Source organism: Bacteroides sp. AR20, from assembly GCF_964250605.1.
GTDB lineage: Bacteria > Bacteroidota > Bacteroidia > Bacteroidales > Bacteroidaceae > Bacteroides > Bacteroides uniformis.
This window is the reverse complement of sequence record NZ_CAXUGK010000005.1, coordinates 1-115343: the sequence shown is the minus strand read 5'-3', so window position 1 is coordinate 115343 and position 115343 is coordinate 1. Positions and strand designations below refer to the sequence as shown.

Genomic DNA, 115343 nt, shown 5'->3' with positions numbered 1-115343 from the left:
TCAGACCTGCCTCTTCCAGGATATGCTTTATATTCTCCAAGGACTGGCGGGCTTGCGCTTCCGTACCTTCAGCCATCACTCCGGTAGCTGCATCAATAGGCAACTGACCTGATACAAATACCATTCCACTGGCTTCGATAGCCTGGCTATAAGGACCTATGGCGCCCGGTGCCTTCTGGCTGCAAATAACTTTCTTCATGATTGTCAAAGTTTGTTTTTATTAATAATCGAGTCTATTTTCTTTTTTGAAATAAAAAAAATCCGAAGTATATGCAGTATTCCGGAAATCCACGCATTTTATAAATAAAACAACGTAATTTCACTCATAACCTGTTATACCTAGACTTAACTCATTTAACACGGGGGAGTTCCCCAAAACAGAGGCTCTGCTTGCGAAAGCAGAGCCTTTATTCTATCCCATCCCTTTACTTGCAATGCTTCTCAATCAAAGCATCCACATTGGGGTCACCCAATTCCTTTGCCTTGGCAAAGCTGGCACAAGCTTCCTTGTCCTTCTTCATCTGCAGCTGGGCGATACCCATCAGACGGTAGGCCTCGGCATACTTAGGGTCTTTCTCCAGAGCAGCCTTCAGCACATTCAACGCCTCTTCGTAACGTCCCACGCGAAGATTCACCACTGCCAGTTCGGCACGGTAAGTCAAATCCTCCGGATTCAGTTCGATGGCTTTCGCCATATCGTCCAGCGCACGCTGGTACTGCTTGGCCTTCAAAGCAGCCTGCTCACGGTAATAGTAGAACATGTCGTTCACTTTACCGTTCACGGCATTGTAATAGGCGTCATAATCCAGCATGGCATTACGCGCCTGGTCTGCATTCATACGGGCTTGGGCACGCTCCAGCAAGTAAGGGGCGGCTTCCTCCGTATAGGGCTGGGTAAAGCGGGCCACACAACTGTCCATCAAAGCCAGTACCTCCTCGGCAGGCGCCTGCATCAATTCCTTGGTCTTGGCGGCACTGAAGAAGGTGGCCGGAGAGGCCAGAATGGTCTTATTCACTTTATCATAGCTGGTAAATGCCGACGGATAGTCCTGCTTGGCAAACTGGATGTCACCCTCCAACTGGACATAAACCGGAAGCTCGTCAATGGCTATCGCTTTCCGTACCTCGTCCAGAGCCTTGTCGAGCGACCAGTCCTTATAAACTTTCTCGGGCTTGCCCAATGCATAATTATAGATTATCTTGGCCCGGTTGTAATACACATCATCTTTCTTTGCGGCAACCTCCAAAGCCTTATCCATATCTGCGACGACCTTATCCATGGAAGCATCTTCACGGGACATGAACAGATGCTGGGAAGCACGGCGCAGATAACCGTCGGCACTGGCAGGATATTGTGCAATGAAATCGTTCAGAGTCTCCATATACTTCTCCGGAGACAGTTGGGAAGAAGCCATGTAGAGGAACACCAAAGCCTGCTCTTCGGTATCGGGCAATGCCTTCTTGATACCGATGCCCTTCAATGACATATCTCCATAAGACAATGCGGAGATATTCTGCGACATGGCGAAATTGGCATCAATGGCATAGCAGATGGTAGCCGTGTCTTGTCCGGAGGACTTCTGCGCAAGGCCGAAGACCTGCCCGTCCACAGTCATCAGCGGACAACTCACCATCTTGTCCTTCAGACGCATATCGAGCGTATAATAGGAATAGTTGCCGGAAATCTTATCAGCTTCCTTTACTTTCCCGGCAGTGAAGGAACGGTCCTTCTGGGTGGAATAAGGCAGCAGATATACATCCGCACCGGCAGCCGGAGCCACAGCAGCCAAAGTGAGTGCCGTGACTTTCTTTCCGGGGATGCCGACACGGAACTTGACAACATCGTACATGTCATCGGCCCCCATAATGGCCTCCACTGGCATCTGTGCCCCGTCCGAGCTCATCACAACGGCGCGCTGGGCACCTTTGAACAAGGTGTAGTCAGAAAGCGCAACGCCATCTTCAGTGACAAAAAAGCCGTTTCCAGTATTCAGTATCTTATCGTTCTGGTCGTAGGTCACCACCGAAAAAACGGCACGTTTGGCTTTGTCTACCCACTTCGGGGCTTGTGCCACACTCCACTGAGCCAATAAACAGAGAGTGAGCATCAACAGCAATTTCTTTTTCATATCTTAGTTGGTTCTTTGTTTTACCGCTTCATAAATCAAAATGCCGGCTGCAACGGAAACATTGAGGGACTCGATGGTTCCCAACATGGGAATCTTCACCCACTCGTCACACAACGCCAGGTTGTCATAGGACACCCCCTTGTCTTCGGCACCCATAATGATGCACATCGGACCGGTATAGTCGGCTTTGGTATAGTCGTAATCGCCTTTCTCCGTGGCTGCCACGATATGGAAACCACTATTCTTGAGGAATTGCAGGGTCTCTTTCAGGCTGTGTTCGCGGCAAACGGGCAAAGTGTGCAAGGCTCCTGCCGAGGTTTTCATGGCATCTGCGTTGACAGATACACTGTTCCGTGCAGGGATAATCACGGCATCTACCGCCGCACACTCGCAAGTACGGGCAATGGCACCGAAATTGCGGACATCCGTGATGCCGTCAAGCATCACAAACAGAGGATTCTTGCCCTGCTCGAAAAGGAAAGGTACCAAGTCCTCCGTCTTCTGGTAAGTGACTGAAGAGATGAAGGCAATCACTCCCTGGTGATTCTTACGCGTCACGCGGTTGATGCGTTCCACCGGAACGCGCTGTACCGGTATCAAAGTCCCTTTCAAGACAGCGAACAGCTCTTTTGACAAATCACTCTGAATGTCCTTCTTTACCAATATCTTGTCTATCTCTTTTCCTGCCTGAATGGCTTCTATCACGGCACGGACGCCGAAAATCATTTCACTGTTATCAACCATATATGGGTATTTACTATTTGACGATTTACGATTTACTATTTGATACTTCCAGCAATGCTCTGGCATTGTTCAGTGCGGCTTCGGTCAGCTTAGCACCACTCAGCATATGGGCTATTTCTTCCACGCGTTCATCGTCGGTCAGACGACGGATGTGACTGTTTGTTTCCGTTTCGTTGTCCTGCTTGTACACCTTGTAATGGGCGCGTCCACGGGCAGCAATCTGGGGTAGATGGGTAATGCTGATTACCTGGCGGTCCTGCTCGCCCATCTCCTGCATGATATCCGCCATGCGGTCGGCTATCTCGCCGGAGACTCCGGTATCTATTTCGTCGAATACAATGGTAGGAAGCTTGACGGCACCGGCTATCATTGCTTTGATGGAGAGCATGACGCGGGCTATTTCACCACCCGAAGCTACGGAGGAGACGCTTTGCAATGCCCCGTTCTTATTCGCGGAAAACAAGAAGTTCACAGTATCCGCCCCGTGTATGCCCGGCTCTTTGCGGGCACCTATCTCTACCTGGAAACGGACATTGGGCATGCCCAACGGAACCAGCCGCGCAGCCATCTGCTTCTCCACTTCACGGGCAGCGGCAGTACGCGCCTTGGTGAGGACGGCAGCCTGCTTTTTCACCTTATTATATAAAGCGTCGCAACGCGCTTTCAGTTCCTCGATGTGCTCGTCGGACGAAGTGATGGCTGAGAGTTTGGCGGCGTATTCATCCGTCAGCGCCAGAAGTTCACCGACAGTGGAAACGCGGTGCTTCTGTTGGAGCGTATAAATCAAGTTCAGACGTTCGTTCACTTCATCCAGACGTTCGGGGTTGAACTCTATTTCATCCTCCTTACCCGACACTTCCTGCGAAATATCCTTCAACTCGATATAAGTGCTTTCCATGCGTTCGGCAAGTTCCCCGGCAACCGGATAAACCCTCTGCAGGCCGAGCATCGTATTCAGGCATTCCTTCAGCCCGGACAACAAGCCTCCTTCGTCCGAGTAGAGCGTCTGCCCTACCCGATAGAGTCCGGCCTTTATCTCTTCCGCATGGCTCAGCGTATCTGCCTCTTGCTCCAGCTCCTCCTGCTCACCGGCAGACAAGTGTGCCTCTTCCAACTGTTCCAGTTGGAAACGGATATAGTCTTCGTCCGACTTATCCTGATTGGCACGGGCAACAAGGGCCTCCAAATCCTGCTGTGCCTGCTTCCATGCTCCGAAGATATGCTGGTAAGCAGACAAGGCCTCTTCGTTATGCGACAAGATGTCCAGTACATTCAACTGAAACCCTTCCTTGTTCAGCAATAGGTTCTGATGCTGGGAATGCACGTCAATCAGCTGTTCTCCCAACTCCTTCATCTGAGCCAATGAAGCAGGCGTGTCATTGATGAATGCCCGGCTCTTGCCCGAAGCGGACACCTCGCGGCGCAGGAGGCATTCTTCCTCGTACTCCAACTCATTCTCCCCAAAGAAAGGCTGCATACCGTAAGCGGAAATATCAAAACGGGCCTCGATAATGCACTTCGAAGCTCCTACACGAATGGCTTTCACATCGGCACGCTGTCCCAGCAGCAGACCGATGGCACCCAGAATAATGGATTTTCCAGCACCGGTCTCACCCGTTATCACCGAGAAACCGCTGCTGAAGCTGATATCGAGCTTTTCAATAAGCGCATAATTCTGTATGTAAAGCGAACGCAACATAAGGATATTGACGATTTGACGATTTACTATTTACTATTTAAATCTTTCACCAGACGGTCTACGATGTCGGCAGCCACTTCGGCTTTGGACTTCAAGGGGTAGTCCGTCTTTCCCTGGTGGTCTATGATACTGATCTTATTGGTATCGCAACGAAAACCGGCTCCCTTGTCGTTCAGGGAGTTCAGCACGATGAAGTCCAGATTCTTGCGGTTGAGCTTGTCTTCCGCATTCATCTGCTCGTTATGAGTCTCAAGGGCAAAGCCTACGAGGAGGCGCCGTTGGTGCTCTGTATCGTTCTTCAGATTGCCTAAGAAAGCGGCTATGTCGCGAGTAGGTTTCAAGTTCAAACTCATCTCCCCGGTCTTTTCACGCTTGATTTTCTCATCCGCCACTTGTTCGGGGGTGTAGTCTGCCACGGCAGCCGTCAAGATGGCGGCATCGGCATGGACAAAGGCGGCGGATGCAGCCTCGAACATCTCCTGCGCCGACTCTACCGCATGGTACTGGTGCATCGGGAAGTAAGTGCCTTGCTGCACCGGACCGGCAATCAGTATCACCTTGGCCCCTCTGGCGGTACATTCATCTGCCAGGGCAAGTCCCATCTTGCCGGAAGAATAGTTGCCGATGAAGCGCACCGGGTCTATCTTCTCATAAGTAGGTCCTGCGGTTATCATCACTGTCTTGCCCACCAGGTCGCCATCTTTGGCAGCAAAGTACATTTCCAGGTGGCGGATGATATTCTCCGGCTCCTCCATACGGCCTTTCCCCACCAGATGGCTGGCGAGTTCTCCCGTAGCAGGTTCTATGATGTGGTTTCCATAAGAGCGGAGTGTATCCAGATTCTTTTGGGTGGAAGGATGGGCATACATGTCCAGGTCCATGGCAGGCGCCACAAACACCGGAGCTTTGGCGGAAAGATAGGTGGTAATCAGCATATTGTCTGCCACACCATTCGCCATCTTGCCGATGGTGGAAGCCGTAGCCGGGGCTATCAGCATGGCATCTGCCCACAGACCGAGGTCCACATGGCTGTTCCAGGTGCCATCGCGTTGGGCAAAGAACTCACTGATAACCGGTTTGCTGGTCAGGGCAGAGAGCGTGATAGGGGTAATAAATTCTTTTCCGGCAGGCGTAATGACCACCTGCACCTCTGCACCACGCTTAATCAGTCCGCGAATAATATAGCATGCTTTATAGGCGGCAATGCTGCCCGTAATGCCCAATACTATTTTCTTCCCTTTCAGTATATTTGCCATTTATTTCTGAGTCATTTCACGCAGACGTATCTTGGTCAGCGTGGCTTTGGTATTCAGGGTAAAATCACTGTTCAGAATCCAGCTGTAATAGCCGGGATCGCGCTTCAGGACATCGGATACCGACATGCCCTTGTACTTGCCGAAGTTGAATACTTCCACACCTTTGTCATCGTAGACCATACGACCGGCAAAGTCCACATTCTTGTTGAAGCTGGAATAGTCGGCAAGGAAAGCCACGTCATTCTGCAACTCCGGATAGCGGTCCAACTGCGACATCAGCACTTCGTAGGTGGCACGTGTATCAGCCTCTGCCGTATGGGCGTCTTCCAAATTCTTGCCGCAATAGAATTTATAGGCAGCAGACAGCGTGCGTTGCTCCATCTTGTGGAAAATGACCTGCACGTCCACAAACTTGCGGCGACTCATGTCAATGTCCACACCGGCACGAAGGAACTCTTCCGCCAGGACGGGGATATCAAAACGGTTGGAGTTGAAGCCCGCCAAGTCGCATCCTTCAATGTCATTGGCAATGTTGCGCGCCACTTCCTTGAATGTGGGGCAGTCGGCTATATCGGCATCGTAGATGCCATGAACGGCAGATGCTTCGGCAGGAATGGGCATTTCGGGGTTGATACGCATGGTTTTGGACTCCTCATTCCCGTTGGGATATACCTTGAGGTAACAGATTTCGACAATTCGGTCTGAGTTGATATTGGTACCCGTAGTCTCCAAATCAAAAAAGACTATCGGATTTTTCAGATTCAATTTCATTGTTTTTTCGTTTTATAAGCTCTGGCTATGAGCTATAAATTATAAGTTTAACTTACAAGCCACGAGCTACAAGTACCGTGCGGCATAATTGCGCAGCCACTTGTAGCTCGTAGCTCATAATCCGATTGCTAATATTCATCAGTCATTCAGCATCATCGGCATCAGCAGCATCAGCAAGTCTTCGTTCTCTTCCTGCTCTACCGGAATAATGACACCTGCACGTGAAGGATCTGCCAGTTCGATAACGATTTCATCGGCAGAAATGTTATTCAGAATGTCAATCAGGAAAGTGGACTTGAAACCGATGCTCATCGGATTGCCCGCATATTGGCAAACCAGTGTTTCTTCGGCCGATGTAGAGAAGTCGATGTCCTGTGCGGAGATGACAATCAGATTCTCCTGCATACGGAGCTTGATAAGGCTGCTTGCCTGCGAAGAGAAGATAGACACGCGGCGCAAAGCACCGAGCAGTTGCAGACGGTCTACCGTCACTTTATAAGGGTTGTTCTGCGGAATCACAGAGTTGTAGTTGGGATAGCGTCCTTCGATAAGACGGCACACCATGCGGTAGCTTTCCAATGTGAACACAGCGTTGCGTTCGTCGAACTCGATAGTCACCATGCCTTGCTCTTTCGGCAGCAGATTCTTCATCAGCGAAGCCGGCTTCTTGGGCAGGATAAAGGCGGCACGTTCGTTACCTTTGGCGGCCAGTGTCTTGCAGCGCACCAGCTTATGACCGTCTGATGCCACCATCGTGATGTCCTCCGTTGTGATATCGAAATAGATACCGTTCATCACGGGACGAAGCTCGTCATCAGCCGTAGCAAACACGGCACGGTTGATACCACCCAGCAACACTTGTGCATCCATTTCCACACGTACGGCATTGTCACCCAACATGGCAGACTGCGGGAACTCGTCCGCATTCTGCCCCATCAGGCTGTATTTACCGTTCTGATACTGTACCGTGATTTCAAGGGAATCCGTATTGATTTCAAAAGTCAACGGTTGTTCGGGAATTTCCTTCAAAGCGTCCAAAAGGGTTTTGGCTGTGACGGCAAAACGGCCGTCCATATCACTTTCATTCACTTCGACCGTAGTGACCATCGTCGTTTCACTGTCGGAAACAGTTGCAGACAAGGTTCCGTCTTGCAGTTCAAAGAGGAAACAATCCAAAATAGGCAACGCATTCTTCGAATTAATCACACGGCTGATAGCCTGCAAATGACTGGAGAGCGCAGTACTCGAAACGATAAATTTCATATCTTCTGTATATTTAAGTTTTTTATTTTGCTAACGTCTTAGAAACCGTTTTTATCTTTTTCAAACTGACGGACAAAGTTAAAAAAAGAATTCCCTACGACAAAGAAATAGCAAGAAAAAACAGCCGAATATTCGTCTCATATTCCTAAAAAATTGTAACTTCGCCGCATCATTTAAAAAGAAAACAATGGAATTTACAGGAAAAATCATCGCTATACTCCAGCCCAGAGGCGGAGTTTCCAAGTCAGGTAACGAATGGAAATCACAAGAATATGTGATTGAAGACCATGGCCAATATCCGCGCAAAATGTGTTTTGACGTATTTGGAGCGGACAAAATCGAACAGTTCAATATTCAGATGGGCGAAGAGCTGACAGTATCTTTTGATGTAGACGCACGCCAATGGCAAGACCGTTGGTTCAACAGTATTCGCGCATGGAAGGTAGAACGCGTAAGCACTGCCGCACCCGCTCCGGGCGCTCCCGTTCCGCCGCCGGCTCCCACTGCCGCACCGGAATTCCTCGCAGGGGATGCAAAGGATGACCTGCCGTTCTAAGAATATGTTATAATTCACCACAGATTGCACAGATTAACACAGCTAAAAATTCTTGATTATCAAAATTCTAGAATAAACTGTGTTAATCTGTGCAATCTGTGGTGAGTGTGTATTTTGACTTTCCTCGTGCTTATTTTCCCTCAGCACTCTACAGAATGACCGATTAATCACCCTTTATAAAGCAATACGATATTCGGATAAACCACCCCTTCTGTACAAGTGAATTGTACTGCAAGCATGAAATGACGGAAGAAGTTGGATTGACGGAAGAAGAAGTTCGGTATCAGACGCACATACGTTTCAGGCTGGCTCAGCATCATCTCCATATCCACCATCATCACAAAATTATATATGGGTGAAAGACTGCCTATACCCTCTTCGTACACCGGTGTTCCGTCTAACACATCTCCACTCTCCACCGCCTCAATATAGGCCGAAAGGCTCAGTGCATCGGGAGCCAGCAACAGACTACCCCGATAGAAACAGGCAAAGGTATAAAGGGCAGACTCCGTGATGCCCGTCAGTTGGGTGAGCAGCGTGTTACGGGGCAACACATATTTAGGGAACTTCCTTGCTTTGGGATACAACGAATTATTTGAAACCATTTTCGGCATAAGCGGAGCATCCTCTTCCTTGGGGGTACTGTAAAGCAGATACTGCAAGCGGCGTTCCGCTGCCAGTTCATCCTTGAGAGGGATACACATCACGGCGCAAGGCAGCTTGTCCAACGTGTCTTTAGACTGGAACAAGCAAGACATCACGCTCTCGCCCGCATGCTCATTCAAGTAAGCAATCCACTCTTCGTCACGCTGCTTGATATAGTCTGAATAGGTGGCCTTGGCATACTCCTGACTGGCAGTAAAGCCAAACCAGGAATTTCTATCAGACATTGCCCAGCGATCGTAAAAGAAAGTGGAAGACGGAAGCAGAGCCCCGGAAAATCCGTCCTCTACCGGCTGCTGCACCCGCAAGGCATTGATAAACGTCTGTGTGGAATCCGACCCATGGCTGATGCCGGAGCAATAAATGGCATCTTCATTGAACTTCATGTCAAACTCTGCCCAACTGCCCAGCTGCGTCTGCGAACGGATACCATCCGTAGGCTTCCCCATATCCACTCCTTTCATACGCACATAGACCGTGGCAGCCACGTTACTCTGCTTGCCCGCGTACATAGTGCGGAAAGAAGGGAGGTTCATCAGGGACTTTTTGCTGCGCCGCGCATCAATCACATGTTCTATCAAACGCTTCTGGAAACTTACAACCAGAAAATCGGGAGTGAAGTAGGCAGCCAGGAAACGACCGTCTGCCATGGGATAGATACGTATCTCCTCTCCCTTGTAATCGAAATACTTGGAAGGAAACGAACTGGAGCAGTACTTCTCCACAAAAGATTCCACCAACTCATAATCACCCGAACCCAAACTGCAATACAATACTTGGTTCATCGGTGTATCCGGCTCGTGAAAGCTAATCAGCATCTTGTTCATCTGTTTACTCAGTCCATGCGGAGTATCCTCCACCAAAGTATACAAATACTTCTTCAAGTAAACAAAAAGCTCCGATACGTATAGAAAATGGTTGTCTTTGCTGCAATTCAGTTCATTGATATCCTCCACGAGGTCTGCCATACGGTCGGTTTCGAGTATGGCTGTGGCATCTTGCGGCACCAAAGTATAAAGATTGAAATCCTGCCGGTTCTCCACCGAATTCAACCGCAGGAAAGAATACACACCAAAACCGGTACATAGCAGCACTATGGACACAACGACAGCTATCTGTATGAGGAGTCGGAGTTTCATGGCATTTATTCATCAACTTTTGGCAAAAATAGCATTTTCTACTAATAAAACAAAACAAATGTTTCAAAAAGTTTAGAAATCTATTTCAAGTCCATCGTAGGCAAAGTGTACATGGGGTGGCAGCTGCTTTTCGATATCGGCATGAAGCCCTGCATGATGGCTCATATGGATGAAATAGGTCTCTTTGGCACCAATACGTCCGGCAGCCTCCAACGCCTCCGAAATACTCTGGTGCGTAGGATGCGGCTTTGGCCGTAAAGCATTCATTACCAAAACGTCCAAGCCCTTCAATTGTTCATAAGATTCCTCAGGCATCATGTGCATATCCGTGATATATCCCAGCCGGCCGCCAATGCGGTAGCCCAGGATGGGAAGCCTGCCGTGCATCACCCGTAAAGGCAGCACTTCCGTCCGGTTGATGTGGAACACCTGCCCCGCCTCCACTTCCTGCAGATAGATACGCGGAACTCCCGGATATACCTTATCGACAAAGCAGTAAGGCATCCTTGCCCGCAGATGGGCAGCAGTGTAGGCATCGGAATAGATAGGGATATCGGCAAAACGACCGAACGGGCGCAAATCATCCAGACCACCCACATGGTCATAGTGTTCGTGTGTCACCAGTACGCCGTCTATCTTCTCAAAAGAAGAAGCACGCAGCATCTGTTCCCTGAAGTCAGGACCACAATCTATCAATATCACCGCATCATCCGTATGCAGCAGGGATGACGCACGCAAGCGGTTGTCCCGCGGGTCAGTGGAAGTGCAGACCGGACAAGTACAGCCTATCTCAGGCACACCGGTCGAAGTTCCACTTCCTAATATTCTGAGTTTTCCCATTGACTAAATCAAATAAATTTCTAAAATCAGGTTATATACAACAATGTTTGGGTGTGTCAAAACTCTCTTACTATTTTATCAAACAAACTTCCGGGTGAATATCAATGCCGAATTTCTCGCGGACAGAAGCCCGCACGGCATCCGAAAGAGCGACAATATCCGCTCCCGTGGCACCACCCGAGTTCACCAGCACCAACGCCTGCCGGCCGTGCACCGCAGCAGGCCCCAGCGCCTTGCCTTTCCAGCCACACCGGTCTATCATCCAGGCAGCCGGTATCTTTACCCGACCGGCATCCACATCATAGTGGGGCATGTCCGGATATTCCCGTTGCAAAGACTCGAACTGCCGACGCGGCACGATGGGGTTCATAAAAAAACTACCCGCATTGCCCAGCACCTTCGGGTCGGGCAACTTGCTTTGACGGATGTCTATAATCACGCGGCGCAAAATTTCCAGATTCAGCACCGGATATTTCTCCAGCTCCTGCCGGATAGTACCGTAATCCAATGTATAATGTTCCCGTTTACTCAAGCAGAAGTTCACGTAAGTCACAAACACGGCCTTCATCTCCGGTTGCTTAAACAAGCTCTTTCTGTAGGAGTAGCCGCATTCATCCACCCCGTAGATACGCTTCTCCCTTGCCATATTTATGGTTTCCACGGATGTTATCAGGTCCTTTACTTCCACACCATAAGCACCGATATTCTGTACTGCACTTGCCCCGACCTCACCCGGTATCAGCGAAAGGTTCTCGGCACCATACCAATGTCGTTTCACACACCAAGCCACAAAATCGTCCCATACCACACCAGCACCCACACGCACCCACACGTGCTCCTCATCCTCTGACGTCACCTCCAGGCCACCGATACGTGAATGCAGCACCGTGCCTTCATAATCCTTGATAAAGAGCAGGTTGCTCCCTCCACCGATATGCAGCCAGGGCGCAACGACCTGTCCTGCCGCAATCAGCTCCCGCAGTTCATCCTCCGAACCGTATTCCAGAAATCTTGCAGCAGTAACGTCAATTCCAAATGTATTGGGTATCTTCCTCAAACCTTTCCTCCTTTATTTTAAATGCTCGTGTCTTCATATTTGTACAGCTCCCATCCCTTACTGCGTTTGCGGAAATAGAAGATATTGGAGTATCCGTTGCCTATGCCATTTACCTTCAGTATTTTGGTGTCCGACAAGTCCTCATTCTTCTGTCCGTAATTGATATTAGACAGTCTGTCGGCAGGCATTACCGGACGGAAGGCATACCACTGGTCCACATCCAAAGTGGTTTCCAGGATAGAGAACTCGTCGTCAGGGTCTATGGTGATGAATTGTAGCGGATGGCTGATATGCTTGCTCTGATAGACACTGTCCGTCACAAAACGGGTATAGAATTCCACGAAGTCCTCATTTTCGCCTTTCTCCATCTCGCGCAGGTTGATGGCTTCGAGCATCCACATTCCCCGCTTCTTCTCAAAATAATAACGCTTCATCATACGCGTTTTCAAGAAAATCCACTCCACTTGTACCGATGTCAGCGTAGTATCGCCCACCATGTCCATATCCTCTTCCTTATCAAAAAGCAAGGTGTAATAGTTCTGCTTGGTAAACAGATAATCGTGCTTCCAGAAGTCCGCCTCTATCTTCAGCGGAGTGTCACGGTCATAATAGGGCAAAGGAAATACCGTCCTCTGCCTTTGCAGAGCATCATCCGAAGCATAATTGAAGATAAAATCATCAAACAGCTCGTCTGCCTCCATCGGCTTCGGTTCTTCCTTCACTTCTGCTTCCAGCAGCGTATCGGCCTTGTGACCGGCCGAATCCACCATTTCCGTAATGGTAGCAAAGGGATCCATTTTCGCCTTTTTGTTTCCACACGAAATCAAAAAGGCGAACAACAAAAATCCCAATAAAAGTTTTTTCATTCTTTACGGACCGCTTACGGTCACTTGTTTAATTTAGCCCTTAATTTCTCAAGCATGTCTACGGTCATGGACTCCAGGTCGTACTGCGGCATCCAGTCCCATTCCTCGCGTGCACAAGAGTCATCCAGAGAGTCGGGCCAGCTGTCGGCAATGGCCTGCTTCAGCGGATCAATCTCGTATGCCATCTCAAAATCAGGCATATGCTTCTTAATTTCCTGATAAATCTGTTCCGGGTCAAAACTCATGGAGGCGATATTGAAGGCGTTGCGGTGCTTCAGCCTTGCCGGTGCCGCTTCCATCAGCGAGATGGCCGCGTTCAGTGCGTCGGGCATATACATCATATCCATATACGTGCCGGCCTTCACCGGACATACGAATTTTTCTCCCTTCACGGCAGAGTAGAAAATATCCACCGCATAGTCCGTAGTGCCGCCACCCGGAGGGGTCACGTTCGAAATGATTCCCGGAAAACGTACCGAGCGTGTATCCACACCATATTTTGTATAGTAATAGTCACTCAACAATTCAGTCGTCACTTTTGTCACGCCATACATGGTACGCGGACGCTGGATAGTGTCCTGCGGTGTCTTTACATGAGGCGTGGCTTCGCCGAACGAGCCGATGGAACTCGGGGTAAACACGGCACAATTGTACTCGCGCGCCACTTCCAGCACATTCCACAACCCGTCGATACCGATTTTCCAAGCCATGGCCGGACGGCTTTCGGCAACTACCGAGAGCAAGGCGGCCAGATTGTAGATAGTATCAATCTTGAACTGACGCGCCACCACCTCGATGGACTGACGGTCTGTCACGTCGGCAATGGCCGAAGGGCCGGATGCTTTCAATTCTCCCTTGGGCATAGCACTCGGAATGTATCCTGCCACAACATGGTCATCACCATAACGTTTGCGCAACTCCAGCGTGAGTTCCGACCCAATCTGTCCGGTAGCTCCAATTACCAAAATATTCTTCATACGAGTTATTTATAAGGTTTCGTTATTATATATGGTGCAAATATACACACTTTTTTTTCATATTTCTGCCATATTGATATTGTTTATTCCAAGAAAAATGATGTTCTTTGTGGGAAATGTAATGACAACGTATTACCTAAAAAATAAAATGCTATGTACGGTAAAATGAAAGACCATCTCAGCAAGACACTTGCTGAAATAAAAGAAGCCGGACTCTACAAGGAAGAGCGACTGATTGAGAGTGCACAACAAGCTGCCATCAGCGTAAAAGGCAAAGAGGTGCTGAACTTCTGTGCCAACAATTACCTGGGACTGTCCAACCACCCGCGGCTGATTGCCGCCGCCCAGCAGATTATGGAACGCCGCGGATACGGCATGTCGTCCGTACGCTTCATCTGCGGAACGCAGGACATCCACAAGGAGCTGGAAGCAGCCATCTCCGACTACTTCAAGACTGAAGACACCATTCTCTACGCCGCTTGTTTCGACGCCAATGGCGGTGTGTTCGAGCCCCTCTTCACCGAGGAAGACGCCATCATCTCGGACTCCCTAAACCATGCTTCCATCATTGACGGCGTACGCCTCTGCAAAGCCAAACGCTATCGCTACGCCAATGCCGACATGGCCGACCTGGAAAGATGCCTGCAGGAAGCCCAGGCACAGCGTTTCCGTATCGTAGTTACGGACGGGGTATTCTCCATGGACGGCAACGTTGCCCCGATGGACTGCATTTGCGACCTTGCCGAGAAATACGACGCGCTGGTCATGGTGGACGAATCACACTCCGCCGGCGTGGTAGGCCCTACGGGACACGGCGTAAGCGAACAATACGGCACCTACGGACGCGTAGACATCTATACCGGAACTTTGGGCAAAGCCTTTGGCGGCGCTTTGGGAGGATTCACTACCGGACGCAAGGAAATCATCGACCTGCTACGCCAACGCAGCCGTCCGTACCTCTTCTCCAACTCATTGGCTCCGGGCATCATCGGCGCCAGCCTCGAGGTATTCAAGATGCTCAAAGAGAGCAATGCCCTGCATGACAAACTGCTGGAAAACGTGAACTACTTCCGCGACAAGATGACCGCCGCCGGTTTCGACATCAAGCCGACACAAAGCGCCATCTGCGCCGTCATGCTGTATGATGCCAAACTCTCCCAGATTTATGCCACCCGCATGCAGGAAGAAGGCATCTACGTCACCGGCTTCTACTACCCCGTAGTGCCCAAAGACCAGGCACGCATCCGCGTACAAATCTCTGCCGGACACGAAAAGGAGCATCTGGACAAATGTATCGCTGCATTTATTAAGGTGGGGAAAGAGCTGGGAGTGCTGAAATGAGTGATGAGTTATGAGTTATAAGTTATTTGCTTGTGCTTTCCCTTGCGGATATAAGCCCTTCATCAACAAATAACTCACAACTTATAACTCATAACTAAAAAAAATCCCGCGACTAAAATTAGCCGCGGGATTTTTTTAGTTTCTCTCTTATCTGCGTTCTCCCAGTTTTGAGTCAACGAAGAAGATTCCGGCATCACCGGCTTTCTTTATCATATCTACAATGCCGTCGGCAGTAGCTTCTTCTTCTACCTGCTCGCGCACGAATCCCCAAAGGAAGTCTTGTGTAGCCTTATCTTTTTCGGCAGAGGCAACATCTACCAATTCATCAATCATTTTGGAAACACGGCGTTCGTGCTGGGCTACCTGCTCGAACACTTCCAGTGGAGTACCGAAGTCATTGGGAACAACATCAATCTTGTCCAGTTTGGCCTTACCGCCACGCTTGATGATATAAGAAGCCATTTCACAAGCATGAGCTTTTTCTTCAGAAGCCTGCTTCTTCAACCAGGAAGCCATGCCGTTATAACCTTCTTTCTCCATATAGAAAGACATTGCCAGATAAAGGTTGGAAGACCACATCTCAGCCGTAATCTGCTCATTAATTGCATTCTGTAATTTTTCTGTAATCATAATCGTATTTATTTAAATTGAAATCATTACAAAAGTAACAAGAAACCTTAAAAGTTGTTCACGCAATAACATTTTTTATATAAAAACAGAAGCCTTGGTATAATAAATGCTTCGCCATTCATGCAACGCATCTCCAGCCTCTCTATACCAGCTCGTCCGACGTATATCCTTGAGGCAGCTCACGGCAGTTATAGCCCGAAGCCATAATTTCGCCATAAGCCCCTGCCGAACGGAGGGCGATAAGGTCGCCACGCTTCACCCCATTCAAATCAATAGCCTTACCGAATACATCAGAAGACTCACAGATGGGCCCTACGACATCATAAGCCTGAACCGGCGCATCCGAAGTGATATTCTCTATCTTATGGAACGCTTGGTAGAGTGCCGGACGAATCAAATCCGTCATGCCGGCATCCAGAATGGCAAACTGCTTGTTGGTGCCCTGCTTCACATAAAGCACCTGCGAAATCAATGAACCGCATTGTCCCACTACCGCACGTCCCAGCTCGAAGTGGAGCGTCTGGTGGGGACGGAGTTTCAGATGGCTGTTGTAAGTCTCGAGGTAGCTTTTGAAGTCGGGTATCGGCTGACGGTTGGGGTGACCGTAGTCAATGCCGAGTCCGCCCCCCACATTGACGTGCTCGATGCGGATATGGCGAGCTTCCAGCTTATCCTGCAATTCGTTGACGCGGTTACACAAAGCCACGAAATCGCCCATATCCAATATTTGGGAACCGATGTGGAAATGCAGTCCGATGAATCTCAGGTTCTTCATATTCTGCGCAATGTCTATCACATGGTCCATATCCTGCATGCTAATACCAAACTTGTTTTCGGCCAGCCCAGTGGTAATATTGGCATGGGTATGGGCACCTACATTGGGATTGATACGGAAAGCCACATTGGCCACCTTATCTTTAGCGGCAGCCAGCTCGTTGATAATCTCCAGCTCGGGGACAGACTCCACATTAAAGCAGAAAATGTCATAATCCAGCCCCAGATTGATTTCCCAATCAGCCTTGCCCACCCCTGCAAAAACAATCTTGCCAGTGGGAAAACCTGCCTTGATGGCTGCACGGATTTCACCGCCACTTACACAGTCGGCACCCAAGCCGTTCTCGCGGATAATGGCAAGCACCTTGGGATTGGCATTGGCCTTCACAGCATAATGCACCGAATAGTTGCCATATCGGGCAGCTTCCGTACGGATGCACGAAAGTGTGTCGCGCAAGACCTTTGTGTCGTAGTAATAGAAGGGAGTACGCAATTCGCGGAATTTATGGATAGGGAATGTTCCTTTCATATAATAATCGTAATCTTTGTTTAGTTTAAAAAAAGGAAGATGAAAGAGGTGTCTACAAATAATTTTTCAGACGCAGATGACGCAGATTACACAAATAGGAAGCAAAAAGAATCTGCGTCATCTGTGTAATCTGCGTCTGAAAAATATCAAGAGTTATTCCTCATTGAACAGCGCATCACTGAGTGACTGCAACGCTGCCTTCTTGTCGCACTCGCGGATGAGGAAAGAAATATTATAGTTGCTACCACCGAAAGAAATCATACGTACCGGTATGTCGCGCATGGCATCCAATGCCTTGGCTTCGAAACCGACGTTTTCCCATTCGAGGTCGCCCACCACGCAGATGATGCACATGTCCTTGTCCACCGTCACTGTGCCATACTTCTTCAAGTCATCCAGAATTTCATTGAGATGCTTCACATTATCGATAGATACGGACACACCCACTTCTGAAGTACAAATCATATCGATGGAAGTCTGGTAGCTCTCGAATATCTCGAAAACCTTACGCAAGAATCCGTGAGCAAGCAACATGCGGCTGGATTTTATCTTGATGGCCGTAATGTTGTCCTTGGCAGCCACCGCCTTAATCTTACCCTTCTCCGTATCATTGGAAATCAGCGTACCCGGAGCAGTGGGGTCCATCGTATTGAGCAGACGGACGGGGATATTGGCATACTTGGCAGGCTGGATGCAGGTAGGGTGCAGAATCTTGGCACCGAAGTATGCCAGCTCGGCGGCCTCTTCGAAATGCAGATGACGCACCGGCGCAGTCTTGTCCACAATACGGGGGTCGTTGTTGTGCATGCCGTCGATATCCGTCCAAATCTGGATTTCGGAAGCGTTGATGGCAGCACCAATCAGCGAAGCCGTATAGTCGCTTCCGCCACGCTGCAGATTGTCTATCTCGCCGTAGGCGTTGCGGCAGATGTACCCCTGAGTGATATAAATCTCAGCATCCGGATACAGTTCCAGCTGAACCTGGAGCTTGTCCTTGATATAGACCGGATCGGGCTCGGCATTCTTGTCCGTACGCATGTATTCTAAAGCCGGAAGCAACACAGACTTCACGCCGCATTCCTGCAGATAGTAGTTCATCATGGCGGTGGAAATCAACTCGCCCTGAGCCAACACCACTTTCTCCTCAAACAGAGTGAAGAGGTCTTTGGTATAAGAACGGATATAGTCAAAATGTGATTTGATGAGTTCCAGGCCTTTCTGTTTATACTCCGGAGTAGCAAAGAGTTCATCAATGTGCTGGCGATATTTACTTTCCAGCTTGTTGATAATCTCGTTGGCACCTTCCGGATTCTTCTTGTACAGATAGTCCGAAATCTCAACCAATGTGTTTGTGGTACCCGACATGGCAGAGAGAACCACAATCTTACGTTCACCATCGGTAATCAATTTGGCCACTTCCTTCATTCGCTGAGCCGAACCTACTGAAGTACCTCCAAACTTTAAAACTTTCATTTTCGTTCCTGTATTAATTAGTTTATAGTTACAAGCTACGAGCTACAAGTAGGCAGCTGCGGAGCTTTATCGTTAATTTCTGTTCTTTATAAGAATCAGTAGTTAGAGATAACTACTTAACTACTAATCATTGGTTATTGCAGGGGCGTATTCTGCTGTAACATCAGTCATCAGATGGTCTGCGCACCGGTACACCTTGCCGGGAAACTCTCGCAGCAGCTGCAGGTTGTGCGTGGTCATCACCACCAGTGCGCCGGCTTCACTGATGCCGTGCAGAAGTTCTGCAATGGCATGTCCGGTTTCCGAATCCAGGTTTCCGGTAGGCTCATCCGCAAGGATTATCTCCGGAGAGTTGAGCACTGCACGCGCAATCACAATGCGCTGTTGCTCACCACCCGACAGTTCATTAGGCAACTTATATCCTTTGTTGCTCATCCCCACCAGGTTCAACACCTCTTCTATTTTGTCCTTAATCTCCCCTTTGCTCTTCCAACCGGTAGCACGGAGAACAAATTCAAGGTTATCGTACACCGTACGGTCTGTCAGCAACTGGAAGTCCTGGAATACGATTCCCAGCTTACGGCGCAACTGCGGGATGTGCTTACGCTTAATATGGAGCATGTCATACCCCAATACTTCAGCCTCGCCCGATGCAATATCCAGTTCGCCATAGAAAGTCTTGAGCAGGCTCGTCTTGCCGGAGCCCACTTTACCTACCAGGTACACGAACTCCCCTTTGTGAAGTTCCAAATTCACATCGTTCAGTACGCACAACTCCTGCTGGTGTATCTCTACGTCCGTATATCTTATCAGCGCCTCGCCCACCCCCATTTTAATTATTAATTTTTAATTACTTAATGTTTCTTCCACGTCGCACTGTGACGTTCCTCCAATTCACGCGCAAGGTCTTCAATGCGGTATCCTTTGGATGTGAGCAGCACGATGAGGTGATACAACAAATCAGCTCCTTCATAAATCAGGCGTTCGTCCGTACCGTTGCAAGCCTCAATGACGGTTTCCACAGCCTCTTCGCCTACCTTCTGTGCCATTTTGTTGATACCGGACTGGAAAAGACTGGTCGTATAGGAACCTTCGGGCATTTCATCATAACGCTTACAGATGAAATCCTGAAGAAGCTTTAGAAACATAACCGGCTGTTCGTTCTTCTCACCCCAGCAAGTATCTGTACCGGTATGGCAAACCGGGCCTACGGGATGTACCTGCACCAGTAACGTATCCCGGTCACAGTCTTCCTTCATGGAAACCACATTCAGGAAGTTGCCACTCTCCTCGCCTTTCGTCCAAAGACGGTTCTTGGTACGGCTGAAGAAAGTCACCTTTCCAGTTTCCACCGTCTTGTCATAAGCCTCCTTGTTCATGAAGCCAAGCATCAGCACCTTAGCGGTATCTGCATCTTGTATAATCGCCGGAACGAGTCCGTTCATCTTGTCAAAATCCATTCTATTTACGATTTAGCTATTTACTATTTACGATTGATATTACTTTAAGTGACTGGAGACTTATGATTTGCTTGAGTAATCCCAATCGTAAATCGTAAATCGTCCAATCGTAAACTCACCTTCATCTTCTCATCGCAATTCCTTGGGCACAAAGATACGATTTTAATTCGGGAATTTTGATTTCTCCGAAATGAAAAACACTGGCTGCCAGGGCAGCATCTGCTTTTCCCTGCAAAAAGACGTCACGAAAATGTTCTTTGGCACCTGCCCCTCCCGATGCAATGATGGGGATGGACAATCCGTCGGCAAGGCTGGAAAGCGCTTCATTGGCATAACCGGTCTTGACACCGTCGTGATTCATGCTGGTGAACAATATCTCGCCCGCACCACGTTCCTGGGCTTCTTTTGTCCACGCAAACAGTTCCTTATCCGTTTCCACACGACCACCGTTCAAGTAGCATCGCCATCCCTTCTCTGTCTGTTTGGCATCAACTGCCAGTACACAAACCTGAGAACCGAAGTTCTTCGCAATCTCGTCTATCAATCCGGGACGGCGGATAGCTGAGGAATTGATGGAGATTTTATCGGCACCTGCATTCAGTAGCCTATCCACGTCACCCAGTTCATGAATGCCTCCACCTACAGTAAAAGGAATGCTGATATTCGCAGCTATGCGTTTCACCAATTCAGTGAAAGTCTTACGGCCTTCAAAACTGGCTGTGATGTCGAGAAAAACCAGTTCGTCGGCACCCTGCTCACTATAAGCACGCGCCAGTTCTACCGGGTCGCCGGCCTGGCGGAGGTTCACGAAATTGGTACCTTTCACTGTCTGCCCATCTTTAATGTCGAGGCAAGAAATGATTCTTTTTGCTAACACGGCGGTTTGAGTTATAAGTTATGAGTTATAAGTGATTAATTTTCACCTTTCAACTAACAAAGTTTTCCAGTTCTTTGAAGGTGATGCGGCCTTCGTACAGAGCCTTACCGAAAATAACGGCAGGTATGCCGACAACTTCCAAATGGCGTATATCATCGGCACAGCTTACGCCTCCACTTGCTATCAGATAGAGTTCAGGATGGTGCTCCAGTATCTCCTTATACAACGCTATCGATGGTCCTTGCAGCATTCCGTCACAACTGATATCAGTACAGATAACCTTACGGACCCCCTTCTCTACATAGTCTTTCAAGAACGGAAACAGTTCGCAGCCACTCTCATCCTTCCAACCATTGACGGCTATTTTATGCTCTTTCACATCAGCGCCAAGAATAATTTTCTCGGAACCATACATTTGAAGCCATTTGCAGAACAATTCGGGATTCTTCACAGCAATGCTGCCACCGGTCACCATCTGCGCACCGTTCTCAAAAGCTATCACCAAATCTTCATCACTCTTCACCCCACCTCCAAAATCAATAATAAGAGACGTACGCACAGCTATCTGTTCCAACGTACGGTAGTTTACCACATGATGGGAAGCCGCACCGTCCAAATCGACCACATGAAGTCTGCGGATACCATGAGCCTCCAGCTCCAGGGCCACTTCCACGGGATTTTCGTTGTACACCTTCTTGCTGTCATAATCGCCTTGGGAAAGGCGTACACATTTTCCGTCAATAATGTCAATAGCGGGAATCAGTTCTATCATTTTATTTACGATTTGACGATTTACAGTTCCAGGAAATTCCGCAAAATACGCTCTCCCACACTTCCACTCTTTTCCGGATGGAACTGTGTGGCGTAGTAATTGCCTTTATGCAAAGCGGCACTGAACGGATGAATGTAATCCGTCACGGCTGCCGTACAATCATTGACTGGCACATAGAAACTATGTACGAAATAAACAAACTCTTCTTTAGTAAAGCCTTTAAAAAGTCCGCTATTCGTCCGGGCAATGGTATTCCATCCCATATGAGGTACTTTATCCTCGTGCCTCTGCGAAATGAAACGTTTCACATCAGTATCAAAAATACCCAGGCAATCCACATCCCCCTCTTCAGAGTGGCGGCACATCAACTGCATGCCCAGGCAAATGCCCAATACCGGCTGGCGTAACTCCTTTATCAGCCTATCCATACCACCGGCACGCAAAAAGTCCATAGTGGTTTCCGCCTCTCCCACACCGGGAAAGATAACCTTATCGGCAGCACGTAGCACAGCCTCATCTGCCGTAATCACTGCCTCTACTCCCAGACGCTTCAAAGCATAATCCACCGAACGGATATTGCCTGCATTATATTTGACAACTGCAACTTTCATTTTTTTAATTGAGAATTGACCATTGAAAGGTAATAATTGAAAGGTAATGACAAGTTCCCCACCATCAACTATCAATTATCAACTATCAACTAATTAAATATTACCGTTTTGTTCTTATATGCCAACACCTTGCGTTCAATATGCTTCTGAACAGCACGAGAAAGCACAATCTTTTCCAAGTCCTTACCCTTGTTCACCAAATCCTGCACAGTGTCCTTGTGTGTAATACGCACCACATCCTGCTCTATGATGGGACCGGCATCCAACTCTGTGGTAACATAGTGGCTGGTAGCTCCAATAATCTTCACTCCACGTTCAAACGCAGCATGATAGGGCTTCGCTCCCACAAATGCCGGAAGGAAAGAGTGATGAATGTTGATTATCCTATTGGGATAAGCGTTTATCATTTGCTCGGAAATGACCTGCATGTAGCGCGCCAGCACTATGAAAGTTATCTTATGCTTTGCCAGTAACTCCATTTCCTTCTTCTCTTGTTCCTCCTTTGTCTCTTTGGTAATGGGGAAAAGATGGAAAGGAATACCGAAACGCTCGGCCACGTGCTGCAAATCGGGATGATTGCTTATAATAAGAGGTATCTCCACATTCCACTCACCAGCGGTGTAACGCGCCAACAAGTCGAACAAGCAATGGGACATCTTTGAAACAAAGATAGCCATACGCGGTTTTGTATCGGAGAAATAGAGACGGAAATTCATCTCATATTTCTGTGCATACAAAGTGGCAAAATAATCCTCAATCTTTTCCTGAGGCACCAGAAAATCTTTCAATTCCCATTCAATACGCATAAAAAAGATATTCTCTACATGGTCTACATACTGATCCAGATAGATAATATTACCTTTATTCACCGTTATAAAGTCTGTTACTTCTGCCAATATGCCTGGTTTGTCAGGGCAGTGCAGCAACAGTTTGGCTGTTTTCATCATCCTAAAATGTTTTTTATCATTTTTCAAATTACAACATTCTCGTTTTGAGTCCGCAAAAATAACGATTTATTGCAAAACAACGAACTTTTCGAGCAAGAAGTTTAAAACAAGCTCCGAAATGTTTCGTTTTCTCCAGGAAAGGTTTTCATATCAAGAATAAAACAGTGCATAAACGTATTTCTAAACAGTTGTTAAATTAACTTTTCTCTTATTTTTCCAATCTTCTCAATATGAGGATATAAAGCAAATACAGCACAAAACGCTTGGAAAAAAGTTCGCCATAGCTATTGCAGATATCAAAGAAATGCCTACCTTTGCAACCGCAATCAAGAGAGATAGCAACGAAAGAATGAAATAATGGTGCGTTAGTTCAGTTGGTTAGAATACATGCCTGTCACGCATGGGGTCACGGGTTCGAGTCCCGTACGCACCGCGAAAGCAAATAGCAAATTAAAGCAAAGCTCTGAAATTCAAGGATTTCAGAGCTTTTTCTTTTTCTCGCTCCGGCAAAAATGGGGACCCGAAATATCCGGTGCATAAGCAATTTTCGAGTTTCAGTTTTCTCAGACTTACATCACAAGAATAAGAAACTGAGCAGCAATGAATGGGCAGACCGTCCTCCGGATAGGGACAAAACTGGAAGAAGGTATAGGCAGAATCCACGTATGTCCCATGCTTTTTATTATGAAGGTTCATGTAAACCCTCGTCCCACGCACGTGGGCTCAACGGTTCACGCAGGCAAACCGGCGAGCACACATGCGTGGGACGAAGTTTTGTAATAAGGTTTCGGGAATTATGCGCCAAGCTTCTCTGCATTACACACAGGACATGAAGGGAAAAAGTGCCCATATACGGGGAGCAAAAGCCATACTTCCGGCACTATAGACAACGGAGTTCGCCCCTTAATCACCATATTTGCACAAAGAAAACGGAAAATAAGCCCGAAATAGACATTAACAAATGTTATTTATTATAAACGAAAAACAGAAAAAAAACACGTGGTTAAATTCTTGCTGTCAGATAGTTAAAGCCGAATATGAGAAGAAAAAGTAGTGCTGGCAAAAATGATGATTTTTAAAATCGGGGTCTGACTTACGAACTACAACTGCATGTGTAAAATAGGATATTCTTTACCTTCTCCGTCCAAATCAGACCTTTTGTATACGTTAAAGCCTATATATTTATAAAAACCGACAGCTTGAATATTCTGCTCGTTCACATCGACTTTCGTTACCTGCAAATGATTTATGGCATAAGTAACCAGTTTTTTCCCAATTCCTGTGCCTCGATAATTATTGTCAATAAACAACATTTCAAGATTTCCTTCTGCAATTCCCATAAATCCGATTAAGATTCCCTCCTGTTCAAATCCGAATAGAGTGACATACTGAAAATATACCGGAAGCTGTTCCTTATAGTATAGACAATCTTCCTCTTTAAGAAAATCATGTGTACTCAATACTGCACTTTCCCAAATTTCTATCAAACGTGGATAATCCGTAACTTTAATTTTTCTAATCATAATTGTAATTGCTATTTAAAGCCGCAAAGTTCGGAACTTATACATTCAATGCACTGAACCCAGGTTAAAAAATACGTTTACGGATTCTGCTTAGTGCTTGCGGCGTGATACCCAAATAAGAAGCTATATCTTTGAGTGGGATATAGTTTAATGTAATGCCATATTCTTCAATCATCTGTAGATAATACTGTTCAGGAGAATATTTAATCAAGTCGATATTTCTTTTCAAGAGCTTATTCAGTAGTATGGCATTCAAATCTTCAAATACGGTTTTCACCTTAGGAATAGCAGTATACAGTTCATCTACTCGCTTCTTGTCTATTCGGTAAATAACGCTATCTACAATTGTCTGCACATTAAATGCAGATTTTGTTTGTAAGGTAAAAGATATGTTCGACATTGAAAACGTACCTTCTTTACAAAACCAAAAAATCTGCTCTTCCCCTTTATGATTCAAAAGCCAACAACGTAACATCCCATCATAAACGAAATAACTATATCTTTCTATTTCTCCTTCCTTAATCAAAAATGTATCTTTACCAATCAATATCCGCTCAAAATATCGGTCAAATAACTTAGATTCCTCCAAATTAAAAGTATTGATGCTAAAATTAAATTCTTTAAGCAGTTTTTCTAAAAGCATAATATTCACTGACTATAGTTTTCATAAGTTTTGACAGCCGATTTTTATTCCACAATACCAAAATGAACCAGAGCGTTCCGGATACCATGCTCATCCACCGTCTCCGTTATATAATCGGCAACGCTTTTCACAGCCTCGGAAGCTCCTCCCATAGCTATTCCCATCCCGGCTGCACGAATCATGGAAATATCATTCCCGCCATCACCAAAAGCGATGGTTCCTGAAACATCAAATCCATAATAGGAAGCAAACTCATTGATACCCATAGCCTTGTTTACTCCCGTCACATTGACATCCGCAAAGAAAGGGTTCCATCTGGAAACAGAAAGTCCGGGAAGTTGTGCCATAACTTCTTTTTCCATTTCTTCATCACAATATATGCATAACTGACAACATTCGCCTCCCATAAATTCCTTTTCAATGTCTGCCACCGGCGGTGTAGGGTGATTGACCAGCCTAGCCAATTCGATGACGGTCGGATTGAGTTCGTTGACAAAAATACCTTTATTCGTTTCGATAGCCAGAGCAAACCCATAATGTTGAGCCAATACTAGTACCCTCTGAAAATCCTTTTCGGGAATCTGTTTACGAGATATAGGAGTGCCATCTCTCAGTACACAATCGGCCCCATTCAAAGCTATCACTGCATCGTATGGAATCTCTTCAAGTTCGTGAAGATCGGTAAACGCCCTCCCAGTTGCTATTATGATTTTTATACCGGATTCATGAACTTGCTGCAACGCTTCGATAGCCGACTGCGGAACGCGGTGAGTGTCGAAACTCACCAATGTTCCGTCTACATCTAAAAATATAGCTTTGGTCTCCATTATAAAATATTTTGGTCTAATAAATTCATTCTATCTGCATCATCTCAATTTTGTGAATATCTATATTCATTCGGTGCAACTCCCGTTGCTTTCTTAAACACCAGACTGAAATATTGCACACTCGGATAGCCCAGCCGACGCGCTACGGCAGCAGGTGTATTACCACCTTCCGATAACATTTTCTTGGCCGTGTACAAGCATTTGAACTGGAAGTATTCAGCCAATGTCTTACCCGTCTCAAACCTCAGCAAATCATCAAAGTAAGCCGTCGAAAGATTCAGTTTTTCGGCACAGCATCCGGAAGTGGGCAGCTTCCCCTCCTGCAACTTTCCGGAAGTGATATACTCGTCCAATATCCCTTCCATTTTCCCCAGAATCATCTTGTTCTTATTCTCACGGGTGATGAATTGCCGCTCATAGTAACGTGAGCAATAATCCAGCAGCAATTCGATGTGACGGGACAAGATGGTATTGCTATGCATATCAATGGAATGATGAAGTTCATCATCAATATTCTCAAGGCAACACGTCACTTTGGCCGTTTCGCGCTGTGACAGATGCAACGCCTCCTCCTTGCGGTAGAAAAAGAAAGTATAGTTGTCGATATGATTCTTTAACGTAGTACAAAGCAATAAATCGGGATGAAATGCCAGCAGCCAACCTTTGTCCGGAAGCGTATTGTTCTTGTTCATCCGGAATATCTCGCCGGGAGTAAGAAATACCATCGTAGCATTGGAATAATCATAATATTTCCGTCCGCAGCAGTCACAATCCCCTTCACAGTCCTCAATCAGTAGGATGGCATAGAATTCAAACTTCACAGCATCCTGATACACACTAGGATTTTCCAGATTAATAATGCTTACCTGAGGATGCAACGTTTTACATCCCAGGCACCGGTTACATTCACATACGGTCTTTATGTCCAATGTATTGTCTTTCATCACCTATAAAGTCATTCTCATTATTGTAACTTCAGATATATAAAATCTTAAGGATATGTTTTCCACACCTTCACAATATACCAATTACAAAATTAGAGGAAAATCCAGACATCTTCACTACCCTTATTACGGATTATATAACCTTAGTTACTGTTTTTATATCTGGCTACGTGACTTCATCTCCAGATACTTGTTTATCACGTCCACAGAAAGATTTTCCGGTGTAGTCAGTACAGAACTGATGCCGTGCTGCTTCAAGGTGGAGACTATCAGCCGTTTCTCGAATACAAATTTCTCGGCAATGACATGGCGGTAATACCCTTCCGTATCCCTCGCAGGAGTGGCGACGTACTCTTTCAGAGCGGCATCTTCGAAGAAGATGACCAGCAACCGGTGCTGGCGGTTCAACTGCTGCAAATAAGCCAACTGGCGATTCAAGCTGCCGATGCCGGAAAAATTGGTATACAGCACCAAAAGACTGCGTTTGTTGACGCGCTTGTTCAAATGTACGCACAATGAGGAAAAGTCGGTCTCCCCAAAAGTAGTCTGCTGGCTGTAAAGGTTCTCCAATAACGCCTGCATTTGTCCGGGCTGTCGGGAGGCGGGGATAAATGTATCAAAGTGCTCATTAAACGTTACCAGTCCGGCTTTATCCTCCTTCCGCATGACAACGTACAAAAGAACCAGGGAGGCATTAATAGCATAGTCCAGCAAGGTCATCCCGCGAAATGCCTGCTGCATAATCCGCCCCTTGTCTATCACGTTATAGATTTGCTGGGAACGCTCGTCTTGATAGACATTTACCATAAGTTCGTGCCTCCGGGCGCTTGCTTTCCAGTTTATCGTGCGGTAATCGTCGCCTTTCACATACTCCTTTATCTGTTCGAACTCCGTATGATGCCCCACCCTGCGGATACGTTTGATGCCCAATTCCGTCAAGTTGTCGCTGATAGCAAGCAACTCATACCGATGGAGCATCAGATAGGACGGATATACCTTGACATCCAGCGGAGCATCGCAAGTATATCTGCGGAAAAGCAATCCCATTCTGCCTGCCACAAACACCCGAATCCGTCCGAAAGAGTAAATCCCCCGCCGCGTAGGACGCAGATGATACGTAATCGTCCTGCCCTCATTCGCCTGAAGCCTCATCCGGAAATCAATATTCCGCAACTGGAATGCAAAAGGAATCTCATCCACCACTTCCACAGCCACCGGATGCGGATAACTGCTCTCCACACGTATGTTCACGGTGTTTTCATCTCCGTTGGAGAAGCGGGTAGCACACTGGCGGAATGCCCGGATGCCGCGAATACGATAGAGCATCACCCCATCCACCAACGCCGACACCGCCAAAACAAAAAGCGCCCACTGCCCGATTGCAAAGAATGGAGCAAAGACGTACCCGATACCCGTCAGCAGGACTATCAGAACAAGAGCAATATAGAATCGGCGGCCCAGTCTCACTTCGGCACTTCCACCTTATCAATCAGACGTTGCGTCACCTTTACCGGCGAATAGCCTTCCATCTCGGCTTCCGCTGTCAATATCAAGCGATGCTGAAGCACATACGGAGCAACGAACTTAATATCCTCCGGTGTCACAAAGTCACGTCCCTGCAACAGTGCATATGCCTTGGAGGCCTGCATCATTGCCACGGACGCACGCGGAGAAGCTCCTAAATATACAGCCTTGCTGGTACGCGTCTGCTGTACAATCAACGCGATGTACTGAAGCAGCGTGCGGTCTACAAACACGTGTTCCATCAGCCTGCGCAACGAAAGCAGTTCTTCTTTTGTGAGCACGGGCGTCAGGCTCTCCAACTTCACCAACGAAGCATTGGCGTGGTGGCGCTCCAGGATGTCCACCTCCTCCTCCAATGAGGGATATCCCATGGTTATTTTCATCAGGAAGCGGTCCAGTTGCGCTTCAGGCAACTTATAAGTCCCCTCCTGCTCCACCGGATTCTGGGTTGCCAGAATCGTATAGAGTTCTCCCATCTGATGCGTGGTACCGTCAATGCTGACCTGCCGTTCTTCCATAACCTCGAACAAGGCTGCCTGCGTCTTGGCGGGAGCGCGGTTTATCTCGTCCACCAGCACGAGGTCGGCAAACACCGGTCCTTGATGAAAGCCAAAGTCATTGGTTTTCATGTTGAAGACCGTAGTACCCAACACATCACTCGGCATCAAGTCCGGAGTAAACTGAATGCGGCTGAAGTCCGCCTTAATCAAGCGTGCCACTAGACGGGCAAGCAGTGTCTTTGCCACCCCCGGCACTCCCTCCAGCAACACATGGCCGTTTGCCAGGACAGCCGTCAGTACCAGGTCCACTATCTGCTCCTGCCCCACTATGACCGTAGCAATCCGGTCCTTCAACGCTTGTATCTTCTCGGAAAAGAGAGTCAAGTCCACCCGTTTTTCTGTGTTCTCTTCCATAAATATCTTCTTTATATATGATTGATTATTTCATTCATTTTATCGACAAGCCGTTTCATCTCCTTCTCAGAGATGCTGCGCCCTCCGTACACCACCGGCCTCACCTCGCGGATGAACACGGCTATTTCCCCCGCTTCCATACCCGTCTTCCGGGCAATCCTGCCGAAAGAGCGCTCATCCTCTGCCACTTCCTCCACATCCACTTGTATTTCCCTCCTCAGTTCCTCCGCAAAATAGAGATATTTCTTGCGGACTAAGTCAGCATGGTCCTTCTTCTGATAATAAAGAGTACCTATCAACTCTGCAAACTCCAAAGACTTATTTTCCGGTTCGCGGATAACCGGAATGGCGCGCTGCTTCCTGCGGGCTGTAAATATCATAAAGAGCAGGATGGAAACCATACTCAAGTACAATGCCCAGCGAAGCGGCGGCTGCGAAAGGAAATAGCGAAAAGAAGACATCTGTACCTGGGCTGTTTCTTTCATATAGCCTTCGGTACGGACAATGGGAAATCCACCCATCTGGGACAATATACGAAAAAGATAAGCCGCATTCTTCCCATCCAGCACACCATAGTTCGTAAAAAGCAGGGGAGTGGAAGCCAGTATAACTTCCCCTTTTCCCCAAGAAACCGACATGGCAACCGGATGAGCAGCTTCTCCGGTAACAGTTTTTTCCGCCAACACTTTACTAGAAATGGAATCTGCAAAGAAATAAGACTGACAAAGTTGGGGATAGAAACAGAAAGTCTGCTGCGGATAAACCGCCGAATCCCCCACCCAGCACAAACTGTCTTTCGAAAGCAATGCAGTGGCATATTTTTTCAAAGCCGACGGACTGAAATAGGAATAGCTGCACTCAAATCCCAGCGTATCTTTCAAAATACGGCTGAAAGAGCTCCCCGCCAGCATAATCCGGTCTCCCCGTCCCGCCATCTTCAACATCGCCTCCACATCTACATCCGTCAAATGCAGGTTATCGGTAACAACCAGTATTCCGCGGCGGAGCGTCGTATCTTCCTGCTCCAGTTCATAAAAAGTCTTTCTCGACAACGAATATCCCTTCGGCAACGATGAAGACAGCAGGCTATCGAACACGGCACAGCCGAACGGTTGCTTGTCATAATGGCTGAACGTAGGGTTCCAGACAAACTTCTTTGGCAGACGGCACTCTATCGCAAACATCAACACCAGAAAAACAATGATACCGGCTATAAACCAATGGTTCCCCTTCATGCCGCCCCTCCTTTCTCCACTTCTTTCTGCAAATCCCGCATCGCATGGAACAAAGTTTCGGTCGCTTCAAAATTTCCGTAACGTACTCGTAGAAAATGGTTGGTCATTTGGCGGAAAGCTGGCAGACGGACTTCATAGATATATTGTGTAGGCGTTTTATATAACTGCCAGTCTATACGTTTTCCATCGCTGAGCTGTTTCAGCGTCTGCAGATAGAGCAAACGCACCGCCTCCCGATAATCCGTCCGGGCAAGCGCATCGGCAATTCTTTCCGCAAAATCCACTCCATAGATGGTATCCTCCCCCACTGTATAGGGCAGGGTACTCTTGCGCGAACGCATGAACAGTTCCGGACGCTTCTTGTACACAAACCAAATGACCAATACCAGGATAAGAACGGCAATGCATATCAATACGACTTCCGAATATTCTGCCACCAACGTATTCCCGAATATCTTGTCCAGCAGCTTGCCGAACCATCTGCTGAACCACTCAAGTACATTAATTTCGGGAGCTATCAACTCACGACTGTAAGCAAACGCCGGGTCAGACTGCCAAGCGGCAACCTGTGCAGTATCACAAACCAGTGTATCAGCCGGAGCCATATTCATAGTCCGTTATCAGAGTTTATCAAAATTGTCAATATCACTCTCCACCATCACATAATCTATCTTTTCCGAAGCATGACCGTATTGATAAGCCAGTCCCAGCAATGAGAAAATCATGGACATATAAACGCCGAATGCCTGGACCACCGCCAGCAGATAAAGCACAAAGCTATAGGCTGCCGATACAGTGGCACCGCCACCTGCATCAGTCATTGCAAAGATATATTTCACAATAGTCCCGATATACCATGGAATCATCGTCACTCCCTGCAAGATGGCGGCGATGAATCCCATAACAATGGAAATCAGTACGATACCTCCCCAGGTAGCGAAACCCAGTCGGTAGGCCTTCTTCAAGGCATCTATGATATAGATATCTTCGAACAGATAGACTGGAGCCCAAATAGCAAGTGGCACAGACACCACCACAACGAGCAGAACGAACAAGAACGCAATCGCCATGAACGGAATGACGGTGGCTATAAAACCAACAATAAGCCCTACAAACAGCACCAAAAGCACACCGACAATCATTATCAGAAATACCCTTCTGACATTACGGAACAACAAGGGCTTCAGCATCCCTAACGTCACTCCCTCCAAGCGTTTTTCCCGTTCATTGTAAGTACGGACCAATGCGTAGACCAAAGAGGTCAGCATGACAGTTCCTAGCAGATAGAGAACGGCATACAGACTGTAATAAGTCACCAGTGCCATGATGGACGCTCCGACAACAGAAGAGTCGAACGAGCCTCCGGTCATATCACCCAGAGCCATTGTACCGCTCATCAGCCCGTTCAAGCTCAGTCCCTGAAGCAGACAAAGCGGCAACATCAGATATGTGGTGAATTTCATCAACGGCTTCCAATTCTCTTTGATAAAATCAAAGGTAGCAGTTAGTTTCTCTCCAAAAGAACGTTGTACATACAGTGCGATTTTAGGTTTCTGTGCTTCCATGCTTCTTTCTGTTAGGTAAATAAATATAATAAAAAAAGATAAACGACAAAGAGAGTAGAATAAAGCCGAACCTCAAAGCATCCGGAAGTTCGGTATGGCGGGTAACGAATCCTTCTATAAATCCTGCCATGATGAATACGGGTACCGTACCCACCACTATTTTCAGTCCTTTTTTGGCTCCCCGTTTGAAAGATTCCAGCCTTGAATAGGTTCCGGGAAAGAGCCATCCGTTGCCCAGGGCAAGACCGGCGGCACCGGCTACAATAATCGCCCAGATTTCGAGTGTCCCGTGCAGCCAAATGGCAAGGAAGGACTCCCAAAGCAAGTCGTGCTGATAAAAGAAGGTTTGGAAAGCCCCTATCATGATACCATTGTTAAGGAGCATGTATCCGGTGCCAAAACTGGTCAGCAACCCCATGGCAAAGCAGTTGAAGGAGACCATGATATTGTTCAGCGTGATACTCAGAAACATGGGGAACTCGGAGGAACCGTTATATACAGCCATAGGTTCACCATTAGCGATATTGTTCAAAGTCATATCCACATAGGAGTTTCCTAAAATCAAACGCACAAAATCGGGGTCTCCGGCAGCGGATACCACTCCTATCAATGCGCTGACCACAAATATAATGAAGGAAGCCACCAGCTCACGGCGTGCATCGTGCATGGCCGAAGGCACTTCACGGGTCCAGTAGGTGATAATTCTTGACCATTTCTCGCGCTTGTTTCTATAAATGCGGTTGTGCAATGCCGAGGCAAGATTGTTCAGATAGATAGTGATGCGGGAAGCGGGGAAATGCGTTTGGGCAAAAGCCAGATCTGCCGTAAGCTCCGTATATGCGTCGGCAAGTTCATCGGGAGACAGACTTTCCGCCTGCTCCACCATTGTTTCTGCTCGTTTCCATTTTTCGATGTTCTGCCGGATAAACGTCACTTCTTTCATACCCCATGACTATTTCAGAGAAGTTTTGTCTGAAATAGGTAACAAAAATAAGAGAATAATGATATATTTGCAATGAAATACTAAAAATGTTTTATCAGGAATGGCAGAATCTACAATTATCACCGGACAATTTGTCCGCATCAGTCAAACGCCTGCCAGTATCGGTGAGCGGCTCATTGCACTGGCCATAGATTATATTCTGCTCGGATTCTATGTATTTTCTACTTTGGCCTTGTTTTCACGGATTCATCTACCCTCTGATTTCACGATGCTTTTCTTTTTTACCATTGTCTACCTGCCAGTCTTGCTTTATGCATTTCTCTGCGAAATGTTCAACCAGGGACAAAGTTTCGGCAAGCGGCTGATGAACATTCGTGTCGTAAAGGCAGACGGCTCCACGCCCGGCATAGGCTCGTACCTGCTCCGATGGCTTCTCTTCCCTATCGACGGACCGGTGACCGGTGGTCTGGGACTTCTGGTCGTCCTTTTGACCAAAAACAGCCAGCGAATGGGAGACCTTGCCGCCGGCACCATGGTAATCAAGGAAAAGAATTACCGCAAGATACACGTCAGCCTCGATGAGTTCGACTACCTGACCAAAGACTACCGACCTACCTATCCACAAGCTTCCGACTTGTCATTGGAGCAAATCAACGTCATTACCCGGACCCTGCAATCGGGTAAAAAAGACCGTACACGCCGCATTGCCTCCCTTGCGAAAAAAGTGCAGGAACTTCTCTCCATCACTCCTCATGACAGTAACCCGGAAAACTTTCTTCAGACCATTCTCCGGGATTACCAGTATTATGCCTTGGAAGAAATTTAATACGAACTTCCAACAAAACCAAAGAAGTGTTAAGTCTTACGCTTATTTAAGATTCAAGCTGCATCTTTTTGGCTTTTCATTTGTTAATCAACCAGAAGGTCTTAACTAAATAACAAAGAACAATTATGAAACGAATCATTACATTAATCACACTGGTGTTGGTAAGTGCATCGACCCTGATGTATGCACAGAGTAGCAGCGAAACACGCCAAGCAGAGCGTAAAGCCCAACGCGAAGCCCAGAAAGCACGCGAAAAAGCAGAAAATGAAAGGAACTATGCCATTGCCGTCCAGGCATTGAAAGAGGGCAAGTTTGTATTGGAAGCAGACCAGCTGGTGTTCAAGAGAGGACGGAGCGCATTTGTTTCATCGACAACAAACTTCGTTCTGATGGACGGTGAACACGCATCCGTACAAATAGCTGCCAACAATGCCCTTGCAGGCCCCAACGGAATAGGCGGCATCACAGTGGACGGCAGCAGAAAGGAAATGAAAATCACGACCGACAAAAAGGGAAACGTGAATTGCAGCTTCAGCGTACAAGGCATCGGAATATCCGCACAAGTGTATATCACACTGACCAACGGCGGCAATAATGCATCGGCAAGAATCAGCCCGAACTTCAATTCGAATACCCTGACGCTGAACGGAGTCCTGGTTCCATTGTCCCAGTCAAACGTTTACAAAGGGCGGGCTTTATAAAACACCCCTTTTGTCCGTACAAAGTATAAAGAAAAGAAGATATTCATATCGTGTTCGCAGGATACGAATATCGTGTAGACACGATATTAACAGAATGCGATACAAGGAATTAATAAACTGTTATACAGAATATTAATTCCTTGCATCGTACATAAAGGGAGCTAACAGAATGTGGACATTTATTCTTTTATCTGTTGACACGTTGGGCAATAATATACCGAACCACCCATATAAGCCTCTTTTATGATGGTACTGCCACAACGGAGACAAGGATTCTTCCATGTTTTGGCAGAAAGAATGGTTTTGTAACCTCCGGCGTTGCCATAAAGATCTGTTTGCGTATCGCGTCCGCCCTCGAACGTCATATCCACCAATGTTTCTTTTAGAGCATTAAAAAGAACGTCTTTCTGATTATCCGACAGAAGTAGCACTTTCTGTTTGGGATTTATCCGTGCATTGAACAGAATATCCTGCGTTACGCCGTTACCTACACCGGGAATACGCTGATTGGTTGCTAATAGAGCTTTAGCAGAGAGGGTCTTCTTTGCTTCGGCAACGAGTTTCTCAAATTCCGCTTCGGTGTATTTATCGCTCAACGGCGAAATGCTTTCCCGACTCAATTTATAGTACTTATTGTCGATATAGCTATCAGGATAAACATTGATAAAACCATACATTACAACCGTGAAGACAAGGAATGAATCATCATTAAACGTCAGCAACAACTGGTAATTGGCAGGAATCTTATCTCCCGCATTGTAATAACGGACACTGACTCCGTCGCCTATATTCATGATCACATTATCCGAAAGATTGAAATTGACAAACATGCCATATCCTTCGGATGAAAGGATGGTTTTGCCTACGAGCAGTTTACCATACTCCGACGGATTGCCGTTATAGAACGTAAACTTATGCGGTTTGGTGGCATTGAATACCTGCGTGATTGTTTTACCGCTCAAGGCGTTGTTCACTTGTTTGCTCAGGGTGATAACTTCGGGTAATTCCAACATATTATCTTACTTTTATTTTCGATAGGGATATATATTTCCGTTAATAACTCGTCAATAGCTAATCAATATCGTTCATTATTTTAACCGGACCACTTCCCCTATAATAGGCATCAACACGTTCAAAGAGTCTTTCTCTTTCAGATTCATGGCATTCTTCAACGGTTCGTCCCAGCGGTGTCTAGCCAAAGCATATTTGGAATGATGGACAGTCAGAATCTTTTCCGCATTCAAGTCCCTGGCCACTTGTCCCAAATATTGGGGCATGGTATGGATATATTTCCAATCTTCGTTATACTGCCCATTCTCCAATATGGCAAGGTCAATGCCAGGATATTGCTTGCCTATTTCGGCAAAATGCGTATCATATCCACTATCACCGCCCATATAAATCTTCTGCGAAGGGGTTTCGATAAGGAAAGAGGCCCATAGTGCCTGATTCGCTTTCAACGAGCGGCCCGAAAAATGCCGGGCGGGCAAGCAATGAAGCAGAAATCCCTTATCCAGTACAGTATCTTCAAACCAATCCAGCTCAACCAGGGATGATTTGTCAAATCCCCAATACTCGAAATGTTCGCCTACCCCCAAAGGACAGACCACCTTGCCTACCCGGTTTTTCAGCTGCATCACCGTCTCATAATCCAGATGGTCCCAATGGTCATGTGATATCACCAGATAGTCAATCTCCGGCATATCGGCAGGCTTGTAGGCATCCGCCCCTTTGAACGGCTTGTTTACAAACGAAACCGGAGAAGCCACACAAAATACGGGGTCTACCAGTATACGCTTTCCGTCTACCTGGATAAAATAGGATGAATGTCCGAACCATACCAATACATTCTCGTCCTTGCTTATCTTGCTGAGGTCCGTCTTTATAACCGGAATCTCCGTTTCAGGACGCAAATCGGTTTCTTTCTTAAATAAGAATCCCCAGAAAGCTCCCAAACGTCCCTTTTGGGAAGTCATCATCACCGTACTGTGCAGATTCCGGAATTCTCCGTCTTTGTAATGAGGCGACTTCTTTATCCTCTCCAACCGTTCTCCTTGAGGAGCCCTCCCGAAACTCGGCTGATTGACAAAAACGAATCCCGCTATGACCGCAACAGCCACAATACCCACTATAATGCCAACTATCATACGTACTCTTTTCGTTTTTAATGAATTCATATTCAATGAAGCTACATTTACAGCTGCAAATATAGTCGAATTGTTATTAAATCACTATCTTCGCGCCCAATTTACGGAATCAATACAATAAAGAAATAAAAAGCCAACAAAGAAATGAACACACACAGTCTATGTTGCATCGGTTATATTACCCAAGATAAAGTTGTAACCCCTAAAAATACCATATATATGCCGGGAGGCACCTCCTTCTACTTCGCACATGCCATCAAGCACTTGAATGCTAACGATTTTCTATTGGTAACAGCTTTGGCTGATACTGACATGGGCATTGTGGAAGACATTCGGAAAGAAGGTATTTCCGTCAAAGCCTTGCACAGCACACATTCCGTCTGTTTCGAGAATATTTATGGAGAAAATCAAAACGAACGTACACAACGTGTCACGGCAAAAGCAGACCCTTTCACCGTGGAAGGTTTGAAAGATACCGATGCACGGATTATCCACTTGGGCAGTCTGCTTGCCGACGACTTCTCTTTGGAGGTCATCAAGTTCTTGTCCGGCAAGGGACTCCTCTCGGTAGACGTGCAAGGATTTCTCCGCAAGGTGGAGAATGAAAAGGTGCTGGCCGTAGACTGGCCGGAAAAGAAAGAAGCATTGAAGTATATCCATATCCTGAAAGCCAACGAAGCTGAAATGGAAGTGCTGACCGGATGCAGTGAACCGCACGAAGCTGCATTGCTGATTGCAGACTGGGGCGTGAAGGAAGTGCTGCTGACCCTGGGAGATAAAGGTTCGCTGATTTATGCCCAAGGAGAATTCCACGAAATACCCGCCTACCCTGCCCTGCAGATTACAGATGCAACGGGATGCGGAGACACCTATATGGTAGGATATCTGTATATGCGCGACAAAGGCGCGTCTTATCGAGAAGCCGGATGCTTTGCCGCCGCCATGTGTACCATAAAGCTACAATCGCACGGGCCGTTCTGCGGAACGGAGGAAGCGATAAATAATGTGATAAGAGGATAAGATGATGGGGTGATAGCAGGATATCACCCCATCATCTTATTTACAATCCGAATTTCTTCAAATCATCTTCCACGCTACCGATACCTGCAATATGGAACATATCAACCAGTACCTTGACGACATTTGGAGAAAGGAAAGCGGGCAATGTAGGTCCTAAGTGAATATCCTTCACACCGAGGCTCAATAATGCCAATAATACAATAACTGCTTTCTGTTCGTACCACGCTATGTTGTAGACTATGGGAAGTTCATTAATGTCGTTCAGCTGGAATACTTCTTTCAGCTTCATGGCTATTACCGCCAGTGAATAGCTGTCATTGCACTGCCCGGCATCCAATACACGGGGAATGCCGTTGATGTCTCCCAAACCAAGTTTATTATAGCGGTATTTGGCACAACCTGCGGTCAGGATAACGGTATCTTGCGGCAAGGCTTTGGCAAATTCCGTGTAGTAGTCACGACTCTTCATACGTCCATCGCAGCCTGCCATTACGATAAAGCGGTGTATGGCTCCGCTCTTCACGGCATCTACCACCTTGTCTGCCAGTTGCAGTACCTGGTTATGAGCAAAACCGCCGATAATCTCTCCATGCTCTATCTCCACCGGGGGCTGGCATTGTTTGGCAATCTCTATGATTTCAGAAAAGTCTTTCCTACCTTCAGCATCCTTATCAATGTACTTGCAACCCGGATAGCCGGTAGAGTTGGTGGTAAACATACGTTCTTTATACACGGCATTTGCCAGAGGAGGAACGATGCAATTGGTGGTAAACAGAATCGGTCCGTTGAAGGAAGTGAATTCTTCGCGCTGTTTCCACCAGGCATTACCATAATTGCCTACAAAATGGGAATATTTCTTGAAAGCGGGGTAATAGTGGGCAGGCAGCATTTCACCATGTGTATAGACGTCTACTCCCGTGCCTTCAGTCTGTTTCAATAATTCTTCCATATCTTTCAAGTCATGGCCGCTGATCAAAATTCCCGGACGGTTCTTCACACCGATATTCACCTTTGTAATTTCAGGATTACCGTAAGTACCGGTATTGGCCGCATCCAATAGAGCCATTGTCTTTACTCCGAACTCACCGGCTTCGAGAACCAGCTTCACCCACTCCTCTGCCGATAGAGACTCAACCGCAATGGTAGCCAGTGCGCGTTGCATGAAAACATGAACCGTATCATCATTGAATCCCAGACGCATGGCATGCTCCAGATAGGCTGCCATACCTTTCAAGCCATAGACAAGCAATTCTTTCAACGAGCGGAGGTCTTCATCTTGTTCACGCAGAACACCTACTGTCTTCGCTTTTTCGGCATAGTCATCACGCGTTCCCTGCCAAGTCAGTTCATCTACTTTGGGTAGGAACACTTTGTTGTGTTCCGCTTCTTGAATCAATCCATTACGCATGATGATTCCTTTATCCACCCGCTTCAAGATGCTTTCATCGTCGAAATTTGCATTCGTAATGGTGCAGAACAGAGCATCCGTCACAAAAACATTCACTTCTTCAGAGACCGGACAATCTGCCTTACGTAATGTATCGGCAACAACAGAGATGCCCCTGACTACAAACAGTAACAAGTCCATTGCTTGAGCCGTATGGCTTTCTTTTCCACACACACCTTTCAATATACAGCCAGTTCCTTTGGCAGTCTCCTGACATTGATAACAAAACATGTTTGATTCCATATTCCTATTCATTTAAAAGTTTACATTATCTTTCCATAAAAGAAGCGGCACCTTAGCAATAAAAATAAGCAAGCTTATTTTCTATTACTTTCGGTTTGCATTATCTTTGTGCAAAGATGAGAGTTCTACAACGCGAAAACTGTCACGAATGTTACATCGAATCACAAAAAAGTAAAAAAGAAAATGGAAATCCATACATTATTGAAAATGCCTCCTTTCCAAGGCATAACAGAAGAAGAATTATTATCCCTCATTCTGGCACCCGAACATGCACGCAGGCAATACAAACCTGCTGACTTTATTGCCATGCAGGGAGAAGCATACCGTTCTCTATTCATATTGTGCAGCGGCAGTGTGCGTACCCAAATGGTCAGTGCAGAGGGAAAGCAACTCACCATAGAAACGCTGAAAGCCCCGCAACTACTTGCCCCGGCTTTTGTCTTTGCCTCCGAAAACCGCTTCCCGGTAAATATCGAAGCAAAAGAGAAATGTGAGATACTCATCATAAACAAGAATGTTTTCCTGGAGTTCCTGCATCGACACCCCACTGTGATGCGCAACTTTCTGCAACTGGTATCGGACAGAACTCTGTTCCTCTCCAAAAAGCTGAATGCCTTTGCCCTGCAAAGCCTGAAATCGCGCATACTGAACTATCTACGCATGCATGGCACGATACTCAACCAGCAGGAAGTGGCACAAATACTGGGAGTGGCGCGTCCCTCGCTGGCACGTGCCTTATCGGAGCTGGCAAGCGAAGGATGCATCCGGATAGAAGAGAAGGAAATGCGGATAAATGAAATCTCCGCCCAAAAGTATTTATAAAAAAACGCCCACACTTATATATTATTCTTACCTTTGTCCAAGAATAAAAAGCTATGGAAAAGATTCTACTGGATGAAAAGTACGAACAGTTATTGTTCCAAATCCCTCTACTAAGGGATTTGCCACATAATATCAAGCAATCGCTGCTTGAGAAACTGGAATATTCAGTCTATTCTATAGACAAGAAAGATATAGTTGCCCGGCAAGGCACCCCCTGCAAGAAGCTATATATACTATTGGAAGGCAAATTGCGTGTAGATATTATAGACGGCCTGGGCAATAAGGTTATGGTAGAATACATCGTTGCCCCCCGGGCCTTTGCCACTCCCCATCTCTTCGGCAGCAACACCACACTGCCGGCAACTTTTACCGCCATTGAAGACTGTATCCTATTCACTGCGACCAAAGAATCCACCTTCAAACTTATCAGCCAGGATCCCAAAGTGCTGCACAACTTCCTTTGCATAACGGGAAATTGCAATGCCTGCACGGTTTCGCGATTAAAAGCCCTTTCCCGCAAAACAGTCCGCGAAAGGTTTGTCGTCTATCTGTTTGAAAACAGAATTTCCAACTCTACCAGCATCACCATAGCGCATACCCAATCTGAGCTGGCAGAATACCTCAATGTAACCCGCCCGGCACTTTCAAAGGAAATCAATAAGATGACCAAAGAAGGTATTATCCTAATGACGGGTAAGAAAATTGAGGTATTGAATGAAGCAGCTCTGAAAGAGTATATCTAAACTACCATTTTACAAACAAGATTCTCGGATTGATGTTGACAGATACCCAGCCCCAATCCTGCCAACGTTTATGGTCGCCGCCTTTCGCCACGCCCATGGACTTCGTACCCCGCATGATGGAGTAACCGGCAGAAAGCTTCACGCCCTTCATCACATTCCAGTCAAGCTGATAGTCTATCTCCGAACCCAATCCCTTTTTTACATCATCCAGCTTGGCAGCAGTAGCAAAATAGTGATAATTCAATTGCATACTCACCTGCTTGGATGTCTTGAAGTTAACACCCAACTGGGCATCCTGCAAACCGGGAGCGACTCCCTGCCAGGCAGAAGCATAGAAATAATCCATCGCTCCATAGAACTTATGATGTGTTCCGTAAAGGGGATCGAAAGCCTTGAACTTGTCACCCTCCCCGTCACTTCCACTCAGATAATCATAACCCAAGCTCACACTCCATTGCTTGTCTATGGCATAGGCAGCCTTCACGCTTGCCATAAAGGCAGATACACTCTGCGCATTCTTGTTCTTTCCGGTCTGGTAATAGAAAGCAGCCTGCACGGGCAGCCAGTTTCCCGATTCCGGTTGATAAGTCACGTAAGTACCAAACGTCTGCAAATAGCGGGTACGGGAGGTCTCGGTCTCCGCATCACCGGTTTCCAGCCCCAGATTCATGAACAATAAAGAGACATCAAGATTGGAAGCTTGCGCCGCATAATGATACCAAAGGGTCTGCATATTCTTGTAAGGTTGCGCGCCGTCATAATAATAGGTACCGCCTTTTGACTTTTCCTTGTTCTGGTTGAAGGCAAGAATGAAATGCAGTTGGTGGGCATTCTTGGCATAGCCCAGCTTCAAGGCATCATGATAGCGACCTGCGACATTCCAGTCCAGTCCTCCTAAAATACGTTCGTCATCATAAGACAAGGTCTGGCGTCCCAGTTGTGCAAAAAAACCGGCACCGAAATCGAGCTTTGCCCATGCTTCGTTCATGATGAAACGCCCGTTAGTATCTATCTGCGGGTCTTGTCCCCACACCCCTACATGCTGGGCGGAAATCTTCATGCTCAAGTCCGAGCGTTTGTACTCCATGGAAAGGCGTGCACGGTTGTTGATGAATGCAGCTGCTTTGTCTCCCTCGAAACGTGGGAACTGTGCACCGTTACGGTATTCTGCACGGGGTCTGATTTGCATCGACATGGTGAATTCGTTCTCTTTCTCCGCACTTTGCGCCCACAACATTCCGGGCAACAGCCATAAGCCTAATGCCAAATAAACTATCTTCATAAGTATTTTAATTTAAGTTATACGTATGTACACTCACTCCTTGTGCCGAGGGCAAATAATTGATGCCGTACCAGCACATTTGCAACAGCAGAAAAGATACAAGCAGGCCGACCAATGCCTTGCGATGTGCCGCGGGACGCCCCAGACGGAAATGGATATATGCCAGATAGGAAAACCAGGTAGCCGCCGCCCAAGTCTCTTTAGGGTCCCATGCCCAATAGTGTCCCCAAGCAGCTTTTGCCCAGACGGCACCGGACAGCATACCCAGCGTCATGAAAGCAAGCCCTACATAAGTCAAGTTATCGCACAGAGCCATCTCATGCCTTTCAATCCCCTTCTTCTTGAACCACAGCAGGTAGACAGCCATCACCGTAGCGGCACCCAGCATGGCGTAGGCAAACATATAAACAATGACATGAGGAGTGAACCACGGGCTCTGCAAGGCGGGCATCAAAGTCTTATTGTGTATTTCGGGCTTGAATATATTGATGCAGACAAACACCAGTGACAAAATGGTACTGAAACCGAGAATCCATTTATACTTCCAACGGCCGTAAGTGATGATTCCCGCCAACGGAAGAAAAAACGAATACCACAGACGGGTCTCTCCCATCGTCCGCATCGGAGGACGTTCCAAAGAAATCCACATACCGACAATGAAACTGAAAAAGACAACCAGTCCCAGGCAGGTAAAGGTATATACCACTGCCGGGCGTTTTCCACGCCATGCAGCGAAAGCTCCCCATCCCCAGAAGAGTAAAGCGACAATGGCAAACAGAGCAAAATAATCCCAACTCATACCGTCTCCTCCTTTCTTTCTTCTTTTCCTTTTGGTGCATTGACAAACAAGCAGACTGCTCCCAGCACCATCATTATAATGCCGGCATATACAGCCGGGAGCCAGGGGTCGCGCACCAGTTCAAAGACACTGACATCACTCCACCGTCCCTTCGTCTCGTCATAGCTCAATTGATAAATATTCCACCCGGATATCTTCAATGGACGATTCACCTCGATAGTGTCTTCCACCACATCTCCCGCCTGCGTATAAACCGTAACAGCAGACACAAACCGTTGCGGCTCACGTTCGGGCATCACCAGACTGGTCTGCTCCGACAAACGCAATGCCTTATAGGGGAACATGAAGCTGCCGCAACTCACCCATCCCTCCTTCGACTGTCCGGAGGCGGTGTTCACCGCTTTCAGATAAACGGCATAGGCAGCTCCCATCGAATGGAATTCAGTAAACTTTAAGGTATCTTCCGTAGCCACGGAGGCAGCCATAGGAATGGTTTGAAAAATGGAGATGTCCCAATCCAGCAATTTTCCCCGTTCCACCTTCTCTTCCAGCAACAAATGTTCCGGCATATCCTTCGGCAGTGCCTGCCCCGTCTCATTGTCTATCAGCATCAGTTTGGGAGGATACTCGTGTATAGTAAATTCTTTCAGCTCAACAGCAAGCGGAAGTTCCGTCAGCTTGCCGCCCTCATCTATGGCACGCCATTCGGTCTTGCCCAATTGGGTAATCATTTTAAGACGCTGCATATCCGCATTGCCCAGCGTTGCCGTCAGAAGGGCAACAAACAAGCCGGCATGATTCAGCAGAAAAGGAATCTTACGCACATTGAAGGGGATAGCGGCACGGAGAATAGTCATCCCTAAGACAGCAACCAGCCAGACATAAAGTAACACAAACGGCCAAAAAGAAAGCATTTTCGAAAAGCCGATGACATCTGCCGAAGGATGGGTGGAGGGAACCTGCCGTACCAACCCCATAATGACAGTGATAGCCGCCACACAGACCAGGGAAGAAACTGCAGCCGTATAATGACTGAGCCATCCGAAACAATACACCCGTTTGCGAAGCCCATGCATCCCTGCCAGCAACAGCAAGAACAGCACCAGAACAATGATATTGACCGGCCATGCAAACAAGCCCCAACGAATGCCTCCAACGCTCCACTGTAACAGCAAGCCCGTGACAAACAGTCCTGCCCCACAGATAAAACCTTCCTTATACCCCCACGGTTTCTTCCACATCTTCTGATTTATGATTTGACGATGTACAAATTTATTTTAGTGCTAACCGGTTGTTAGCTTTCGCTTTTTCCAGCCAAGCCGGTGCTGTAGTCTTCAGGAAATTGTCCTTTGCAGCTCTTTCGGCATCCATATCGAGCCCGATATATTCCTGCGCCTTGTCTTTGGTGGAGATATCCGGCATAGGAACATTGTCTGTATATCCATGCTTCGCCAGCACCTTGGAGATAGCCAAACGCGCCTGCATGGCTCTATCCAACCCATGAGACAAGACACGCTGGATTTCTTGCGGTGCGTGGAAAGAGCCGCCGTGAGATGCCACACCGAAGTCCCAACGCCATTGTGCCTGACGAATCAGCGCCAACACATCTTTCATCTGCTCTTCCGTAGCTCCCTTATCCCAAGCAAATTTAGCTTCGATATGGGCTTTGGCAAGTTCCTGCTCCAAGCGGTTACGGATTTCATTGGCCTTGCGCTGGCGTTCGTAGACGTTGTTGCGCAAAGTTTCCTCACTTTCGCGGTGGCAGGTTTGGCAGGTACGGTCTATCATAGCCAACGGACTCTGTATATGGTGGTCGCTGAACTTCACGCCACCTTCACTCTTATAAGGCATGTGGCAGTCCGCACACGATACGCCACGCTGGCCGTGAATCCCCATCTGGGCTATTTCAAAATCGGGGTGCTGCGCTTTCAGGATAGGGGTACGGCTCAACTTGTGTATATAGTCGTAGAAACCAGCCTCATCATAATAGGCTTCCATGTCTTCCACCGTAAAACCTTTGTCCCAGGGGAAAGTCAGGTACTTGCCGTCGCCCTTGAAGTAATACTCCACATGGCACTGCGCACATACCAGTGAACGCATCTCCTGCGGAGTGGCCTTGGTAATATCCTTGCCTTGGCGTTCAAAAGCCTCTATCAAAGCCGGACGGCTGATATGTAGGTTCATGTTTTCCGGTTCGTGGCAGTCGGCACAACCAATCGGGTTTACAATTTCATCGCCCAAAGCGCCCCACTTATTGTTATAGAAAGCATCCACACCGATAGCTTCCATCATGCGGGGCACATCGGGGCTCTTGCAAGTCCAGCAAGTAGAAGGCTGCGGGCCATCCGTAGCAGTGGCAGGCGCACCGGTACGAAGAGTTGCCGTAATGTCCTCGATGGCATGCATATGTCCGCGCGGAGTGGAATAGTCCTTGGAGAAGGCATATCCCGCCCAGAGCACTACCATCTCGGGACGCTGTTCCAATACATCCACAGCCACATTTCCATTGAATTCACTCTGGAAGTCGGTCTTGGCAGTTTCAGTCCATGTCTGATACTCACGGGGGAAATCACTCTTAAAGACTTCGTTGCGTGCCTCAATTCCCTCAATCACTGTTTTGCGGTTATTGAATACACTTGCCAGCTCGGCCCTGCGCTCCATCAAGGCAGAAACACATAGCCCCAAGACAAATACAACGACCATTGAACCACCGAACAACAGCCATCCTTGCCACGATTTTAATCTCTTTTCCATATCTATGAAGATTTATTGTTATTATTCCTTTATCAGTTTCTGCAACCACTCCGGCACGGGAGATTCCGGATAGGGTACCAATGCAGCGGGTGTAGACGAAAGACTGTTCATTCCACCATGAGGCACGTCGCGGTGGCAATCCCAGCATGCCTTTCCGTCGCCGGTGAGGGTCATCATGTAGTCTATTTTACCAGCATCCACAAACTCGTTGGTCAGTTGCGTATGGCAACGGATGCAATTATTCATAATGACCTGCGCACTTGCTGCCTCGGCTTGGATAGCCTGCGGTTCGCTTTTAGTGAGAAAGGCACCCACGTGCTTCATGCCGTCCATGCCTTTGAAAGCCCATTTCTTTACTATATTCTCATGAGGGACATGGCAATCGTTACAAGTGGCATCCCGGCTGTGGGAACTGTGCATCCAGGTTGCATAATAAGGAGCCATGATGTGGCAGTTGACACATGCCGCAGGGTCATCTCCCAGATAAGTGTGCGCCCGGAGAAGATACATAAACAAGCCTCCGCCGCCGACGAGGACACCGCATACAATGAGTGCCGTTACTTTCCATCTGTAGGACGGAAATAGTTTACTTATGATTGGTAACTTCGCCATAAAATGAATATTTTCAGCAAAAATAGGCAGTTACAATCTAAAAAAGTGTAATCATGATTACATTTTTCCATTTATTTTTCAGTATTTTTAATAAAGCATTCATTCTCCAGACATACCTATATGAAAACGTCCACAAAACACGCACGCCTGCGCATCTTGTGGACATCTTCATCCTTTTATAAAACTGCCTGCTTTTTCTAAGCAACTTTCTTTAATTGTATGTTCGCTTTCCTACTGCCCTTCCGAATCAATCTGCGAATCCAAAGATAATAGCCCGTCAGCGGCAAGCTGGCCCCTACCAAAGCGGCAAGGAAACTCAATATGCGGGTGGTCAGCCCTCCCCAACTGCCTACATGAACGGAGAATATCCAGCCACGGATTTTTCCTGAAGCGTCGGCATCCTTATATAAGGTAGCCCCGGTGATTTCACCGCTACGGGGATTGAACGTATAGCGGTCGGCAGCACGCTGGTTGCCCAACCGATTGAAAGAAACCGTAGCAGAGCCTTTGAACACGGTAATCTGTTTATAATCAGGATTGAGTTCCTTCAGTTCTTCGTAAACCTTCTGCCAGCTTGTAAAAGGAGAGAAAGAATTTCTTTCACGATGCTCACCTCCCGGTCTGCCACCAGACCGGCCTTGAGCCCGTTCTCCTCCCTGGGCAGCAGTTTGTGCCGAAGCACCATGTCCTCCACCCCCTTGCGTGGTTTCCACTCCGAAAACTTTGTAGAAGCCGGTGCGGTACCAGGAGAAAGACCATGACAGTCCCGTAAGCGCCATTACCAACAGAAGAACCAGCGTGTACATACCGCCTGCCACATGCAGGTCATAGCAGAACCGACGCCAACCCTTACCGGAAACAATCTTCAAACTGTTCTTCAAAGCCTTTTTTGTACGGGGCCACCAGATGACAATGCCCGATATCAGGACAAAGACAAACATCAGCGTGGCAGTGCCCACAATCATTTTCCCCCAGAAGATGCCTCCATCGGGCTTCATGCTGTCCAGCAACCAGCGATGCAGGCGGAACATGGTCGTGAAAAACGGCGCACGCTCATACTTGCCCTTTATCTCACCCGTATACTGGTCTACATAGACGGAAGCACGACGAGGTTTGGAAAGGTTCACCTGCCAGGCACGCTCCGGAGCAGACGAGGCTGTGACACCCGTCACAGAAACACTATCCGGCAGAGTAGCGGCCACTTTTTCGGCCACCTTGCCCATGGGAAGCGGTGCCGGCCCGACTTTCTCCACATAGTAGAGGTCGCGGTGGCAGAGCTCCATCACCTCCGTCTCGAATACCAGCATGGCTCCGGAAAAACAGATAAGGGTAATCAGTAGCCCGAAGGGGACTGAAAGCCATAAATGTATCTTACGAAAAACTTTCTTCATAGGAGCTTTATTCCAGTTTACCTACACCGTTCAGTTGGGTTGCATTGACAACCAGACCTTTGGTAGCCGTTGCATTGGCAGGGTCTACCTTATAGATGGCAGGATAGCCGGAAGAGGTAGTGACTGCCACATATGCGTTGCCATTTTCCATGTACGGGGTATTACCAAAGCCAGAGACATCGCTTGGAAGGCCGTTCACATAAGTCAAAGCTCCGGTGGAGGCATTGAAGACGGCAAGTTGGTTGGCAACCTTGTCTGATGCCGTAATTGCCTTATCATACATCAGCAGCAGGAAATAATTACCTGAAATATACCAAGTCCGCAAGAAAGAGGCGCCATTGGCTTTCTCTTCAAGATTATAGTAATAAGCGGCATCAAATTCCTCTGCTTTGGTATCGATGCGTACAACTCCAGCAGGCAATGTAGTCTGCTGACGCGAATCACTCATGGTCTTGGCATAGCTCGGAGAAAATACATATACATAGCCGTCGTCGGCAAGCCAGTTCATCTGGTAGTACTGTGAACGGTTACGTCCGGCAGCATAACTGATTTTGTCTGTAGTGATGACCTTATGAGAATTCAGTGTCTGATCACCAAAGATAGCGATATGGCATTCATTAGGATACTGGGTCCATTGCAATTCGTCCTTCTCATAGGCACCGCTACCCTGCCCGCCGGATTCTGTCTTTATTAAATCCTCATTACCGGAAAGCACCCACTTGTAGCTACCGTCTTCGTTCTTCTGCATGCAACCATACTGGCTAAGCCCCATGGGAATGGCTGCTGCATAAACCTTACTGCCCACTTGTTCTATACCGGCCAGTGTTACGTATTCACCATTTTCAAGGAAATTTTCGGCAAGAAATGGAGTATCCTTTGTTACCGAGTTCTTTGTATAAGTCTGTTTCTCGACATCCAGATAGGAAATCAAAAAAGATTGGGGAGTATATCCATTTGCATCATTCAGTTCCGTAGGGCCGTCGCCAGTAGAAGTCGTCATTATAAATTGGTCATAATAGCCGTAGGTAGTGAAACGATTGACGTTATACTCCTGGCTACGTTTTTCCAGTTCACCGTTTGTATTCATAATGAACGACTGGGTAGTGCCTGCATTTCCCTGGTGATAGTTCAAGGCATACAGATATTTGTTTCCGTAGAACACCCAGTAAGTAGCCCCATCGTTCACAAGGCCATTGCCGGCAGCAGTAATTTCACCGCTTTCCAGTGACTCGGCTGTCAGCAGGACAGGAACGGAGCTACCTGAAACTGTAGCCGTGGCAGCTATCACATAGTTACCCTTTGAACCGGAACCAGAACCGGAGCCGGAACCCGGTTCGTCTGTGTCTGTACAAGAAATTAAAGCCATTCCGGTCATTGCCATTGCCAAGAGGCCGGACAAAAGATAATTCTTCTTCATTTGTTCTTCTTATTAATTACACCTATTAAAACCATTATATTTATTAATCACCAAAATGTACACGTACCTTGCCATAGAACGCACGCCCGGCTTTCTGAAGACTGAAATTGTCGTACAAATCCTCGTTCGTGAAGTTGCGGCATTCAAACGAGATATTATAGCGGCCATTCTTCAGACTATAGCTCAATGTCAGGTTATGGGAGAACTGGTCGGGTACCATGAAATCCTTGTTCTTGCTACCGATGGCCTGCGAATAGTAGGAGAAGCTGTGCATGTACTGGTTGTCGTAAGTCACGGACAGCATATTCCCTTTCTTCCAGAGGTCGCGCCAATAGAAGTTTACGTCAAAATCAGCAAACTGATAGGGCACATTGGGAATGCGTGCCTTGTAACCGAGATTTTCCACAGAGTTGCCGGTACTGCCGATTTGCATCTTCTCATTGTCACGCACATTCATCTGCGTGAAGTTGCCGCCCACACTCAGCCAGCGTCCGAAGCCATAGCGTGCCGATACATTGTATCCCTTCGTCAGCACCTTGCCGTAGTTGGTATAAGTGGCCCCTTCTTTTCCTCCGCTCAAGTCCTGGATATTGCGCTGGATATAATCCTTCGTATTGCGGTATACCACACCGCCTTCCACGTAGACGGAATGTTTTCCAAAACTCCGGGAATAACTCAGGTTCAAGTTGATGTTGTCACTTTTCTCGGGACGGATGCCGATGTCTCCACTCTCCAGGTCTTCGTCACCAAACATCTCTTCGATAGTGGGCAGGCGGTAAGCTTTTTCATAAGAGAACTTCGCCTGCAAGCCGGGCAGGATGAAATAGGTTCCGGCAGCACCATATCCCCAAGAGTCTACCGTACGGCTGGTGCGTACATAATTACTACCGGTATCATCCTCGGCCATAGGTCCTGCCACATACTGGCGGTAGTATTTGCCGAATGCCGAGAAGTTCCACTTTTCGGAAGGCATCAGGCGGTATGACAAACCGGAGATATTCTTGCGGGTCTGCTTGGCAATGGCATCCGTCTGTTCTTCCACCGCCAACAGTGAAGTATTATCACGCTGGAATGCACTCAACACATGATTGAAAGTCAGCATGTGGACCCTCGCAATGCGGTAATTCAAGGTCAATGTACCGTTCCAATTGTCATTATCGGCACGGGAATACTGGCGGGACTGTTCGCCGGGGCTGTTCAGCGGATGTTTCTCACCAAGCCAGTTGTATTCGTAGCGGGCAGTATCCACATTCGTAGTGGCATTGCGATTGTAGTTGGCTGTCAGCACCATATCCAGCCCCTTGATTATCAGGTTGCGTTTGCTGTATTCCATCGAAGGCATCAGTGAATGGCCAAAGCGGTGCTTTTCCCCGAAGACTGTCTTCTGGCGTACACCGGTCTGTATGTCCTTGTACATGTGCGAATAGGTGAAACCGAACATCAGCCGGTCTGCCCAACTTTTGTCCACAATACCCGCTTTGGCCACAATGGCTTCGTTGTGGTAAGTATCATTGAAACGCTTCACGCGCACCTTCTCACTTTCGTTGAAACTGCCCGTCTCAAAATCCTTTACCGGCGCATCTACATAATAATCGTTGTCCGAGTAGTTTTGAAAGGCATTGATTTCATAGCTGAAACCGTTCTTGAAAGTCTGTCCGAAGTTAACGTATGAGCGGTGGGTATTGAACGAGCCGTAAGAATAAGAAGCATCCAGGAACCAGTTCCGGCGTTTCTTGTTGGTAACAATATTGATGACACCGCCAATGGCATCCGTACCGAAGCCCACGGGAACTACACCCTTATATACCTCTATACGGTCGGCAAAGCTCACCGGAATATTGTTCAGGCTGAAGGAGCTTCCCACACCTTCCTGCGGCACACCGTCAATGAACACCTTGACGTGCTTTCCGCTAAAACCGTCCAGCATCAACTGCATATCCGAACCTACCCCACCCGACTCACGGAGTTTCATGCCCGGAGCCTTGGTCAAGGCATCGCTCAGATTCTTCGTGGTGTTCTGGAGTTCCTTTGTATCGACTGCCACAGCATTGAATGCCGACCTCTTCACCCGGCTTACTCCGGTAGAAACGATAGTCACCTCGTCCAGCTGTTGCGTTTCGGGAGCGATGGTTATGTTCAGCTTCATCCGCTCATCATTGACCAGTTTCACCTTTTTCTCCACCTTTGTATAACCTACGGCAGACACCACCAGCGTATAGTCGCCGGCAGGCGCCTTGATGTGATAGAGGCCTTCCTGATTCGTGGTTCCTCCATAACTCGTCCCTTTCAGATAAACAGTCGCAAAATCCACCGTTTCTTTTTCCGTAGAAATGATTCTACCCGAAATCATCCCTCCTCTCCTCTGCGCATGTACAGACAGAGAAGCCAACAGAAGGAAAAACAGCAGCGAGAATTTAAGTGTATATGCTTTCAATTTTATAATAATTATAATGTTGTTAATAAACCGGTGCAAAGGTCATTATTAACAGCCAGCTGTGCAATCGCTTATTGTAGGTAATTATATGGAGTGGATTTATCGTATATATCATATTACGCAATCACCATTGATGGGTATTATCAATAATAAATCTAAAAAAAGAGGAGCCGGGAAATGAAAAACCCCTATTTATAGGTATTGCCCAATATGCCTTTTTGTACGACCTTTGCTGCAAATTAAAACAAGACAACGGACAATAAATTATTAATGTTTAAGTATGAAAATTGAAAAGATTGTAGCCCGTGAAATCCTTGATTCACGCGGCAATCCCACAGTAGAAGTGGACGTTATTCTGGAATGCGGTGTTATGGGACGCGCAGCAGTGCCTTCCGGTGCTTCTACCGGCGAGCACGAAGCGCTGGAACTTCGCGATGGCGACAAGCAACGCTACGGTGGTAAAGGTACACTGAAAGCAGTAGAAAACGTCAACAAGATAATCGCACCGGCACTGATTGGCTGGTCGTCACTGGAACAGCGTGCCATCGACCACAAGATGCTTGAGTTGGACGGCACGCCTACCAAATCCAAGCTGGGTGCCAATGCCATTCTGGGTGTCTCACTGGCAGTAGCCAAAGCCGCCGCCAATTATCTCGATATACCTTTATACAGATATATCGGTGGAGTAAATACCTACGTAATGCCGGTCCCGATGATGAATATCATCAATGGAGGTTCACACAGCGACGCTCCTATCGCTTTCCAAGAATTTATGATTCGGCCGGTAGGCGCCTCTTCCTTCCGTGAAGGCCTGCGCATGGGAGCCGAAGTATTCCACGCCTTGAAAAAAGTGTTGCACGACCGCGGCCTCAGCACTGCCGTAGGTGACGAAGGCGGTTTTGCACCGGCACTGGCAGGCACAGAAGATGCGCTGGACTCCATCATGAGCGCCATCAAGGCTGCCGGCTACGAACCGGGCAAGGATGTGAAAATCGGTATGGACTGTGCCTCATCCGAGTTCTTTAAGAACGGTATCTATGACTACTCCATCTTTGAAGGCGAAAATGGTAAAAAACGTACTGCCGACGAACAAATAGCTTACTTGGAAGATTTGATTAATAACTACCCGATTGACTCCATCGAGGATGGCATGAGCGAAAACGACTGGGAAGGCTGGAAGAAGTTGACCGAACGCATCGGCAACCGTTGCCAGCTGGTTGGCGACGACCTGTTCGTGACTAACGTGGAATTCCTTGAAAAAGGCATTGCCATGGGCTGCGCCAATTCCATCCTTATCAAAGTCAATCAAATCGGTTCACTCAGTGAAACGCTGGATGCTATCGAAATGGCACACCGCCACGGTTATACCACAGTGACTTCTCACCGTTCCGGCGAAACCGAGGACGCCACCATTGCAGACATTGCCGTTGCCACCAACAGCGGACAAATCAAGACCGGTTCTCTGAGCCGCTCCGACCGCATGGCGAAGTACAACCAACTGTTGCGCATCGAAGAAGAACTGGGTAACCTTGCTGTCTATGGCTACAAAAGAATAAAATAACCCTTTGTAGTGAATAAGTCATAAAGAGGGAATAGCGTCTTTGGGAAAAGGCGCTATTTTTATTAAAGAATCGTCTATATCTTTGCAAAAGTCATCCCCTACTATCCTCTATAGGAAAGATTCTTTCCAAGATGGTAGCAGGTTAATGTTTCATTGACTAAAGACTATTCGTCCGACAGTCGTTACATTATCGTCCGACATATGTTTAATTATCGTCCGATAGCTGTTGGACGATAATTAAACATATGTCGGACGAATAGTTTTTAGTAAGCAAGAATATAAAATATAGCGGCGCAACAATCATTTGCTCCCAAAGCCTCCCTTTATTATTTACGGAGGCCTTCAAAAACAGTCCTCATTCACGGTTCATCAAACGATGCTCTGCCATCTGCTCGAACTTCGTGCCGGGACGTCCGTAATTGGCATACGGATAAATGGAGATGCCTCCGCGCGGGGTGAAGATACCCGTCACCTCAATATACTTAGGGTTCATCAAATGAATGAGGTCTTTCATTATGATGTTCACGCAATCCTCGTGGAAAGCACCATGATTGCGGAAGCTGAACAAGTAGAGTTTCAAACTCTTGCTCTCTACCATCTTGACATCGGGGATATAGCAAATACGGATTTCTGCAAAGTCCGGTTGCCCCGTGATGGGACAGAGGCTGGTGAATTCGGGGCAGTTGAAACGCACCCAGTAGTCATTGCCGGGATGCTTGTTATCAAATGCCTCCAATACTTCGGGGGCATAGTCCTGACGGTATTCTGTCTTTCTCCCCAAAAGGGAAAGTTGGTCTTTCAATTCTGTCATAGCCATATATTTTTAGTGATACAAGTGTGCCTCATTTAGTAGAAGCCAAAAACTTTTCCAATCCTTCTCTGCGCAACGTGCATGCCGGGCAGTGTCCACAACCATCTCCCGGGATACCGTTATAACAAGTCAGCGTTTCGTGACGTATAAGTTCGAGCACTCCAAGCTCGTCTGCCAGCGCCCAGGTCTCCGCTTTGTCAATCCACATCAGTGGTGTGTGCAGTACGAATTGCTCGTCCATAGCCAGGTTCAGCGTCACGTTAAGCGACTTGATGAAAGCATCCCGGCAATCGGGATAACCGCTGAAATCGGTCTGCGACACCCCCGTCACAATATGACTAATCCCCCGCTCGCGGGCGTAGACGGCGGCTATACTCAGGAAAAACAGATTGCGTCCCGGCACAAAAGTATTCGGAAAGCTGTCTGCCGGCTTCTCCTGGTCCATCTCCATGCCGGCATCTGTCAATGAGTTATGTCCCAGCCGGCCGATAAAGGAAACATCCATTACTTCGAACTCCACACCTGCCTTACGGGCAATGGCCCTCGCCAAGTCCACTTCCTTCTGATGTTTCTGTCCATACAGAAAACTCAGCGCATACACTTTCTTAAATTCACGTTTTGCCCAAAAGAGGCAAGTGGTCGAGTCCTGCCCGCCACTGAATACCACCAAAGCAGTGTCCCTATTCATCTTGTTAAAAGCCTCTCCCCTTGCCCTCCCCCGTAGGGAGGGAAACAGAGAGGGCATTGCTAATTATTTGTTTGACATAATAACTGATTTCCCCTCACTACGGGTAAGGGGCTTTAAATATCGCCTATTTTCCATACTTTATAGGAGATGCCTTCATCATAGACATCACTACCGTCTATCCGCTTAATAGCTTTTACCACACGGATAGTCACAGGCAGTATCAATACCTCGTACATGGACTTCAGCAGAATCTGGATACACATCATCACCAGCAACTCCCGCCATGCAATGATTCCTCCGAACGCAACCGGAAAGAAAATCAACGAGTCTGCCGTCTCACCAACCACCGTCGACCAAATGGCACGTGCGGAGAAATTACGCCCGTTGCTTGCCAGTTTCATGCGGCTCATTACGTAGGCATTCAGAAAAGAGCCCACCAAGAATGCCGTCAGACTGGCTATGACAATACGGGGCGCCATTCCAAAAACGAAATTGAAATGCGCGGCACCATCCCAGAAAGGGGCGGCAGGCAACGCCACGGCTATCAGTCCCAGCATTACCACAAAAAAGTTCATGGCAAAACCGCTCCAGATAATCAGGCGGGCTTTACGAAAGCCCCAAACCTCGGCAATGCAATCGTTGATAATATAAGAAATCGGGAAGACCAGCAATCCGGCTGTTACGGTAATACCAAAAACCTGGATAACTTTAGTCTCAAGAAGATTGGCTGCAATCAGGCATACATTGAACAGAATGCCCAGCAACATAAAAGGTACAGATACTTTTTGTTTCATACTCCTGTTTTTTACGTGGTGTTCTAGAATACACGACCGCTATTCACGGCATCATACATTTTAAATCCGGTTGCAAAGGTACAACAAGTTTTGCAAATGAACAAACAACATATATTTTAACTAAAACTCAAGCAAGACAAAGCTCCTTTTTTTTATTCGAAGTAATTACAGACAGTGCATATTTAGTTAACGAGACTTAAATAAGATTTCCCAAACCAAGAATATTATTTACAATAGTTTTAAAAAACATAAACCAATAGCATAAAAATCAATATATTAACTGATTTTAGCACAAAATCAAAAACATGCAACCAAGTTTGCTCTCAAACAAGATTTCATTCACGCAAATTTCTTAAGCAAATAAAATAATGGACAACATATTTTAATACATACGATTCTATATTTTAAATAATGAAAATTAGGATTATATTTGATAACAACAATCCGGAAGCTCTGGAAAGCACATTGATATTAACCAAGAATATACCATATTATATATAGTAACCTTAGAAAAACAATGAATGCCTATGATTTACCCGAAAGCCCCAAGACACTATTAGTGTCATCTTCTATTCAACCTATTTATTTTGAGATCCATTAGCTTAAACAAAAAACATCTATTATGAATGAAAATCGTAAACGAGGAACATCGAACAACAAAATCCTCACAGCAATTGCCATCGCCTCCCTATTTATAGGAAGCAGCAAAATCATGGCAATAGAGACCTATTCGGAAAATTCATTCGGAGTGACAGAACAGATGCAGGCACAAACAGCCCGCGGTATCATTGTCGACCAGAATGGAGAGCCTATCATCGGAGCAAGTATCTTGGAAAAAGGTACTACCAATGGAGTTACTACCGACTTATACGGTAAATTCTCGCTAAACGTAAAAAGAGGTGCCACCCTGGTCATTTCCTACATCGGCTATAAGACGCAGGAAGCCAAAGCAGATGCCAACATGAAAATCACCCTTACAGAAGATTCCGAACTACTGGATGAAGTAGTTGTTGTCGGTTACGGTGTACAGAAAAAGAAACTTGTCACCGGCGCCACTGTACAAGTGAAAGGGGAAGACATAGCCAAGCTGAACACTGTGGATGCCCTGGGCGCTTTGCAGAGCCAGTCACCGGGTGTCAACATCACACAGAACAACGGCTTCCTGGGTTCGGGCTTTAAGGTGAATATCCGCGGTATCGGTACTACCGGAACCTTCTCCCCGCTTTATGTGGTAGATGGAGTTGCCAACGGTAGCATCGACGGGCTGAACCCGAGTGACATTGAATCTTTGGACGTCTTGAAGGATGCCGCTTCTGCCGCCATCTATGGTGCGCGTGCTGCCAACGGCGTTATCCTGATTACCACCAAACGAGGTAAAACCGGCGTTGCCGAAGTCAGTTACGACGGCTATGTCGGCGTGCAGAACCTCTACAAAATCCCTACTATCCTCAATGCCCAAGAGTACATGATGATGCAGGATGAAGGCCGTGTAATGGACGGATTGAGTCCGTACAACTGGGCGACCTATATTCCGGAAAGGGATTTGCAGGCCATACAGAACGGAACATGGAAAGGGACAAACTGGCTGAAGGAAGTACTGAATGAAGATGCATTGGTACAGAACCACGCAGTCAACATCACCGGAGGAACAGACCGTTCCAGATATGCCATAGGTATTTCATACACCAACCAAGAAGCCACCATGGGAGTTCCCGGCGAATTTCCAGAAATGAACCGCTACAACTTCCGCGTCAACTCGGACCACGTAGTCATGAAAAAAGGCAATCTTGACTTCCTGAAAGTGGGCGAAACCATCAACTACAAATATTCACAAACACAAGGTTCATTCGGAACCGGCGGCATTTATTGGAACGGAGTGCACAATATGCTCATCATGAGCCCGTTGATGCACCCTTACAATTCAGACGGAGACTACTACCTCTACGCAGACCAGGAAAAGGACAACTACAAATGGGATATCTCCAACGGAGCCAATAAAAACCCGATAGCTTATCTGGACTACTATATGAACCAGAACCTAAGCAAATCCCATTACATGCAGAGCAGCTTCTATGCAGAACTGCAACCCATCAAGAACCTGCGTATCAAGAGCCAGTTCGGTTACATCATGGGAGCCTCCAGTTATCGTTCCTATTTGCCGAGATTCGATTATCTGAGTGCGTCACTCAACAACGCAGAAGACAAGGTTACCCAATCCATGTCTATGTATAACCGTTGGTCATGGGACAATACAGCCAACTACATCTTCAATATCGATGACCATAACATCGACGTCCTGGTAGGTCAGAGTATTGAAAAATGGGGTATGGGAGAAGAAATGAGCGGTTCAGCCATAGGCTCAAACTTCTATGACTTCAAGCACGCTTATTTGTCCAATGTTCCATTGACCGCCAACAGTGTGTCCTCCTTGACTGGCAAGCCTAACGGGGAAGGTTCCATCGCCTCCTTCTTCGGACGTATCAACTACAACTATCAAGAGAAATACATGGCTTCTGTCATCATGCGTGCGGACGGTTCCTCCACTTTTGCCCGCGGACACCGCTGGGGCTACTTCCCTTCAGTATCCGCCGGATGGGTTATCAGCAACGAGTCCTTCATGTCAGGAATCAAATGGCTGGACTTCTTAAAGCTACGCGCTTCCTGGGGGCAAAACGGTAACTGTAATGTATCTACTTTCCAATATCTTTCACTGATAACTTCCAACAACGGATATGGCGGTTATACGTTCGGCGACTCCATGGACCTCATCAGTACCGGTTCATACGCCTACCGACTGACCAACCCGGACCTTACCTGGGAAACACAGGAGCAATTGAATTTCGGTATCGATGCACGCTTCTTGAACAACCGCCTGGGCTTTGAATTCGACTGGTATAACAAAAATACCAGAGACTGGCTGGTTACGGCTCCGGTACTCTCTTCCTTCGGTGCCAATGCAGTGTCCGTCAATGGCGGTAATGTAAAAAACACGGGTATTGAAGTAGGACTCCACTGGAACGACAACATCGGAAAGGATTTCCAATATGGAGCCAACCTGACCCTTGCTCACAACAAGAATGAAGTGACCAAGATTGCCAACAAAGACGGAATCATCCACGGTAGCGGCAGCGTTCTGTGGGAAGGAGCCGAAGAGTGCTTCCGTGCTGAAGTAGGCAAACCCATCGGCTACTTCTACGGCTACAAGAGTAACGGCATATTCCAGAACCAGGAACAGATAGACAACTACAAAGGTCCGAAACTGAACGGCGACAAGACACAGCCGGGTGACGTAATCTGGGCAGACACCGACAATAGCGGTACGCTCGATGCCAATGACCGTACTATGATAGGTAACCCGAATCCCGACCTGACAATGGGACTTTCCCTGAATGCCAGCTGGAAGGCCATTGACTTCTCAATCACTACTTACGGCGCATTCGGCCAGCAGATTCTGAAGTGTTATCGTGACTTCTCCTCCTCACCCTTGAATAACTATACAGCAGAGATATTCCAACGCTGGCACGGCGAAGGTACGTCCAACAAGTTCCCGAGACTGTCCAGCGCTTCCAGCTCCAACTGGAACAGAGTATCAGACATTTACATCGAAGATGGAGACTATCTCAAGATAAAGAACATCACTGTGGGATTCGACTTCAAGAAAGCATTCAAGAAGTTACCGGTACAACAGCTGCGCCTGTATCTGACCGCACAGAACCTCTTTACCTTCACCGGCTATTCCGGTATGGACCCGGAAATCGGTTACGGTGGCGACGATTATGGTTGGGCATCAGGCATCGACCTGGGCTACTACCCCAGTGCACGTACCTATATGATAGGCTTAAATGTAAAATTCTAATTAACCGAAGAAATTATGAAAAAGATATTATTCATAGCATCAGCAATACTGATTCTTCTTTCAGGATGCGAAAACTTCCTCGATTCGGAACTTTTGACCGAAAAGACAACCGCCAACTTCCCGGAGACAGAAAAGGATGCCCAAGAGATGGTGACGGCCATATACGCCCATCTGTTGTTTGAAAGTCCTGAAACCTCTTCCCAGTATTACATTGCCCAGTTGGCAGGTGACGACTGTCTGGGAGGCAACCTCTCCTACTCCAACAACTGTGCCACCAACTTCCTTATGTACAGTGGCAATCTGAATACATTTGCCGGTATCTGGGACCGTTGCTACACCCTTATCAACCGTGCCAACAATGCCATCAACACAATGGAGAATGTGAAATCATGGTCCAGCGAGAGCGAACGTAACCGACTTTTCGGTGAGTCCTACTTCCTACGTGCCATGGCTTATTATGAGCTGGCACAAGTCTTTGGCGGAGTTCCTTTACGCACCACACTGGAAAGTACCAACCTGCCGCGTGCATCCGTAGACGAAATCTACACCCAGATTGCAGCCGACTTGAAAAACGCTATCGAAATGATGCCGGCAAAGATTTATCCGAAAGGCTCAGACATGACCGGACACGCTACAAAATATGCTGCCGAAGCCATGATGGCACGTGTATTCCTTTTCTATACCGGACGCTACGAAAAAAACGAGCTCCCCAACGGAACTACCAAAGAGGAGGTCATCTCTTGGATAGATGACTGTGTAAACAACTCCGGTCATAAACTGGTGTCCGACCAACGCAACATCTGGGCCTACACCAACGATGCTACCGAAGACAATACCGAAGGGTTCCGTTACCAATACGTTATCAACCATAACCTGAAATGGGAAGGAAACAGTTCCGACGAAACTTTATTCGCCAACAAGCATAACCTGAAATCCGACTGGACCTATACCTGGTTCTCCAACACATGCGCGCAATTCTATTCACCGTCTGCCGACAACTATTCCAACAAAGACAGTTATCCCTTCGGCACCGGTTGGGGAGCTGGCCCTGTATCTCCGGCTATGGTCAACGAATGGAAAGACTGGGCCGCCAAGCAGACCTATACGGACGGTTACAAGGAGGATCCCCGTCTGACCGGTTCCATATGGTCGTACAAAGCACTTGATCCGAATGTTGCCGGCAATGTACTGATGGACTGCACCATGGACGAGGGTGAACCGGAATATACCGTATCCTATCGTTACTATGAACAAACCGGCTATTTCCAGAAAAAATACATCAATATCAATTCCTACAATGAAGGCAAAATCGAACCTTTCGGCAAGCAGATGTTCCCCGGAATATCTTCGCAGACATCCCAACAGCTACTCCAAATTGCCGACTTGATTCATATCCGTTTTGCCGACGTTCTGCTCATGCAGTCCGAGCTGAAACAAGACGCTACGGGTCTGAACAAGGTACGTGCCCGCTCCCACTTGGCTCCGGTGGCCTACTCCCTGGAAGCCATCAAGCAGGAACGCCGCTGGGAACTTGCATTCGAGTCCATCCGCTGGTGGGATATCCTTCGCTGGTCGGGTCCTTCGCTTGAGGAAGCCGGTGACATACTCAACAAACAGACCGGGTTCAATATAATAAATGCCGCTACGGTGGTACCGATGGTCAAATTCGACTATAAGAAACGCCTACAAGCAACCCAAGGCTACTGGCCCATTCCGCAAGACGAAATCGACATCTCCAATGGAGTCCTTGAGCAGAATCCAGGCTGGGATGCATCTGCCCAGTTCTCGGATTGGAACAATATGTAAGAGTATTAACCTATAAATAAAGACAATATGAAAGTAACAAAAATATTGATAGCAATGCTTGCTTCAGCCTTCATCGTTACTGCATGCGATCCTATCGAAGACGAAGACTTGCGAGACAAATATGTGACTGATGCCGGTACACCCATAACCAAGGAGGCATTACAAGCCGCCATATCCATTACCCAACCCTTCCCCAACCAAGACGGAGTAGTGGAAGGCGACCAGTATATCGCCCTGAAAAACTCCCGCCCGGACATTGGCGGTTCATGGCACATAGAATGGGGGGGCGAAGGAAGTAAACAAAGTAAGACTCTGGTCACGGACAACGCTACGGTCATCATGGAGTCCAATGCGGACTATTCCATCTACTATATGGGCATTTCCGCCAATCAGATTATCAAGACAGAGCCGGTTGTAGTGACTGTGACCAATGTATTCGACGATTGGTCCACTTACTTCACCGGTGCAACCGACAAGAGTGACAAATCTGCCAAGAAGACCTGGAAATTCCGTGAAGTCAGCTGGGGTTCCGTCTGCAATATGGGGGCTCATGGAGGCTGGAAATATACCAGTGCAGGCTATACTCCCGAATCAAATTTTGCCTGGTGGGCCAATGTCACTGCCGCCGAAGCGGGAGACCAGTCCATGGTATTCGAATTCGACGGAAACAAGATGAAAACCTATGATGCCAGCGGAAACCTGAAGGCAGAAGGTACTTTCTCCTTCACACACGAAAAACCGGAAGACGGAGTACTGGGTGAACTGATAACAAGTATCCCCACCATCGGAGGAAATTATGACGACAACGGACAAAGCGTAGGCAGCAACAAATTCTGGCTGCTGACACTGGATGAGAACTATATCACAATCTATCATCCCGGCAAGTATAGCGGTGGTGTGGATTGGGACGACAGCGGCTGGTATGCTTATTTCAAGACTGAAGCAGAAACCGATTCTGAATAATATGCACTCTCTATGAAAAGGAAACTGCTATTTATAATAGCTACTGTCTTTCTAGTAGCCGCATGTCACAATGACGACTACATGCCCGGACTGCCAGCTCCGGGAAATGAAGACAACGAGACCGAAATGGCCGAGCAGGTTGCAGGCCGGGTTGCATTGGGCTACGTCACTTATTATGGCACATCCATACCCGATGCCAAATACCTGACCCACATAAACTACGCTTTTGCAGAATTATATGTTAAAAACGGAATTTATGAAAAGTTTGGCCTGCAAGGTGATAAATCCCGTTTTGATAAGGTAAAGAAAATAAAGAGCCAGTATCCATATGTGAAGATATTACTCTCTTTTACCAATAGCGTTTCCAATACTGACAATTCCCAGGACGGAGGTTTCTCCGCCCTGGCGAAGAGTCCGGAAATGCGCAAGCAATTCGCACAAGACTGCAAAGCCTTTGTTTCGAGTGAGGGCATAGACGGTATTGACATTGACTGGGAATTTCCCGGTATGACCTTCGGCAGCAATGCCTATGACGAGTTGGTAGATGTGGAAAACTTCACCCTATTGATGAAAGACCTGCGTGCAGCGTTGGGGCAGTCCACCCTATTGACCTATGCAGGTTATTGCATGGACAAGCGTCCCCAAGGCGAAGGCTATAAATATATTGATGTAAAGGCCGTAGACCCGTATGTAGATTTCGTCAATATCATGGCCTATGATCTGGTTGATGCCCCCCAGCATCAATCAGCATTGAACAAGCCAAGTAATTACTGGGACTGCCAGCGTTCCGTAGACGAATACCTGAATGCAGGGGTATCTGCCGACAAATTAGTGTTGGGAATTCCGTTCTACGGAAGAGCCGATTTCAATGCCGGCGGCAGCATCAATTATCGGGATATTCTCAACCTGAGTAAGGATGACGGCTATGTCATCGAAAATTGGGATACAGAAGGCAATGTCCCCTATGTCACCAAAAACGGCAGTTTCTACTGTGGTTACGACAATCCCCGCAGTATTGCCGCAAAAGGTGAATGGATATTAAAAAATGGCATGAAAGGCATGATGTTCTGGGATTATGAAGGCGATGACACCATGGGAACTCTACGCAAAGCGCTGTGGAATGCCGTCATGAAAAAATAAGTAACTTAACACACATTCTCAGGAGGTTATTCCGGAAATTAGGGTAAGGGTAATTTTGCATACGATCTTCATTCAAGGCAAGAATACTGACGGAATAACCTCCTTTCCTCCTCCAAGACTACAAAACCTTTTTTCATTTAAGTTGTTGAAAGCACATTCATCAAAACCTAACTTAAATGAAAACAATCTTAAAAGCAATGTTTCTGTTGTGCGTAGCCGGACTTCCCTTGTCCACTATCCATGCACAAAAAAAAGAGATCATCGATGACGAAGCCCCCAACGGCATTGTCATAGTTACTATCGACAAAGCGGGCGACGAGATTATCCGCATCATGAATGAGTCGCAATTGCCTTACATCCATGACCCGAAAGCTCCCCGCTTCCTATTGATGGACAAACAAGGCAAATTCGCCCTGGGTATCGGAGGGTATGTCCGTGCCACCGGCGAGTATGATTTTGGAGGTATTGTGGATGATATTGACTTTGTTCCTGCCAACATTCCAAGCAGTAGTAAAATCAAAAATCAATTTCAAATGGATGCCAGTACGGCCACTATCTTTCTGAAATTAGTCGGACACACCCGGCTATTGGGTGACTTCACAGTCTATACAGCCGGAAATTTCCGAGGAGGAGACAAAACATTCCAGCTACGGAATGCTTATATGTCATTCCGAAATATAACGGTGGGATATACTTACGGCGGTTTCATGGACTTAGGCGCCCTCCCCTCCACCATTGACTTCCAGGGGCCCAACGGTGCCACGTTCTACCGCGCTACACAATTGTCATATACTTATAAAGGGCTGAAAGACTTTCGTTTCCAAGCTTCCATCGAGGCGCCTGCCGTTGACGGCACAACAAGCAGCCAATTCGAAATTGCCCAGCAACGCATGCCGGACTTCACAGCTTCGGCACAATACAGTTGGAACAGCAGCAGTCATCTGCGTGTAGGAGGTATCATCCGCAGCATGACATATACCAGCACGGAAAGGGACAAGGCTTCCAGCGTCACCGGATACGGTGTACAAGCCTCAACGACCTTTAACCTCGGTAAAAAATGGCAGGCATTCGGACAAATCAACTATGGTAAAGGTATCGGGCAATACCTGAATGACATCAGTAATCTGAACGTCGATATTGTCCCCAATCCCGAAAAGGAAGGCAAAATGCAGGCATTGCCCATGCTGGGCTGGTATGCAGGTCTACAATATAACATTTCTCCAAAGGTATTCCTTTCAAGCACTTACAGCATGTCCCGCCTTTACTCTGAAGACGGTTATCCCAACGACCTGCCAAGTACCTACCGCTACGGACAGTATTTCGTAGCCAACGTATTCTGGAACGTAACCCCGAACATGCAGGTAGGCGCTGAATATCTGCGTGGCTGGCGCACCAACTTCGACAATTCCACCAACCATGCCAACCGTATGAACCTGCTTGTACAGTATTCTTTCTAATCCAATATAAAATAAGAAAGAAGCCGCCTCAAATCGATATTTGAGACGGCTTCTTAATATATAAAGGTAGGATTGTGAAATCAGAACTTATAGTCAACACCAAGACCAAACACTTTATTAGTACGGCTATAAACATTCTTGGTGGTTTCACTTATCTTCTTTGTATAATCATCATAGTTTGTCCAAAAATAGGCTATATTCATAGTCAAATGCTTTGTCATTTTGATGGCAGCACCAAACCCCAGTGAATAAGAGTCACATGAAAAACTTATATCACTCTGAAAATCATCAGCCAAGCCATAATCTGTACGCTGATAACCACCACTGATGGTCAGCTGTTTAGCTATATCCCATTCTGCACCAATCAAAATTTCATGTGTGCCATGCTTCAACGCTTTCTGCTTATCATTGGCCATCCCTGCCGCTTTATCAAAAAAATGGTGATATTCCAGCGTTGCACGAAGCGTAGGAAGGAATTCATAACCAACAGCTGCAGTCAATAATGCAGGGATATCACTCGGAGTATTCACACCATCCTTATAGTCAGCCAAAGGATTCCCTTCATCTCCCATAGCAGTTCCCATTGCACGCACTTCAGCTTTTTTGGTTTTATTTTCGAGATTAAGACTTGTCATAAACTCGTACTTCAACCCAATATTCCATTTGCCCAACTTCACATCAGCTCCCAAGATAGGGGTCAATCCCCAGCCGGTCTGGTCGCAGTCTAAATCGATACCAACCAATTCCATGCCACCATAAGTAGGAATATTACTGTGTGCTGTTGCAGTCAGAAATCCTTCATACCCACCGGTAAAATAATTCATACGTCCACCGGCAAACACACCTAACCAATCATTAACTTGATACGACAACCCCAATTGCACACCATAAATAAACTGGCTTCCATCCATTGCACTATTGATAGAATACATATTGGGAGTGATTTGACCACCCGAAATAGTATGGACTTGTCCCATCACCATTGAATCGAACATACCCAAACCATCATCAAACGATGCCTTACCGCCACCACCTACAACAGCAAAGCTACCGGAAATAGTCCAGTCTCCTTTTTTATATGCACCTTGAAAACTAGGAATGAAAGGAGCAGAAGCTTTTCCTTTATAATAACGTGTATTCCCATCTTCAATAAACAAGGGAAATGTCGCTTTTATGTTACGGGTCTGATAAGCACTTTGTCCATTCAAAGACAAATAGAGACCATCTTCCGGCAGAAAGGCCAAACCGGCCGGATTAGAATAGACACCGTCAATATCAATGGAAGCACCACGCGCTAACATTCTAAGAAAAGATACATGCTGATTTGTATTTGTTAGGATACCACCCGCAAAAGTTGGAATTGAAACGATTAACATCGCAATGCCAATCAACGAAAATTTTCTCATCTAAATCTTTTTTAATTGTTTTCGGGCGCAAAGGTACAATAATATTGCACATGAAAAAGAATTTTGTGCATAAAGTTATCCTAATATAGAACTTTAATTGAAATACCAAATAGTTTCTGATGAAACAAATAGAAATAATTATCATTTTATGAATCCTTCCGGCCACTGAACCATATCAACTTTCCACTTGTTATCTCCCTATAATTATGTAACATTTTAAAAAACAACAAATCCCATGGCATACACTATCGCATTTTTTGGCAGCAAACCTTATGATGAAGCGTCTTTCAACGAAAAAAACAAGGAATATGGTTTTGAGCTCCGCTACTATAAAGGGCATCTTAACAAGCACAACGTTATTTTAACCCAAGGAGTAGATGCAGTCTGTATTTTCGTGAACGACACGGCCGATACCGAAGTTATCCGTCTGATGGCAGACAACGGCGTGAAATTATTGGCGTTGCGCTGCGCCGGCTACAACAATGTAGATTTAAAGGCAGCTGCCGACTGTGGCATTACCGTAGTGCGTGTCCCTGCTTACTCCCCTTATGCCGTAGCAGAATATACCGTTGCCCTGATGTTATCCCTCAACCGTAAAATTCCACGTGCCACCTGGCGGACACGAGACGGAAACTTCTCGCTGCACGGACTTCTGGGCTTCGACATGTACGGAAAAACTGCAGGCATCATCGGCACGGGAAAAATAGCCAAGAAACTGATATGTATCCTGCGTGGATTCGGCATGAATATTCTTGCCTACGACCTCTATCCCGACTATAATTTCGCCCGTGAACATCAAGTGGTATATACCAGCCTGGATGAGCTATATCACAATTCGGATATCATCTCCCTGCACTGCCCGCTGACTGAACAGACCAAATATCTCATCAACGACTATTCCATCAGTAAAATGAAGGACGGAGTAATGATTATCAATACCGGACGTGGACAACTCATCCATACCAACGCCCTGATTGAAGGACTAAAAAACAAGAAAATCGGCTCTGCCGGCCTGGATGTGTACGAAGAGGAAAGCGAATACTTCTATGAAGACCAATCGGACAAAATCATTGATGACGATACCCTGGCGCGGCTACTGTCCTTCAATAATGTCATCGTCACTTCGCACCAGGCCTTTTTCACACGCGAGGCACTGGCAAACATTGCTTCGACAACCTTGCAGAACATCAAAGATTTTATGAACCATAAGCCACTGGAGAACGAGGTCAAGGCATAGTCCCCACTCATTTATAAATTCTTAGACATCGGTTTTTAAACTTTATAGCTTTCCAAAGCGTTACTAGTACATAAACCATTTTAAGAAAAGGAATAAATTATGAAAAAAGTTATAGACAAATCAGACAGCAGAGGTCATTCCCTATATGATTGGCTTGACAGCCACCACACCTTCAGTTTCGACGAGTATTACAATCCCCGCCGGATGAATTTCGGCGCCTTGCGTGTACTGAACGACGACCGTGTGGCTCCGGGAAAGGGCTTCGGCACACATCCTCATAAAAATATGGAAATCATCTCCATTCCCCTGAAAGGGAAACTGAAACATGGGGACAGTCATCAGAACAGCCGCGTCATCACTCCGGGAGATATACAAACCATGAGTGCCGGCACCGGCATCTACCACAGCGAAATGAACGGCAGTGACACTGAAGCGGTAGAATTCCTGCAAATCTGGGTGATGCCCGAAAAGCTGAACACACCACCCGCATACCAGGACTTCGACGTACGTCCACTTCTGCGCAAAAATGAAATGGCACTAATAGTATCCCCTGACGGCGATGCTCCTGCCAGATTGCTACAACAGACCTGGTTCTCTATCGGTGAAATAGAAGCCAGAAAGAAGATTGACTACCACATGCACCAATCGCATTCCGGTGTCTACATCTTCGTAATGGAGGGTGAAGTCAAAGTGGACGGCACAATACTCTCACGCCGTGACGGAATGGGAGTATACGAAACCGGCAGTTTTGAGCTGGAAACATTGAAAGACTCTCACATTCTCTTCATAGAAGTACCGATGTAGCGTGCTTTTGCATAAAATAACAGCTTAAACCGGAAGTTTGTGTAGCGTTTTTTGTAATATTGCGCTATAATTCAATCCGTAAATGAAACTTGATTACATCTACCATAGCGGCTTCGCGATTGAAGCGGACGGAGTGACGGTCATTATCGATTACTATAAAGATTCCTCGGAAGAGGTTTTCAATAAAGGTATCGTGCACGACTATCTCTTGGAAAAGCCGGGCGTACTCTACGTACTATGCTCGCATTTCCATCCCGACCACTTCAATCGCGAAGTTCTTTCATGGAAAAAACTGCGGCCCGACATCCGCTACATATTCTCCAAAGACATCCTGAAGCACCGCCGCGCCTCAGCGGAAGATGCCACCTACATCAATAAGGGCGACACCTACGAAGACGAACATATCCGTATCCAGGCCTTCGGTTCTACCGATGTGGGTATCTCCTTCCTGATAGACCTGCAGGGCAGGCGACTGTTCCATGCCGGTGACCTAAACAACTGGCACTGGAGCGAGGAATCTACTCCGCAGGAAATACGCAAGGCCGAAGGTGACTTTCTGGCCGAAGTGAGAGAGCTGCAGCAAACTGCACCTGCCGTAGATGTAGTCATGTTTCCGGTGGACAGCCGTATCGGAAAAGATTATATGCGTGGAGCAGAACAATTCGTGGAACGAATAAAAATCACTATATTTGTACCGATGCACTTCAGCGAAGATTATCAGGGAGGCAACGCCTTCCGGCAGTTTGCCGAGAGCAAGGGATGCCGCTTTCTGAGCATTGCACACCGTGGTGAAAGTTTCGAACTCCCCAACTTGTAGCCCATAATTCGTAAATTAATAATTAAAACACATACTATTATGAAAAATTTGACACAACTTCTTTTTACACTGTTTTGCCTTTGTCTGCCGGCCATGCTGCAGGCGCAGGATAAGGACGACAGTAAATATCTGGCCGGTGCTGTTCCCGAGGTGGACGGCAAAGTGGTATTCACCAAAGAGTTCAGCATCCCCGGCATGTCTCAGGATGAAATCTACGAACGTCTGCTCGGCTGGATGGATGCCCGTCTGAAAGAGAATGAAAATACCAGCCGTGTAGTATTCTCAGACAAAGAGAAAGGACAAATTGTAGGTATCGGGGATGAATGGATTGTATTCAGTTCTACGGCTCTGTCATTAGACCGTACCAAAATCCTTTACCAGCTGACTGTGACCTGCCAACCCGAAAAGAGCGTGCTCGAAGTAGAAAAGATACGGTTTAACTACCGCGAAGGAAAAGAAAAATATACCGCCGAGGAGTGGATTGTAGACAAGTATGCCTTGAACAAGGCGAAGACCAAACTGGTACGCGGACTTGCCAAGTGGCGCAGAAAAACCGTAGACTTCGTTGATGACCTTTGCCTGGGAGCAGCAGAAGCATTGAGCGCCACCACTGCCAAAGCTCCGGTAGAAGAAAAGAAGGAAGAAAAGAAAGAGGTGAAGGCTGTCGTCAATTCCGGTCCGACGGTAATCACCCCGAAGAAACAAGTTACCGTGGAACCTGCCCAGGCTGCTGAAAAGGCATCCGAAGGCATCGTGAAAGATGCCCAAGTCATCGAAGTGCCCCAAGTCAAGAAACCTGCCGCACTGGTTCCTGCCCAAAAGAGCCAGCAGCAAGAATACAAAACCATAGCCCCCGAGCAATTGTCAGCCGATGCCATCCAGACCGGAGCAGGCAAATTGGTTATCGTCATCGGCCAAGAGCCTTTCAACATGACCATGATGACAGCAAACTCCGGAGGTTCTTTGGGCAAAGTCAACGGCAAACCAGTTGTATTCAGCATACTGTCGCCCGACCAGCCGTATGAACAAATGGAAAAAGCAGAAAGCTATACCATCCGTTTCTATCCTACGGGACAGACAGAGCCTACGGTCATTCTGGAATGTAAGAAGCTGCCTTCACCGGCAACGATGGAAGGTATGCCACGCACGTATGTAGGCGAAATTCTGAAAGCAATGGTCAAATGACCGCACACGCAGACTGCAAATTGTAAATAATCAAATCAGGAATAAACAAATGGAAATAAAAAGTAAATTCGACCATTTTAATATCAATGTCACCAACCTGGAACGTAGCATCGCATTCTACGAAAAGGCACTGGGGCTGAAAGAACATCATAGGAAAGAGTCGTCCGACGGCTCTTTCACTTTGGTCTATCTGACCGACGGCAGTACCGGCTTTCTGCTGGAACTGACCTGCTTGAAGGAGCACCCACAAGCCTACGAATTAGGAGAGAACGAGAGTCACCTCTGCTTCCGCGTATCCGGCAATTACGACGCCATACGCCAATACCATAAGGAAAACGGATGGGTATGTTTCGAAAACACAGCAATGGGACTGTACTTTATCAATGACCCGGATGACTATTGGATTGAGGTACTGCCGGAGAAATGATATTTTACATCACTAAAACAACGAAATATATGAGTATAGAAGAAGCGATGATGGGTGGTATTGTCTTCAAAGGCAAAAAGGACAAACCTAAAGAAGAAAACAAGATAAAGACCAAAGCCAAGAAGAAAACCTACATTACCGGGCAACACGGTTCCGCCTCAGCCAAAATGAAAGCAGAAATCCGCCGCAAACGCGCTAACAGACATAAGAAATGATAAATACAGCCTTATTGCCTGCCGACAAGGACCCGATGGGCGCAGCCATAGCCGATTACTTTAAACGGCATAAAGCCGACCGCCTACGCGTGTTCTCTTCACAATTCGATGAGGACGAAATTCCCGTCGAAGAGCTATTCCGCACAGAAAAGCAAATGCCCTTGCTGGAGCGTACTGCTCTGCAAATGGCGACCGGAAAGATTCTGGATGTGGGTGCCGGTAGCGGTTGCCATAGCCTTGCCCTGCAAGAAGCCGGAAAAGAGGTCCATGCCATCGACATTTCCCCGCTTTCCGTGGAGGTGATGAAGCAGCGAGGTGTGCGTAGCGTGTCACAAACCAATCTGTTCAATGAACAGTTTGCCGATGAATACGACACTATCCTGATGCTGATGAACGGTTCCGGCATTATCGGAAAGTTGGAGAATCTGCCTGATTTTTTCCGGAAGATGAAGCTACTGCTCCGGCCTGGAGGCTGTGTTTTAATGGATTCCAGCAACCTGAGCTATCTGTTCGAAGAGGAAGATGGCAGTATTGTTATCAACCTTGCCGGTGATTACTACGGAGAGGTAGACTTCCAGATGCAATACAAGAATGTCAAAGGCGACTCCTTTGACTGGCTCTATATCGACTTTCAGACCCTGAGCATCTATGCTGCCGAAAACGGCTTCAAAGCAGAGCTGGTGAAAGAGGGTACACATTATGACTATCTTGCCAAACTATCCCGACAAGCATAAAAGTGAAGTGCCCCCTAAAAGTTAGACAAAAACTTTTAGGGGGCACTTCTTTTTTTTATATCTTGCCTATGCCTGCTATTCAGAAAGCATCCCGTCAATCTCCTTCACCAGAGAAGCAAATTCTTCAGGGTTATACAAACGTGTCAGCTTCACAATACGCCCTTCCTTATCAATTAGGACATTGCGTGTGATGCCTGCCTTGCGGAGCGCATACTTCGCAAATATATCCGCTCCCGGGTCCAGCCCCAAAGGATAGGTCACTCCGGTTGACTTACCAAAAGCAATCACTTTCTCCAACGGCTCGTCACGGTCGATGCCAATCAGCATAAAATCCGGATTCGACTTATGCTTCAGCCATATATCCTTCTCAATGAAAGGCATCTCCTTACGGCATACCCCACACCAGCTCGCGGTAAACTGCAACATGACCACCTTCCCACGAAGTCCCGAAAGGGTAATGCTTTTCCCATCCGTCAGCTTCACTGTAAAATCTGGAGCCATCTCCCCTACCTTAACGATGTAGCCGGTACTGTCCGCCACTACATCCTGCGCCTTGCCTGCCATGCTGCACATAGCAAACAGACAGAAAATCAGAAATCCAACTTTTTTCATTTTATTCAATCTTTAATAAGTAAGCTGTAACTATTCAGCGAATGATATTTTATAGAATGGGCAAACAATTCCCTATAACAAAAAACTCCGAAACACTTTTAAAAAGCAGTTTCGGAGTTTTATTCTTCGAGGTACCTGGCAGATTCGAACTGCCGTACACGGTTTTGCAGACCGCTGACTAAGCCACTCATCCAAGGTACCGGTTCTTACAAGAACTCTTTATTTCTCGTTTGCGGATGCAAAGGTAGCACTTTTTTTGAAACTACCAACTATCCGCAACAACTTTTCTTCTTTTTTTTCGTCACTCCACTGCACTCCGCACGCTTCTTATCATACAAATTCTTTAGTTCACAGCCACTTGCACAACTATCACACGGATTACCATTTTCTTTGACCCGATGAGAAAAAGAATAAATACTCATGCCAATCCGCACAGCGCAGAGCAACAACAATAAGGCTACTACCCACTCCTGCCAACTATTCATCATAAAAACAGACCTCCTATCTGATAAATTGCGAAAGACATCAGCCAGGCCAGCGCAGTAGTATAAAGCCCCGCAAACACGGCCCACTTCCAACTGCCCGACTCCCCTTTAATGGCTGCCAACGTGGCGATGCACGGAAAATAAATCAGCACAAACACCATGTAACCGAAAGCCACCAGGGGCGTTATCGGAATGCGTTCACCCAAGCTTACGGCATCTGCCTCGGCATCGTCGGCATAAAGCACTCCGAGCGTGCTTACCACCAGCTCCTTGGCGCCCACGCCGGAAAGGATGCCGATGCCCAGTTTCCAGTCGAATCCCAACGGTTCGATGACCGGTTCCATGGCTTTACCAATCCGGCCGATGTAGGAATTCTCCTGCTGTTCCGTCACACTTTCATATTCATCGTGGTTGGGATAATATCCCAATGCCCAGATAACGATGGATGCCACCATAATGATGCCTCCCATCTTGCGGAGATACTGCGCCCCCTTCTCCCACGTATGGCGGAAGATGGCCTTGGACGTCGGCATACGATAAGGCGGCAGCTCCATGACAAACGGCGTATCGTCTCCTTTCACCAGAAAGCGGCAGAAAAGACGTGCCATGACCACTGCCAACAGAATGCCGATGGCATAGATTACTAACAGCACAAAGCTCGCATTGTTCGGGAAGAAGGCGCCTACCAGCAATAAATAGATGGGTAGACGAGCGCTGCACGACATCAGCGGATTGATGAGCATCGTCACCAGACGGCTCTTGCGGTTCTCGATGGTACGCGAAGCCATAATGGCGGGCACATTACACCCAAAGCCCATAATCAGCGGAATGAAAGACTTTCCATGCAGCCCCATTTTATGCATAATCTTATCCATAATGAAAGCGGCACGTGCCATATAGCCCGAGTCTTCCATCAAGGAAATAAAGAAATAGAGCAACAGAATATTCGGCAGGAAAACAATGACACCGCCCACACCTCCGATAATACCATCCACCAGAAGGTCCTTCAGCGGTCCTTCGGACATGTTGTTGCATATCAGGTCGCCCAATTCGCCTACCAGCCATTCAATCCCCTGCATAGGATAGTCGCCCAGCACAAAGGTGCCTTCGAACATCAGATAAAGGAAAAGGAAGAAAATGGGATAACCCCATACACGGTGAGTAACGATTGAGTCTATGATTTGAGTAGTGCGCGACGTATCCTGATGATTGTCCACATAGGTCTCGCGCAGGGCACCGGCTATAAAACCATACTTGGCATCGGTGATGGCCTGCTCGCTCTCCTCGTTCACCACCTCGGCAATCCGTGCCTCTTCCCGGTCGCGGACAGCAAGAATCTCCTTTCCATTGGGCAACTCCTCCACAATCTTTTTCAAGTCTTCGTCGTTCTCCAGCAACTTGATGGCAAGGAAACGCGTGGAATATTTGTGGCGGATGTTCTCATTGACGCTGATGACGCGCTTCACCTCCTCAATGCTACGTTCCAGCTCGGGACCGTGATTGATATGGATATGACGGTAGAAGCCACGCGGCTGTTCTATCTCTTCTTTATGGCTGCCGAAGTCATGGTCGGGAACATACTCCTGATGCCAGCTGCGAAGGTCACTCAATATCTCGCTGCGCATCCTGCCCTTATGGTCGAGGAAGTCGCCGCCTTCGTAAATATTGATAATCACATGGAACAGCTGTTCAATGCCTTTTCCGCTACGGCTGACCGTAGGCAACATCGGAACTCCGAACAACTGGCTGAGCTTTACATAGTCCAGCGTGTTTCCACTGGCTTCCAGCTCATCGTACATGTTCAGTGCAATCACCATGCGCACGTTCATGTCAATCAGCTGGGTGGTGAGATAGAGATTGCGTTCCAGGTTGGAAGAGTCCACAACATTGATAATGATATCCGGCGTTTCATTGATAATGTGCCGGCGGACATAGATTTCTTCAGGGGAGTAGGCCGAGAGGGAATAGGTTCCGGGAAGGTCGACAATACGGAAGTGGTAACCTTGGAAATCAAAATACCCCTCCTTGGCATCTACCGTAACGCCACTGTAATTGCCCACATGCTCGTGCGAACCGGAAGCGATGTTGAAAAGAGAAGTTTTACCACAGTTGGGATTTCCCACCAAAGCCACATTTATGGTGCGGCGTTTGCCGAGGGCCAGTTGCTTCAGCTCATCTTCGCCCAGATGCATGTTTTCGCCCAACCCCTCGTGGTAATCGGGCTGCACAGCCTGCTCCTTAGCTTCCTGCTCACTGATAATCTCTATCATCTCAGCCTCCTGCCGACGAAGAGAAATCTCATATCCCATTACTTTGTATTTGATAGGGTCGCGTAGTGGGGCATTCAGCAAGACCTCCACTGTTTTACCTTTAATAAATCCCATTTCCACAATCCGTTTGCGGAAACCACCGTGTCCCAGCACTTTTACGATTACACCTTTTTCACCGGTATTCAATTCGGACAAACGCATAGTCTTTCTGCCTTTCTTTTCTATTTTGGGGGCAAAGATAATACTTATGTCCGCAAGGCACAAATAATTTAGAATGTTTTTAAATAAGAGACACTAAACAATAATGCCCAGAAGGCAGAACACTACTTCCAGAGATACTAAATCGTAACTTCACCACACCTTTGTTCTTTTCTTACCACAGCTGTGGTAAGAAAAGAACAAAGGTGTGGTATGCATAAAACACAGCTGTGGTAAGATTAGCTTTTAGCAAATACGACCTTAGCCGATAGAGATTCTGAAAATAGATACTTGCAGATATGGCAATAAAAATCGTTTGCACTATCTTTGCACCACTCTATAGTTGAATATGCAGAAGGTAGTACAATACATCGAGCGCCACAAGCTCTTCTCGCTGGACGACAAGATACTTGTGGCACTGAGCGGCGGGGCGGACTCCGTGGCGTTGCTGCGCCTGCTCCTCAGCCTGGGATACACATGCGAAGCCGCCCATTGCAACTTCCATCTGCGCGGAGCGGAATCCGACCGCGACGAGCACTTTGTACGCCAACTCTGCCTGGAGCACCGGGTGACGCTGCACACCGTCCACTTCAACACGGAGCAGGAAGCAAAGGAACGGCATATCTCCATCGAAATGGCTGCAAGGGAATTGCGCTACGCGTGGTTCGAAAAAACAAGGGAAGCATGCAGTGCAGCTGTCATTGCCGTCGCCCACCATCAAGATGACAGTGTAGAGACATTGCTGCTCAATCTGATTCGCGGTACCGGCATCAACGGATTGCGGGGTATACGCCCCCGAAACGGACATATAGTCCGCCCCTTGCTCTGCCTGGACAGAAAGGAAATCGTCGGTTATCTGGAAAGTATCGGGCAAGCCTACGTGACGGACAGCACCAATCTGCAGGACGAATATACCCGCAACAAAATACGCTTGAACCTGCTTCCCATGATGCAGGAGATAAACCCCTCCGTCAAGGAAAGCATCCTCAAAACGGCAGAGCATCTGGACGATGCCGCCTCTATATATAATATAGGTATAGAAGAAGCCAAACTGCGAGTCAAGACACCGGAAGGCATAAGTATCGGCGCCCTGAGGCAAGAAGCGGCACCGGAAACGGTCTTATTTGAAATTCTGCATCCGCTTGGATTCAACGCCGCACAAGTAAGGGACATCTGCCGGACATTGGACGGACAGCCCGGCAAAGTCTTTGCCACCCCCGGCTGGCGTGTCATCAAAGACCGCGGCTCGTTGTTGATAGAACCCGTACAGGAAGCCGTAAAGCCGTTATTGGAAATGAAAGAGCATCCCTATGCACCGGATTTCATGATTCCACGCGACAAAGCTACCGCCTGCTTTGATGCCGACAAACTCCAGCATCCCCTATCACTGCGCCTTTGCAGGCAGGGAGACAGCTTCGTGCCCTTCGGCATGAAAGGCCGGAAGAAGGTAAGCGACTACCTGACCGACCGCAAGTTCTCCCTTCTGCGCAAAGAACGGCAATGGGTGCTTTGCTGCGGAGATGACATCATCTGGCTGGTGGGAGAACGGGTGGACAACCGTTTCAGAATAGACGAAAAAACCCGGAAAGTGTTGGTCGTATCAACCATCGACCAGTAGCCATCACAGAATGATTCTGTCCTCCTTCTGTTTCTTGAAGCAATCGGAAAGCAATACGGCAAACGGCGTGTCATACGTACGCGCCTTCTGCGGACAGCCTTTCACACAAGCACAACATTTGATGCATTTCTCTGCAACCGTATTGCACTCGTCTCCTTTTATAATGGCTCCTGCAGGACAATGCTTCACGCAATATCCGCAATGCGTACAACGTTCCGCATCCACTTGCGGAGTACGGGGCATAGGCACCCCACTCTTACGCAACTTGACGACTCTGCGCAAAAAGCGGAGCAACGGGAAGAAAGGCTGGCGCGGACGCTGGATACGGGTCACATCCACCCCATACAGTTTCTCCATATCTTCGGCCGCCGCAATTTTAGCACGTATCTTTTCACCAAAAAGCTTTGCATACTCCAAGTCGTCCGCATCCGGACGTCCGGCTGCCACCGGATATTTCTCACTGCTATAAGAGTGCTCTCCTACAAACGTAGCACCTGCAATTACCTTGAAGCCCAACCTCGTGACAAAAGCATCCAATTCCACCAAAGCCTTCTCATAGGCCCGGTTGCCGTACACCACCACAACCACGGCAGGTGCACCGTCAGCATGAAGCTCCTTCATCCGCTCCAATGCCAAAGGAGCCACATGACCGCCATATACGGGCACCGTGATGACCGCCAAAGCATGGGAAGGCACCTCCCTTTTACCCGCCGCCTCCAAGGTGAGGTCCACTTTGGAGACAGACGAAATTCCCGTTCCGTGAACAATTGCCTCTCCCACTTGTTTAGAGGTACAAGTAGGTGAAAAAGTTATCAACTGTACTTCATCTATATTCATAAACCAATCCTTCATGTTGTTGTTAATACAGCAAAGATAAAGTTTTAAATTTAAAAAAAAGATGATTTGTTTATGAAACCAAAAATATTTATTACCTTTGCACCGTTGAAACATTCTGCGACTTCTTGCTGTGGCAAGAATTGTTTATCAGATTTCCGGTTCAATAATAAATATCCCATATAAATCATATATCACAAGGTAAACTTGCCCAAGTTGCTTCCTACAACAACTGCAACTGTGCACTTATGCCTTTCAATAAAAGTAAATTTTAAACCATTCACATATATACTGTATGTATAACATCATTCAACTGAACGACAAAAATTTGTCGGAACTACAAACTATTGCCCAAGAACTGGGTATAAAAAAAACAGACTCACTCAAAAAAGAAGAACTTGTTTACAAGATACTTGACGAACAAGCTATCGCAGGCGCTACCAAGAAAGTTGCCGCCGACAAGCTGAAGGAAGAGCGTAAAGGGGAAAAGCAAAAACGCTCGCGCGTCACTGTAAAGACCGTAAAAAAGGAAGGTGCCGACAAAGTGTTCTCAGCCAATAAAAACGGAGACCTCACCAAAGCCAAAACAGAGGAAGCACCGGCTGCGAAAGAACAACCCAAAACTGTGGAAGCACCCCAAGAACCGACCATAGAAGCTGCAACGCCGGCGCCAGCCAAAGAAGCCGCCGTACCCAAACGCAAACCGGGACGCCCCCGCAAGGTAAAGGAAGAGACTGCCGCACCCCAAGCAACGGAAACCCCGAAGGTTGCCGAACCGGAATTGAATTTCGAGGCTAAAGCTCCGAAAACAGAACCTCAGGCAGAAGCCAAAGCAGAAAAGAATATCGTACCGGACGAAAGCCCTATCCTGGCCGAAGCGGCAGATGACTTCATCCCCATTGAAGACCTCCCTACGGAAAAAATAGAATTGCCATCCGAACTCATCGGCAAATTCGAAGCGACCAAAGCAGAAACTCCCGCCACTCCCACTCCCACTCCTGCCGCTGCCCCAGCCGAACCGCAACAGCCACAACGCCCGCGCCTCCGCGCCCGCGACAACAACAACCCATACAATAACAACAACAATAACAACCGCAACGGTGGCTATAACCAACAGCGCCCCGTGCAGCAGCGCCCTGCACAACCGTATAACAACGGAGAGAACTATCCCGCCGCTCCGGAACGCAAACCCGTAATAGAACGCGAGAAGACGTACGAATTCGATGACATCCTCACCGGAACCGGTGTACTGGAAATCATGCAGGATGGCTACGGCTTCCTCCGTTCCTCCGATTACAACTATTTGTCCTCACCGGACGATATTTACGTATCACAATCACAAATCAAATTGTTCGGCCTGAAAACCGGTGATGTGGTAGAAGGCGTAATCCGTCCCCCGAAAGAAGGCGAAAAGTACTTCCCGCTGGTAAAAGTATCCAAAATAAACGGACGTGACCCGGCTTTCGTACGCGACCGCGTACCGTTCGAGCACCTCACCCCCCTCTTCCCGGACGAGAAGTTCAAGCTTTGCAAAGGCGGATACTCCGACTCTATGTCGGCCCGTGTCGTAGACTTGTTTGCCCCCATCGGCAAAGGTCAGCGTGCCTTGATTGTGGCACAGCCCAAAACCGGTAAGACCATCTTGATGAAAGACATAGCCAACGCCATTGCCGCCAATCATCCGGAAGTCTACATGATTATGCTGCTCATCGACGAACGCCCGGAGGAAGTTACCGACATGGCGCGTACCGTCAATGCGGAAGTAATCGCCTCTACCTTCGACGAACCGGCAGAACGCCACGTGAAGATTGCCGGCATCGTCCTTGAAAAAGCAAAACGCATGGTGGAATGCGGACACGATGTTGTCATCTTCCTCGACTCCATCACCCGCCTGGCACGTGCCTACAACACCGTATCCCCGGCTTCCGGCAAAGTGCTTTCCGGTGGTGTGGATGCCAACGCATTGCATAAGCCCAAACGCTTCTTCGGTGCAGCACGTAACATCGAGGGCGGCGGTTCACTGACCATCCTTGCCACTGCCTTGATTGACACTGGCTCAAAGATGGACGAGGTTATCTTCGAAGAATTCAAGGGTACGGGTAATATGGAGTTGCAGCTCGACCGCAACTTGTCCAACAAGCGTATCTTCCCGGCTGTCAACATCGTTGCCTCCAGCACCCGCCGCGACGACCTGCTGCAAGACAAGCAGACACTGGACCGCATGTGGATTCTCCGCAAGTACCTTGCCGACATGAATCCGATAGAAGCCATGGACTTCGTAAAAGACCGTCTGGAGAAGACCAAAGACAACGACGAATTCCTGATGAGCATGAACAGTTAACAGCAACTGCATACAGATATTGTACAAAAGCTTCCATTTACGTTCATAAACGTAGGTGGAAGCTTTTTTTATATCCGTTTTTTCATACATTTGCCACCATACAATAACCTTGAACAAATAAAATCCAAATCTGATGAAAACGATTCACTCTTTTATGGGAATGGCATTGTGCAGCTTTCCGGTAATGGCACAGCAATCGCCCAATTTTCTTATTATCCAATGCGACCATCTGACCCAGCGGGTAGTAGGCGCATACGGTGCCGACCCCAGCTGCACTCCACCTATAGACCGAATTGCCTCCCAAGGTGTAACATTTGCCAACGCATACGTGGGATGCCCCCTCAGCCAACCGTCACGCGCTGCCTTATGGAGCGGACTGATGCCGCATCAAACCAATGTACGTTCCAACTCGGCCGAACACATCAATCCTCCGCTGCCCGACAGCATTCCGACCCTGGGAAGCCTCTTCACCGCCAACGGTTATGAGGCCGTCCACTTTGGCAAAACCCATGACATGGGTTCCCTAAGGGGATTCCGCCACAAGGAACCGGTTGCCAAGCCCTTCACCGACCCCGAATTTCCCGTCAACAATGACAGCTTTCTGGATGTAGGAACCTGCGAGGATGCCGTGGCCTATCTCAGCAATCCGCCGCAAGAACCTTTCATCTGCATAGCCGATTTCCAAAACCCGCACAATATCTGCGGATATGTAGGCGAAAATAAAGGGGAGCACATAGATAGCCCCATCAGTACCCCACTCCCGCTACTACCCGAAAACTTTGAAGTGGAAGACTGGGAAAAACTTCCGTTGCCCATTCAGTACATCTGCTGCAGCCACCGGAGGATGATGCAAGCCGCCCACTGGAACGAGGACAATTACCGGCACTACGTCGCCGCCTTCCAGCATTACACGCGGATAGTGGCCAGACAGATAGAGAGTGTACTGGAAGCCCTCTACTCCACTCCCGCCGGCAAAAATACAATTGTCATTGTACTGGCAGACCACGGAGACGGAATGGGGTCACACCGCATGGTAACCAAGCAGGTCAGCTTTTACGAAGAAATGACAAATGTGCCCTTCATCATAGCCGGTCCCGGTATTCATCCCCGTCAAAAACCGGTGGAAGATTTACTGACCCAACCCACTATCGACCTGCTGCCCACTCTCTGTGAACTGGCAGGCATTCCGGTGCCTTCCTCCAAGCCCGGCATCAGCCTTGCCCCTTTCCTGAAAGGCGAGAAGCAAAAGAGACAGCACCCCTATGCAGCCTCCGAATGGCACAGTGAATACGAAGTGACCGTCAGCCCGGGACGGATGATACGCAGTCCCAGATACAAATACACACACTATCTGGAAGGCAACGGGGAAGAACTGTATGATATGCTGAAGGATAAAGGAGAAAGACGAAACCTTGCCCATGACCCCAAATACTCAAAGATTCTGGCCGAGCACCGGGCACTGCTGGACGACTACATCCGCCGCACACAGGACGACTACCGAAGCCTGAAAGTTGAAGCCGACAAGAGATGGCGCAGCCACGCACCGGGATATCCCAACCACGAAGGACCCTGCGCCAGAGACATTATCAATAGAAAGTAAGCAAAAAGAACTAAAAAAAACAGAATAATATAGATGATTATCAGTGCCTTGACCGGCACTTCCATTCTTTTCGCCCATCCCGCTGCAAGTCTTCAATAATATTCTGCTTCAAAAGAAGGCAGTTAAAGGGATTTTTTGTACTTTTGCGCCTCAATAAGAGTAATTTGTAATTTAGTAATTGTAATTAGATACTATGTTCGATAATTTAAGCGAGAGACTTGAAAGGTCGTTTAAAATTTTGAAAGGTGAGGGCAAAATCACCGAAATCAATGTTGCGGAAACCCTGAAAGACGTACGTAAGGCACTTTTGGATGCCGACGTGAACTATAAGGTAGCCAAAAACTTCACCGATACCGTTAAGGAAAAAGCCTTGGGACAAAACGTGCTGACAGCCGTTAAGCCCAGCCAGCTGATGGTAAAAATCGTACACGATGAACTGACCCAGCTCATGGGCGGCGAGACTTCTGAAATAAACCTCGACTCCAAGCCTGCCATTATCCTAATGTCCGGTTTGCAAGGCTCCGGTAAAACAACTTTCTCCGGAAAGCTGGCCCGCATGCTGAAGAGCAAGAAGAACAAAAAGCCGTTATTGGTGGCTTGTGACGTGTACCGTCCTGCCGCTATCGAGCAGTTGCGTGTACTGGCTGAACAGATTGACGTACCGATGTACTCGGAACCGGACAGCAAAAATCCGGTAGCCATTGCCCAAAATGCCATCCAAGAAGCCAAAGCCAAAGGTTACGACCTTGTAATTGTCGATACAGCCGGTCGTCTGGCAGTGGATGAGGAGATGATGAACGAGATTGCCGCCATCAAGAAGGCCATCAATCCGGACGAGATTCTGTTCGTAGTGGATTCAATGACCGGTCAGGATGCAGTGAATACCGCTAAGGAATTCAACGAACGGCTCGACTTCAATGGTGTAGTATTGACCAAACTGGATGGTGATACCCGCGGTGGTGCCGCCCTTTCTATCCGTTCGGTGGTAAACAAGCCCATCAAGTTTGTAGGTACCGGTGAAAAGCTGGATGCCATCGACCAGTTCCATCCCTCACGTATGGCCGACCGTATTCTCGGTATGGGTGACATCGTATCTTTGGTGGAACGTGCGCAGGAACAATATGACGAGGAAGAAGCCAAACGCCTGCAAAAGAAGATTGCCAAGAACCAGTTCGACTTCAACGACTTCCTGAGCCAGATTGCACAAATCAAGAAAATGGGTAACTTGAAGGAACTTGCCTCCATGATACCGGGCGTAGGCAAAGCCATCAAGGATATAGACATTGACGACAATGCCTTCAAGAGCATTGAAGCCATCATCTACTCCATGACTCCGGAAGAACGCAGCAATCCGGCCATTCTGAACGGTTCACGCCGCCAGCGCATTGCCAAAGGTAGCGGTACGAATATTCAGGAAGTAAACCGCCTGCTGAAACAGTTTGACCAGACCCGCAAGATGATGAAGATGGTCACTGGCAGCAAGATGGGTAAGATGATGCCGAAACTTAAAAGATAAGATAACAGCCTATGACACTGATTGATGGAAAAGCAATTTCAGAGCAAGTAAAGCAAGAGATTGCAGCAGAAGTAGCCGAGATAGTGGCTCGTGGGGGTAAACGCCCGCATCTGGCCGCCATTCTTGTAGGACACGATGGAGGTAGCGAAACCTACGTTGCCGCCAAAGTAAAAGCATGCGAAGTTTGCGGATTCAAGTCCTCACTTATCCGTTACGAGGCAGACGTTACCGAAAAGGAACTGCTCACCAAGGTACGCGAATTGAACGAAGATGCGGATGTGGACGGTTTCATCGTACAGCTTCCCTTGCCCAAGCATATCTCCGAGCAGAAAGTGATTGAAACCATCGACTACCGCAAGGATGTGGACGGCTTTCATCCCATCAACGTGGGACGGATGTCCATTGGCCTTCCCTGCTATGTATCCGCTACTCCCAACGGTATCCTCGAACTGCTGAAGCGCTATCAGATAGAGACTTCAGGCAAGAAATGCGTGGTATTGGGACGCAGTAACATTGTCGGCAAACCCATGGCTGCCCTGATGATGCAGAAGGCTTATCCCGGCGATGCCACAGTGACCGTATGCCACAGCCGCAGCAAAGACCTGGTAAAGGAATGCCAGGAAGCGGACATCATCATTGCTGCGTTGGGACAACCGAACTTTGTTAAGGCGGAAATGGTCAAGGAAGGCGCTGTCGTTATTGATGTAGGTACTACCCGTGTGCCCGATACCTCCAAGAAATCCGGATTCAAGTTGACCGGTGATGTGAAATTCGACGAAGTAGCTCCCAAATGTTCATTCATTACCCCCGTACCGGGAGGCGTAGGTCCCATGACCATCGTTTCCCTTATGAAGAATACATTGCTCGCCGGCAAGAAAGCAATCTACCAATAACAAGGCGATGAAAACGCTCGCCGTCTTCATTGTTGTCCTACTGTATAGCGTAACCCTTTCCTCGCAGGAAAGGATTACGCTATTATTTGTCGGCGACCTGATGCAGCACCAGGCACAAATAGACGCTGCACATGTATCTGAAGGAAAATATGACTACTCCTCCTGCTTCTCCCTCATAAAAGAGCAAATATCCCAGGCAGACCTCGCCATAGGAAATCTGGAAGTCACATTGGGGGGCAGGCCCTATCGGGGCTATCCTATGTTCAGCGCCCCCGATGAATATCTTCAGGCCATAAAGGACGCCGGATTCGATATTTTACTGACAGCCAACAACCACTGTCTGGACCGTGGAAAAAAGGGAATGGAGCGTACCATACAATTGCTTGACTCCTCCGGTATTCGTTACGCAGGCACCTACAAGAATCTGTCGGAGCGCAGGCAACGCTATCCCCTGTTCATCAACAGAAACGGCTTTCGCATTGCCCTACTCAACTATACTTACGGCACCAATGGTATCAAGGCTACCTCTCCCAATATCGTAAACTATATTGATAAGAATACCATCCTGCAAGATATCCAAAGTGCCAAGGCACGCCAACCGGATGCCATTATTGCCTGCATGCATTGGGGAGAGGAATATCAGTCCCTTCCCAACCGTGAGCAACGCGAACTGGCCAACTGGTTGCTCCAACAAGGCGTAACACATATTATCGGTTCACACCCTCACGTCATTCAACCGATGGAACTACGTACCAACGGTACCGAACAGCACATCATAGTCTACTCCTTGGGAAACTTCATTTCCAATATGAGCAAGGCCAACACTGACGGCGGCCTTATCTTCACTTTGCAGTTGGAGAAACATCCTCTCCCCCAACCCACCCGTCCCTCTTACACCGGTCAGAGTCAGACGCCCCTGCCAGACTCCAATCCTCTGCCTTTTCCATACTGTCGTGTTTCCTATTGTGGATATAATCTGGTCTGGACCGGCCGGCCGGAACTTACTAAAGAAAAAAATTACATTCTTTATCCTGCCAGTTTTCCTACAGAACATTTAACGCCGGAAGCTCGTAAACACCTGGAAATCTTTGTCAAAAGCTCTCGAAAGCTGCTCCAGCAGCACAATATAGGTATCTACGAGAAGAAAAAATAATGCAGAAATCTCAAAAATTTTCGTCTCATTCTTTGCAATATTAAAGATTATCCCTATCTTTGCACCGCATTTAAGAAATGCACTAACATGGTGGCTGTAGTTCAGTTGGTTAGAGCGTCAGATTGTGGTTCTGAATGTCGTGGGTTCGAGTCCCATCTGCCACCCGCAAAGAAGAGGAAATTCGAAAGAATATTCCTCTTTTTTTGTTATTGTCCAAACAATCCCCCAAAGGGAGGCAACGTGGAATCAATGTAAAAAATTGTAGGGATACTCCTCACAGAGTATCCCTACATCATAGGAAGGAATCAATTACCTAAACCAGTCCTTGTACAAAAGAGTTTACTTTCTCAAAATGTTCAAAATAGCTGGAAACTTATTCCGATATTTTGCATTCTGTATCAATCACACTTAATAGTACTTCCTTCCTTACTTTATCAAGCCAGTGATAAGACAACCCGTTATCACCTTATAGAAATAAGAATACAAAAAGAATATTTCATCTTTCAAAAAACATTCTATACCAATAACTCTACTATTTTCGATTTCCGACATGCAAATATAACCCTTTTTGTTTATACGAAAAGCAAAATCAGTTATCTTTGCAAAGATGAAATTCAATCAAATATGAAAATTCTCTGGATAGACCTCAATAGCTCGTATGCACACTCTTCGTTGGCACTCCCTGCACTGCACGCACAAATAGCAAAGAACAATTCCGTAAAATGGGAAATCGTATCTGCCACCATCAATGAAAACGTAGGAATGATTGTCGACGAAATATACCGGCACCAACCCGACATCATTGCCGCAACGACATGGTTGTTCAACCACGAACAACTGTTGCACGTCACAGCGAGATTAAAAGCATTGCTTCCCAATAGCTGCTTCATCTTGGGTGGACCTGAATTCTTAGGAAACAATGAAGACTTTCTGCATAAAAACCCTTTCATCGACTGTGTATTCAGGGGAGAGGGAGAAGAAGCATTCCCCCAATGGCTGTCTTGCTGGAACCAGCCGGAAAAATGGAACAGTATTCCGGGACTCTGCTATATGAATCCTCAAAAGCAATATATAGACAACGGCATAGCCCGTGTACTTAACTTTTCACGGCTCGTACCACCGGAAAACAGCTGTTTTTTCAACTGGAGCAAACCATTCGTACAACTGGAGACTACCCGAGGCTGTTTCAACACATGCGCATTCTGCGTCAGCGGTGAAGAAAAACCGGTGCGCACACTGTCCATTGAAAGTATCCGTGAACGCCTTCAAATTATCCACAGTCATGGAATAAAAAACGTACGCGTCCTCGACCGGACCTTTAATTATAATCCGCGCCGTGCTAAAGAATTACTGCAACTTTTCCTGGAATTCAACCCGGACATATGCTTTCACTTAGAAATACACCCTGCACTATTATCCGAAGAGCTGAAAAATGAATTGAAAAAGCTACCTAAAGGATTGCTCCATCTCGAGGCCGGTATTCAAAGCCTGCGCGAACCGGTCCTCCAGAAAAGCCGTCGGATGGGAAGCCTGGAGGACTCACTGCAAGGTCTTCGTTTCCTATGTTCCCTACCCAATATGGAAACACACGCCGACCTCATTGCCGGCTTGCCTCTATACCGCCTATCCGAAATATTTGAAGATGTGCGTACACTTGCCGGATACAATGCCGGCGAGATACAGCTTGAATCCCTGAAGTTACTTCCCGGCACAGAAATGAGAAGAAGAGCGGAAGAACTAGGCATCCGATATTCTCCTCTCCCCCCTTATGAAGTGCTTCAAACAAATGAAATCAGTGTCAACGAGCTTCAAACAGCCCGGCAACTGTCACGTCTTCTGGATGGATTCTATAACACAACTGCTTGGCAAGCCATCACCCGCAAGCTGATTCTGGATGACAACGACTTCCTACGTCGCTTTCTGGAATTTTTAATCGATAAAAATCTTATAGACCAGCCCATGAGCCTGGAAAAGCGAGGCCTCGTACTCTATGAATTCTGCAGTATGCATTATCCGGCCTATAAAATCATGGTCACCATTGCCTGGATAGAGGCAGGCATGTCATTAAAGAAAAAACCAGCAGAGAAAGTCAAGACCAAGCGCCAGATGCCACCGGAATATTGGGAAGTCATCTATGGAAACTACAAAGAAAGCCTCCGCTTATGTTTTCTACCCATTGACGACAATACCCAAAATGGTTATTGGTTCGGCTTCGAATCGGAAATACAAAAAGCAGAACCAGTATTCAAAGCCAAAGGAATAATGGAGAGGTATCAAAATACACAATCACCGCAGATTAACACAGATAAAAGTTCTTGATTATCAGAAATTCTATAGCAATCTGTGTAACCTGCGGCGAGTTATGCCCTCATTTCTTCTCCTATCCGCAGTGGAAATACTTCTCGACCAGTTTCAGCATCTCCTCCGGACTGTCTTGTATCTCTGCACGCAAGGTTCTATCCTCGTAAGAACGCAGTTTGGAAATAACCCCATCAACCATTGCAGGACTGAACACATGATATTGCTCAAAGACAGCACGCTGTCTTTCCAAACAATCGGCAGAAGCGGCACAACTGTCAGGAAGCTGTTCCAGTTGTTTCAACTTATCTTCATTTTCTTTCTTGTGGATATTTACATTGACATATGTTTTTTCTGCAATTCCTAAAGCATCGTCTATCTCAAATCCATAACGGCAAGCTACAGTAAGTCCGGCAATCAATTGATACAAATCGGCCGAACCGTCAGGCGAACGCATTTCCACCGTCTGTTTCTGTGTAGTATCATAATGACTTGGGGTCTCCAACGGATTTGCCAACATGCACATATCCGTTTTTGCCGACCAGCCCAACGGAACGCGTACCAATACCGAACGGTTGCGGTCGCCCCAGCAAATGTTGGTCGGTGCTTCCTGATGAGGAACCAGACGAAAATAGGAAGTAGGATTTGTATTACCGAAAGCTGTAATGGAAGAAGCCAGCTTCATCATGCCCGCAATGGCCTTACGGGCTGTTTCAGAAAGTGCCCCATCTTTCAGCATCTGGTTCTGCCCGTCCTTCATGATACGCATATGTATATGTAATCCGGAACCGGCTTTTCCTGCCGTGATTTTCGGTGCAAAAGTAATGTTATATCCATACTGGCTAGCCAGATTACGAATAACCCATTTTGCTATCACCAGTTGGTCAGCAGCCTCCTCGGCACGCACCGGCAGGAATTCTATTTCATTCTGCTCATAAATCTTATCGTCCAGCGTAAAATTACCGACTTCAGAATGCCCATACTTTATCTGTCCGCCTGCCTGCGCAATATATGACATACATTCCGTACGGAAATCATTGAACTTGGCATAAGGGGCCGATTCGTGATAACCACGCTGGTCGGTAGCCGGGAACAATCCGTCATTTTCAGAAATGACATAATATTCCAATTCTCCCATAGCCTGAAATTCCATCCCCGTAACCGTAGTGAATGCCTGACATGCCTTACGCAGGGTATATTCCGGAGAACTTTCCAGCGGTTCACCATCCTTATTGAAATAAGAACAGAGCATTGACAGTGTGGGCAATTCAGAAAAAGGGTCTATAAAAGCGGTCCGGAAACGCGGCACTACATACAAATCACTGCTACCGGCCTCTATAAACGGAAACAAGCTGGAACCATCTACGCGTTCACCACATGTAAGTATGGCATCAAGGTATGCTTCATTATTGATGACAAAGTTCAGTGTCTTCAGTCTCCCGTCTGCCGCAGGATACATGAAGTTCACCATACGAATGTCGTTCTCCTTTATATAGGAAACAATGTCTGCTTTCGTAAATTCGGAAGCCGGTTTTTGAAGGGCAGCCACCAATAGATTGGGGCTCATGGATAATTCCTGGTTCATAATACGCTGATTGTTTTTAGTTTTCTATATGGTTAACAAAACACATGCAATTTTCTGTCACAATAAAAAACTGCTGTTTCGCAAAGATACTAAAAGTTGTATCAGAAAAAAAACAAACAACCTAAATCTTATCAGTGAGCCTCAACCTTTTCCGTCGTATCCCCACTTCACGTAAATAGCTCCCCAGGCAAATCCTGCTCCGAATGCTGTAAAAATCAGTTTATCCCCCTTTTTAAGCTTATCCTCGAAATCCCATACACACAACGGAAGCGTGCCGGCACTTGTATTTCCATACCGTTCTATATTGACCATTACCTTTTCGGGAGATACTCCCAAGCGTTGCGAAACTGCAGTAATTATACGCATGTTTGCCTGATGGGGAATCACCCAGTCAATGTCCTCCTTCGTCAAGTGATTCCTCTCCATGACCGCCTCACAAGCATCCGCCATATTGGCCACAGCATATTTAAAGACTGTACGTCCTTCCTGATAAATATAATGCATCCGATTGTCCAGTGTATAGTAAGATGGAGCACATACGGAACCTCCTGCTTTGATATGTAAAAAGGGCAGACCTTTCCCGTCTGTTCTCAATACGGCATCCATTACTCCCATATCTTCCCGGGTGGGTTCCAGCATGAAAGCGGCAGCACCGTCACCAAAAATCGGACAAGTGGCACGATCGGTATAATCAATCACCGACGACATTTTATCAGCCCCTACTACAATGACCTTCTTGTATTTTCCCGAACGGATAAAATTGGCTCCAGTTTCCAATGCATACAAAAAGCCACTACAAACAGCCTGCATATCAAAAGCAAAAGCATTCTTAAGCTTTACTCTCTCACATAATATGGATGCTGTTGAAGGAAAATGATAATCGGCCGTTGTAGTGGCCACAATCACCAAATCAATATCATCAGGATTAGATTTTGTACGTTGCATTAATTGTTTTACAGCTTTACGGGCCATAAACGAAGTCCCCAATCCTTCTTCGTGCAAGATACGTCTTTCCTTTATACCGATACGCCCCATTATCCACTCATCTGTCGTATCTACCATTTTGGATATTTCTTCATTGGTCAGAATATAGTCAGGAACATACCCTCCCACTCCCGTAATTACTGCATTTATTTTCTCCATTAATTCTATCTAGTTTAGTATTGGAATCGGCTCAAAGATAATATTCTTAAAACGCCGAGCGCAAATATACTGAAAAGAGGGTAAAATCCAATAAAGGAAGAACAAAAAGACACTCCCGACAAACTATCACATGGATATACAAAAAAAATCAACTGTCCTTTTTCTATCATTCTTTTGTCAATTTTGTATCAATGAGTTTGAGCAATACAGACTAAATTTGCATAATAAAATGTATCGGGTATTTAAAGAGCAAGTAACTAATCAAAAATACATACAAATAAAATTAACATAACATTTTTATATCTTATGAAACAAAACCGCTTAATTAGCATTGGGGCTTTCATTTTAGTGCTTGCACTTTCAGGCCTTATGACAGGTTGTATGGAGAAAGACGTATACGACCCGAATCGTGAAAAAGAACCTCTTCCTGACCCGGATAAATATTTCGGCTTTGAGATGCGCAGTGATGTCCGGCTTTCTGTCAACTATGACATTTACGGGTTTATTCCTTTGATAGAAATTTACGGTGAAAATCCGATGGAAACAGTGGAAGGTACGCCGATAAAGAAAGAGGGTATAGAAGCCTTGTTCAAAACCTATACCGACAACAGCGGTAAGTATGAGGGAAAAATGCAGCTTCCTACCTATCTTAATAAAGTTTATTTATATACTGCGACATGGGGATTGCCGGGATGCATAGAACTTGAAATTAAAGACAATGCTGTCATTTTTGACATGTCGGCAAAATCAAATCCTAAAACAAAGTCTGTCACTCGCGCTTCGTCTGATGTACCTTATTTAGTAAACAAATCCCAAAATCTATACTCACTGTGCTATTGGGGAGAAGGAGGTCAGCTGAACAGCCAATATATGACAAAGGAAAAAAATATTGGTAATGAAAGTATTTTGGATTTGACAGACCGGATGAAAACATTCTTCAATAAAGGAGGACAAGACAATTCAAAATTACTTGGTAATGGAAAAACTATCAATATTTCGATAAAGGAGGACAACACCGCATTGAATCTCATTTTTCTCAATCGAAGTGCAAGTTATAACAATACTTTCGGATATTATTTTTATAAAACCGGAACGTCCGTCGATGTAGACCAAGTGAGGAAATACATTATATTCCCCAATGTGTCTTTTGACTGGTATGGCGGCCAAATATTGATTTTAGAATCCGGGAATAAAGTTCGTCTGCTTTACTTCGATGAAGACGGCCAAGCCCATGATACATTCCCAGCAGGATATACAGTAGGCTGGTTTCTTTATGCCGACGGTTTTAAGAACGGTTATGGAAATAATTTAGAAGATTATCTTAAATTGCCTGATTTATATAATCCATACAATTCAAATCTTCGCACTTCCAATCCCCAAAACAACATGTCGGCCTTTGTCTCTGTTAAAGACCAAAAAAGCGGCAAGACGATTCTTGGAGCAGAAGATGGTGTAAATCAAAGCTACTGTGACCTTTTATTTTATGTAGATGCTACTCCGGGAAGTTCTATTGACGATCCTGAAAGGCCGTCTATTCCCGATGAAGGTGATAAAGAAGAACCCAAACCCGATGAAGATGAAAATGTTACCGGCACACTGGCATTCGAAGATATTTGGCCTTCCGGTGGCGATTATGACATGAATGACGTAATTGTAGAATACGAACGCAAAGTCTATTTCGACAAAAAGAATATAGTAACGAAGATCGTTGACGAATTCACTCCGGTACATGATGGCGCTACATATGTTAACGCATTTGCCTATCAGATAGATGCAGCACAAATTGGCGATAAAATCACTTTGCCGGAAGGTGCAATATTGGAAAAAGAGACTTCGTCCATTATCGTAATGTCCAATGCCAAACAGAATATAGGCAATAAATATGTAGTCACCAGAGAATTCAACGGTTCTTTCCTAAAGAATCAGCTATTGTCCTATAATCCATACATCATCGTAAAATATTCACAAGGAGAACAGAATCGCACAGAGGTTCATCTGCCCAAACACAAAGCTACAGCTTATGCCAATCAGTCATTGATTGGCAGCAATGATGATGCTTACTATATCGACCGTAAAGGAGCATATCCATTTGCTATCGATATACCGATGCTAGGGTTTACCCCGGTAACAGAAAGGAACAGAATTGACAGCCAATATCCCGGTTTTGCTACATGGGCAAAATCAATGGGAAATGACTGTAAGGATTGGTATAAAAAATAACAGAACAAAAGACAATGAATCATGTGTGGAGTGCCCCCTTATTCGGACGCTCCACCTGTTTTTTTTGAATTATTGCATATTGACTTGGAGAAATATTATATTCTGCCATGAAACACCTGGAAAAATAAGAAGGATTGGAATAGCCTACCATATACATTACTTCCGATACAGTGAATCTGCCTTGTAATAAAAGTGTAGCGGCTCTTATCATCCTAACACGCCGAATAAGGCTTACTGGAGTAACCCCCGTCAACTGTTTAATCTTTCGATACAACAGTTTTCGATTCATTCCCAACAGTTGACAGAGCATAGCAACATTAAACTCTGTATTTTCCATATGCTCTTCCAACACTGAAACAAGCTTGTTAAGCCAAATTCGTTTCAATTCCAGTTGTCTGTTTTCCAATGGTTTGCATGAATCCATTTTCTCCAATTTTAATATTCCTTCTAAGATCTGTTTGGCTTGTAGTGAGTCCATACCAACTTGATTTTGCAAAGCCTGCAGTTCATTTTTATCTGGTAAAGACACAATAATATTAATTAAGACTCCAGTATCATTTTCCTCACATCTTATGTCAACCTGGCCTTGATATAGATTAACAAATTTGGGAATTAAATGTAACCCCACAAGAGCGATTATTTCATCTATTATTTTAAGATATTCTTTCATATCTTTCTTGCCTTTTGGTATAAGTACAAATTATCCAAATATCAGACAAACATTCTCTCACGGTATTCTGACGGAGTAGTGCCTGTATGCTTACGAAAAAAACGTGTCATCGTAGAATTCGATTGAAAATTAGTTCGTGAAACCACTTCCTTTATTTCAAGATTGGAGTCTTTCAATAAGACTTTTATCTCAAGTATGGTATATTCCACAATCCACTCTTTAGCCGAACGACCAGTATTATCTGTTATTAACATTGTCAGATATTTAGGTGAGATACACATCTTATCTGCATAAAATGCTACATCACGACTTATAGTATGATACTCTATAACCAAATAAAAGAATTCAAAAACCTGCTTCTCTTTACGTACAAACTTCACGGAAGCCATAGCCTTGGGGTTACTCTTATAGCCCACATACAAGTCCCAATAATAAACCCTCAATAAATACATCACCGATTCCCTCCTAAGAAAGGCACAAGATAAATCTACACGGTATGACAATATATGACAGAAATGAACAAAGCGCTTATACTCTTCTTCACTGAGCGGAGAGCTATAATATTTCCTCATATAGAAAAAATAGTCAAGTGTAAGCCTACCCAGCCCATTAATGGTATCCATAAACAATTTCTTTGGTACTTTAAAGAAAATAACGGCAAAGTCTGTACTGATTTCGGTTATACTTGCCAACTGATAAGGAAAAATAGTTATCAAATCATTCTTCACAACCCTGCGTTTATTAGAAAACACATTAAAAAGAGCAGAGCCTCCGGTACAAACTCCATTTATCCCTTCTTCTAGATATGTCGGAATCCCGTCAAGAGGCAAATCAATTACCTTTGTATAAATATTGAACTCCTCTAAATCAAACACACCACTTGAAAAAGGCCTATTATCTTTTGTAGCTTTTACCATATTTGTTTTAAATATTATGCTAAGTTACAAAAGAAAATCATTTTTAGATTATTTGTTCTAAAATTGCACATATATACTGAAGTTCAGTCAAAACTAAAGTATAAATTCTTATTCTATAAAGGGCTAAATAATATCCGATAGGGCAGAGATAATGGAATAAAAAAAGTCCCACAAATCGTTGAATTTATGAGACTTACCTATTCATTATCCAGTTAGTTCAGCGGAGAGACAGGGATTCGAACCCCGGGTGCCTCGCAGCACAACGGTTTTCAAGACCGCCGCAATCGACCACTCTGCCACCTCTCCAAAACTTCTTTTTCAGAAGTACTTTTCTTTTAAAGCGGTGCAAAGATACAAATCATTTTTTATTCTACAAACTTTTCTGCACAAAAACAGAGCAATTATACCAAAATTCTTATTTATACCCACTACGGAACGAACATAACGGCATTTAGGCTATTTGTTGAAATTTATCAAGGGCAAGACAGAGTTTTATAACTTACTGGCTATCAGTATATTTACAAAGAGCCACATTCAGTATACGATTGAACCCTATTCAGTATACGACTGAATGGCATTCACTATACGACTGAATTAGGTTCAGAATACGACTGTTCCTTAAACCTACATCATTTGTAAATAATGCAGATTATTATTCGGTTCTTGTTTCAATTCATAAACCACATATAAAGAAAGTATTAACATCTCTACTCCCCCGGACATTCACTACCTAATAATAGTTATTTTATGCTGTTCAACATAAAAAGAGAAGTATCTCTTATAAAATTACGGAATTTATTCAGTATTTTTGCGCGCTCTAAAGGATAACATTATCTAACCTACTAACAAAAACAAATTTTATGGAATTGAACAAAACCTTTACCAATGGGCTTTGGAATAAAGAAATCAATGTCAGTGATTTCGTCAGTAAAAACATCGCACCCTATACCGGGGATGCATCTTTCTTGCAGGGACCTACCGAACGTACCAAACGTATCTGGGACATCTGTCTGAAGGCTCTCGAAGAAGAAAGGAACAACAATGGCGTCCGTTCACTGGACAATACCACCGTATCTACCATCACTTCTCATAAAGCCGGGTATATTGATAAGGACAATGAACTTATTGTCGGTTTGCAGACTGATGAACTGTTGAAACGATCCATCAAACCTTTCGGAGGCATCAACGTGGTAGCAAAAGCATGCCGTGAAAACGGAGTGGAAGTGGACGATAAAGTAAAAGACATCTTCACCCATTACCGCAAAACACATAACGACGGCGTATTCGATGTATATACCGAAGAAATCCGTTCCTTCCGCTCACTGGGATTCCTTACCGGATTGCCCGACAACTATGCCCGCGGACGTATCATCGGCGACTACCGCCGATTGGCTCTCTACGGCATCGACCGTCTGATTGAAGCCAAGCAGGAGGACTTGCGCAACCTCACCGGCCCGATGACCGAAGCACGCATCCGTCTACGCGAAGAAGTGGCAGAACAAATCAAAGCTTTGAAGGACATCAAGGTTATGGGCGAATATTACGGACTCGACCTCAGCCATCCGGCTACATCAGCTCAAGAGGCCGTGCAATGGGTATACATGGCATATCTTGCTGCCATCAAAGAGCAGGACGGAGCAGCCATGTCACTGGGTAACGTATCTTCGTTCCTCGACATTTTCATCGAATACGATTTGGCTCACGGCAAGATTGACGAGACGTTTGCACAGGAACTGATAGACCAGTTCGTCATCAAACTACGTATGGTACGCCATCTGCGCATGCAGTCGTACAATGATATCTTTGCCGGCGACCCGACTTGGGTGACCGAAGCCATCGGCGGACGCTTCAACGACGGACGCGTGAAGGTCACCAAGACTTCTTTCCGCTTTTTGCAGACGCTATACAACCTCGGTCCTTCTCCGGAACCGAACTTGACCGTATTGTGGAGTCCCGAACTGCCGGAAGGCTTCAAGGATTTCTGCGCCAAAGTTTCTGTAGATACCAGCTCCATCCAGTACGAAAACGACAACCTGATGCGCGAAGTGCGCAACTGCGACGATTACGGCATTGCCTGCTGTGTATCCTACCAAGCCATCGGCAAGCAAATCCAGTTCTTCGGCGCACGTGCCAACCTTGCCAAGGCCCTGCTGCTTGCCATCAACGGTGGCCGTTGCGAAAACACCGGAACTGTCATGGTGAAAGGTATTCCCGTATTGACCGGCGAGACACTGAAGTTTGAGGAAGTTATGGCCAACTACAAGAAGGTACTGACTGAAATAGCCCGTGTCTACAACGAGGCCATGAATATCATCCACTACATGCATGATAAGTATTATTATGAGAAAGCCCAGATGGCATTCATCGATACCGACCCACGCATCAATCTGGCATACGGTGTTGCCGGCCTTTCCATCGCCATAGACTCACTGTCCGCCATCAAATATGCCAAAGTCACTGCACGCCGCAACGAAATCGGCCTGACCGAAGGTTTCGACACCGAAGGCTCATTCCCCTGCTTCGGCAATAATGACGACCGTGTGGACCACCTGGGAGTAGACCTCGTTTACTATTTCAGCGAAGAACTGAAAAAGCTGCCTGTCTACAAGAATGCCCGTCCCACCCTTTCCTTGCTGACTATCACCTCCAACGTGATGTACGGCAAGAAGACCGGTGCCACTCCGGACGGACGCGCCAAAGGTGTTGCCTTTGCTCCGGGTGCCAACCCAATGCACGGACGTGACAAGAACGGTGCCATCGCTTCCTTGAGCTCCGTAGCCAAATTGCGCTACCGCGACTCGCAGGACGGCATCAGCAATACGTTCTCCATTGTTCCCAAATCACTGGGCCCGACACCGGAAGAACGTGTAGAGAACCTGGTAACCATGATGGACGGCTACTTCACCAAAGGTGCCCACCATTTGAACGTAAACGTACTGAACCGCGAAATGCTGGAAGATGCCATGGAACATCCTGAAAAGTATCCGCAACTCACCATCCGCGTTTCCGGCTATGCCGTGAACTTCGTGAAGTTGAGCCGCGAGCATCAGTTGGAAGTCATCAGCCGTTCATTCCACGAAAGAATGTAATATGATAAATGTACACTCCTACGAAAGTATGGGAACATTCGACGGGCCGGGTCTCCGGCTCGTCGTTTTCCTGCAAGGATGTCCGTTCCGTTGTCTGTATTGTGCCAATCCGGATACGATTGATGTAAAAGGAGGCACTCCCACCACTCCGGAAGAGATTCTGCAAATGGCTATCAGCCAAAAGGCATTCTTCGGGAAGAAAGGAGGTATTACTTTCTCCGGCGGTGAGCCTACCCTGCAAGCAGAAGCGCTGATTCCTCTTTTCAAGGAGCTGAAGGCGAACGGCATCCATATCTGTCTGGACAGTAACGGAGGCATCTGGAATGAAAAGGTGGAAGAGCTCTTTAGTCTGACTGACCTCGTGCTGCTGGACATCAAGCAATTCAATCCCGAACGCCACCGTACGCTGACGGGACGAAGCAACGAACAGACACTCCGCACCGCTGCCTGGCTCGAAGAACATGAACACCCCTTCTGGCTGCGCTATGTACTGGTCCCCGGTTACAGCGATTCGGAAGAAGACACCCGCCTGCTGGGTGAAAGTCTTGGCAAATACCAGCAGATACAACGGGTGGAAATACTTCCTTATCACCGTCTGGGTGTTCACAAATACGAAGCCATGGGATGGGATTACAAATTGAAAGAAGTGAAGGAAAATACTCCGGAACAACTGGAACGGGCAGAAAAACTGTTCAAAGAGTATTTCACGAATGTGATAACCAACTAAAACAGAAAAGCAAGGCTGTCCGGATATGATTCCAGACAGCCTTGCTTTTCATTTATAGGGTAAGAATCCTATTCTTTCAAGTTATAGGTAATCTGCTGTACATCATCACTACTGCCACCCACCATAAAGACGAAATCACCAGGTTCTACCATATAATTCATCTCATTGTCATAGAATCCCAGTGCATCGTCAGTTATCTGAAAAGCTACAGTTTTGCTTTCACCCACATTCAGATGAATTTTCCTGAAGCCCTTCAATTCCTTTATCGGACGCGTAACAGAGGCTACCTTATCCTGCACATACAATTGAACTACTTCCTCTCCTGCACACTTACCGGTATTAGTCACTTTTACCGACACCTCCGTATGGACGCCTGCAGCCTTGCCCGGCAGCAGTTTCAAATCAGAATATCCAAAATCCGTGTACGAAAGCCCATATCCGAAAGGATAGGCAGGCTCAGTGGAAGCATCGATATAAGATGCCTTATAGGTCTGTTTCAATGCGGTAGGGCGGCCGGTGCTCTTATTCTGATAATAAATGGGAATCTGTCCTACGTGTGCAGGAAATGTCATGGGCAATTTAGCCGAAGGATTATACTCTCCCCACAACACATTGCATATGGCATTGCCGGCCTCACTTCCCAGCCACCAAGTACACAGTACCGCATCAGCATGTTCCCTTATCTCATTGAAGATTACCGGACGCCCACACATGACAAGAGCAATGACAGGTTTTCCAGTCTTTGCCAGTTCCGACACCAGCTTCTGCTGCCCCTCGGGTATGGCTATATTCACTTTGGAAGCCTTCTCGCCACTCTGACCGAATCTCTCGCCTACCGCCACAACAATGACATCCGAAGCCTCAGCAGCCTGTAATGCTTCCTGCAATCCGGTCAACTGATTGCTCTTCATATCATAGCCTTCAGCATAGCTCACCTCCAGTCCTTTCCGGACCAATGCATCATATAAGGTCACCACTTTGTTCCGGTCCGTAGTGGCAGCCCAAGCACCTGCCATATCGTACTGGGATTTTGAGAGTCCTCCTATCAAGGCTATCTTCCTCGTCTGTGCCGTCAACGGAAGCACAGATTCCCTATTCTCCAGCAATACAACGGAACGCTCGGCCATACGGAGCGAAGCATTACGGACTTCGGGCGCATTGAGTATTCTGGCCGCTCTTTCCGGATTACAGTAGCGAAAAGGGTCCTCAAACAATCCCAACTCATATTTCTTCTCCAATATACACCGTACTGCATCATCAAGCACACTCTCCTTTACTTTCCCTTCTTGAACAAGCTCCTTCAGATAAGTCAAGTAGCAGGTACTTACCATCTCCATGTCCAGACCAGCATTCAGCGCTTTGGCTGCGGCATCTTTCTTGTCAACAGCATAACGGTGGTTCACCAATTCCTCTACCGAATTATAATCGGACACAACAAATCCCTTAAATCCCCACTGCTCTCTCAATAGCCGGTTGAGCAAGAAATCATTGGCAGTACAAGGAATATTATTAAAATCATTGAAAGCACTCATCACGGTAGCTGCTCCTACCTTTATGGCCGCCTTATAGGGAGGCATATAAAAATTGGCAAAGTGGCCCATTGACATATCCACACTATTATACTCCTTTCCTGCTATCGGTGCACCATATCCGGCAAAATGTTTCATACATGCCATGACAGTCGTCGTGTCTGCCAAATCGTCTCCTTGCAAGCCTCTGACACGCGCCTCCGCTACCCGAGAACCATAATAAGGGTCCTCACCGGCCCCTTCCATGACGCGTCCCCAACGTGCGTCCCACGAAATATCCACCATCGGGGCAAAAACCCAGTTCAAACCATCGGCGGCACTTTCCAAAGCATTGTAGCGTGCAGCTTCCTCAATCATGGCCAAATCGAAACTTGCAGCCTCGGCAAGCGGAAGCGGAAATCCGGTACGATAGCCGTGGATAACATCCAGTCCGAAAATTAAAGGAATGCGCAAACGCGATTGCAAAGCAAGCTCTTGATAACGGCGTATATCCTTTACTCCTATCACATTCAGCATAGAGCCTATTCTGCCTTGCCGGACATACTCTTCTTTAGGAATATTTCCACCGTCGGGTCCGGTAAAATTCCCTCGGTAGGTGCATTGTGCAAGCTGGCCTATCTTTTCATCCAGCGTCATCTGCTTCATCAAGCTTGAGATGAATTTCTCCTTCTCCGTAGTTTGTGCCGAGGTAAAGGTGTTACCAAGTCCCCACAGACAAACCATCAGTATTATTATCTTTTTCATACTGCCATTCTTGTTTTGATATTTATTTTATCATAAAACAACAGTTGCCTTCAATGGTAAATCAGCTGAAGAAGGACCTGCCAGAATCTCAAAAGTCCCCTTTTCCACTACAAACCGATGTGATTCCACATCATAGTAGGCAAAGGCTTCCTCATCCAGCAATATCCGAACGCGCTTGGTTTCACCCTTCTTCAAGTAAACCTTATCGTAGCCTTTCAACTCCTTCAATGGACGCGGAACAGAACATTCCACATCCCGCACATATACCTGAGCCGCTTCCGCAGCATCCATCTTTCCGGTATTCTTGATGTCAAAGCTTACCGTAACCCGGCTTCCCCCCGTCTTCTCAACAGTCAGATTACTATATTCAAAACTACTGTATGACAGTCCATACCCGAAAGGATAGAGCGGCTGCTTTCCGTTCCGGTCATATCCCCTATAACCTACGAAAACACCTTCGGCATACTGCACCCGTTTATGAGGTACATTGCGATTGTCATAATAATTACCATATACCGGATTATCTTCCCATTTTTCCTCGATGCTGACTGGTAGTTTGCCACTTGGCGAAAGCTTGCCCGTAATGATTTCGGCAAGGGCCTTTCCACCCTCCTGCCCCGGATACCATGCCATCAAAATAGCTTGTACACTCTGCCCCAAATTGCGGAAATCTATTCCACCTCCGGCATTCACCACCACAGCCACATTATCATGAAGTGAAGCCACTTTATTAATGAGATATTCCTGCCCGTATGACAATGCAAACGGACGGTCGAACCCTTCACCTTCTGTACTGCTGTTGAACCCGGCACATACAATAACATTCCTGGCATGCTTCAGTGAAGAGGCCAAACGCTCCTCATCCATCATTCCTGCCTGGAAACTGACAGTCGCCTCACCCACATTATCAAAATATTCAATACGCAACCGGTATATCTCCCCTGCACTGACCTGCATAAATGCACTGCGGGTACTGAATGAATGGTTCCCCCAATCTCCGGTAATCAGCTTATCGTTTACAAACAGACGGTATCCGTCATCGCCAGCCAGCTGGAACTTGACAGTTCCATCCTTGTCAGCCTTGTAAACTCCCGTCCAACGGGCAGAAAACTGATCTACCGGCATGCCGTCGAACGGTGCACCGTATTTCCAGGCATGGTCTATGGCAGGCTCTATGGCAGCTTGAAAGAGTTCTCCGGTAAGATTACGAGTATTATAATATTCGCCCTTAAAACCGTTTTGCGTAAAACTGCCATCCGTATAAATCTGTTGGGACATATCCTTATAAAGAATGCTGTCAGACAGCAGCTCTATCTGTCTGCCGCCCTTCAACTGAACCATACCTTCATAGAGTGACACTACCGAATAAGGGGTGACAAATCCGCTTCCTCCTCCTGTGGGAATAATATCGGCATTAGGCCCGATTACCAATGTTCTACCGTTCCGGTAAGGCAACGTACCGTTGTCATTTTTCAATAAGACTACTCCTTCTCTCGCCAAGTCAAGTGCAATTTCCTTAGACTGTGCATTGTCTTTATCGATAGATTTATCTTCTCTCGGAGTATCAAGTGCTCCAAAAGCAATCAATGTCTGGAGTATATGCCGGACTTTGGCGTCAATGGTCTCTTCCTTCACGATACCATTCTCTATTGCCGGAATAAGAATTTCCCTGGTCATAAATTTACCGACGGGCATTTCCAAATCCAACCCTCCATTAGCGGCTCCCACACCGGAATATACAGATGTCCAGTCAGACATCAGGATACCTTTAAATCCCCACTGTTTGCGCAGTACATCAATGTTCAGCCAGCTATTTTCGGTGGCATGTACCCCGTTCAGCGGATTATAGCTATCCATAACCGCCCCTACTCCTGCTTCCTGCACAGCTTTTCGGAACGCGGGAAAATAAATTTCCTGCAGCGTGCGCTCATCCACATCTGAGCTGGCATGATGTCTGCTCCACTCCTGGTTATTGGCCGCAAAATGCTTCACCGTAGCCATAACTCCCTCTTCCTGCACTCCCAAGATATATTCTTTAGCAGTTTCGCCCGTCAAATAAGGGTCTTCACCAAAATACTCATAGTTTCGCCCGCATAGAGGAGAGCGGTAGATATTGACTCCAGGCCCCAACAGAATACTTACCCCACGGGCCTTTGCATCCCGGGCCAAACCATGTCCCAGCTCTCTAGCCAACTTACGGTTCCATGTCGAAGCCGACAAGATGCCACAAGGATACAAGGTACTTTGAGTATTGTTACGTATGCCTTGCGGACCATCGGCCATCCTGATTTCGGGTATGCCAAGCCGGGGTACAGCCCGGATATAAAAAGATTTGGGACCGGAAATGTAATCGATTTTTTCTTCCAGCGTCATTTGAGAAACCAACTCCCTGGCACGCTGCTCCACCTGGGGAGTAATACACACTTGTGCTTTTGCCGTGATTGCACAACAAAGCAATAGCCCGCTTAAGGCTACTTTCTTTTTAATCTTCATTTTGTCTATTTTACTACGTGTTTGTTATATTGCCGGGCATGTCCCGACCTACTTTCTTTCTTCTCAATCAATAAAAAACCGTGTCCCTTCATCCACCAACGAAGAAACACGGCCGAAAGTTATTAAGAAAATTCTGAATCTACAAGAAAGTGGACAAAAACATGTCTGTCCTGCTATCAATAAGTAAGACGTATACCGGCCTGCAACGTAAAGTTACACGGGTTCTCCTTGCGTATAGTCTGTATCGACGAACCGTCATCAAAGAAATAAGATACTCCCGGTTCCACATACAGGCCCACCCTATTGCTTATGTTATACTGGGCACCGACAGCACCCATGACAGAAAGCTGTACCGGTTTCACAGTCTCACTCTCAGTACCAATCTTGCCATACACACATTTTTCAATGGCACCCCCCGCCGAAACGTACATCGTAAAGTTCTTTGCATCCACAAAGTTCCAGTTGGCCCGTACCGGAATGCCAATATAATGCAGCTTCTGGCTTATCTTTTCCGAGCTGCCCTCATACCTTACGTCAGAAGCAAGATAGGTATACGTCAGCCCGCTTTCCACAGAGAAACCCTTCGCCAAGTTTTTCCGCACCGAAACACCGAAACTGAGCGGTTGTTTATGGTTTATATCCGCAATTTTCTTTTCGCGTCTTTGCAGATAGGGCATACCATCCTTAAAAACCAGTTCCTGCCCGTCGGGAATAGTAACAATGCCATTGGCCGTAGAGGATAAATCTACGTTACCGCCATAAATAGGACTTCCAGGCATGTAGTCCGACATCACATTCGCTTCCCCTTCATTCGCCAATGAAAAACCTCCCGTATTTCCTACGGACAAGCCAACCGCCCATCCTTTAGCATCCCTACCAGAACTGTTTTTTTCCGGAAGATGCAGTTTGTCCCGGCCTGACGGACGATAGCGGTCTTCCCTTGTCTCCGGTTCCTCGGCCTGCATTGTAGTTTCATGGTCCGTATCTTCCACTACCGGTTCTTCCGCCTGCTGTCCAATACCGACAACCTCATCTGCAGTTTCAACCGGCAGCATTTCCTCCTGCTGTTCTTCGCCAACCGATATTCTGATATGTTGTGCAACCAAAGGGTGACTTGCCTCCTTATTGGGCGCCGATGCATTTCCATGTGCCCGATAAGCAGGCTCTATGGAATTAGTCCGTATGGCAGGTACTGTCTGTTCCGGCAAGACGTCCGGAGCCACAGCCAAAGCGGGCACTGACGTATGCCGCATTTCATTCCCTACCGGACTCTGCAACAGCCACAGACTGACGGACGAAACCGCCACCAGCAACACAGCTGCCGCGGCCACCGCCCAGCGACGGAAAGGTATCATCCTATGCGGTCCGGTTATCGGAGCTCCGGAAACGGACAATTCCTTCTCCAACCGCTCCCATCCGGCAACCGGCAGCGGTTCGGAATAGTCTTCCAGCTTGTCCTTTATCTTTTTCAACCACAATTCATCTTCCATACGTTCCTTCATTTAATCATTTCTTTTCATCCACTCACGTACTTTTGCCGCTAAAGTCGCTTTAGCACGCGTCAACTGCGAGGCAGAGGATTTTTCATTAATTCCCAATAGTCGAGCAATCTCCTTATGGGATTTCTCTTCAAAAATATATAAGTTGAATACGGTACGATAGCCGGCAGGCAATTCACTGATAAACTGCATTAGTACCTTTTGAGGAATGACATCTATTGACGAACCTTCCGGTTCCTCATAAGCTTCGGGTGCATTCTCCAAGGCCGATGACTGATTCATCACATCATTTTTCCGCAAATACTGCAATACCGTATTCACCATTACGCGTTCCATCCATGCCCGCAGAGAGCCCTCTCCCCGCCAAGTGAACTTATCGAAAGAATCAAAAAGTTTCAGAAAACCGTCATGCATCAGGTCTTGGGCAGTCTCCCGGTCACCTGCATAACGGAGGCATACGCTGAGCATGCGTCCCGCATAGCGCTCATACAGTTCTTTGCGGGCAAGGTTGTCCCCTTGCCTACAGCGTTCTGCCAATTCCTGTTCTTCCATTCTCTCTTTTAACACGTGTTTACCTTAAAAATGCAACTGGCGCAAAAATACTGCATCAGGCAGAGAAGAAAATCACACTTTTATTTCTTTAACAGTATACTACGCAGTATTTAGCTTTTCACCGCATTTTCTGAATGCAAAAATAAGTTTTAAACAGAAAAAGAGCTAAAACCTACCACTTATGAAGAAACTGAGAATGACATTGGCAGCATCCATGCTTTTATTCCTGACTGCCATTGTATTGCAATCATGCCTGGACGATTGGGATGACAAATATGACACTTTGTTCGCCGTAGGTACGGTAAAGGTCATCGAAGGAAAAGACTACTATTTCTCACTGGACGAAGGCAGTAAACTATATCCCAGTGACACAACCTATGTTCACAACTATGCCGTAATAGACGGCCAGAGGGCTTTCATCTACTTCCGCGAACTGGAAGAGAAACTTCCAGGGTACGAATACAATGCCCAAATAAAGCACATCGAAAATATTCTGACCAAAGACATCTACTCCATGCCTGCCGAAAAGGCGGACAGTATCGGAGACGACAACATCAACGCCACGGATTTATGGATTACGGGTGAGTATCTGAACATCAAGTATCAATTCTACCACAGTAACAACGAAGATAAGAAGCACATGCTGAACCTGGTCATCAACGAAGCATCCACCGGCGAGAACGACAAACCGGATTACGTCAATCTCGAATTCCGCCACAATGCCTACAATGACAGCCAGCTCACACTGGGCACCGGACTGGCCTCCTTCAAGCTGGACAATATAGCGGAACAGCTGAAAGAGAAAAAAGGACTGAACATCCGCGTCAAAAGTCTATATGACGGTGAACGGTTCATGACCATAGACATTAAAAAAGAAAACAACTAAATCTCCTGAAAACACATTTTTCAACATCTCAATGAGAAGCGGAGTGACATTTCAATATGTTGCTCCGCTTTGTTTTTCCATAACTTATCAGAATTCATTGTTCAAGCAAGTCAGCCTCAACGAAGCGTTGAACGCTTCGGCAGACAATCGCGTCCTGACCTGTACCTGCACGCTGCTCTTCGGCTGGACATCAAAATAATTGTCGCTATATACACTTTCATTGTCAGCAACGGACAAGCATACGGCACGGGCAAACTTGTCTGTTGATACCGTCACTTCATATCCGCCTTCAATGGAACGGACTTCGGTCTGCAAATCCACTTTCGGATAATTCATATTCTTCTGCTTATCCAGACAGTAGTTGTTATGGTACACCCTGCCCGATTTGTCCGTATAGTCTACGCGGACATATACCGTTCCTCTATCCACCCCCTCCAGCAGCTTGGCAAGCGGTGCGGAAAAACAGACACGGCTGTCATTGCCGGAAATGCCGACAGACTTGTCCCAGTGATAAACCACGGTTCCGTCGAACCGGCAGACCTGGAGCTGCAGCCGGCCGGAAGTATTCTCCAAGCGGTCGGACACTGCATATACTTTCAAATCATCCCCCTCCACTACCGGAGAAATCAGGATGTCATCATAGACCTTGCGAGTATAATAGTGCTGCGCCTTCCAGCGTCCGTAATAGTCACGGCTCGCCCAGGAAGCTACGGGCCAACAGTCGTTGTGCTGCCAGAAAAGCGTCCCCATATTATACGGCATCTGGCGGCGGTGCGACTCGATGGCCGTCTTGATGGCATCTCCCTGCAGCACATGGTTCATATAAAGGAATGCCCGGAAATCACGCGGTTTTTTATATTCATTCAACAGGTAAGTCTCAATCAGCCCGTTGGCATGGTCGCCACCACGCTGATGGGACATCATCACCTCGGAACGTATATCCCAGTCTTCGGGGTAAGGAGCATAGCGCTTGACGGAGTCGAACTCTGGAAAAGACTGAAAGCCGTACTCGCTGAAAAAGCGGGATTTCTCGCTGTCATAATCGGAAATGGGTGCTTTACCATGCCAGACACTCCAATAGTGACGGTCCCCGTCAGTAGTACCGGACATCTCTCCCTCGAATGCGAACGGAGAAGAAGGCCAATAGAAGGTTCCGGGTGCATACTCCCTGACCACCCCGGGTAAGGTGACATGATACTGCTGCCGGTACTGTGCCCAAATCTTGTCGGCATATTCCTTGTTCTGCCGTTCTATCTCGCACTTCCAGCCCCAGCCCAGCCAGGCATCCTGGCATTCATTGTTTCCACACCACAAAGCAATGCAGGCATGATTGCGCAAACGTTTCACATTGTCCACCGCCTCCTGATGGATATTATCGAGCAGGGCGCCTTCTGCCGGATACATGCTGCAGGCAAACATAAAGTCCTGCCAAATCATAATTCCATGCTCATCACACAAATCATAGAAGACATCGTTCTCATAGATACCTCCGCCCCAGACACGCAACATATTCATGTTTACACCGGCGGCATCGAGAATCGTCCTTTTATAATTCTCGGGAGTGACGCGCGGCAGGAAGTTATCCGAAGGGATGTAATTGGCTCCTTTGGCAAAAACCGGACGCCCGTTCAGCTCTATATAGAAAGTATGCCCGTCCTTATCCGGCTGATGCACCACCTTCAAAGAGCGTATGCCCACCCTTTCGGTTTTAGAGTCCAACAATTCCCCGCCTGCAATGATATCCGTACGGAAACGGTAAAGGAAAGGCTCCCCCAGTCCATTACTCCACCACAGCTTCGGCTTGTGAAGGACGAAATCAACGGTCACCCGATTGGTGCCTCGCTTCAAATCCGCTTGCCACTCGCCAAGCACTCTTCCGGTAGCCTCGTCTGTTATCGTGACCAGCACTCCGTCCATATCCTTATCGGCATCCAGCTCCACATGTCCGGCAATCACGGCCCTGCCTGCACCGACTTCCTTCTGCTCGATAAACACATCGTTGATTCTCAAATCGCTCCAAGCCCTGATATACACCGGACGCCAGATGCCGGAGGTAACCAGACGTGGGCCCCAGTCCCAGCCATAATGATAACCCGCCTTACGGGCAAAAATGCTTATCTTCTTGTTGAACAAGCCTCCGTTTTCAGACTGGTCATTGGATGCCGGATACTGGTAAGGAAGTGCATCCCATTTGGGGACGTCTATCTTTACCGGCGAATGGAAGTACACCTTCAGTATATTATTCTCCTCCCTGATGTACTGCCTAACGGGGATAGACCAGCGGCGAAACATATTGTCCGCTTTCAGTATACATTCATCATTCAAATAAACGTCAGCGTAAGTATCCAGCCCCTCGAACACAAGCTCCATATTCTCTTTCCGCATCATGTCGGCAGCAAGAGTAAAGCAAGTTTCATAAACCCAGTCTTCCTTGTCAATCCATTGCAATCCCCGTTCGTTCAACCGGAAAAACGGGTCTTCAATAATCTTGTTCTGCAGTAAGTCCGTGTGGACTACTCCCGGAACTGTAGCCGGATACCAATTGGTCAGTCTCGCCTGCCGGAATTTCCAGCCTTCATGAAGGTTCTTTACCGCTGTTTTTAGTTTCATACGAGTGTGTTTCATAGTTTTCTTTGACTACTCTAAATTACAGATAGACAAAAATACGACATTCAAAGGATACTTTATAATATCTTCTTAACGAAACATGATACAATCCCGTACACACCTACCGGGTCAGCGTCGCTGCACATCTGCTGCAGTGTGACTGCAAACGTGTTGCAGCGCTACTGCATATATGCTGCAGTGACACTGCATATGTGTTGCAGCGCCACTGCAAAGCTGAATGCAGTAGCACTGCAAAAAGCATGCACTTGCTTTGCAGTGGCAATGCATTATCCCATCGCCTTATTATGAAAGGAGATGTCATCCAGCTTTCATTATCTATAATTAATTTACAAAGACATAGTTTCCAAGTCTTTCAAAGCAAACGGAGTACAAGCAAAAAAGGTCTACAAATCATAGATTTGTAGACCTTTACCCGCTAGTTTTCCATCTTATTCAGAACTGTTGCGGAGAGAGGGGGATTCGAACCCCCGATACCCTTTAGGGGTATACACGCTTTCCAGGCGTGCCTCTTCAACCACTCGAGCACCTCTCCTTGTTCGGGGCGCAAAAGTAAGGGAAGTTTTTGGAATTACCAAATGTTCGGGCAAATAATATTAAAAGTCCGTTCAAGCAACCAATGCCGGAACGGACTTTCAACACTCAATAAAACATACTTATCATTACCGTGATCTGACTTCCCGTCTCATAAATATGACATACGAAAGAGCAAAACAGATGACAGTAGCTGCAATCAGTCCGGTGAGCTGAGGCCACACCACCAAAAGACTCTGTCCCAATGGCAGCGGACTGGGAATGGCCCCCTGAACCTGCTCCATAGTAAGCGGCCCCAAACTTCTGACGGAAGGCATCAGCAGCGTTGTGGTCGCCTCATTGAACAGTTCGCTAGGTGCCAGACGCATCAGACCGAGAATAAATTTCTGGTAACTGACTATCTGATAAGGAGATGCCAGCTGCGAAGGGCTCAATGCCTTGGCAACCAGATTGACAATCATCGTATAGAACACGCTGAAAAACAACCATACCGCCACCGAAGCCAATGCCGAGGTGGCCGCCTGACGGAAGCAAAGCGAAAACAGAATGGCCAGATTCAGCCAGAATGCCACATAGAACACACTGATTATGAGAAAGAATACAATCCTCCAAAATTCTTCTGCTGTGGGAGGAATGCCTATCGCTATCAACCCGCAGCCCATTACGAGGAATCCCAGTACAAACAGCATGATACCTATCACAATCAATGCAGCCACGAACTTGGCATTGATAATGCAATCACGATGAACAGGCTGTGACAGCATACGGCTCAACGTCCCCTTGTTCTGTTCCGAATTTATAGCATCGAATCCCAGCGCAATCCCCAACAACGGCCCCAGAAAGTTGATAAACTGCACAAAAGAAGGCAATGTGCCATCCGAGGCTGTGAATAACTTCAAGAAAAGGAACGAACCGTCCGGGTCATTGGGCTTGATGGCGGCACCTATGTTGGTAAGCGAGGTATAGAGTGAGCCCATGCACGTAAGCAAAATGATTCCCATCAAGATAATGAACCGCCAACTTTTCACATGGTCGGATATTTCCTTGTTGACGACTACCCGAAAAGGATAATTGACTTTATTCATGCCTTTCTCCTCCTTCCTCCATATAATGGTTATAAATATCAGACAATTCCTGATGCTTGTCCTTCAAATCAGACATATCAATCAAGGTGACCAGCTTCCCACTGTTGAACAGTCCCACGCGGTCGCAAACTTTCTGCACCTGGTCCAGGTGGTGGGAAGAGAACAAGACGGTCAGTCCCTCCTTCCGGCTCAACTGCCTAATGAGCTCGATGAACTCCTGAACACCGGCAGGGTCTATTCCCGAAGTAGGTTCATCCAGGATTATAATTTCCGGATTTTTGATAAGCACGTCTGCCAGCCCCAATCGCTGGCGCATACCGCGCGAATATTTCCCGGTCTTCTTTTTCATCTGTCCGGCAAGCCCCACATGCTCCATCAGCTCCAGCGCCTTGACTTTCGCTTCGGCATCCGAAATGCCATTGAGACGCGCAGTATATATAAGGTTTTCCGGACCGGTCATGTCATCATAAAACCCCACATCTTCGGGCAGATAGCCTATTTTCCGCTTTACCTCGATAGGATGCCTGGTAGAGTCGATACCGCAAATCTCCACAGAGCCGGAAGTGGGTTCCGTCAGTCCCAGCATCATCAGGATGGTAGTTGACTTGCCGGCGCCGTTTGGCCCCAATAATCCGAAAATCTCCCCTTTACGGATAGTCAGGCAAATGCGGTCTACGGCAGTGAAGCGCCCATACTGCTTGGTCAAGTCTGTCAATGCAATCACTCGCTCGTCCATGCTCACCTCCTTCCATATTTACGGAACAGATAGCATACGGCACCTATGGCAACGATTATTATCAAAACGCCCACCCATCCCCATATCATCGGGGTTTTCACGGCAATGCGAAATTGGGCGTCTGTATTCACTTCAGGAGTTTTGGCCGTCATGGTAGCCACATAATCTCCGGGCAATGCCTTTTTGGATGCTTTCATGGTAGCTACGACATTGGCCGTTTCCCCCGCCTTCAGCATATCAATCTTCGAAGGCTCAAAAGACACTTCCCAGTCCACGGGCTTATTGGCAGAAAGCTGGATATCTTTCAACAATGAAGAACCGGTATTCCGGACCACCAACTCGATACGCTTCACATCTCCTGCTGTGATTTCGGTACTCAACAATCCTCTGGGCGTGGACAATTCCATCTCGTAGGAACCCGTGACAACAACTTCCAGCTCCAAGTCGGCAGAAGTCGTACCAGTAGCCGCACGTACCGGAATCTTGTAATTGCCGGCTTCCACATTGGCGGGAGGGACAATCTCTATACTCACATTCTGGCTGCTGTTCGCTTCCACCTGGGCAGAAGTGGCCTGCTTATAGTTAGGCTTGAATACGACACTCCAGCCTCTGGGGGCATTGGCCATCAGCGCATACAGCTGCTGGTCGGCCGTCTGGTTTTTCAAAGTGGCATTGAAGGTAAAGGTGGACTTGGAATTGCCCTGCATATTGGGCTGGTCGGTAGTGAACTCGGTCTGGTAAGTTCCTTTCTGGGCCACGATCACCTCCAGCGGCAGTTTGGTTTCTCCGGCAAATACTGTGAAATGATAACTTCCTTTATTTACTTTTAGAGGAACTTCCACTTTCAAATTGAACGTTTTCTTTTCCTTGGACAGTACAGAAAGCTGGCTGAGGGTCCAGCCGCCTGACTTGATTTCATGCTTCCAACTGCCCGGCAATCCGCTGACCGAGAGATTTGCATTTGTAACCCCGTCCGTGTTGTTAATCAAATCAATGCTGTAATCAATGGACGCTCCGGGCGTCACGGAAATTTTTGTGTAAGGAGTGTACAGAATTATGCTTCCAGATTCATCGGCATGTACACGATTTAAGGGAAAGGCTCCCAACAAAATAACTAACAATAAAATACAATTTGTTCTCATAGTCATAAAAAAGTTCTTATGGTTGTTTAATTATGAATATTTTCCAAATTTGTGTGTTGCAAAAATAAAAGATAGCTATATTAGTAGCTGTTAAAAGAAACAAAAGAATATAATTGCGGACACGATATACCCTGCGATGACCTGCTTTTCTTATCTTTGCGATTCCTATTGATACAAACGAATACCATACCGACATGAGAATCCCTGAAATACGCTTACAGAACCAGCAACTGTCCACTCCACTCTTCGGCCACCCGAAAGAACTGGTCTCCTGGATGGGCGCCATGCAGGCACAAGACTATACAATGGTGAAATGGGCCGTAGGTATGCGGCTGAAGTCACCGGGAATTCAAGCCGTGGAAAAAGCCCTGCATCAAGGGGAAATACTGAGAACCCACGTAATGCGTCCCACATGGCACCTGGTAGCAGCAGAAGACATTCGTTGGATGCTGAAACTCTCTGCACAACGCATCAAATCTGCCAATGATTCTTATGCAAAAGGACATGGTCTGGAAATCACGGAACAGCAATATGACAGAAGCTACACCATACTTGGGAATATCCTCAGCGGGAAGCGAAGCCTGACGAAACAAGAGATTGCGGAACATTTTGAACGTTCGGGACTGCTTGCAGACAACTACCACATGACCCGCTTTATGTCGCGTGCCGAAGTCGAAGGAATTGTGTGCAGCGGAGAATGCCATGGACGGCAACACACCTATGCCCTTCTGGACGAAAGAGTTCCACCTACCCCCGAACTGACGAAAGAAGAAGCGCTGGCCCGCCTGGCTACAGCCTATTTCCGCAGCCATGCCCCTGCTACCCTGCAAGACTTCTCCTGGTGGTCTGGTTTGCCTTTAACGGAAGCAAGGCAAGCCATTTCTCTGATAGAACCGGAACTGATGTCCGAACAATGGAACAGCCAGACATGGTACATCCATGACTCCTGCCGGACATCTGGAAAGGCGACCGGTAACCTGCACCTTCTTCCCTCCTACGATGAATACCTGATAGGATACAAGGACCGGACGGACGTCCTACCCAAAGAGGACTATTCCAAAGCTTTCACCAACAACGGATTGTTCTTTCCGGTACTTCTCTATAAGGGGCATGTAGTAGGAAATTGGAACAAGGCGTCCAAGAAAAAAGAAATCTTCCCGGAGCATTCGCTTTTCCGGAAAGACATCTGCCTGAAAGAGGAGTTGCTGAACCAGGCTAAAGAAAAGTACGTCCGGTTCCTAACACATTAAAGGCGGTCATCGAAGATTTTCATTGAAGAATCTCTCTATTTTGCCGAATGGAATTACCTCTATATTGTCATACAAGTCTACATGGTTTGCACCGGGAATAATCAGCAGTTCCTTATTATCACCCTGCAACTTTTTAAAAGCATCTTCACTGAAATAACGTGAATGGGCCTTCTCACCGTGCAGCATCAACACTGCACTACGGATTTCATCACTATATGAAAGGATAGGCATATTGATGAACGAAAGCGGTGAAGTCTTGTTCCATCCGTGGTTAGAGTTGAGTGACCGCTTATGATAGCCGCGCGGTGTTTTATAATAGGCATGGTAGTCCTTCACAAATTGTGGAGCATCGGCAGGCAACGGGTCTACTACACCTCCTCCAAGAGCAAATGTACCGTTTCTATAATCCTCCGTACGCTGAGCATTAAGCTGGCGCCGCAATTCATGCCGTGCATCGGCATTCATAGAATCGAAATAACCGTTAGCATTGACCCGGCTCATGTCGTACATGGTTGCCGTAACTGTAGCCTTGATGCGAGTATCGATAGCCGCTGCATTAAGCGCCATGCCTCCCCATCCACAAATACCGAGAATGCCGATGCGCTCTGCATCTACATCGTCACGGGTGGAAAGATAATCGACCGCTGCACTGAAATCTTCCGTATTGATGTCCGGCGAAGCCACATAACGGGGCTGGCCGCTACTTTCTCCCGTATAGGATGGATCGAAAGCAATCGTCAGGAATCCACGTTCTGCCAATGTCTGCGCATACAAGCCCGAAGCTTGTTCCTTCACGGCACCAAATGGGCCACTGATGGCAATGGCAGGCAATTTACCCGTCACATTCTTGGGTACATACAAATCGGCGGCAAGTGTAATGCCGTAACGGTTGTGGAAAGTTATCTTTTTATGGTCTACTTTATCACTCTGTGGGAATGTCTTGTCCCACTCTTGAGTCAGATTCAAATTCTCTTCCATAAATTTATTATCATTATTAGGATCATTTTCTGTTGCAGACAAATGTCCTGCAGCACAAAGGCTAATAACCATCGCCGCACATATGTTTTTTACCATGTTCTTCATCTCTACTTCTTTAAGTTTCGGTTGGAAATTCATTTCTTAATCCATTGCTTGACAGTTTCCCGGCTCGCTCCATTCAGCAGCCTGCCTTTTCCCCAGTTTATGCCGGGGTAATTCGTCTGCAATTCCTTTTCTGCATTAGAAATACTGCTGCTTCCCGAAGTGGCGAATGGAATAACCGTTTTACCTGCAAAATCACCGCTTTCTATAAATGTATTGATGATTCTTGGAGCCAAATTCCACCAAATAGGAAAACCTATATAAATGGTATCATACTCCGCGAGACTTCCCAATTTAGAATACAATGCAGGACGTGATTTGGAATCCGACATCTCCACACTGCTGCGCGAAGCTTTGTCGTGCCAGTCCAAATCAGCAGCCGTGTACTTTTTCGCAGGCTGTATTTCGTAGAGGGTCCCATCAACAGCTTCTGCCACCAACTTGGCAGCCCTTGCCGTTGTTCCCGTTGCCGAGAAATAAGCTACCAGTGTCTTACCACCTTTTTTCTGTGCGTTAACAATAATAGACAACAGCATAACTGCCATCATAAACAATACCAATCTTTTCATACGATATATTATTTAGTTGAAACATATAAATCCAATTGTTATAGCGATACAAAAGTAGCGGGTATTATTATTACATAGGTATCCAGATTACTGATTATATAACCCAAATTACTGATAGATGTCCGAGAAGAAAAATAAAAAATCCCGTAAAACCTTGATTTTACGGGATTTGTCATACTTTGAGTCCTTTTTGTCTTTGGAGTTCTGCGGAGAGACAGGGAACGATTAACTTTAAGGTTCCTTACTCATTATCAGCATCTTACATAAATCCTCAATTCCTATGACACCGCATAATTCACCGCATATATGCTGCAACTTTCTTCCTGTTACACTTTTACTTACTTTTGCAAAGGTATATAAAAAAACAGATTTTTTACGCCCGGTAAATAAGAAAGTCAAGACCGCGACTATCTTTGTGG

97 protein-coding genes and 5 tRNA genes (1 of these 102 running past the window's edge) are annotated in these 115343 nt (G+C 46.9%); 34 read left to right on the top strand and 68 right to left on the bottom strand.

What is annotated here, in order from left to right:
- The 7 genes from ACESTD_RS04800 to dnaN form a co-directional block, all read right to left on the bottom strand.
- Positions 1 to 199: the 5' portion of a RidA family protein gene (locus ACESTD_RS04800; protein ID WP_022402038.1), read on the bottom strand. 176 nt of this gene lie to the left of the window's left edge; the window shows 199 of its 375 coding nt (coding positions 1–199); its start codon is at positions 197 to 199; its stop codon lies off the left edge, out of view.
- 226 nt (positions 200 to 425) lie between these two features.
- Positions 426 to 2129, bottom strand: coding sequence for a tetratricopeptide repeat protein (locus tag ACESTD_RS04795; protein ID WP_195326556.1), 1704 nt, complete (start codon positions 2127 to 2129; stop codon positions 426 to 428).
- 3 nt (positions 2130 to 2132) lie between these two features.
- Positions 2133 to 2873, bottom strand: a complete 741-nt coding sequence (gene rlmB, locus ACESTD_RS04790) for a 23S rRNA (guanosine(2251)-2'-O)-methyltransferase RlmB (protein WP_005831382.1) — start codon at positions 2871 to 2873, stop codon at positions 2133 to 2135.
- A 25-nt stretch (positions 2874 to 2898) separates the two neighbouring features.
- Entirely contained in the window at positions 2899 to 4572 is a 1674-nt protein-coding gene (recN, locus tag ACESTD_RS04785) for a DNA repair protein RecN (protein ID WP_329779391.1), read from the bottom strand.
- Between the two features lie 26 nt (positions 4573 to 4598).
- Entirely contained in the window at positions 4599 to 5828 is a 1230-nt protein-coding gene (coaBC, locus tag ACESTD_RS04780) for a bifunctional phosphopantothenoylcysteine decarboxylase/phosphopantothenate--cysteine ligase CoaBC (protein ID WP_005832361.1), read from the bottom strand.
- A complete protein-coding gene (locus ACESTD_RS04775; protein WP_005831385.1) occupies positions 5829 to 6599 on the bottom strand; it encodes a 3'-5' exonuclease in 771 nt (256 codons plus the stop codon). It lies immediately after the preceding gene.
- A gap of 138 nt (positions 6600 to 6737) precedes the next feature.
- Complete coding sequence (dnaN, locus tag ACESTD_RS04770; protein WP_005831387.1) at positions 6738 to 7862, bottom strand: DNA polymerase III subunit beta; 1125 nt, start codon at positions 7860 to 7862, stop codon at positions 6738 to 6740.
- 187 nt (positions 7863 to 8049) lie between these two features.
- Here dnaN and ACESTD_RS04765 point away from each other — a divergent pair, with 187 nt between their 5' ends.
- Positions 8050 to 8418, top strand: a complete 369-nt coding sequence (locus tag ACESTD_RS04765) for a DUF3127 domain-containing protein (protein ID WP_005831391.1) — start codon at positions 8050 to 8052, stop codon at positions 8416 to 8418.
- 167 nt (positions 8419 to 8585) lie between these two features.
- Here ACESTD_RS04765 and ACESTD_RS04760 read toward each other — a convergent pair whose 3' ends face one another.
- From ACESTD_RS04760 to ACESTD_RS04740, 5 genes are all read right to left on the bottom strand, one after another.
- Positions 8586 to 10220: a DUF3352 domain-containing protein gene (locus ACESTD_RS04760; protein ID WP_005832363.1), complete on the bottom strand. Its 1635-nt coding sequence runs from the start codon at positions 10218 to 10220 to the stop codon at positions 8586 to 8588.
- 72 nt (positions 10221 to 10292) lie between these two features.
- The gene (locus tag ACESTD_RS04755; protein WP_005832365.1) at positions 10293 to 11060 is read right to left on the bottom strand and encodes an MBL fold metallo-hydrolase; all 768 of its coding nucleotides are present in this window, start codon (positions 11058 to 11060) and stop codon (positions 10293 to 10295) included.
- Between the two features lie 70 nt (positions 11061 to 11130).
- Positions 11131 to 12117 (bottom strand): UDP-N-acetylmuramate dehydrogenase, encoded by a 987-nt coding sequence (gene murB, locus ACESTD_RS04750; RefSeq protein WP_044467694.1) that lies wholly within the window; start codon positions 12115 to 12117, stop codon positions 11131 to 11133.
- Between the two features lie 17 nt (positions 12118 to 12134).
- Positions 12135 to 12983, bottom strand: coding sequence for a DUF4348 domain-containing protein (locus ACESTD_RS04745; RefSeq protein ID WP_005832369.1), 849 nt, complete (start codon positions 12981 to 12983; stop codon positions 12135 to 12137).
- 20 nt (positions 12984 to 13003) lie between these two features.
- The gene (locus ACESTD_RS04740; protein WP_005831407.1) at positions 13004 to 13960 is read right to left on the bottom strand and encodes an NAD-dependent epimerase/dehydratase family protein; all 957 of its coding nucleotides are present in this window, start codon (positions 13958 to 13960) and stop codon (positions 13004 to 13006) included.
- Positions 13961 to 14113: 153 nt separating this feature from the next.
- On the opposite strand from ACESTD_RS04740, the gene kbl reads away from it, so the two are divergent.
- On the top strand, positions 14114 to 15301 hold the full coding sequence (gene kbl / locus ACESTD_RS04735; RefSeq protein WP_057089478.1) for a glycine C-acetyltransferase: 1188 nt from the start codon (positions 14114 to 14116) through the stop codon (positions 15299 to 15301).
- A gap of 147 nt (positions 15302 to 15448) precedes the next feature.
- Here the strand turns inward: kbl and ACESTD_RS04730 are convergent, their stop codons facing one another.
- The 9 genes from ACESTD_RS04730 to purU all read right to left on the bottom strand — a co-directional run bounded on the left by ACESTD_RS04730 (position 15449) and on the right by purU (position 23374).
- Complete coding sequence (locus ACESTD_RS04730) at positions 15449 to 15931, bottom strand: ferritin (protein ID WP_005831414.1); 483 nt, start codon at positions 15929 to 15931, stop codon at positions 15449 to 15451.
- A 142-nt stretch (positions 15932 to 16073) separates the two neighbouring features.
- Positions 16074 to 17234, bottom strand: coding sequence for a diaminopimelate decarboxylase (lysA, locus tag ACESTD_RS04725; protein ID WP_329779392.1), 1161 nt, complete (start codon positions 17232 to 17234; stop codon positions 16074 to 16076).
- Positions 17235 to 17387: 153 nt separating this feature from the next.
- Complete coding sequence (locus ACESTD_RS04720) at positions 17388 to 18707, bottom strand: aspartate kinase (protein ID WP_373158698.1); 1320 nt, start codon at positions 18705 to 18707, stop codon at positions 17388 to 17390.
- 123 nt (positions 18708 to 18830) lie between these two features.
- Positions 18831 to 19538 carry a cell division ATP-binding protein FtsE gene (locus tag ACESTD_RS04715; RefSeq protein ID WP_005831420.1) on the bottom strand — a complete coding sequence of 236 codons (708 nt, stop codon included), beginning with the start codon at positions 19536 to 19538 and terminating at the stop codon, positions 18831 to 18833.
- Between the two features lie 23 nt (positions 19539 to 19561).
- Positions 19562 to 20167, bottom strand: a complete 606-nt coding sequence (hisIE, locus tag ACESTD_RS04710; RefSeq protein WP_009038209.1) for a bifunctional phosphoribosyl-AMP cyclohydrolase/phosphoribosyl-ATP diphosphatase HisIE — start codon at positions 20165 to 20167, stop codon at positions 19562 to 19564.
- 121 nt (positions 20168 to 20288) lie between these two features.
- Positions 20289 to 21044 (bottom strand): imidazole glycerol phosphate synthase subunit HisF, encoded by a 756-nt coding sequence (gene hisF / locus ACESTD_RS04705; RefSeq protein WP_005831425.1) that lies wholly within the window; start codon positions 21042 to 21044, stop codon positions 20289 to 20291.
- A 49-nt stretch (positions 21045 to 21093) separates the two neighbouring features.
- Positions 21094 to 21816 carry a 1-(5-phosphoribosyl)-5-[(5-phosphoribosylamino)methylideneamino]imidazole-4-carboxamide isomerase gene (hisA, locus tag ACESTD_RS04700; RefSeq protein WP_005831427.1) on the bottom strand — a complete coding sequence of 241 codons (723 nt, stop codon included), beginning with the start codon at positions 21814 to 21816 and terminating at the stop codon, positions 21094 to 21096.
- A gap of 20 nt (positions 21817 to 21836) precedes the next feature.
- On the bottom strand, positions 21837 to 22427 hold the full coding sequence (hisH, locus tag ACESTD_RS04695) for an imidazole glycerol phosphate synthase subunit HisH (protein ID WP_008664882.1): 591 nt from the start codon (positions 22425 to 22427) through the stop codon (positions 21837 to 21839).
- A gap of 89 nt (positions 22428 to 22516) precedes the next feature.
- A complete protein-coding gene (gene purU, locus ACESTD_RS04690; RefSeq protein ID WP_005831431.1) occupies positions 22517 to 23374 on the bottom strand; it encodes a formyltetrahydrofolate deformylase in 858 nt (285 codons plus the stop codon).
- 359 nt (positions 23375 to 23733) lie between these two features.
- Between purU and ACESTD_RS04685 the strand changes: the two genes are divergently transcribed.
- Positions 23734 to 23807 (top strand) — tRNA-Asp (locus tag ACESTD_RS04685).
- A gap of 667 nt (positions 23808 to 24474) precedes the next feature.
- Here the strand turns inward: ACESTD_RS04685 and ACESTD_RS04680 are convergent.
- From ACESTD_RS04680 to ACESTD_RS04635, 10 genes are all read right to left on the bottom strand, one after another.
- Positions 24475 to 24897, bottom strand: a complete 423-nt coding sequence (locus ACESTD_RS04680) for a GNAT family N-acetyltransferase (RefSeq protein ID WP_005832381.1) — start codon at positions 24895 to 24897, stop codon at positions 24475 to 24477.
- Between the two features lie 64 nt (positions 24898 to 24961).
- Positions 24962 to 25540: a Crp/Fnr family transcriptional regulator gene (locus ACESTD_RS04675; RefSeq protein WP_005832383.1), complete on the bottom strand. Its 579-nt coding sequence runs from the start codon at positions 25538 to 25540 to the stop codon at positions 24962 to 24964.
- Positions 25541 to 25584: 44 nt separating this feature from the next.
- Positions 25585 to 26367 carry a Cof-type HAD-IIB family hydrolase gene (locus ACESTD_RS04670; protein ID WP_022402025.1) on the bottom strand — a complete coding sequence of 261 codons (783 nt, stop codon included), beginning with the start codon at positions 26365 to 26367 and terminating at the stop codon, positions 25585 to 25587.
- Between the two features lie 44 nt (positions 26368 to 26411).
- Positions 26412 to 27311 carry an AraC family transcriptional regulator gene (locus ACESTD_RS04665; RefSeq protein WP_016274303.1) on the bottom strand — a complete coding sequence of 300 codons (900 nt, stop codon included), beginning with the start codon at positions 27309 to 27311 and terminating at the stop codon, positions 26412 to 26414.
- 156 nt (positions 27312 to 27467) lie between these two features.
- Positions 27468 to 28778: a DUF58 domain-containing protein gene (locus ACESTD_RS04660; RefSeq protein ID WP_329779393.1), complete on the bottom strand. Its 1311-nt coding sequence runs from the start codon at positions 28776 to 28778 to the stop codon at positions 27468 to 27470.
- Positions 28775 to 29749: a MoxR family ATPase gene (locus tag ACESTD_RS04655; RefSeq protein WP_022402023.1), complete on the bottom strand. Its 975-nt coding sequence runs from the start codon at positions 29747 to 29749 to the stop codon at positions 28775 to 28777. The genes ACESTD_RS04660 and ACESTD_RS04655 overlap by 4 nt, the downstream gene beginning before the upstream one ends.
- Positions 29750 to 29760: 11 nt before the next feature.
- The gene (locus tag ACESTD_RS04650; protein ID WP_022402022.1) at positions 29761 to 30984 is read right to left on the bottom strand and encodes a DUF4350 domain-containing protein; all 1224 of its coding nucleotides are present in this window, start codon (positions 30982 to 30984) and stop codon (positions 29761 to 29763) included.
- Positions 30981 to 31595 carry a DUF4129 domain-containing protein gene (locus ACESTD_RS04645; protein ID WP_009038199.1) on the bottom strand — a complete coding sequence of 205 codons (615 nt, stop codon included), beginning with the start codon at positions 31593 to 31595 and terminating at the stop codon, positions 30981 to 30983. Before ACESTD_RS04645 ends, ACESTD_RS04650 begins: the two co-directional genes overlap by 4 nt.
- Before the next feature lie 9 nt (positions 31596 to 31604).
- The gene (locus tag ACESTD_RS04640) at positions 31605 to 32549 is read right to left on the bottom strand and encodes a hypothetical protein (RefSeq protein ID WP_022402021.1); all 945 of its coding nucleotides are present in this window, start codon (positions 32547 to 32549) and stop codon (positions 31605 to 31607) included.
- Positions 32530 to 33492: a stage II sporulation protein M gene (locus tag ACESTD_RS04635; protein WP_005832397.1), complete on the bottom strand. Its 963-nt coding sequence runs from the start codon at positions 33490 to 33492 to the stop codon at positions 32530 to 32532. The genes ACESTD_RS04640 and ACESTD_RS04635 overlap by 20 nt, the downstream gene beginning before the upstream one ends.
- 100 nt (positions 33493 to 33592) lie before the next feature.
- Between ACESTD_RS04635 and ACESTD_RS04630 the strand changes: the two genes are divergently transcribed.
- Both ACESTD_RS04630 and ACESTD_RS04625 read left to right on the top strand, forming a co-directional pair.
- Positions 33593 to 34318: an RDD family protein gene (locus ACESTD_RS04630; RefSeq protein ID WP_005832400.1), complete on the top strand. Its 726-nt coding sequence runs from the start codon at positions 33593 to 33595 to the stop codon at positions 34316 to 34318.
- Positions 34319 to 34443: 125 nt separating this feature from the next.
- Positions 34444 to 35019: a DUF4251 domain-containing protein gene (locus tag ACESTD_RS04625; RefSeq protein WP_008664890.1), complete on the top strand. Its 576-nt coding sequence runs from the start codon at positions 34444 to 34446 to the stop codon at positions 35017 to 35019.
- A gap of 179 nt (positions 35020 to 35198) precedes the next feature.
- Here the strand turns inward: ACESTD_RS04625 and ACESTD_RS04620 are convergent, their stop codons facing one another.
- Both ACESTD_RS04620 and ACESTD_RS04615 read right to left on the bottom strand, forming a co-directional pair.
- Positions 35199 to 36032, bottom strand: a complete 834-nt coding sequence (locus tag ACESTD_RS04620; protein ID WP_005832407.1) for a DNA-formamidopyrimidine glycosylase family protein — start codon at positions 36030 to 36032, stop codon at positions 35199 to 35201.
- A gap of 75 nt (positions 36033 to 36107) precedes the next feature.
- Entirely contained in the window at positions 36108 to 37166 is a 1059-nt protein-coding gene (locus tag ACESTD_RS04615) for an MBL fold metallo-hydrolase (RefSeq protein WP_022402020.1), read from the bottom strand.
- Between the two features lie 144 nt (positions 37167 to 37310).
- On the opposite strand from ACESTD_RS04615, the gene ACESTD_RS04610 reads away from it, so the two are divergent.
- Positions 37311 to 38186, top strand: a complete 876-nt coding sequence (locus tag ACESTD_RS04610; protein WP_061412187.1) for a PfkB family carbohydrate kinase — start codon at positions 37311 to 37313, stop codon at positions 38184 to 38186.
- A gap of 40 nt (positions 38187 to 38226) precedes the next feature.
- Here the strand turns inward: ACESTD_RS04610 and hcp are convergent, their stop codons facing one another.
- On the bottom strand, positions 38227 to 39876 hold the full coding sequence (gene hcp, locus ACESTD_RS04605) for a hydroxylamine reductase (protein ID WP_022402018.1): 1650 nt from the start codon (positions 39874 to 39876) through the stop codon (positions 38227 to 38229).
- A 183-nt stretch (positions 39877 to 40059) separates the two neighbouring features.
- Between hcp and ACESTD_RS04600 the strand changes: the two genes are divergently transcribed.
- Positions 40060 to 40698, top strand: a complete 639-nt coding sequence (locus ACESTD_RS04600) for a Crp/Fnr family transcriptional regulator (RefSeq protein WP_195288662.1) — start codon at positions 40060 to 40062, stop codon at positions 40696 to 40698.
- Positions 40699 to 40751: 53 nt separating this feature from the next.
- Positions 40752 to 41441 carry a Crp/Fnr family transcriptional regulator gene (locus ACESTD_RS04595; protein ID WP_005831477.1) on the top strand — a complete coding sequence of 230 codons (690 nt, stop codon included), beginning with the start codon at positions 40752 to 40754 and terminating at the stop codon, positions 41439 to 41441.
- A 1-nt stretch (position 41442) separates the two neighbouring features.
- Here ACESTD_RS04595 and ACESTD_RS04590 read toward each other — a convergent pair whose 3' ends face one another.
- From ACESTD_RS04590 to ACESTD_RS04555, 8 genes are all read right to left on the bottom strand, one after another.
- On the bottom strand, positions 41443 to 42723 hold the full coding sequence (locus ACESTD_RS04590; protein ID WP_005831479.1) for an alginate export family protein: 1281 nt from the start codon (positions 42721 to 42723) through the stop codon (positions 41443 to 41445).
- A gap of 7 nt (positions 42724 to 42730) precedes the next feature.
- Complete coding sequence (locus ACESTD_RS04585) at positions 42731 to 43522, bottom strand: cytochrome c biogenesis protein (protein WP_005831481.1); 792 nt, start codon at positions 43520 to 43522, stop codon at positions 42731 to 42733.
- Positions 43519 to 44763 (bottom strand): cytochrome c biogenesis protein ResB, encoded by a 1245-nt coding sequence (locus tag ACESTD_RS04580; protein WP_098032807.1) that lies wholly within the window; start codon positions 44761 to 44763, stop codon positions 43519 to 43521. Before ACESTD_RS04580 ends, ACESTD_RS04585 begins: the two co-directional genes overlap by 4 nt.
- Before the next feature lie 31 nt (positions 44764 to 44794).
- Positions 44795 to 46276 (bottom strand): ammonia-forming cytochrome c nitrite reductase, encoded by a 1482-nt coding sequence (gene nrfA, locus ACESTD_RS04575; RefSeq protein WP_005831485.1) that lies wholly within the window; start codon positions 46274 to 46276, stop codon positions 44795 to 44797.
- 21 nt (positions 46277 to 46297) lie between these two features.
- Positions 46298 to 46888 (bottom strand): cytochrome c nitrite reductase small subunit, encoded by a 591-nt coding sequence (gene nrfH / locus ACESTD_RS04570; RefSeq protein ID WP_061412181.1) that lies wholly within the window; start codon positions 46886 to 46888, stop codon positions 46298 to 46300.
- Between the two features lie 197 nt (positions 46889 to 47085).
- The gene (locus tag ACESTD_RS04565; RefSeq protein WP_022402016.1) at positions 47086 to 48279 is read right to left on the bottom strand and encodes a PepSY domain-containing protein; all 1194 of its coding nucleotides are present in this window, start codon (positions 48277 to 48279) and stop codon (positions 47086 to 47088) included.
- Between the two features lie 7 nt (positions 48280 to 48286).
- Positions 48287 to 49696, bottom strand: coding sequence for a DUF4374 domain-containing protein (locus ACESTD_RS04560; RefSeq protein WP_151858483.1), 1410 nt, complete (start codon positions 49694 to 49696; stop codon positions 48287 to 48289).
- A gap of 43 nt (positions 49697 to 49739) precedes the next feature.
- A complete protein-coding gene (locus ACESTD_RS04555) occupies positions 49740 to 52046 on the bottom strand; it encodes a TonB-dependent receptor (RefSeq protein ID WP_227212692.1) in 2307 nt (768 codons plus the stop codon).
- 364 nt (positions 52047 to 52410) lie between these two features.
- Here ACESTD_RS04555 and eno point away from each other — a divergent pair, with 364 nt between their 5' ends.
- The gene (gene eno, locus ACESTD_RS04550) at positions 52411 to 53691 is read left to right on the top strand and encodes a phosphopyruvate hydratase (RefSeq protein ID WP_117963285.1); all 1281 of its coding nucleotides are present in this window, start codon (positions 52411 to 52413) and stop codon (positions 53689 to 53691) included.
- 355 nt (positions 53692 to 54046) lie between these two features.
- Here eno and queF read toward each other — a convergent pair whose 3' ends face one another.
- The 3 genes from queF to ACESTD_RS04535 form a co-directional block, all read right to left on the bottom strand.
- Positions 54047 to 54502, bottom strand: coding sequence for a preQ(1) synthase (gene queF, locus ACESTD_RS04545; RefSeq protein ID WP_008664917.1), 456 nt, complete (start codon positions 54500 to 54502; stop codon positions 54047 to 54049).
- Between the two features lie 31 nt (positions 54503 to 54533).
- Positions 54534 to 55190, bottom strand: coding sequence for a 7-cyano-7-deazaguanine synthase QueC (gene queC / locus ACESTD_RS04540; RefSeq protein WP_117959265.1), 657 nt, complete (start codon positions 55188 to 55190; stop codon positions 54534 to 54536).
- Between the two features lie 113 nt (positions 55191 to 55303).
- Complete coding sequence (locus ACESTD_RS04535) at positions 55304 to 55984, bottom strand: queuosine precursor transporter (RefSeq protein WP_005831504.1); 681 nt, start codon at positions 55982 to 55984, stop codon at positions 55304 to 55306.
- Positions 55985 to 56606: 622 nt separating this feature from the next.
- Between ACESTD_RS04535 and ACESTD_RS04530 the strand changes: the two genes are divergently transcribed.
- From ACESTD_RS04530 to ACESTD_RS04510, 5 genes are all read left to right on the top strand, one after another.
- Positions 56607 to 59840, top strand: a complete 3234-nt coding sequence (locus tag ACESTD_RS04530) for a TonB-dependent receptor (protein ID WP_087333011.1) — start codon at positions 56607 to 56609, stop codon at positions 59838 to 59840.
- A gap of 15 nt (positions 59841 to 59855) precedes the next feature.
- The gene (locus ACESTD_RS04525) at positions 59856 to 61646 is read left to right on the top strand and encodes a RagB/SusD family nutrient uptake outer membrane protein (RefSeq protein ID WP_022402014.1); all 1791 of its coding nucleotides are present in this window, start codon (positions 59856 to 59858) and stop codon (positions 61644 to 61646) included.
- A gap of 27 nt (positions 61647 to 61673) precedes the next feature.
- Positions 61674 to 62609: a hypothetical protein gene (locus tag ACESTD_RS04520; protein ID WP_057282059.1), complete on the top strand. Its 936-nt coding sequence runs from the start codon at positions 61674 to 61676 to the stop codon at positions 62607 to 62609.
- Positions 62610 to 62621: 12 nt separating this feature from the next.
- On the top strand, positions 62622 to 63749 hold the full coding sequence (locus ACESTD_RS04515) for a glycosyl hydrolase family 18 protein (RefSeq protein WP_151853248.1): 1128 nt from the start codon (positions 62622 to 62624) through the stop codon (positions 63747 to 63749).
- Between the two features lie 176 nt (positions 63750 to 63925).
- Positions 63926 to 65206 carry a hypothetical protein gene (locus ACESTD_RS04510; protein WP_034522666.1) on the top strand — a complete coding sequence of 427 codons (1281 nt, stop codon included), beginning with the start codon at positions 63926 to 63928 and terminating at the stop codon, positions 65204 to 65206.
- 80 nt (positions 65207 to 65286) lie between these two features.
- Here ACESTD_RS04510 and ACESTD_RS04505 read toward each other — a convergent pair whose 3' ends face one another.
- Complete coding sequence (locus ACESTD_RS04505; RefSeq protein WP_005831520.1) at positions 65287 to 66612, bottom strand: OmpP1/FadL family transporter; 1326 nt, start codon at positions 66610 to 66612, stop codon at positions 65287 to 65289.
- A gap of 235 nt (positions 66613 to 66847) precedes the next feature.
- On the opposite strand from ACESTD_RS04505, the gene ACESTD_RS04500 reads away from it, so the two are divergent.
- From ACESTD_RS04500 to ACESTD_RS04470, 7 genes are all read left to right on the top strand, one after another.
- Entirely contained in the window at positions 66848 to 67849 is a 1002-nt protein-coding gene (locus tag ACESTD_RS04500; RefSeq protein ID WP_005832453.1) for a 2-hydroxyacid dehydrogenase, read from the top strand.
- Between the two features lie 99 nt (positions 67850 to 67948).
- Complete coding sequence (locus tag ACESTD_RS04495) at positions 67949 to 68653, top strand: pirin family protein (protein ID WP_057097810.1); 705 nt, start codon at positions 67949 to 67951, stop codon at positions 68651 to 68653.
- An 82-nt stretch (positions 68654 to 68735) separates the two neighbouring features.
- Positions 68736 to 69470, top strand: coding sequence for an MBL fold metallo-hydrolase (locus ACESTD_RS04490; RefSeq protein ID WP_057097809.1), 735 nt, complete (start codon positions 68736 to 68738; stop codon positions 69468 to 69470).
- 39 nt (positions 69471 to 69509) lie between these two features.
- Positions 69510 to 70655 carry a DUF4468 domain-containing protein gene (locus ACESTD_RS04485; protein ID WP_044468423.1) on the top strand — a complete coding sequence of 382 codons (1146 nt, stop codon included), beginning with the start codon at positions 69510 to 69512 and terminating at the stop codon, positions 70653 to 70655.
- Positions 70656 to 70704: 49 nt separating this feature from the next.
- Positions 70705 to 71082, top strand: coding sequence for a VOC family protein (locus ACESTD_RS04480; protein WP_005832456.1), 378 nt, complete (start codon positions 70705 to 70707; stop codon positions 71080 to 71082).
- Positions 71083 to 71111: 29 nt separating this feature from the next.
- Positions 71112 to 71297, top strand: a complete 186-nt coding sequence (locus ACESTD_RS04475; RefSeq protein ID WP_008664928.1) for a hypothetical protein — start codon at positions 71112 to 71114, stop codon at positions 71295 to 71297.
- Positions 71294 to 72031, top strand: coding sequence for a bifunctional 2-polyprenyl-6-hydroxyphenol methylase/3-demethylubiquinol 3-O-methyltransferase UbiG (locus ACESTD_RS04470; RefSeq protein ID WP_117749864.1), 738 nt, complete (start codon positions 71294 to 71296; stop codon positions 72029 to 72031). Before ACESTD_RS04475 ends, ACESTD_RS04470 begins: the two co-directional genes overlap by 4 nt.
- Positions 72032 to 72106: 75 nt before the next feature.
- On the opposite strand, the gene ACESTD_RS04465 is transcribed toward ACESTD_RS04470, so the two are convergent.
- The 4 genes from ACESTD_RS04465 to feoB form a co-directional block, all read right to left on the bottom strand.
- Positions 72107 to 72643 carry a TlpA disulfide reductase family protein gene (locus ACESTD_RS04465; protein ID WP_005831535.1) on the bottom strand — a complete coding sequence of 179 codons (537 nt, stop codon included), beginning with the start codon at positions 72641 to 72643 and terminating at the stop codon, positions 72107 to 72109.
- Between the two features lie 129 nt (positions 72644 to 72772).
- A tRNA-Cys gene (locus tag ACESTD_RS04460) sits at positions 72773 to 72844 on the bottom strand.
- A gap of 68 nt (positions 72845 to 72912) precedes the next feature.
- Positions 72913 to 73128, bottom strand: a complete 216-nt coding sequence (locus ACESTD_RS04455; protein WP_369739527.1) for a hypothetical protein — start codon at positions 73126 to 73128, stop codon at positions 72913 to 72915.
- Positions 73128 to 75599, bottom strand: coding sequence for a ferrous iron transport protein B (gene feoB / locus ACESTD_RS04450; protein WP_008664930.1), 2472 nt, complete (start codon positions 75597 to 75599; stop codon positions 73128 to 73130). Before feoB ends, ACESTD_RS04455 begins: the two co-directional genes overlap by 1 nt.
- 346 nt (positions 75600 to 75945) lie before the next feature.
- Here feoB and tilS point away from each other — a divergent pair, with 346 nt between their 5' ends.
- Positions 75946 to 77214, top strand: a complete 1269-nt coding sequence (gene tilS, locus ACESTD_RS04445; RefSeq protein WP_005832470.1) for a tRNA lysidine(34) synthetase TilS — start codon at positions 75946 to 75948, stop codon at positions 77212 to 77214.
- A gap of 3 nt (positions 77215 to 77217) precedes the next feature.
- Here the strand turns inward: tilS and ACESTD_RS04440 are convergent, their stop codons facing one another.
- Complete coding sequence (locus ACESTD_RS04440; RefSeq protein WP_034526131.1) at positions 77218 to 78051, bottom strand: 4Fe-4S binding protein; 834 nt, start codon at positions 78049 to 78051, stop codon at positions 77218 to 77220.
- A 292-nt stretch (positions 78052 to 78343) separates the two neighbouring features.
- Here ACESTD_RS04440 and rho point away from each other — a divergent pair, with 292 nt between their 5' ends.
- The 7 genes from rho (at position 78344) to ACESTD_RS04405 (ending at position 87870) form a co-directional block, all read left to right on the top strand.
- On the top strand, positions 78344 to 80389 hold the full coding sequence (gene rho, locus ACESTD_RS04435) for a transcription termination factor Rho (RefSeq protein ID WP_016274278.1): 2046 nt from the start codon (positions 78344 to 78346) through the stop codon (positions 80387 to 80389).
- A 133-nt stretch (positions 80390 to 80522) separates the two neighbouring features.
- The gene (locus ACESTD_RS04430; protein ID WP_005831557.1) at positions 80523 to 81989 is read left to right on the top strand and encodes a sulfatase; all 1467 of its coding nucleotides are present in this window, start codon (positions 80523 to 80525) and stop codon (positions 81987 to 81989) included.
- 193 nt (positions 81990 to 82182) lie between these two features.
- On the top strand, positions 82183 to 83505 hold the full coding sequence (ffh, locus tag ACESTD_RS04425) for a signal recognition particle protein (RefSeq protein ID WP_005831559.1): 1323 nt from the start codon (positions 82183 to 82185) through the stop codon (positions 83503 to 83505).
- 11 nt (positions 83506 to 83516) lie between these two features.
- Positions 83517 to 84398, top strand: coding sequence for a bifunctional methylenetetrahydrofolate dehydrogenase/methenyltetrahydrofolate cyclohydrolase FolD (gene folD, locus ACESTD_RS04420; protein WP_151853206.1), 882 nt, complete (start codon positions 83517 to 83519; stop codon positions 84396 to 84398).
- 7 nt (positions 84399 to 84405) lie between these two features.
- Complete coding sequence (locus ACESTD_RS04415; RefSeq protein WP_022402007.1) at positions 84406 to 85551, top strand: CapA family protein; 1146 nt, start codon at positions 84406 to 84408, stop codon at positions 85549 to 85551.
- Positions 85552 to 85641: 90 nt separating this feature from the next.
- Positions 85642 to 85715: transfer RNA gene (locus ACESTD_RS04410), tRNA-His, on the top strand.
- Between the two features lie 460 nt (positions 85716 to 86175).
- Positions 86176 to 87870: a B12-binding domain-containing radical SAM protein gene (locus tag ACESTD_RS04405; protein WP_022402006.1), complete on the top strand. Its 1695-nt coding sequence runs from the start codon at positions 86176 to 86178 to the stop codon at positions 87868 to 87870.
- A gap of 61 nt (positions 87871 to 87931) precedes the next feature.
- Here the strand turns inward: ACESTD_RS04405 and ACESTD_RS04400 are convergent, their stop codons facing one another.
- Together ACESTD_RS04400 and ACESTD_RS04395 are read right to left on the bottom strand one after the other, a co-directional pair.
- A complete protein-coding gene (locus ACESTD_RS04400) occupies positions 87932 to 89434 on the bottom strand; it encodes a glutamine synthetase family protein (RefSeq protein ID WP_373158697.1) in 1503 nt (500 codons plus the stop codon).
- 141 nt (positions 89435 to 89575) lie between these two features.
- Positions 89576 to 90577, bottom strand: coding sequence for a beta-ketoacyl-ACP synthase III (locus ACESTD_RS04395; protein ID WP_005831570.1), 1002 nt, complete (start codon positions 90575 to 90577; stop codon positions 89576 to 89578).
- A gap of 306 nt (positions 90578 to 90883) precedes the next feature.
- On the opposite strand from ACESTD_RS04395, the gene ACESTD_RS04390 reads away from it, so the two are divergent.
- Entirely contained in the window at positions 90884 to 92797 is a 1914-nt protein-coding gene (locus ACESTD_RS04390) for an LruC domain-containing protein (protein WP_005832484.1), read from the top strand.
- 19 nt (positions 92798 to 92816) lie between these two features.
- Here ACESTD_RS04390 and ACESTD_RS04385 read toward each other — a convergent pair whose 3' ends face one another.
- The 3 genes from ACESTD_RS04385 to ACESTD_RS04375 form a co-directional block, all read right to left on the bottom strand.
- Positions 92817 to 93467, bottom strand: a complete 651-nt coding sequence (locus ACESTD_RS04385; RefSeq protein ID WP_232058976.1) for an AraC family transcriptional regulator — start codon at positions 93465 to 93467, stop codon at positions 92817 to 92819.
- 41 nt (positions 93468 to 93508) lie between these two features.
- Positions 93509 to 94384 (bottom strand): AraC family transcriptional regulator, encoded by an 876-nt coding sequence (locus ACESTD_RS04380; RefSeq protein ID WP_005832488.1) that lies wholly within the window; start codon positions 94382 to 94384, stop codon positions 93509 to 93511.
- 221 nt (positions 94385 to 94605) lie between these two features.
- Positions 94606 to 94690 (bottom strand) — tRNA-Ser (locus ACESTD_RS04375).
- Between the two features lie 554 nt (positions 94691 to 95244).
- Between ACESTD_RS04375 and pflB the strand changes: the two genes are divergently transcribed.
- Entirely contained in the window at positions 95245 to 97473 is a 2229-nt protein-coding gene (gene pflB, locus ACESTD_RS04370; protein ID WP_005832491.1) for a formate C-acetyltransferase, read from the top strand.
- A gap of 1 nt (position 97474) precedes the next feature.
- Positions 97475 to 98200, top strand: coding sequence for a pyruvate formate-lyase-activating protein (gene pflA / locus ACESTD_RS04365; protein WP_005831659.1), 726 nt, complete (start codon positions 97475 to 97477; stop codon positions 98198 to 98200).
- 68 nt (positions 98201 to 98268) lie between these two features.
- Here pflA and bglX read toward each other — a convergent pair whose 3' ends face one another.
- From bglX to ACESTD_RS04345, 4 genes are all read right to left on the bottom strand, one after another.
- Entirely contained in the window at positions 98269 to 100473 is a 2205-nt protein-coding gene (gene bglX / locus ACESTD_RS04360; RefSeq protein ID WP_117713787.1) for a beta-glucosidase BglX, read from the bottom strand.
- A gap of 30 nt (positions 100474 to 100503) precedes the next feature.
- Positions 100504 to 102966 carry a glycoside hydrolase family 3 C-terminal domain-containing protein gene (locus ACESTD_RS04355; RefSeq protein ID WP_373158696.1) on the bottom strand — a complete coding sequence of 821 codons (2463 nt, stop codon included), beginning with the start codon at positions 102964 to 102966 and terminating at the stop codon, positions 100504 to 100506.
- 176 nt (positions 102967 to 103142) lie between these two features.
- Positions 103143 to 104456: an outer membrane beta-barrel protein gene (locus ACESTD_RS04350; protein ID WP_373169989.1), complete on the bottom strand. Its 1314-nt coding sequence runs from the start codon at positions 104454 to 104456 to the stop codon at positions 103143 to 103145.
- Between the two features lie 12 nt (positions 104457 to 104468).
- Positions 104469 to 105017, bottom strand: coding sequence for an RNA polymerase sigma factor (locus tag ACESTD_RS04345; RefSeq protein ID WP_005831669.1), 549 nt, complete (start codon positions 105015 to 105017; stop codon positions 104469 to 104471).
- A gap of 181 nt (positions 105018 to 105198) precedes the next feature.
- Here ACESTD_RS04345 and ACESTD_RS04340 point away from each other — a divergent pair, with 181 nt between their 5' ends.
- Positions 105199 to 105903: a NigD-like protein gene (locus ACESTD_RS04340; RefSeq protein ID WP_098032825.1), complete on the top strand. Its 705-nt coding sequence runs from the start codon at positions 105199 to 105201 to the stop codon at positions 105901 to 105903.
- Between the two features lie 87 nt (positions 105904 to 105990).
- Here ACESTD_RS04340 and ACESTD_RS04335 read toward each other — a convergent pair whose 3' ends face one another.
- From ACESTD_RS04335 to ACESTD_RS04315, 5 genes are all read right to left on the bottom strand, one after another.
- Entirely contained in the window at positions 105991 to 108528 is a 2538-nt protein-coding gene (locus ACESTD_RS04335) for a glycoside hydrolase family 2 protein (RefSeq protein WP_373158695.1), read from the bottom strand.
- A 447-nt stretch (positions 108529 to 108975) separates the two neighbouring features.
- Positions 108976 to 109063, bottom strand: a tRNA-Ser gene (locus ACESTD_RS04330).
- A gap of 127 nt (positions 109064 to 109190) precedes the next feature.
- On the bottom strand, positions 109191 to 110147 hold the full coding sequence (locus ACESTD_RS04325; protein ID WP_005831677.1) for an ABC transporter permease: 957 nt from the start codon (positions 110145 to 110147) through the stop codon (positions 109191 to 109193).
- On the bottom strand, positions 110140 to 110883 hold the full coding sequence (locus ACESTD_RS04320; RefSeq protein ID WP_035457716.1) for an ABC transporter ATP-binding protein: 744 nt from the start codon (positions 110881 to 110883) through the stop codon (positions 110140 to 110142). Before ACESTD_RS04320 ends, ACESTD_RS04325 begins: the two co-directional genes overlap by 8 nt.
- Positions 110884 to 110885: 2 nt before the next feature.
- Complete coding sequence (locus ACESTD_RS04315) at positions 110886 to 112031, bottom strand: NEW3 domain-containing protein (RefSeq protein WP_016272729.1); 1146 nt, start codon at positions 112029 to 112031, stop codon at positions 110886 to 110888.
- 188 nt (positions 112032 to 112219) lie between these two features.
- Between ACESTD_RS04315 and ACESTD_RS04310 the strand changes: the two genes are divergently transcribed.
- The gene (locus ACESTD_RS04310) at positions 112220 to 113275 is read left to right on the top strand and encodes a winged helix DNA-binding domain-containing protein (RefSeq protein WP_057089084.1); all 1056 of its coding nucleotides are present in this window, start codon (positions 112220 to 112222) and stop codon (positions 113273 to 113275) included.
- Between the two features lie 6 nt (positions 113276 to 113281).
- Here the strand turns inward: ACESTD_RS04310 and ACESTD_RS04305 are convergent, their stop codons facing one another.
- The 3 genes from ACESTD_RS04305 to ACESTD_RS04295 form a co-directional block, all read right to left on the bottom strand.
- On the bottom strand, positions 113282 to 114358 hold the full coding sequence (locus ACESTD_RS04305; protein ID WP_195289048.1) for an alpha/beta hydrolase: 1077 nt from the start codon (positions 114356 to 114358) through the stop codon (positions 113282 to 113284).
- A 29-nt stretch (positions 114359 to 114387) separates the two neighbouring features.
- Positions 114388 to 114924 carry a flavodoxin gene (locus ACESTD_RS04300; protein ID WP_195289049.1) on the bottom strand — a complete coding sequence of 179 codons (537 nt, stop codon included), beginning with the start codon at positions 114922 to 114924 and terminating at the stop codon, positions 114388 to 114390.
- Positions 114925 to 115155: 231 nt separating this feature from the next.
- On the bottom strand, positions 115156 to 115343 hold a 188-nt coding region (locus ACESTD_RS04295; RefSeq protein ID WP_373169987.1), incomplete at its 5' end, for a hypothetical protein.

Excerpts from the sequence above, each read along its gene's own strand:
- ffh (WP_005831559.1), top strand. The coding sequence starts at position 82,183 with ATGTTCGATAATTTAAGCGAGAGACTTGAAAGGTCGTTTAAAATTTTG.
- ACESTD_RS04515 (WP_151853248.1), top strand. The coding sequence starts at position 62,622 with ATGAAAAGGAAACTGCTATTTATAATAGCTACTGTCTTTCTAGTAGCC.
- ACESTD_RS04310 (WP_057089084.1), top strand. The coding sequence starts at position 112,220 with ATGAGAATCCCTGAAATACGCTTACAGAACCAGCAACTGTCCACTCCA.
- ACESTD_RS04305 (WP_195289048.1), bottom strand. The coding sequence starts at position 114,358 with ATGAAGAACATGGTAAAAAACATATGTGCGGCGATGGTTATTAGCCTT.
- ACESTD_RS04615 (WP_022402020.1), bottom strand. The coding sequence starts at position 37,166 with ATGATAGTTGGCATTATAGTGGGTATTGTGGCTGTTGCGGTCATAGCG.
- ACESTD_RS04345 (WP_005831669.1), bottom strand. The coding sequence starts at position 105,017 with ATGGAAGAACAGGAATTGGCAGAACGCTGTAGGCAAGGGGACAACCTT.
- ACESTD_RS04745 (WP_005832369.1), bottom strand. The coding sequence starts at position 12,983 with ATGAAAAAACTTTTATTGGGATTTTTGTTGTTCGCCTTTTTGATTTCG.
- hisA (WP_005831427.1), bottom strand. The coding sequence starts at position 21,816 with ATGATAGAACTGATTCCCGCTATTGACATTATTGACGGAAAATGTGTA.
- ACESTD_RS04350 (WP_373169989.1), bottom strand. The coding sequence starts at position 104,456 with ATGGAAGATGAATTGTGGTTGAAAAAGATAAAGGACAAGCTGGAAGAC.
- purU (WP_005831431.1), bottom strand. The coding sequence starts at position 23,374 with ATGATGAAAACAGCCAAACTGTTGCTGCACTGCCCTGACAAACCAGGC.
- ACESTD_RS04675 (WP_005832383.1), bottom strand. The coding sequence starts at position 25,540 with ATGCTTTTAGAAAAACTGCTTAAAGAATTTAATTTTAGCATCAATACT.
- ACESTD_RS04650 (WP_022402022.1), bottom strand. The coding sequence starts at position 30,984 with ATGAAGGGGAACCATTGGTTTATAGCCGGTATCATTGTTTTTCTGGTG.
- ACESTD_RS04630 (WP_005832400.1), top strand. The coding sequence starts at position 33,593 with ATGGCAGAATCTACAATTATCACCGGACAATTTGTCCGCATCAGTCAA.
- ACESTD_RS04760 (WP_005832363.1), bottom strand. The coding sequence starts at position 10,220 with ATGAAACTCCGACTCCTCATACAGATAGCTGTCGTTGTGTCCATAGTG.
- ACESTD_RS04560 (WP_151858483.1), bottom strand. The coding sequence starts at position 49,696 with ATGAAGAAGAATTATCTTTTGTCCGGCCTCTTGGCAATGGCAATGACC.
- ACESTD_RS04740 (WP_005831407.1), bottom strand. The coding sequence starts at position 13,960 with ATGAAGAATATTTTGGTAATTGGAGCTACCGGACAGATTGGGTCGGAA.
- ACESTD_RS04795 (WP_195326556.1), bottom strand. The coding sequence starts at position 2,129 with ATGAAAAAGAAATTGCTGTTGATGCTCACTCTCTGTTTATTGGCTCAG.
- ACESTD_RS04655 (WP_022402023.1), bottom strand. The coding sequence starts at position 29,749 with ATGGAAGAGAACACAGAAAAACGGGTGGACTTGACTCTCTTTTCCGAG.
- pflB (WP_005832491.1), top strand. The coding sequence starts at position 95,245 with ATGGAATTGAACAAAACCTTTACCAATGGGCTTTGGAATAAAGAAATC.
- hisH (WP_008664882.1), bottom strand. The coding sequence starts at position 22,427 with ATGAAAGTTGCAGTTGTCAAATATAATGCAGGCAATATCCGTTCGGTG.
- pflA (WP_005831659.1), top strand. The coding sequence starts at position 97,475 with ATGATAAATGTACACTCCTACGAAAGTATGGGAACATTCGACGGGCCG.
- ACESTD_RS04610 (WP_061412187.1), top strand. The coding sequence starts at position 37,311 with ATGAACACACACAGTCTATGTTGCATCGGTTATATTACCCAAGATAAA.
- eno (WP_117963285.1), top strand. The coding sequence starts at position 52,411 with ATGAAAATTGAAAAGATTGTAGCCCGTGAAATCCTTGATTCACGCGGC.
- ACESTD_RS04620 (WP_005832407.1), bottom strand. The coding sequence starts at position 36,032 with ATGTTGGAATTACCCGAAGTTATCACCCTGAGCAAACAAGTGAACAAC.
- ACESTD_RS04510 (WP_034522666.1), top strand. The coding sequence starts at position 63,926 with ATGAAAACAATCTTAAAAGCAATGTTTCTGTTGTGCGTAGCCGGACTT.
- ACESTD_RS04485 (WP_044468423.1), top strand. The coding sequence starts at position 69,510 with ATGAAAAATTTGACACAACTTCTTTTTACACTGTTTTGCCTTTGTCTG.
- ACESTD_RS04535 (WP_005831504.1), bottom strand. The coding sequence starts at position 55,984 with ATGAAACAAAAAGTATCTGTACCTTTTATGTTGCTGGGCATTCTGTTC.
- ACESTD_RS04380 (WP_005832488.1), bottom strand. The coding sequence starts at position 94,384 with ATGGTAAAAGCTACAAAAGATAATAGGCCTTTTTCAAGTGGTGTGTTT.
- ACESTD_RS04465 (WP_005831535.1), bottom strand. The coding sequence starts at position 72,643 with ATGAAAAAAGTTGGATTTCTGATTTTCTGTCTGTTTGCTATGTGCAGC.
- ACESTD_RS04715 (WP_005831420.1), bottom strand. The coding sequence starts at position 19,538 with ATGGGGGTGGGCGAGGCGCTGATAAGATATACGGACGTAGAGATACAC.
- ACESTD_RS04480 (WP_005832456.1), top strand. The coding sequence starts at position 70,705 with ATGGAAATAAAAAGTAAATTCGACCATTTTAATATCAATGTCACCAAC.
- ACESTD_RS04395 (WP_005831570.1), bottom strand. The coding sequence starts at position 90,577 with ATGGAGAAAATAAATGCAGTAATTACGGGAGTGGGAGGGTATGTTCCT.
- rho (WP_016274278.1), top strand. The coding sequence starts at position 78,344 with ATGTATAACATCATTCAACTGAACGACAAAAATTTGTCGGAACTACAA.
- ACESTD_RS04665 (WP_016274303.1), bottom strand. The coding sequence starts at position 27,311 with ATGAAAGACAATACATTGGACATAAAGACCGTATGTGAATGTAACCGG.
- ACESTD_RS04720 (WP_373158698.1), bottom strand. The coding sequence starts at position 18,707 with ATGAAAGTTTTAAAGTTTGGAGGTACTTCAGTAGGTTCGGCTCAGCGA.
- ACESTD_RS04490 (WP_057097809.1), top strand. The coding sequence starts at position 68,736 with ATGAAACTTGATTACATCTACCATAGCGGCTTCGCGATTGAAGCGGAC.
- ACESTD_RS04670 (WP_022402025.1), bottom strand. The coding sequence starts at position 26,367 with ATGGAGACCAAAGCTATATTTTTAGATGTAGACGGAACATTGGTGAGT.
- ACESTD_RS04300 (WP_195289049.1), bottom strand. The coding sequence starts at position 114,924 with ATGAAAAGATTGGTATTGTTTATGATGGCAGTTATGCTGTTGTCTATT.
- ACESTD_RS04400 (WP_373158697.1), bottom strand. The coding sequence starts at position 89,434 with ATGAACCAGGAATTATCCATGAGCCCCAATCTATTGGTGGCTGCCCTT.
- ACESTD_RS04415 (WP_022402007.1), top strand. The coding sequence starts at position 84,406 with ATGAAAACGCTCGCCGTCTTCATTGTTGTCCTACTGTATAGCGTAACC.
- dnaN (WP_005831387.1), bottom strand. The coding sequence starts at position 7,862 with ATGAAATTTATCGTTTCGAGTACTGCGCTCTCCAGTCATTTGCAGGCT.
- ACESTD_RS04635 (WP_005832397.1), bottom strand. The coding sequence starts at position 33,492 with ATGAAAGAAGTGACGTTTATCCGGCAGAACATCGAAAAATGGAAACGA.
- ACESTD_RS04495 (WP_057097810.1), top strand. The coding sequence starts at position 67,949 with ATGAAAAAAGTTATAGACAAATCAGACAGCAGAGGTCATTCCCTATAT.
- ACESTD_RS04325 (WP_005831677.1), bottom strand. The coding sequence starts at position 110,147 with ATGAATAAAGTCAATTATCCTTTTCGGGTAGTCGTCAACAAGGAAATA.
- ACESTD_RS04625 (WP_008664890.1), top strand. The coding sequence starts at position 34,444 with ATGAAACGAATCATTACATTAATCACACTGGTGTTGGTAAGTGCATCG.
- ACESTD_RS04520 (WP_057282059.1), top strand. The coding sequence starts at position 61,674 with ATGAAAGTAACAAAAATATTGATAGCAATGCTTGCTTCAGCCTTCATC.
- ACESTD_RS04530 (WP_087333011.1), top strand. The coding sequence starts at position 56,607 with ATGAATGAAAATCGTAAACGAGGAACATCGAACAACAAAATCCTCACA.
- ACESTD_RS04430 (WP_005831557.1), top strand. The coding sequence starts at position 80,523 with ATGAAAACGATTCACTCTTTTATGGGAATGGCATTGTGCAGCTTTCCG.
- ACESTD_RS04390 (WP_005832484.1), top strand. The coding sequence starts at position 90,884 with ATGAAACAAAACCGCTTAATTAGCATTGGGGCTTTCATTTTAGTGCTT.
- queF (WP_008664917.1), bottom strand. The coding sequence starts at position 54,502 with ATGACAGAATTGAAAGACCAACTTTCCCTTTTGGGGAGAAAGACAGAA.
- recN (WP_329779391.1), bottom strand. The coding sequence starts at position 4,572 with ATGTTGCGTTCGCTTTACATACAGAATTATGCGCTTATTGAAAAGCTC.
- ACESTD_RS04475 (WP_008664928.1), top strand. The coding sequence starts at position 71,112 with ATGAGTATAGAAGAAGCGATGATGGGTGGTATTGTCTTCAAAGGCAAA.
- ACESTD_RS04565 (WP_022402016.1), bottom strand. The coding sequence starts at position 48,279 with ATGAAGAAAGTTTTTCGTAAGATACATTTATGGCTTTCAGTCCCCTTC.
- ACESTD_RS04765 (WP_005831391.1), top strand. The coding sequence starts at position 8,050 with ATGGAATTTACAGGAAAAATCATCGCTATACTCCAGCCCAGAGGCGGA.
- hcp (WP_022402018.1), bottom strand. The coding sequence starts at position 39,876 with ATGGAATCAAACATGTTTTGTTATCAATGTCAGGAGACTGCCAAAGGA.
- folD (WP_151853206.1), top strand. The coding sequence starts at position 83,517 with ATGACACTGATTGATGGAAAAGCAATTTCAGAGCAAGTAAAGCAAGAG.
- bglX (WP_117713787.1), bottom strand. The coding sequence starts at position 100,473 with ATGAAAAAGATAATAATACTGATGGTTTGTCTGTGGGGACTTGGTAAC.
- ACESTD_RS04775 (WP_005831385.1), bottom strand. The coding sequence starts at position 6,599 with ATGAAATTGAATCTGAAAAATCCGATAGTCTTTTTTGATTTGGAGACT.
- ACESTD_RS04500 (WP_005832453.1), top strand. The coding sequence starts at position 66,848 with ATGGCATACACTATCGCATTTTTTGGCAGCAAACCTTATGATGAAGCG.
- ACESTD_RS04405 (WP_022402006.1), top strand. The coding sequence starts at position 86,176 with ATGAAAATTCTCTGGATAGACCTCAATAGCTCGTATGCACACTCTTCG.
- ACESTD_RS04385 (WP_232058976.1), bottom strand. The coding sequence starts at position 93,467 with ATGAAAGAATATCTTAAAATAATAGATGAAATAATCGCTCTTGTGGGG.
- ACESTD_RS04335 (WP_373158695.1), bottom strand. The coding sequence starts at position 108,528 with ATGAAACACACTCGTATGAAACTAAAAACAGCGGTAAAGAACCTTCAT.
- ACESTD_RS04525 (WP_022402014.1), top strand. The coding sequence starts at position 59,856 with ATGAAAAAGATATTATTCATAGCATCAGCAATACTGATTCTTCTTTCA.
- queC (WP_117959265.1), bottom strand. The coding sequence starts at position 55,190 with ATGAATAGGGACACTGCTTTGGTGGTATTCAGTGGCGGGCAGGACTCG.
- hisIE (WP_009038209.1), bottom strand. The coding sequence starts at position 20,167 with ATGGATTTTGACAAGATGAACGGACTCGTTCCGGCGATTATACAAGAT.
- ACESTD_RS04730 (WP_005831414.1), bottom strand. The coding sequence starts at position 15,931 with ATGATTACAGAAAAATTACAGAATGCAATTAATGAGCAGATTACGGCT.
- tilS (WP_005832470.1), top strand. The coding sequence starts at position 75,946 with ATGCAGAAGGTAGTACAATACATCGAGCGCCACAAGCTCTTCTCGCTG.
- lysA (WP_329779392.1), bottom strand. The coding sequence starts at position 17,234 with ATGAAAGGAACATTCCCTATCCATAAATTCCGCGAATTGCGTACTCCC.
- ACESTD_RS04340 (WP_098032825.1), top strand. The coding sequence starts at position 105,199 with ATGAAGAAACTGAGAATGACATTGGCAGCATCCATGCTTTTATTCCTG.
- ACESTD_RS04600 (WP_195288662.1), top strand. The coding sequence starts at position 40,060 with ATGGAAATCCATACATTATTGAAAATGCCTCCTTTCCAAGGCATAACA.
- ACESTD_RS04755 (WP_005832365.1), bottom strand. The coding sequence starts at position 11,060 with ATGGGAAAACTCAGAATATTAGGAAGTGGAACTTCGACCGGTGTGCCT.
- ACESTD_RS04320 (WP_035457716.1), bottom strand. The coding sequence starts at position 110,883 with ATGGACGAGCGAGTGATTGCATTGACAGACTTGACCAAGCAGTATGGG.
- nrfH (WP_061412181.1), bottom strand. The coding sequence starts at position 46,888 with ATGGCGAAGTTACCAATCATAAGTAAACTATTTCCGTCCTACAGATGG.
- ACESTD_RS04645 (WP_009038199.1), bottom strand. The coding sequence starts at position 31,595 with ATGAATATGGCTCCGGCTGATACACTGGTTTGTGATACTGCACAGGTT.
- ACESTD_RS04440 (WP_034526131.1), bottom strand. The coding sequence starts at position 78,051 with ATGAATATAGATGAAGTACAGTTGATAACTTTTTCACCTACTTGTACC.
- ACESTD_RS04355 (WP_373158696.1), bottom strand. The coding sequence starts at position 102,966 with ATGAAGATTAAAAAGAAAGTAGCCTTAAGCGGGCTATTGCTTTGTTGT.
- kbl (WP_057089478.1), top strand. The coding sequence starts at position 14,114 with ATGTACGGTAAAATGAAAGACCATCTCAGCAAGACACTTGCTGAAATA.
- nrfA (WP_005831485.1), bottom strand. The coding sequence starts at position 46,276 with ATGGAAAAGAGATTAAAATCGTGGCAAGGATGGCTGTTGTTCGGTGGT.
- ACESTD_RS04590 (WP_005831479.1), bottom strand. The coding sequence starts at position 42,723 with ATGAAGATAGTTTATTTGGCATTAGGCTTATGGCTGTTGCCCGGAATG.
- ACESTD_RS04315 (WP_016272729.1), bottom strand. The coding sequence starts at position 112,031 with ATGACTATGAGAACAAATTGTATTTTATTGTTAGTTATTTTGTTGGGA.
- ACESTD_RS04580 (WP_098032807.1), bottom strand. The coding sequence starts at position 44,763 with ATGTGGAAGAAACCGTGGGGGTATAAGGAAGGTTTTATCTGTGGGGCA.
- ACESTD_RS04585 (WP_005831481.1), bottom strand. The coding sequence starts at position 43,522 with ATGAGTTGGGATTATTTTGCTCTGTTTGCCATTGTCGCTTTACTCTTC.
- ACESTD_RS04470 (WP_117749864.1), top strand. The coding sequence starts at position 71,294 with ATGATAAATACAGCCTTATTGCCTGCCGACAAGGACCCGATGGGCGCA.
- ACESTD_RS04555 (WP_227212692.1), bottom strand. The coding sequence starts at position 52,046 with ATGATTTCGGGTAGAATCATTTCTACGGAAAAAGAAACGGTGGATTTT.
- ACESTD_RS04595 (WP_005831477.1), top strand. The coding sequence starts at position 40,752 with ATGGAAAAGATTCTACTGGATGAAAAGTACGAACAGTTATTGTTCCAA.
- feoB (WP_008664930.1), bottom strand. The coding sequence starts at position 75,599 with ATGCGTTTGTCCGAATTGAATACCGGTGAAAAAGGTGTAATCGTAAAA.
- coaBC (WP_005832361.1), bottom strand. The coding sequence starts at position 5,828 with ATGGCAAATATACTGAAAGGGAAGAAAATAGTATTGGGCATTACGGGC.
- rlmB (WP_005831382.1), bottom strand. The coding sequence starts at position 2,873 with ATGGTTGATAACAGTGAAATGATTTTCGGCGTCCGTGCCGTGATAGAA.
- ACESTD_RS04505 (WP_005831520.1), bottom strand. The coding sequence starts at position 66,612 with ATGAGAAAATTTTCGTTGATTGGCATTGCGATGTTAATCGTTTCAATT.
- ACESTD_RS04640 (WP_022402021.1), bottom strand. The coding sequence starts at position 32,549 with ATGGAAGCACAGAAACCTAAAATCGCACTGTATGTACAACGTTCTTTT.
- ACESTD_RS04680 (WP_005832381.1), bottom strand. The coding sequence starts at position 24,897 with ATGATTAGAAAAATTAAAGTTACGGATTATCCACGTTTGATAGAAATT.
- ACESTD_RS04455 (WP_369739527.1), bottom strand. The coding sequence starts at position 73,128 with ATGAATAGTTGGCAGGAGTGGGTAGTAGCCTTATTGTTGTTGCTCTGC.